The organism is Arthrobacter sp. LAR12-1-1.1 (assembly GCF_040676555.1).
GTDB lineage: Bacteria > Actinomycetota > Actinomycetes > Actinomycetales > Micrococcaceae > Arthrobacter.
In genome coordinates, this window is the sequence record NZ_JBEGIG010000023.1 from 283,929 (window position 1) to 395,191 (window position 111,263).

At 66.4% G+C, this 111,263-nt stretch carries 106 protein-coding genes and 2 pseudogenes (2 of these 108 cut by a window edge); 51 read left to right on the forward strand and 57 right to left on the reverse strand.

The features are described 5' to 3' along the window. Positions 1 to 484, reverse strand: partial view of an enolase C-terminal domain-like protein gene (locus tag MRBLAR12_RS14180; RefSeq protein ID WP_364746762.1) — the start only. 863 nt of this gene lie to the left of the window's left edge; the window shows 484 of its 1,347 coding nt (coding positions 1-484); it begins with the start codon at positions 482 to 484; its stop codon lies beyond the left edge, outside the window. Between the two features lie 135 nt (positions 485 to 619). Then, entirely contained in the window at positions 620 to 1,303 is a 684-nt protein-coding gene (locus MRBLAR12_RS14185; protein WP_364746763.1) for a GntR family transcriptional regulator, read from the reverse strand. Positions 1,304 to 1,570: 267 nt separating this feature from the next. On the opposite strand from MRBLAR12_RS14185, the gene MRBLAR12_RS14190 reads away from it, so the two are divergent. Beyond that, positions 1,571 to 2,908: an MFS transporter gene (locus tag MRBLAR12_RS14190; protein ID WP_229993569.1), complete on the forward strand. Its 1,338-nt coding sequence runs from the start codon at positions 1,571 to 1,573 to the stop codon at positions 2,906 to 2,908. Positions 2,909 to 3,016: 108 nt separating this feature from the next. On the opposite strand, the gene MRBLAR12_RS14195 is transcribed toward MRBLAR12_RS14190, so the two are convergent. The 7 genes from MRBLAR12_RS14195 to MRBLAR12_RS14225 form a co-directional block, all read right to left on the reverse strand. Beyond that, complete coding sequence (locus MRBLAR12_RS14195; RefSeq protein ID WP_229993570.1) at positions 3,017 to 3,559, reverse strand: DinB family protein; 543 nt, start codon at positions 3,557 to 3,559, stop codon at positions 3,017 to 3,019. A 117-nt stretch (positions 3,560 to 3,676) separates the two neighbouring features. After that, entirely contained in the window at positions 3,677 to 4,894 is a 1,218-nt protein-coding gene (locus MRBLAR12_RS14200; protein WP_364746765.1) for an MFS transporter, read from the reverse strand. 2 nt (positions 4,895 to 4,896) lie between these two features. Beyond that, positions 4,897 to 5,319: a low molecular weight phosphatase family protein gene (locus MRBLAR12_RS14205; protein WP_229993572.1), complete on the reverse strand. Its 423-nt coding sequence runs from the start codon at positions 5,317 to 5,319 to the stop codon at positions 4,897 to 4,899. Further along, on the reverse strand, positions 5,316 to 6,005 hold the full coding sequence (locus tag MRBLAR12_RS14210) for an arsenate reductase ArsC (RefSeq protein ID WP_364746767.1): 690 nt from the start codon (positions 6,003 to 6,005) through the stop codon (positions 5,316 to 5,318). Before MRBLAR12_RS14210 ends, MRBLAR12_RS14205 begins: the two co-directional genes overlap by 4 nt. 42 nt (positions 6,006 to 6,047) lie before the next feature. Continuing rightward, positions 6,048 to 7,421, reverse strand: coding sequence for an FAD-dependent oxidoreductase (locus tag MRBLAR12_RS14215; RefSeq protein ID WP_229993574.1), 1,374 nt, complete (start codon positions 7,419 to 7,421; stop codon positions 6,048 to 6,050). A gap of 194 nt (positions 7,422 to 7,615) precedes the next feature. Beyond that, on the reverse strand, positions 7,616 to 8,038 hold the full coding sequence (locus MRBLAR12_RS14220; protein WP_364746769.1) for an arsenate reductase ArsC: 423 nt from the start codon (positions 8,036 to 8,038) through the stop codon (positions 7,616 to 7,618). Between the two features lie 163 nt (positions 8,039 to 8,201). Then, a complete protein-coding gene (locus MRBLAR12_RS14225; RefSeq protein ID WP_364746771.1) occupies positions 8,202 to 8,876 on the reverse strand; it encodes a helix-turn-helix domain-containing protein in 675 nt (224 codons plus the stop codon). A 45-nt stretch (positions 8,877 to 8,921) separates the two neighbouring features. On the opposite strand from MRBLAR12_RS14225, the gene MRBLAR12_RS14230 reads away from it, so the two are divergent. The 3 genes from MRBLAR12_RS14230 to MRBLAR12_RS14240 all read left to right on the forward strand — a co-directional run bounded on the left by MRBLAR12_RS14230 (position 8,922) and on the right by MRBLAR12_RS14240 (position 10,658). Further along, a complete protein-coding gene (locus tag MRBLAR12_RS14230) occupies positions 8,922 to 9,662 on the forward strand; it encodes an aquaporin (protein WP_229993577.1) in 741 nt (246 codons plus the stop codon). A gap of 124 nt (positions 9,663 to 9,786) precedes the next feature. Continuing rightward, entirely contained in the window at positions 9,787 to 10,137 is a 351-nt protein-coding gene (locus MRBLAR12_RS14235) for an ArsR/SmtB family transcription factor (RefSeq protein ID WP_229993578.1), read from the forward strand. Positions 10,138 to 10,172: 35 nt separating this feature from the next. Further along, entirely contained in the window at positions 10,173 to 10,658 is a 486-nt protein-coding gene (locus tag MRBLAR12_RS14240; protein WP_364747068.1) for a GNAT family N-acetyltransferase, read from the forward strand. 72 nt (positions 10,659 to 10,730) lie between these two features. On the opposite strand, the gene MRBLAR12_RS14245 is transcribed toward MRBLAR12_RS14240, so the two are convergent. Next, positions 10,731 to 11,369 (reverse strand): MerR family transcriptional regulator, encoded by a 639-nt coding sequence (locus MRBLAR12_RS14245; protein ID WP_229993579.1) that lies wholly within the window; start codon positions 11,367 to 11,369, stop codon positions 10,731 to 10,733. A 71-nt stretch (positions 11,370 to 11,440) separates the two neighbouring features. Between MRBLAR12_RS14245 and MRBLAR12_RS14250 the strand changes: the two genes are divergently transcribed. After that, positions 11,441 to 11,917, forward strand: coding sequence for a DUF4188 domain-containing protein (locus MRBLAR12_RS14250; RefSeq protein WP_229993580.1), 477 nt, complete (start codon positions 11,441 to 11,443; stop codon positions 11,915 to 11,917). On the opposite strand, the gene MRBLAR12_RS14255 is transcribed toward MRBLAR12_RS14250, so the two are convergent. Further along, complete coding sequence (locus MRBLAR12_RS14255; protein ID WP_229993581.1) at positions 11,904 to 12,635, reverse strand: TetR/AcrR family transcriptional regulator C-terminal domain-containing protein; 732 nt, start codon at positions 12,633 to 12,635, stop codon at positions 11,904 to 11,906. The genes MRBLAR12_RS14250 and MRBLAR12_RS14255 overlap by 14 nt on opposite strands. 273 nt (positions 12,636 to 12,908) lie before the next feature. On the opposite strand from MRBLAR12_RS14255, the gene MRBLAR12_RS14260 reads away from it, so the two are divergent. Beyond that, positions 12,909 to 13,166: a hypothetical protein gene (locus MRBLAR12_RS14260; RefSeq protein ID WP_364746774.1), complete on the forward strand. Its 258-nt coding sequence runs from the start codon at positions 12,909 to 12,911 to the stop codon at positions 13,164 to 13,166. Between the two features lie 484 nt (positions 13,167 to 13,650). Next, positions 13,651 to 13,803 carry a hypothetical protein gene (locus MRBLAR12_RS14265; RefSeq protein ID WP_364746776.1) on the forward strand — a complete coding sequence of 51 codons (153 nt, stop codon included), beginning with the start codon at positions 13,651 to 13,653 and terminating at the stop codon, positions 13,801 to 13,803. Between the two features lie 5 nt (positions 13,804 to 13,808). Here the strand turns inward: MRBLAR12_RS14265 and MRBLAR12_RS14270 are convergent, their stop codons facing one another. Together MRBLAR12_RS14270 and MRBLAR12_RS14275 are read right to left on the reverse strand one after the other, a co-directional pair. Continuing rightward, the gene (locus MRBLAR12_RS14270; protein ID WP_364746778.1) at positions 13,809 to 14,684 is read right to left on the reverse strand and encodes a PhzF family phenazine biosynthesis protein; all 876 of its coding nucleotides are present in this window, start codon (positions 14,682 to 14,684) and stop codon (positions 13,809 to 13,811) included. A gap of 125 nt (positions 14,685 to 14,809) precedes the next feature. Continuing rightward, a complete protein-coding gene (locus MRBLAR12_RS14275) occupies positions 14,810 to 15,187 on the reverse strand; it encodes a MarR family winged helix-turn-helix transcriptional regulator (RefSeq protein ID WP_229993585.1) in 378 nt (125 codons plus the stop codon). Between the two features lie 84 nt (positions 15,188 to 15,271). On the opposite strand from MRBLAR12_RS14275, the gene MRBLAR12_RS14280 reads away from it, so the two are divergent. The 3 genes from MRBLAR12_RS14280 to MRBLAR12_RS14290 all read left to right on the forward strand — a co-directional run bounded on the left by MRBLAR12_RS14280 (position 15,272) and on the right by MRBLAR12_RS14290 (position 20,550). Then, the gene (locus MRBLAR12_RS14280) at positions 15,272 to 16,750 is read left to right on the forward strand and encodes an MFS transporter (RefSeq protein ID WP_364746780.1); all 1,479 of its coding nucleotides are present in this window, start codon (positions 15,272 to 15,274) and stop codon (positions 16,748 to 16,750) included. Positions 16,751 to 17,225: 475 nt separating this feature from the next. Then, positions 17,226 to 18,824 carry a glycoside hydrolase family 68 protein gene (locus tag MRBLAR12_RS14285; RefSeq protein ID WP_229993587.1) on the forward strand — a complete coding sequence of 533 codons (1,599 nt, stop codon included), beginning with the start codon at positions 17,226 to 17,228 and terminating at the stop codon, positions 18,822 to 18,824. Between the two features lie 115 nt (positions 18,825 to 18,939). Beyond that, on the forward strand, positions 18,940 to 20,550 hold the full coding sequence (locus MRBLAR12_RS14290) for a glycoside hydrolase family 32 protein (RefSeq protein ID WP_364746782.1): 1,611 nt from the start codon (positions 18,940 to 18,942) through the stop codon (positions 20,548 to 20,550). Between the two features lie 51 nt (positions 20,551 to 20,601). Here MRBLAR12_RS14290 and MRBLAR12_RS14295 read toward each other — a convergent pair whose 3' ends face one another. The 6 genes from MRBLAR12_RS14295 to MRBLAR12_RS14320 all read right to left on the reverse strand — a co-directional run bounded on the left by MRBLAR12_RS14295 (position 20,602) and on the right by MRBLAR12_RS14320 (position 27,352). Beyond that, positions 20,602 to 21,258 (reverse strand): M15 family metallopeptidase, encoded by a 657-nt coding sequence (locus MRBLAR12_RS14295; protein ID WP_364746784.1) that lies wholly within the window; start codon positions 21,256 to 21,258, stop codon positions 20,602 to 20,604. Between the two features lie 105 nt (positions 21,259 to 21,363). Further along, on the reverse strand, positions 21,364 to 22,911 hold the full coding sequence (locus tag MRBLAR12_RS14300; RefSeq protein WP_364746785.1) for a glycoside hydrolase family 32 protein: 1,548 nt from the start codon (positions 22,909 to 22,911) through the stop codon (positions 21,364 to 21,366). A gap of 36 nt (positions 22,912 to 22,947) precedes the next feature. Beyond that, entirely contained in the window at positions 22,948 to 23,790 is an 843-nt protein-coding gene (locus MRBLAR12_RS14305) for a carbohydrate ABC transporter permease (RefSeq protein ID WP_364747070.1), read from the reverse strand. 46 nt (positions 23,791 to 23,836) lie between these two features. After that, the gene (locus MRBLAR12_RS14310; RefSeq protein ID WP_364746787.1) at positions 23,837 to 24,796 is read right to left on the reverse strand and encodes a carbohydrate ABC transporter permease; all 960 of its coding nucleotides are present in this window, start codon (positions 24,794 to 24,796) and stop codon (positions 23,837 to 23,839) included. A gap of 77 nt (positions 24,797 to 24,873) precedes the next feature. Next, positions 24,874 to 26,169 carry a sugar ABC transporter substrate-binding protein gene (locus MRBLAR12_RS14315; protein WP_364746789.1) on the reverse strand — a complete coding sequence of 432 codons (1,296 nt, stop codon included), beginning with the start codon at positions 26,167 to 26,169 and terminating at the stop codon, positions 24,874 to 24,876. 160 nt (positions 26,170 to 26,329) lie between these two features. After that, on the reverse strand, positions 26,330 to 27,352 hold the full coding sequence (locus MRBLAR12_RS14320) for a LacI family DNA-binding transcriptional regulator (protein ID WP_364746791.1): 1,023 nt from the start codon (positions 27,350 to 27,352) through the stop codon (positions 26,330 to 26,332). A gap of 173 nt (positions 27,353 to 27,525) precedes the next feature. Here MRBLAR12_RS14320 and MRBLAR12_RS14325 point away from each other — a divergent pair, with 173 nt between their 5' ends. Next, positions 27,526 to 28,509 carry a helix-turn-helix transcriptional regulator gene (locus tag MRBLAR12_RS14325; protein WP_364746793.1) on the forward strand — a complete coding sequence of 328 codons (984 nt, stop codon included), beginning with the start codon at positions 27,526 to 27,528 and terminating at the stop codon, positions 28,507 to 28,509. After that, complete coding sequence (locus MRBLAR12_RS14330) at positions 28,502 to 29,386, forward strand: SDR family oxidoreductase (RefSeq protein WP_364746795.1); 885 nt, start codon at positions 28,502 to 28,504, stop codon at positions 29,384 to 29,386. The genes MRBLAR12_RS14325 and MRBLAR12_RS14330 overlap by 8 nt, the downstream gene beginning before the upstream one ends. A gap of 66 nt (positions 29,387 to 29,452) precedes the next feature. Here MRBLAR12_RS14330 and MRBLAR12_RS14335 read toward each other — a convergent pair. The 5 genes and pseudogenes from MRBLAR12_RS14335 to MRBLAR12_RS14355 form a co-directional block, all read right to left on the reverse strand. Further along, positions 29,453 to 29,641, reverse strand: a pseudogene (locus MRBLAR12_RS14335) (IS30 family transposase); the annotation flags it as partial. A 14-nt stretch (positions 29,642 to 29,655) separates the two neighbouring features. Continuing rightward, complete coding sequence (locus MRBLAR12_RS14340; protein WP_229995450.1) at positions 29,656 to 30,633, reverse strand: carbohydrate kinase family protein; 978 nt, start codon at positions 30,631 to 30,633, stop codon at positions 29,656 to 29,658. Between the two features lie 120 nt (positions 30,634 to 30,753). Further along, entirely contained in the window at positions 30,754 to 31,548 is a 795-nt protein-coding gene (locus tag MRBLAR12_RS14345; protein WP_079551845.1) for an ATP-binding cassette domain-containing protein, read from the reverse strand. Then, positions 31,545 to 32,591: an ABC transporter permease gene (locus MRBLAR12_RS14350; RefSeq protein WP_229995451.1), complete on the reverse strand. Its 1,047-nt coding sequence runs from the start codon at positions 32,589 to 32,591 to the stop codon at positions 31,545 to 31,547. The genes MRBLAR12_RS14345 and MRBLAR12_RS14350 overlap by 4 nt, the downstream gene beginning before the upstream one ends. Positions 32,592 to 32,706: 115 nt before the next feature. After that, positions 32,707 to 33,825 (reverse strand): substrate-binding domain-containing protein, encoded by a 1,119-nt coding sequence (locus tag MRBLAR12_RS14355; RefSeq protein WP_229995452.1) that lies wholly within the window; start codon positions 33,823 to 33,825, stop codon positions 32,707 to 32,709. Positions 33,826 to 33,990: 165 nt separating this feature from the next. Between MRBLAR12_RS14355 and MRBLAR12_RS14360 the strand changes: the two genes are divergently transcribed. The 3 genes from MRBLAR12_RS14360 (at position 33,991) to MRBLAR12_RS14370 (ending at position 38,249) form a co-directional block, all read left to right on the forward strand. Beyond that, positions 33,991 to 34,989, forward strand: a complete 999-nt coding sequence (locus MRBLAR12_RS14360) for a LacI family DNA-binding transcriptional regulator (RefSeq protein WP_229995453.1) — start codon at positions 33,991 to 33,993, stop codon at positions 34,987 to 34,989. A gap of 56 nt (positions 34,990 to 35,045) precedes the next feature. Further along, on the forward strand, positions 35,046 to 35,339 hold the full coding sequence (locus tag MRBLAR12_RS14365; protein ID WP_229995461.1) for a putative quinol monooxygenase: 294 nt from the start codon (positions 35,046 to 35,048) through the stop codon (positions 35,337 to 35,339). 285 nt (positions 35,340 to 35,624) lie between these two features. Beyond that, positions 35,625 to 38,249, forward strand: a complete 2,625-nt coding sequence (locus MRBLAR12_RS14370; protein ID WP_229995454.1) for a GH32 C-terminal domain-containing protein — start codon at positions 35,625 to 35,627, stop codon at positions 38,247 to 38,249. A 148-nt stretch (positions 38,250 to 38,397) separates the two neighbouring features. On the opposite strand, the gene MRBLAR12_RS14375 is transcribed toward MRBLAR12_RS14370, so the two are convergent. Next, positions 38,398 to 38,859, reverse strand: coding sequence for a hypothetical protein (locus MRBLAR12_RS14375; RefSeq protein WP_229995455.1), 462 nt, complete (start codon positions 38,857 to 38,859; stop codon positions 38,398 to 38,400). A gap of 443 nt (positions 38,860 to 39,302) precedes the next feature. On the opposite strand from MRBLAR12_RS14375, the gene MRBLAR12_RS14380 reads away from it, so the two are divergent. Next, positions 39,303 to 40,121 carry a GAF domain-containing protein gene (locus MRBLAR12_RS14380; RefSeq protein ID WP_229995456.1) on the forward strand — a complete coding sequence of 273 codons (819 nt, stop codon included), beginning with the start codon at positions 39,303 to 39,305 and terminating at the stop codon, positions 40,119 to 40,121. Positions 40,122 to 40,205: 84 nt separating this feature from the next. Here the strand turns inward: MRBLAR12_RS14380 and MRBLAR12_RS14385 are convergent, their stop codons facing one another. The 9 genes from MRBLAR12_RS14385 to glyA all read right to left on the reverse strand — a co-directional run bounded on the left by MRBLAR12_RS14385 (position 40,206) and on the right by glyA (position 51,128). Then, positions 40,206 to 40,799, reverse strand: a complete 594-nt coding sequence (locus MRBLAR12_RS14385; protein ID WP_229995457.1) for an NADPH-dependent FMN reductase — start codon at positions 40,797 to 40,799, stop codon at positions 40,206 to 40,208. A gap of 90 nt (positions 40,800 to 40,889) precedes the next feature. Then, positions 40,890 to 42,158 (reverse strand): N-acetylglucosamine-6-phosphate deacetylase, encoded by a 1,269-nt coding sequence (locus MRBLAR12_RS14390; protein ID WP_364746799.1) that lies wholly within the window; start codon positions 42,156 to 42,158, stop codon positions 40,890 to 40,892. 198 nt (positions 42,159 to 42,356) lie between these two features. Beyond that, on the reverse strand, positions 42,357 to 43,232 hold the full coding sequence (gene purU, locus MRBLAR12_RS14395; RefSeq protein ID WP_229995459.1) for a formyltetrahydrofolate deformylase: 876 nt from the start codon (positions 43,230 to 43,232) through the stop codon (positions 42,357 to 42,359). 2 nt (positions 43,233 to 43,234) lie between these two features. Further along, entirely contained in the window at positions 43,235 to 44,650 is a 1,416-nt protein-coding gene (locus MRBLAR12_RS14400) for an L-serine ammonia-lyase (RefSeq protein ID WP_364746801.1), read from the reverse strand. After that, positions 44,650 to 45,285 carry a sarcosine oxidase subunit gamma gene (locus MRBLAR12_RS14405; RefSeq protein WP_229996131.1) on the reverse strand — a complete coding sequence of 212 codons (636 nt, stop codon included), beginning with the start codon at positions 45,283 to 45,285 and terminating at the stop codon, positions 44,650 to 44,652. Before MRBLAR12_RS14405 ends, MRBLAR12_RS14400 begins: the two co-directional genes overlap by 1 nt. Beyond that, positions 45,278 to 48,232 carry an FAD-dependent oxidoreductase gene (locus MRBLAR12_RS14410; protein ID WP_364746803.1) on the reverse strand — a complete coding sequence of 985 codons (2,955 nt, stop codon included), beginning with the start codon at positions 48,230 to 48,232 and terminating at the stop codon, positions 45,278 to 45,280. The genes MRBLAR12_RS14405 and MRBLAR12_RS14410 overlap by 8 nt, the downstream gene beginning before the upstream one ends. Further along, the gene (locus MRBLAR12_RS14415) at positions 48,229 to 48,558 is read right to left on the reverse strand and encodes a sarcosine oxidase subunit delta (protein WP_364746804.1); all 330 of its coding nucleotides are present in this window, start codon (positions 48,556 to 48,558) and stop codon (positions 48,229 to 48,231) included. The genes MRBLAR12_RS14410 and MRBLAR12_RS14415 overlap by 4 nt, the downstream gene beginning before the upstream one ends. 12 nt (positions 48,559 to 48,570) lie before the next feature. Next, positions 48,571 to 49,791, reverse strand: coding sequence for a sarcosine oxidase subunit beta family protein (locus MRBLAR12_RS14420; RefSeq protein ID WP_364746806.1), 1,221 nt, complete (start codon positions 49,789 to 49,791; stop codon positions 48,571 to 48,573). Continuing rightward, positions 49,788 to 51,128: a serine hydroxymethyltransferase gene (gene glyA / locus MRBLAR12_RS14425; RefSeq protein WP_364746808.1), complete on the reverse strand. Its 1,341-nt coding sequence runs from the start codon at positions 51,126 to 51,128 to the stop codon at positions 49,788 to 49,790. Before glyA ends, MRBLAR12_RS14420 begins: the two co-directional genes overlap by 4 nt. Positions 51,129 to 51,271: 143 nt before the next feature. Between glyA and MRBLAR12_RS14430 the strand changes: the two genes are divergently transcribed. Next, the gene (locus MRBLAR12_RS14430; protein WP_229996124.1) at positions 51,272 to 51,943 is read left to right on the forward strand and encodes a GntR family transcriptional regulator; all 672 of its coding nucleotides are present in this window, start codon (positions 51,272 to 51,274) and stop codon (positions 51,941 to 51,943) included. Here MRBLAR12_RS14430 and MRBLAR12_RS14435 read toward each other — a convergent pair. Further along, the gene (locus MRBLAR12_RS14435; RefSeq protein ID WP_364746810.1) at positions 51,940 to 52,752 is read right to left on the reverse strand and encodes an IclR family transcriptional regulator; all 813 of its coding nucleotides are present in this window, start codon (positions 52,750 to 52,752) and stop codon (positions 51,940 to 51,942) included. The genes MRBLAR12_RS14430 and MRBLAR12_RS14435 overlap by 4 nt on opposite strands. Positions 52,753 to 53,103: 351 nt before the next feature. Here MRBLAR12_RS14435 and MRBLAR12_RS14440 point away from each other — a divergent pair, with 351 nt between their 5' ends. The 5 genes from MRBLAR12_RS14440 (at position 53,104) to MRBLAR12_RS14460 (ending at position 59,717) form a co-directional block, all read left to right on the forward strand. After that, positions 53,104 to 53,814, forward strand: a complete 711-nt coding sequence (locus tag MRBLAR12_RS14440; protein ID WP_364746811.1) for an isochorismatase family protein — start codon at positions 53,104 to 53,106, stop codon at positions 53,812 to 53,814. Positions 53,815 to 54,043: 229 nt separating this feature from the next. Further along, complete coding sequence (locus MRBLAR12_RS14445; RefSeq protein WP_364746813.1) at positions 54,044 to 55,402, forward strand: MFS transporter; 1,359 nt, start codon at positions 54,044 to 54,046, stop codon at positions 55,400 to 55,402. Between the two features lie 681 nt (positions 55,403 to 56,083). Then, positions 56,084 to 57,493, forward strand: a complete 1,410-nt coding sequence (locus MRBLAR12_RS14450) for an MFS transporter (protein WP_364746815.1) — start codon at positions 56,084 to 56,086, stop codon at positions 57,491 to 57,493. A 60-nt stretch (positions 57,494 to 57,553) separates the two neighbouring features. Next, positions 57,554 to 58,810: an aminopeptidase P family protein gene (locus MRBLAR12_RS14455; RefSeq protein ID WP_229994907.1), complete on the forward strand. Its 1,257-nt coding sequence runs from the start codon at positions 57,554 to 57,556 to the stop codon at positions 58,808 to 58,810. 94 nt (positions 58,811 to 58,904) lie between these two features. Next, on the forward strand, positions 58,905 to 59,717 hold the full coding sequence (locus tag MRBLAR12_RS14460; RefSeq protein ID WP_364746817.1) for an IclR family transcriptional regulator: 813 nt from the start codon (positions 58,905 to 58,907) through the stop codon (positions 59,715 to 59,717). Positions 59,718 to 59,747: 30 nt separating this feature from the next. Here MRBLAR12_RS14460 and MRBLAR12_RS14465 read toward each other — a convergent pair whose 3' ends face one another. Then, positions 59,748 to 61,292, reverse strand: coding sequence for a PucR family transcriptional regulator (locus MRBLAR12_RS14465; RefSeq protein ID WP_229994905.1), 1,545 nt, complete (start codon positions 61,290 to 61,292; stop codon positions 59,748 to 59,750). 108 nt (positions 61,293 to 61,400) lie between these two features. Here MRBLAR12_RS14465 and MRBLAR12_RS14470 point away from each other — a divergent pair, with 108 nt between their 5' ends. Both MRBLAR12_RS14470 and MRBLAR12_RS14475 read left to right on the forward strand, forming a co-directional pair. Continuing rightward, positions 61,401 to 62,927, forward strand: coding sequence for a purine-cytosine permease family protein (locus MRBLAR12_RS14470; protein ID WP_364746819.1), 1,527 nt, complete (start codon positions 61,401 to 61,403; stop codon positions 62,925 to 62,927). Between the two features lie 14 nt (positions 62,928 to 62,941). Further along, complete coding sequence (locus tag MRBLAR12_RS14475) at positions 62,942 to 63,916, forward strand: polysaccharide deacetylase family protein (RefSeq protein ID WP_229994903.1); 975 nt, start codon at positions 62,942 to 62,944, stop codon at positions 63,914 to 63,916. A gap of 109 nt (positions 63,917 to 64,025) precedes the next feature. Here the strand turns inward: MRBLAR12_RS14475 and MRBLAR12_RS14480 are convergent, their stop codons facing one another. From MRBLAR12_RS14480 to MRBLAR12_RS14495, 4 genes are all read right to left on the reverse strand, one after another. Beyond that, positions 64,026 to 64,967: a M20/M25/M40 family metallo-hydrolase gene (locus MRBLAR12_RS14480; RefSeq protein WP_364746821.1), complete on the reverse strand. Its 942-nt coding sequence runs from the start codon at positions 64,965 to 64,967 to the stop codon at positions 64,026 to 64,028. Positions 64,968 to 65,426: 459 nt separating this feature from the next. Then, entirely contained in the window at positions 65,427 to 66,395 is a 969-nt protein-coding gene (locus tag MRBLAR12_RS14485) for a ribokinase (protein ID WP_229994901.1), read from the reverse strand. Further along, positions 66,392 to 67,816: an MFS transporter gene (locus MRBLAR12_RS14490; RefSeq protein ID WP_229994900.1), complete on the reverse strand. Its 1,425-nt coding sequence runs from the start codon at positions 67,814 to 67,816 to the stop codon at positions 66,392 to 66,394. Before MRBLAR12_RS14490 ends, MRBLAR12_RS14485 begins: the two co-directional genes overlap by 4 nt. Beyond that, positions 67,813 to 68,829: a nucleoside hydrolase gene (locus tag MRBLAR12_RS14495; protein ID WP_364746824.1), complete on the reverse strand. Its 1,017-nt coding sequence runs from the start codon at positions 68,827 to 68,829 to the stop codon at positions 67,813 to 67,815. Before MRBLAR12_RS14495 ends, MRBLAR12_RS14490 begins: the two co-directional genes overlap by 4 nt. Before the next feature lie 166 nt (positions 68,830 to 68,995). Between MRBLAR12_RS14495 and MRBLAR12_RS14500 the strand changes: the two genes are divergently transcribed. The 7 genes from MRBLAR12_RS14500 (at position 68,996) to MRBLAR12_RS14530 (ending at position 76,481) form a co-directional block, all read left to right on the forward strand. Next, positions 68,996 to 70,045 carry a LacI family DNA-binding transcriptional regulator gene (locus MRBLAR12_RS14500; protein WP_364746826.1) on the forward strand — a complete coding sequence of 350 codons (1,050 nt, stop codon included), beginning with the start codon at positions 68,996 to 68,998 and terminating at the stop codon, positions 70,043 to 70,045. Between the two features lie 49 nt (positions 70,046 to 70,094). Further along, positions 70,095 to 71,294, forward strand: a complete 1,200-nt coding sequence (locus MRBLAR12_RS14505) for a metal-dependent hydrolase family protein (protein WP_364746828.1) — start codon at positions 70,095 to 70,097, stop codon at positions 71,292 to 71,294. Positions 71,295 to 71,739: 445 nt separating this feature from the next. Further along, complete coding sequence (locus MRBLAR12_RS14510; RefSeq protein ID WP_364746830.1) at positions 71,740 to 72,834, forward strand: extracellular solute-binding protein; 1,095 nt, start codon at positions 71,740 to 71,742, stop codon at positions 72,832 to 72,834. Between the two features lies 1 nt (position 72,835). Further along, entirely contained in the window at positions 72,836 to 73,720 is an 885-nt protein-coding gene (locus MRBLAR12_RS14515; protein WP_229994895.1) for an ABC transporter permease, read from the forward strand. After that, positions 73,707 to 74,534, forward strand: a complete 828-nt coding sequence (locus MRBLAR12_RS14520) for an ABC transporter permease (RefSeq protein ID WP_026539571.1) — start codon at positions 73,707 to 73,709, stop codon at positions 74,532 to 74,534. Before MRBLAR12_RS14515 ends, MRBLAR12_RS14520 begins: the two co-directional genes overlap by 14 nt. 9 nt (positions 74,535 to 74,543) lie before the next feature. Next, positions 74,544 to 75,665, forward strand: a complete 1,122-nt coding sequence (locus MRBLAR12_RS14525; RefSeq protein ID WP_229994894.1) for an ABC transporter ATP-binding protein — start codon at positions 74,544 to 74,546, stop codon at positions 75,663 to 75,665. 396 nt (positions 75,666 to 76,061) lie between these two features. Continuing rightward, complete coding sequence (locus tag MRBLAR12_RS14530; protein WP_364746833.1) at positions 76,062 to 76,481, forward strand: STAS/SEC14 domain-containing protein; 420 nt, start codon at positions 76,062 to 76,064, stop codon at positions 76,479 to 76,481. 23 nt (positions 76,482 to 76,504) lie between these two features. Here MRBLAR12_RS14530 and MRBLAR12_RS14535 read toward each other — a convergent pair. After that, positions 76,505 to 77,399: pseudogene (locus MRBLAR12_RS14535) on the reverse strand (helix-turn-helix transcriptional regulator). A 143-nt stretch (positions 77,400 to 77,542) separates the two neighbouring features. Between MRBLAR12_RS14535 and MRBLAR12_RS14540 the strand changes: the two are divergent. Together MRBLAR12_RS14540 and MRBLAR12_RS14545 are read left to right on the forward strand one after the other, a co-directional pair. Then, entirely contained in the window at positions 77,543 to 78,586 is a 1,044-nt protein-coding gene (locus MRBLAR12_RS14540) for an NAD(P)-dependent alcohol dehydrogenase (RefSeq protein ID WP_364746834.1), read from the forward strand. A 90-nt stretch (positions 78,587 to 78,676) separates the two neighbouring features. Next, positions 78,677 to 79,081, forward strand: a complete 405-nt coding sequence (locus tag MRBLAR12_RS14545) for a (R)-mandelonitrile lyase (RefSeq protein WP_364746836.1) — start codon at positions 78,677 to 78,679, stop codon at positions 79,079 to 79,081. Between the two features lie 152 nt (positions 79,082 to 79,233). On the opposite strand, the gene MRBLAR12_RS14550 is transcribed toward MRBLAR12_RS14545, so the two are convergent. The 3 genes from MRBLAR12_RS14550 to MRBLAR12_RS14560 form a co-directional block, all read right to left on the reverse strand. Then, complete coding sequence (locus MRBLAR12_RS14550; protein ID WP_229994889.1) at positions 79,234 to 79,797, reverse strand: hypothetical protein; 564 nt, start codon at positions 79,795 to 79,797, stop codon at positions 79,234 to 79,236. Positions 79,798 to 79,941: 144 nt separating this feature from the next. Beyond that, positions 79,942 to 80,229: a DUF4190 domain-containing protein gene (locus MRBLAR12_RS14555; RefSeq protein WP_229994888.1), complete on the reverse strand. Its 288-nt coding sequence runs from the start codon at positions 80,227 to 80,229 to the stop codon at positions 79,942 to 79,944. Between the two features lie 88 nt (positions 80,230 to 80,317). Further along, a complete protein-coding gene (locus tag MRBLAR12_RS14560; RefSeq protein WP_018774995.1) occupies positions 80,318 to 80,638 on the reverse strand; it encodes a GYD domain-containing protein in 321 nt (106 codons plus the stop codon). A gap of 229 nt (positions 80,639 to 80,867) precedes the next feature. On the opposite strand from MRBLAR12_RS14560, the gene MRBLAR12_RS14565 reads away from it, so the two are divergent. Beyond that, entirely contained in the window at positions 80,868 to 81,197 is a 330-nt protein-coding gene (locus tag MRBLAR12_RS14565; protein WP_229994887.1) for an antibiotic biosynthesis monooxygenase family protein, read from the forward strand. A 44-nt stretch (positions 81,198 to 81,241) separates the two neighbouring features. Here the strand turns inward: MRBLAR12_RS14565 and MRBLAR12_RS14570 are convergent, their stop codons facing one another. Beyond that, on the reverse strand, positions 81,242 to 81,844 hold the full coding sequence (locus MRBLAR12_RS14570) for a DUF6919 domain-containing protein (protein WP_229994886.1): 603 nt from the start codon (positions 81,842 to 81,844) through the stop codon (positions 81,242 to 81,244). Next, complete coding sequence (locus MRBLAR12_RS14575; protein ID WP_229994885.1) at positions 81,845 to 82,360, reverse strand: SRPBCC family protein; 516 nt, start codon at positions 82,358 to 82,360, stop codon at positions 81,845 to 81,847. A gap of 283 nt (positions 82,361 to 82,643) precedes the next feature. On the opposite strand from MRBLAR12_RS14575, the gene MRBLAR12_RS14580 reads away from it, so the two are divergent. Then, positions 82,644 to 83,627 carry an ABC transporter substrate-binding protein gene (locus MRBLAR12_RS14580; protein ID WP_229994884.1) on the forward strand — a complete coding sequence of 328 codons (984 nt, stop codon included), beginning with the start codon at positions 82,644 to 82,646 and terminating at the stop codon, positions 83,625 to 83,627. A gap of 84 nt (positions 83,628 to 83,711) precedes the next feature. On the opposite strand, the gene MRBLAR12_RS14585 is transcribed toward MRBLAR12_RS14580, so the two are convergent. From MRBLAR12_RS14585 to MRBLAR12_RS14615, 7 genes are read right to left on the reverse strand one after another with little or no spacing between them, the layout of a single operon-like run. Then, a complete protein-coding gene (locus tag MRBLAR12_RS14585) occupies positions 83,712 to 85,130 on the reverse strand; it encodes an NtaA/DmoA family FMN-dependent monooxygenase (protein ID WP_364746839.1) in 1,419 nt (472 codons plus the stop codon). 10 nt (positions 85,131 to 85,140) lie between these two features. After that, the gene (locus MRBLAR12_RS14590; protein WP_364746840.1) at positions 85,141 to 86,346 is read right to left on the reverse strand and encodes an LLM class flavin-dependent oxidoreductase; all 1,206 of its coding nucleotides are present in this window, start codon (positions 86,344 to 86,346) and stop codon (positions 85,141 to 85,143) included. After that, the gene (locus MRBLAR12_RS14595) at positions 86,343 to 87,278 is read right to left on the reverse strand and encodes a DUF1684 domain-containing protein (RefSeq protein ID WP_364746842.1); all 936 of its coding nucleotides are present in this window, start codon (positions 87,276 to 87,278) and stop codon (positions 86,343 to 86,345) included. Before MRBLAR12_RS14595 ends, MRBLAR12_RS14590 begins: the two co-directional genes overlap by 4 nt. Continuing rightward, entirely contained in the window at positions 87,262 to 88,440 is a 1,179-nt protein-coding gene (locus MRBLAR12_RS14600; RefSeq protein ID WP_364746844.1) for an LLM class flavin-dependent oxidoreductase, read from the reverse strand. Before MRBLAR12_RS14600 ends, MRBLAR12_RS14595 begins: the two co-directional genes overlap by 17 nt. Beyond that, complete coding sequence (locus tag MRBLAR12_RS14605) at positions 88,437 to 89,501, reverse strand: ABC transporter substrate-binding protein (protein ID WP_364746845.1); 1,065 nt, start codon at positions 89,499 to 89,501, stop codon at positions 88,437 to 88,439. The genes MRBLAR12_RS14600 and MRBLAR12_RS14605 overlap by 4 nt, the downstream gene beginning before the upstream one ends. An 11-nt stretch (positions 89,502 to 89,512) precedes the next feature. Beyond that, complete coding sequence (locus tag MRBLAR12_RS14610) at positions 89,513 to 90,364, reverse strand: amino acid ABC transporter ATP-binding protein (protein ID WP_229996147.1); 852 nt, start codon at positions 90,362 to 90,364, stop codon at positions 89,513 to 89,515. Beyond that, a complete protein-coding gene (locus MRBLAR12_RS14615) occupies positions 90,361 to 91,416 on the reverse strand; it encodes an amino acid ABC transporter permease (RefSeq protein ID WP_229996146.1) in 1,056 nt (351 codons plus the stop codon). Before MRBLAR12_RS14615 ends, MRBLAR12_RS14610 begins: the two co-directional genes overlap by 4 nt. A gap of 243 nt (positions 91,417 to 91,659) precedes the next feature. Here MRBLAR12_RS14615 and MRBLAR12_RS14620 point away from each other — a divergent pair, with 243 nt between their 5' ends. From MRBLAR12_RS14620 to MRBLAR12_RS14630, 3 genes are all read left to right on the forward strand, one after another. Then, positions 91,660 to 93,639, forward strand: coding sequence for an FAD/NAD(P)-binding protein (locus tag MRBLAR12_RS14620; RefSeq protein WP_364746848.1), 1,980 nt, complete (start codon positions 91,660 to 91,662; stop codon positions 93,637 to 93,639). Next, positions 93,636 to 94,202 (forward strand): GNAT family N-acetyltransferase, encoded by a 567-nt coding sequence (locus MRBLAR12_RS14625; protein ID WP_364746850.1) that lies wholly within the window; start codon positions 93,636 to 93,638, stop codon positions 94,200 to 94,202. Before MRBLAR12_RS14620 ends, MRBLAR12_RS14625 begins: the two co-directional genes overlap by 4 nt. A 90-nt stretch (positions 94,203 to 94,292) precedes the next feature. Continuing rightward, positions 94,293 to 94,868, forward strand: a complete 576-nt coding sequence (locus tag MRBLAR12_RS14630) for a LacI family DNA-binding transcriptional regulator (protein WP_229995831.1) — start codon at positions 94,293 to 94,295, stop codon at positions 94,866 to 94,868. Between the two features lie 7 nt (positions 94,869 to 94,875). Here the strand turns inward: MRBLAR12_RS14630 and MRBLAR12_RS14635 are convergent, their stop codons facing one another. Next, complete coding sequence (locus tag MRBLAR12_RS14635) at positions 94,876 to 95,943, reverse strand: bile acid:sodium symporter family protein (RefSeq protein ID WP_364746852.1); 1,068 nt, start codon at positions 95,941 to 95,943, stop codon at positions 94,876 to 94,878. Positions 95,944 to 96,191: 248 nt separating this feature from the next. On the opposite strand from MRBLAR12_RS14635, the gene MRBLAR12_RS14640 reads away from it, so the two are divergent. Further along, the gene (locus MRBLAR12_RS14640) at positions 96,192 to 97,715 is read left to right on the forward strand and encodes a SulP family inorganic anion transporter (protein WP_364746854.1); all 1,524 of its coding nucleotides are present in this window, start codon (positions 96,192 to 96,194) and stop codon (positions 97,713 to 97,715) included. 127 nt (positions 97,716 to 97,842) lie between these two features. After that, positions 97,843 to 98,127 (forward strand): DUF1540 domain-containing protein, encoded by a 285-nt coding sequence (locus MRBLAR12_RS14645; protein ID WP_229995828.1) that lies wholly within the window; start codon positions 97,843 to 97,845, stop codon positions 98,125 to 98,127. Between the two features lie 222 nt (positions 98,128 to 98,349). On the opposite strand, the gene MRBLAR12_RS14650 is transcribed toward MRBLAR12_RS14645, so the two are convergent. Then, a complete protein-coding gene (locus tag MRBLAR12_RS14650) occupies positions 98,350 to 99,456 on the reverse strand; it encodes a GTP pyrophosphokinase (protein WP_229995827.1) in 1,107 nt (368 codons plus the stop codon). A 247-nt stretch (positions 99,457 to 99,703) separates the two neighbouring features. Between MRBLAR12_RS14650 and MRBLAR12_RS14655 the strand changes: the two genes are divergently transcribed. The 10 genes from MRBLAR12_RS14655 to MRBLAR12_RS14700 all read left to right on the forward strand — a co-directional run bounded on the left by MRBLAR12_RS14655 (position 99,704) and on the right by MRBLAR12_RS14700 (position 108,926). Continuing rightward, positions 99,704 to 100,501 (forward strand): alpha/beta hydrolase, encoded by a 798-nt coding sequence (locus MRBLAR12_RS14655; protein WP_364746856.1) that lies wholly within the window; start codon positions 99,704 to 99,706, stop codon positions 100,499 to 100,501. A gap of 177 nt (positions 100,502 to 100,678) precedes the next feature. Beyond that, complete coding sequence (nhaA, locus tag MRBLAR12_RS14660; RefSeq protein WP_364746858.1) at positions 100,679 to 102,031, forward strand: Na+/H+ antiporter NhaA; 1,353 nt, start codon at positions 100,679 to 100,681, stop codon at positions 102,029 to 102,031. A gap of 159 nt (positions 102,032 to 102,190) precedes the next feature. Beyond that, positions 102,191 to 102,493, forward strand: coding sequence for a rhodanese-like domain-containing protein (locus MRBLAR12_RS14665; protein ID WP_229995824.1), 303 nt, complete (start codon positions 102,191 to 102,193; stop codon positions 102,491 to 102,493). Between the two features lie 30 nt (positions 102,494 to 102,523). After that, on the forward strand, positions 102,524 to 103,885 hold the full coding sequence (locus MRBLAR12_RS14670; RefSeq protein ID WP_229995823.1) for an MBL fold metallo-hydrolase: 1,362 nt from the start codon (positions 102,524 to 102,526) through the stop codon (positions 103,883 to 103,885). Between the two features lie 74 nt (positions 103,886 to 103,959). After that, positions 103,960 to 104,913 carry a carbohydrate kinase family protein gene (locus MRBLAR12_RS14675; protein WP_364746861.1) on the forward strand — a complete coding sequence of 318 codons (954 nt, stop codon included), beginning with the start codon at positions 103,960 to 103,962 and terminating at the stop codon, positions 104,911 to 104,913. A gap of 13 nt (positions 104,914 to 104,926) precedes the next feature. After that, positions 104,927 to 105,439 carry a YbhB/YbcL family Raf kinase inhibitor-like protein gene (locus MRBLAR12_RS14680; protein WP_229995821.1) on the forward strand — a complete coding sequence of 171 codons (513 nt, stop codon included), beginning with the start codon at positions 104,927 to 104,929 and terminating at the stop codon, positions 105,437 to 105,439. A gap of 157 nt (positions 105,440 to 105,596) precedes the next feature. Next, positions 105,597 to 106,415, forward strand: a complete 819-nt coding sequence (locus MRBLAR12_RS14685; protein WP_229995642.1) for an HAD family hydrolase — start codon at positions 105,597 to 105,599, stop codon at positions 106,413 to 106,415. Between the two features lie 174 nt (positions 106,416 to 106,589). Continuing rightward, positions 106,590 to 106,838 carry a hypothetical protein gene (locus tag MRBLAR12_RS14690; RefSeq protein WP_229995641.1) on the forward strand — a complete coding sequence of 83 codons (249 nt, stop codon included), beginning with the start codon at positions 106,590 to 106,592 and terminating at the stop codon, positions 106,836 to 106,838. A gap of 69 nt (positions 106,839 to 106,907) precedes the next feature. After that, entirely contained in the window at positions 106,908 to 107,750 is an 843-nt protein-coding gene (locus MRBLAR12_RS14695) for a glycerophosphodiester phosphodiesterase (RefSeq protein WP_229995640.1), read from the forward strand. A gap of 51 nt (positions 107,751 to 107,801) precedes the next feature. Continuing rightward, positions 107,802 to 108,926 carry a glycerate kinase gene (locus MRBLAR12_RS14700; protein ID WP_229995639.1) on the forward strand — a complete coding sequence of 375 codons (1,125 nt, stop codon included), beginning with the start codon at positions 107,802 to 107,804 and terminating at the stop codon, positions 108,924 to 108,926. 40 nt (positions 108,927 to 108,966) lie between these two features. Here MRBLAR12_RS14700 and MRBLAR12_RS14705 read toward each other — a convergent pair whose 3' ends face one another. Together MRBLAR12_RS14705 and MRBLAR12_RS14710 are read right to left on the reverse strand one after the other, a co-directional pair. Then, a complete protein-coding gene (locus MRBLAR12_RS14705; protein WP_364746864.1) occupies positions 108,967 to 109,677 on the reverse strand; it encodes a DUF6766 family protein in 711 nt (236 codons plus the stop codon). After that, entirely contained in the window at positions 109,674 to 110,174 is a 501-nt protein-coding gene (locus MRBLAR12_RS14710; RefSeq protein ID WP_364746866.1) for a DUF6328 family protein, read from the reverse strand. Before MRBLAR12_RS14710 ends, MRBLAR12_RS14705 begins: the two co-directional genes overlap by 4 nt. A gap of 225 nt (positions 110,175 to 110,399) precedes the next feature. Here MRBLAR12_RS14710 and MRBLAR12_RS14715 point away from each other — a divergent pair, with 225 nt between their 5' ends. Further along, positions 110,400 to 111,263 carry the 5' portion of an SDR family oxidoreductase gene (locus MRBLAR12_RS14715; protein ID WP_229995637.1) on the forward strand. It continues 69 nt past the right edge of the window, so 864 of the gene's 933 nt are visible here — the first part of the coding sequence; it begins with the start codon at positions 110,400 to 110,402; its stop codon lies off the right edge, out of view.

Sequence of the window (111,263 nt, forward strand, 5' to 3'; positions counted from 1 at the left end):
CCAGCGCCTGCTCCGGGCTCAGGGCGTCGCGAATATGGGTGAAATCGACGACGTCGACAATTTCCTCGGCAGGCATCTCGCTGAGGAGGAGCCACAGCGGCTTGTTTTCACGCCGGGCGCGGATGTCCCAGAGGGCACTCACGAGCGCACCGCAGGCCATCTGCGTGACGCCCTTTTCCGGGCCGAGCCAGCGCAGCTGGGAATCGTGGATGAGCCGCTTTGAGGCGCCGCCGAGGTCGTAGATGAGTTCGTCGATGTCCCGGCCGACGAGCAGGCGGGCGTAGGCGTCGATGGCATGCGTGAGGATATCGTTGCCGCGTCCGCAGCTGAACACAAAGCCGTGGCCTTCGTCTCCCGCATCGGTGCGGATGACGACATAGGCGGCGGAGTAGTCGGGGTCAACGTTGACCGCGTCGGAGCCATCGAGTTCCAGCGACGTGGGGAAGCGCACGTCCTGGGTGTGGATGGAGATGATGGAAGGCATGGATATCTTCTCTCTGATCAGTTCAATGAGTGGACACGATTCCTATATGAATTCCGGTAATCATATAGGAAAGGTGATCCAGATCAAGTGTTCCGGAGAGTAAAGAAGCCCCGGCCAGCAGGCCGGGGCTTCTTTTCAGCCGACGATGTGCGGCCGTGGGGGTCCGCTGTCCTCCAGTGGAGAGAGGGCCGCGTTGTCCTTGAAAGCCTGGGCAAACCGGGTGAAGGAGTTTCTGATGTGCTCGGCCATGGCCTCCTCGGCACGTTCCGGCTGGCATGTCCGGATGGCCTCCCGCACGGCCGAGTGCTCGGCTACCGTAATGGCGCCGTCGACGTCTGCGGGGTAGAGGCGGAACGTGTGCAGGTGGCAGTGGGTTTGCGCGAAGGCGTGCCGCACAACCGTGTTCCCCGCCGCCGCGAGGATGGTGTCATGGAAGCGGGTGTCATGGGCCACGAGGTCCTGCCGAAGGTCCCCGCTGTTCTGCATCCGGTCCCGGAAGGCCGACAGCTCCTTTTCCAGGGCTCCGGCCGGGTTGGCCAGGCGGTCCACGGCGGCAGAGCGCGCCGCCCATGGCTCGACCAGGAGTCGGAATTCAAAAAGGGAGCGCAACTCGGCCAGGTCCAGCAGGGGAGTGGTGCTGTAGCCGCGTCCTGGGGTGTAGACCACCAGGTTGTCGCCCTCCAGTCGCTGAAGCACTTCGCGGACCGGAGTCTGGGAGACGCCCATGCTGCGGGCGACGGCATCGATGTTGATCCGCGTGCCGGGTTCAATTTCGCCCGTGAGGATGGAGGCGCGCATGGCCGAGTAGACATCACTCACGGCCGCCTTGCCTCTGGATGCATCGGACGATTGACGTGGGGGCACGCGTTTACCTCTTTGTGTGGAGTGGTGGGAGTCGCTGTGGGAATCATAAGCCACAGGGCGCCGGGGGGCGGTCTGAAAGATTTTCCGGAAAGGGACTTGTCGTGGATCACATTCTCTATATGATTAACCCGATTCCTATATGATTCTGGTGCTGGCACTCTTGGCGCCTGACCATCCCGGTGCCCAGGCACCCGAAGCCATGTTTATGTCAAAGGAGACCGCATGACTGCGCTCGGCAGTAAGCTCGCCCCCAAGTCATCCCCCAATATGCCCCGCACCATGACCCGCAAACGCTGGATGATTATTTGGCTCGCGTTCATTGGGCTGAGCATCAATTATCTGGACCGGTCCAGCCTCAGCGTGGCCTTGCCGTTCATGGGCAAGGACTTCGAACTCTCCGCAACCCAGCAGGGACTCATCTTCGCCGCCTTCTTCTGGGCCTACGACTTCTGCCAACTGGCAGCCGGGTGGTACGTCGACAAGGTGGGGCCGCGGAAATCGTTCTCGCTTGCGGCGGTTTGGTGGTCCATCTTCACCATGATCACGGCCATGTCGACGAGCTTTTGGTCGCTTTTCGCCGCCCGGTTCCTGTTGGGTGTGGGTGAAAGCCCGGCGCCGAGCACCGCGGCCAAAGTTGTGGCCACTTGGTTCCCGGTCCGGGAGCGGGCCTTTGCTACCAGCATCTGGGATTCGGGCTCCCGTGTGGGTGCGGTCATCGCCCTGCCCATCGTTACCTTGATCGTGGCGTTCACCTCGTGGCACGCGGTCTTCATCATCATCGGCATTGCCGGTCTGGTCTGGGCCGCCGTGTGGTGGAAGACGTACCGCAGCCCCGAGGAACACCCGGCTGCCAACGCCGCCGAGGTATCCTACATCCAGGAGGGTGGTGCCCGAAGCGAGGCGAGCGACGACGCCGGCGCAGCGAAGCTGCCGTGGCGGTCACTCTTCAAGTACCGCACCATACTCAGCATGATGTTCGGCTTCTTTTGCCTGAACGCCGCTATCTACTTCTTCATCACGTTCTTTCCGAGCTACCTCGTGAAGGAGCGCGGGTTCGACCTGCTCAAGCTCGGGTTCTTTGGTGCCATTCCGGGCATCTGTGCAGTCGCTTTCGGCTGGTTGGCCGGCTATGTCGCCGACCGTGCGGTACAGCGCGGCGTCTCGGTGACCCGGGTCCGCAAGACCGCCATCGCCGGTGGCCTGATCGGCGGTTCGGTCATCATGTTCGCTGCCGTGGTGCCGGAGGCGTGGATGGCCCTGGCGCTTCTTTCAGTGGCGTATTCGAGCCTCACCGTCGCCGCCACCGGCATCTGGTCCCTGCCGGCCGATGTTGCCCCGAGCTCCCGGCACGTGGGATCCATTGGCGGACTCCAGAACTTTGCCTCCAACCTGGCCGGCATCTTCACGCCGATCCTGATCGGCGTCCTGGTGGATCAGACGGGGTCCTTCGTGGCGCCGCTCGCGGTCATTGGAATCGTTTCACTGATCGGCGCCGCAAACTATCTGTTCATACTTGGCAAGATCGAGCCCCTGAAGGTCCCGGCGGCAGCCTCGGTGTAGGGAACTGGGGCCGCCACTCTGTGTTTCGGGTGGCGGCCCGTCCGACGTCGGGCAGTTGGCTGGCACAGGGCGGCCGCTGCTGAACCCCATGCTATTTCGGCTTGAATGTTAGGACTCGACCGGTGCGTCCGGGTGCCGAAGACTCAACTGCTTGGCGTGGAAGTCGAAATGAAGTGTCGGGTAGGCGTACACATCGTTGCGTGTCATTAGCGGAGTGAAGAAAGGGTCCCACCTGTCGGGGAACGGCATCGACCTGGCGAGGGACCGGGAACTCTCGCGACCGAGACGGCGGGAGAGCGCAGCGATGGTCTTGTCCAGTTTCCGGCTCATCCTTCGCCGGTTGTAGACGCGGGCGGCGGCCCGGGAACCCCAGTAATTCACCACATCAAAGGGGCCGGTGGCCGAGTTGAGGACGCCAGCAAAAGCCCTGCCGACCGGGCGGGGGAGCCGGCTGACAACGTGGACCAGGGGAAGCAGGGCGCGGACCACCATGTAGCCGAATACCATGTGGAAGAGCAGCTCCTCGTTGGTCCAGCGTGTGCCGTCGCTCCTGCGGTCGAGATCTGCGGGCGCTGCGCTCTGCAGCAAGGCGGCGAGGTCGCGGCGGGCGCGGCTGTACCCGGCCAGGATCTCTTCCCTTGTCGGGTCCACGATGTGCCTTTCGTAGTCTTCGGTCTTCAGCCGGCCGCGGCCCTCAAATGGTCCGCATCCATGGCGACGTGCCTTCATTATGTCCCGCGTAGATCAGCCGCAGGGGCGGAGGATCTCTCAGCCGATCGTGGAGGGCCTGAGCTTCCGAACGCTTCCGGCGGCGGCGAGAACGGCGGCCGTGGCCGCTGCAGCGGCCATGGCGTAGGCCATGCCCGTGTAGGTGCCGAGCCAGGCCGCCAGCAGCGGACCCGCGGCCGGGGCGACGGCCGTAACGGCTGTGAGCGGTGCCGCGAACAGCCCCTGCAAAGTGCCAAGATTCTGTGTTCCCCAGCGGTCAGCCACGATGGTGGCCTGCAGCAGGGTCTGGCAACCGCGGACCGCGCCGGCGAGCATTCCCGCCGCGATCAGCGCCGGCACCGGGCCCGGCAGTGCAGCGAGCAGGAAGGCGGCGCAGGCCGCCGTTCCGGTGATGACCTGCAGCCGGGCGCCGGCCGGGATGGCCGCGAACAGTAGCCGGCCACCGACCTGACCGGCGCCCACGAGACCGAGACCGAGCGCGGCCGTGGCGTAGTCGGCGCCTTTCTCCGCGAGCAGCGGCATGATGTTCAGCGTCACCGTGTAAAGCCCCAGGCAGAGCAGGACCATCAGCGCCTGCAGCCCGAGGAATTCCGGGCTTCGCCGGACGATACGCGGCATGGCCCGGTGGACTGTCGCAAGGGTGCCGGGGGCGGCCGGGGCCCAGTTCCGGTTCAGGTAGCGGGCGTGCAGCGGCACGGCGATGAGTCCCATGATCCCGGCGAGGATGATGAAGGCGCCCCGCCAGCCGAACGCGGACGTCAGGGCTGCGGTGGCGGGGGCAAAGATGGTGGACGCGAACCCGGCGACAAGCGTCAGGATCGTCAACGGCCGCACCCTCGCCGGGCCGTACCAGCGGCTAATGACTGTGAAGGCTGGCTGGTACAGGACGGCGGCCTGCGCGGTACCGGCCAGCAGCCAGGCCGCAATGAACACTGCCAGGTTCGGTGCCATCGCCGCCACGACCAGGGCAAGCATGCCGAGCAGGGATCCGCCGATCATCAGCATGCGCGGGCCGGTCCGATCGAGGATCCTGCCGACGGCGATCCCCGCCGCCGCGGAGACCAGCAGGCCGGCGGAAAAGGCTCCCGTCACCTGGGCCGGGTCCCAGCCGGTGTCCTGGCTGATGGGCCGGACCGCCGCGATCAACGCGTAGTAGAGCACGCCCCATCCGGTGGTCTGGGTGATGCACAGCGCGGCAAGGCCGCCGCGCGGTGCACCCTCGGCGACCAGTGTCCGGGATAACGCCGGGGCGGGCATGCCTAGTCCCCGGTGAGCTCCGCATACAGCTTCTGCACGCGGGCCCTAATGTCGTCCCGGACCAGGTTCATGCGTTCCATGCCTTCGATGCCGCGTTCGGAGGGCTCGTCCGTATCCCAGAACTCGAGCCGCTTGCCCTCGCGGGGCTCTAGCTTAGCTTCGTTGCCCAGGACGATAACGACGTCGGCCCCGTCCAGGACTTCGTCGGTGACGGGTTTGGGGTGTTCGCCGGTGATGTCGATGCCGAGTTCTGCCAGGGATTCCACGGACTGGGGGTTCAGCGATTCGGCGGGCTTGGTCCCGGCTGAGTGCACTGTGACGGTCCCGTCTGCAAGCTGGTTCATGAGTCCGGCGGCGAGCTGGGATTTTCCGCCGTTCTTGCTGCAGACGAACAGGACGCTGGGGGTTTTCGTGGTATCGATCATGCGTTGGATTCTTCCTTATCTGAGCTGGGGCTGCTGAGCAGTGATGCGGCCAGTGCCTTGACCCGCTCGTGAATTTCGTCGCGGATGATCCGGACTGCCGCAACGGGTAGTCCGGCCGGGTCTGCCAGTTCCCAGTCCTCGTAGCGTTTGCCGGGGTAGATCGGGCAGGAGTCGCCGCAGCCCATCGTGATCACGACGTCCGAGGCACGGACCACATCATCGGTGAGGGGTTTGGGGTAGTCCCGGGTCAGGTCCAGGCCCATTTCGGACATCGCCGCGACGACGCCGGGGTCCAGTTCCGCCGCCGGCATCGAGCCCGCGGAGCGGACGCGGATCCGGCCCTTGGCCTCGACGTTCAACAGCGCGGAGGCCATCTGGGAGCGGCCGGCGTTCTGCACGCAGACAAACAAGACTTCGGGGACCTCCGAGGCGACGGCTCCCTTGGATTTGGCCAGCGCAGTGAGCCGGTCGTTGGCGAAGTGCTCGGTGGTGGCAGGAAGGTGGGTGGTGATCTTCGCGGTCCGGGCCATGGCCGTGTACGTCTCGAAGACGTAGTGTTCGACGGTTTCGGCGGCGAAGATGCCCGCGAACTTGTCGGCCAGACGGTTGCTGATGCGCTGCAGCAGCTCGGTGTTCTCCTGCAGCCTCTGGCGGGTTTTATACCGGTTTTCGTGGGGTTCAGTCATCTCGGCGCTCCAAGGATGTGATTCACGGAAAGGAAATCCGGATCAGTTGCTGTCGCCGGAGCGTCCGTGGGACAGCCCGGTGGGGAAGCCCACGAGCACCGGCTCGGGAGCGGCGCAGCATGAGGATTCGGACGCAGTGGCGGGTGCTGGGACGTCGCAGCTGGTGCCGGCGTCAGAGGAGCAGACACCGGTTTCGGGGAGTTCGAGCTGGACTGTGTCGGCCGCCTCGCGGTCACCGGCCAGGGCGGCGACGACTGAGCGGACCTGTTCGTAGCCGGTGGCGAGCAGGAAGGTCGGCGCCCGGCCGTAGGACTTCATGCCGACGATGTAGAAGTCCTTGTCCGGGTGTGCCAGCAGTGCTGCGCCGTGCGGGGGGACAGTGCCACAGGAGTGGAATTCCGGGTCGATCAGCGGGCCGAGCTCCACGGGTGCTTCGACGGCCGGGTCAAGGTTCAACCGGAGTTCGCGCAGGATGTTCAGGTCCGGGCGGAAGCCGGTGCAGGGCACCACGACGTCGGCCTCCAGGGTCCGGCCGTCAACGGAATCGACGCTTACTCCCGAGGCGAGGGATTTCAGCGAGCCAATGCCAAATCCGGTGTGCAGTTCGATGGTTCCTGCCTCGACGAGGCGGCGCAGGCGGGCGCCGAGCTGGCCGCGGGCGGGCAGCCCGTCGGCGTCGCCACCGCCGTAGACCTTCTCGGCGGACGCGCCGCGGACCGCCCACAGGATCCGGGTGTTCGGTTCGTCCTTGGCCAGGTCGGCGAGGCTGATCAGCGTGTTGGCGGCGGAGTGGCCGGCACCGACGACCAGGACACGGCGGCCGGCGAACGAGGCGCGGTCCCGGCCGGTGACGTCCGGCAATGAAGAGGAAATCCGGTCCGCGGCGGTGTCTTCGCCGACGGCGGGGAGCCCGGAGGTACCCAGCGGGTTGCGGGTGGACCAGGTGCCAGAAGCGTCTATGACCCCGGCCACGGTGTGGTCGCGGGTTTCTCCGTCCTCGTGCTCGACCCGGACGACGAACGGGGTGGCCTCGCGGTTTCGGGTGTGGGTCTTGTCCATGCCGGCGCGGGTCACGGCGATGACCCTGGCGCCGGTCTGCAGCCGCGAGCTGATGGCCGGGAGCGCGGCCAGCGGGCCGAGGTAGTTGTCGATGAGTTCCCCGCCGTAGGGCAGGGCCGTGGGCCGCGGCGGCGCCCAGCCGGCGGCTTCGAGCAGGCGGACGGCGGCGGCATCGATGTTGAACCGCCACGGGGAAAACAGCCGGATGTGGCGCCACTGTTCGATGGCGGCACCCGCGGAGGGGCCGGCTTCGAAGATCAGCGGCTCCAATCCGCGTTCGATCAGGTGGGCCGCGGCGGCCAGGCCCACGGGACCGGCGCCGATCACGGCAACGGGAAGGTTCTTCGCTGAATCCATTGGTGTCCTCTTTCATCCGTAGTGGTGTTGCGGTTGTTTTCGGTTGGCCCTGCCGGCCGGGGTGGGCCGGCAGGTGCCGGGGTTGGGTTAGCAGCAGTCCTGATCCTCGTCGTCGCAGCATCCGTCGCCGCAGCATCCGGTGTTCATTCAGCTCACCCCCTTTCCGTCATCTGTCAGACGTGTGGTGCTGCCCCTTACTTGGCGGCAGGGGCCAGGGACTCGATCAGGTCCTCGATGCGGCCCTTGATCTCGTCGCGGATCGGGCGGACGGCTTCCACGCCCTGGCCTGCCGGATCCTCCAGGACCCAGTCCTCGTAGCGCTTGCCCGGGAAGTAGGGGCACTCGTCGCCGCAACCCATCGTGATCACGACGTCGGATTCCTGCACGGCCTCGGTGGTGAGGATCTTGGGGATCTCGGCGGACATGTCGATGCCGAGCTCGGCCATGGCCTCGACCGCGGCCGGGTTGACCTTGTCGGCGGGCTGCGAACCGGCGGAACGGACCTCGATCCGTCCCTCACCGAGGGTGGTCAGGAAGGCTGCGGCCATCTGGGAACGGCCGGCGTTGTGGACGCAAACGAACAGGACGGACGACTTCTTGGCGGTTTCGGTGCTCACGGGGTTTCTCCTGGAATCAATGAGGTGAGTGGGCGATACAGTCTGGAGTCTTGCGCCCGGTTTGAAGCTCTCAACCGAACATTGATGATGATCGATATAGAGAGTATCGGGCTATAGATTGATGAATGTCAATATTTGCTTTCGGCGGGTTTCTGCGACGGACCTAGGCGGCGGTTATGCGGGGTGCAAGGTCATTGATGCGGCGGGAGATGTCGTTGAACGCCTTGTCGAAGGCTTCTTTGGTGCCCGGGCGCAGCGGGTCCGGCACCGACCAGTGGATTCCACCCAGTCCGGGCAGTTCCTCGTGGGCCTTGTCGCAGACGGTCACGATGAAGTCGCCCTCGCCTGCCACCTGGTTCAGGGTGCGCGGGGGAAGGTCCGCAAGGTCCAGGCCATGACGGCGGGCGACCTCGATGGCTCCCCGGGCGATTCGGTCCGCGGGGTGGGTTCCGGCAGAGGTTGACGGGATGTTGCTGACCTGCTGCCAGAGGGCGGCCGCCAGTTGGGACCGGGCGCTGTTGTGCGTGCAGACGAACAGGACGCGGTGGGCACCGTGCTCCGCCCCGGGAACGAGGCCGTCCAGGGCGCCGGCGGCGAGGCGGATGTAGCTGCGGCGCCGGTCAGCTTCGGAGCGGCTGCGCGTTGCCAGGCCGGCATCTTCGAGCGTCCGCAGGTGGTGGGAGAGGAGGTTGGACGGCATGCCCAGCTCTGCTTGCAGTTCCGTCGGGGAAAAATCCCCGAGGGTGAGCAGGTCGACGATGCGCAGCCGCGCGGCATCAGCGAGGGCCGCGTGCCTGGCTACCCGTCTTCGGAACGAGTCAACTCCTTCAATATTCATTGATTCAATTTTGACTGAGTTAGTTCTTTGGATCAAGCTGTTGCCATGACTTCAAACCAGCCGCCGCTGTGGCGCCGCGCCGTGGCCGAACTGCTCGGCACCTGCCTGCTCGTATCCATCGTCGTCGGCTCCGGAATCGCCGCCCAGCAGCTTTCCCCCGGTGACGTCGGCCTGCAGCTGCTCCAGAACAGCACGGCCACGGTGCTGGGTTTGACGGTGCTGATCCTGATGTTCGGACCGGTAAGCGGCGCGCACTTCAACCCTGCGGTGTCCCTGGTTGACTGGCTCCTGGGCCGCCGCAGCGGCTCCGGCCTGACCCTGCCGGAGCTGGGCGTCTACACGGCGGCGCAGACGCTCGGCGCTATCGGTGGCAGCGTTCTCGCGAACGCCATGTTTGACATGGGCACGTCCGTCTCCACCAAGGAGCGCGCAACCGCAGGGCATCTGCTCGGTGAGGTCGTCGCCACTGCTGGGCTCATCCTGTTGATCTTCGCCCTTGCGGCCACGTCCCGCGGCGCCCTCGCTGCACCTGCGGTGGGCGCGTATATCGGCGCGGCGTACTGGTTCACGTCCTCGACGTCGTTCGCGAACCCGGCAGTGACGGTGGGGCGGATCTTCAGCGACACCTTCGCCGGCATCGCCCCGGGATCCGTTCCACCATTCATTATTGCTCAGCTGTTCGGCGCCGCAGTGGGACTTGGCCTGCTCCTCCTGCTGTTCCCGGCCGCGGCCCGCATCGCGGACGACGTCGTTCTCCCGCGCAGTGCCGAACCGGCCAGCTCATAAGCTGCGCCGGCACGCGACGGGCCGACCAGTGCCCGCCGTAACCGAGTCTGCGCCGGGGACGCTCCCGACCCGAGGCCTGCGGCTCATATATTGATGATTATCAATATCAGGGCATAATAGACACATGAACGCCCTGCCTATCCTCGAACCGACCATGGACGGAACCTGCTGCTCGCCGTCAGGAACGCCTGCCCTGGGCGCAGAGGAGGCCAAGCAGAAAGCGCTGGTCTTCAAGGCGCTGGCCGACCCGAACCGGCTCCGGCTGCTCTCCATCGTCAAAGCCGGCGAGTCAGGGGAGGCATGCGTCTGTGACCTCACCGGGCCCCTGGACCTGGGCCAGCCTACGATCTCCCATCACCTGAAGATCCTGGTCGAAGCCGGGCTGTTGCACCGTGAAAAGCGCGGCACGTGGGCCTACTACTCCCTGGTGCCCGGGGCGCTCGAGGAGACGGCCGGGCTCCTGGCAACCCTGTGACCGCGCCAGAACAGCCTGCGGTCACGGTCCGCATCATGCGCGAGGACGACTGGCCGGCCGTCCGGGGGATCTACCGCGAAGGAATCGCCACGGGACACGCCACCTTTGAAGCAGACGTGCCGGACTGGGAACGCTTCACCAACTCCCGGCTGCCCGGCCACCGTCTGGTCGCCGAGGCGCCCGAGGGTGAGATTCTTGGCTGGGCGGCTGTCTCTGCCGTGTCCGCGCGGCCCGTGTATGCCGGCGTGGTCGAACACTCTGTCTATGTCGCCGCGGAGGCCCGCGGCAGGGGAGTCGGATCCGCACTGCTTCAGGCCTTGGCAGCGTCGACCGAACAGTGCGGAATCTGGACTATCCAGGCCAGCATCTTCCCCGAAAACGCAGCAAGCCTTAAGCTCCACCTCGCGAACGGATTCGCCGTCGTCGGAAGACGTAGCCGCATCGCCCGCATGAGCTACGGGCCCAGCGCGGGTCAATGGCGGGATACTGTGCTGATCGAGCGGCGCTCCCCGATCATCTAGAACGCCGGTGATGCGCCCGCAGAGCAGTTAGGCGTCTCCAGCCTGCCTGCCAGTGGGGTTCGCCCCGGCAAGCTATTCCGCGCCGGGCGGCACGGGGGACCCCGCCCGGCCAAGCCGCTGGAAGGATGCGCTTTGCTGCGCCAGCCGGCGCATGGCCAGGAGTACGGGTTCCATCAGGAGTGTCCCGAGGACCACGTGCCGCATCGCGGCCTCGGCCGAATCCGTGGGAACACTTTCGACGTCGGCCTCCGCGATGTCCTGCATTGCCGCGGCGTAGCGGTCCAAGAGCGCCGCCGGCGCGTCGAATCCTGCATCTGAAAGCCCGTGCAGGGCCGCCACCAAGGCAGCCTGGGTGTCGCGGTCGCATGTCTCTGCGCCCCAGCCCCAATGGTCCAGGAGCTTTTGTGCCGAGGAGAGGTCGACGTCGTCCGGCGCGGTCCGGGTGACCGCGTGGTGCGCGATTCCGAGCAGATCGTGGCCGGACTCTGGCGGATTCTCCAGGCCAAGCAGTACCTCGCGGGTGGCGCTGACGCTGAGCCCGGCGGTGCCAATCAGCGCCCGGATGAGCTTCAGCCGCCGGACATGCGAGTCGTCGTAGCGCGCCTGGGTCGCGGACGTCAGCACGCCGTCATGCAGCAAATTCTCCCGAAGGTAGTACTTGATGGTGGCCACCGGAACCTCCGTGGCCGCGGCCAGCTCTGAGATGCGCAAAGATTCTCCTTGACTTAGATAGTGGTACTCCCCAATATTGGGGAGTGATGGTATCTAGTTAGGAGAATAGTATGGCACGCATCAATGCTGGACGTTTCACGCACCGCCATTCCGGTGATTTGGTGGTCTTCCTCATCGGCATGCGCATCAACCGTCCCTGGCGTCCGGATCTGTGGCTGCCGGTCTTCCTTGCGATGCCCCGGATGCTGACAGAACTCTTCAGGGAGCCGGGGTCCGGCCTCCGTGGTTTTCGATTTGCCCTCGGAGCCGGCGGGCCGGTCATCGTGCAGTACTGGGACTCGCTGGACAAGCTGTATGCCTACGCTAGTGCGCCCGAGTCCGAGCACAGGCCAGCCTGGACTGCTTTCAACCGCCAGGCAAGAAAGGCCCCCAACGCCGTCGGCATCTGGCATGAGACATTCCAGGTGAGCCGGGCCGAGAGCATGTATGTCTCGATGCCTACCGAAGGCCTCGCGCAGGCCACCGAGCTTGTGCCTGTCGGGCCAGGAAGCCATCACGCGAAGGAGCGGCTGTCTAAGCCCCGCTGAGATCGCTGGGGCCGGCCGGTGCCCCCGGCAGTGAAAGGCGGGCTGCGAGGCCCGAGAGCAGGATGGTGATTCCTTCGTCCAGTTCGGCCATCCCGTCGTAGTCGGCGAGGACGGGGGCGAGGGCGCGGAGGCGGGGGAAGTCCTTCGGCGGCAAACGGTGCAGGCCCAGGCGGAGGAGGGCCTCGTTTTCGTCCGGGTCGACGACGAATTCCTGCAGTTCGTTGAGGATGTGCCCGTAGAGGTATCCGTAGTAGGCGCGGTAGACGTGCAGGGCGTCGTCGGGTGCGAACCCGGCATCGATCAGCAGGGACAGGATCTGCTCCAGCGGCCGCAGCGTCCCCAGCGGCCGGAGGCCCAGCGGTGTTGACAGGGGGCGGGTCACGAGGAGGGGCACTACGTTGGGGTGCCGGAGCGCCAGGAGCCGCAGATCGTGGGCAATGCGCCGGAGTTGGGCCTGCCAGTTGGGGTCATCGGGAATGATGGCCAGTTCATTCAGGACGAGTTCTGAGACTCCGTCCAGCAATGCCGCGCGGTTGGCGGCGTAGCGGTACAGGCTCATGGGATCCCGCCCGAGTTCGTGCCCCAGCCTGCGCATGGTGAGGGCGTCGAGTCCTTCGGCGTCCACCAGTGCCAGCGCTGCGGACAGAACAAGCTCCCGGCTGAGCCGCGCCTTCTTGCCAGGAGTCGCTGGGGGTGCCGGATGCTCTTCGGGCGACATGGTGTTCCGTTCGGGTCGGTGCGGAGAAGTCGCATTTCCAAGACAATAAGCAGGTTGCTTAATGTGTAGTCTACGCCTACAGTCTACATTGTAGAGAAGTTGTTTTGTCTGGTTTCCGCGGCCACGCGGATTGCCATCCCAGCAACGCTTTGCCCCGGATCTGCGGTGACGAAGAGTCCGGGATCACGCTTCAGCGCCCCGTGCACGGCCTTGACGCTTAGCTGCTGTAGCCACACGGCGGCACAAAATGCACCGCGAGGAAACGAGCCACTCATGGCAACTTCTCAATACGACCAATTCCTGCAGGAAGCCACTACCCAAGACCCTGCATCCGACCACTCCCTGGGCAGGGACTGCCTCTACGGCCTCTACACCAGCTGGTGCTTCCTGAGCCAGGCCACACCCCGCCCGGAAGATTCCTTCTGGGCGGCCATGAAGGAGAAGCAGATCCATCCCAAGCGCAACGGCCTCCGCATGAAAGGACCGGCCGCAGCGGACTACATCCTGGCCAGCTACCCGGGTCTGGTCTGACCCGGATGACAATCACGTCAAGCACGTACCTGCCCCGGGATGCCCACCAGCCCCGAGGCCGCCGGCCATGGTGTGCGACATGCGACACCGACCGGCACCTCCTCCTGGACTCCGTCACCACCATGAATCCGCAGCGGGAAATCCTCGCAGCCGCCATTAGCTGCACGAACTGCGGCAGCTCGCACGTGGTGGCTACGACTGCGGCCTTTCTCGCAGCCATCCCGGGGCCGAATCGGAACAGCAGCGGCGCCGTCCATAGGGACGAGACCTACCGCCACTGCCAGGAGCCGATGTCAGCGGTGGACCCCGAGCGGCGCAGCGCGCACCGGCCGGTTTCCACTCATGCCGGGACTCCGGATATTCTGGGCGACTATCTCCGGACGCGTGTTCTGCGGTGCCGGTGCGGGTTCCAGATGGAAATACCCCGCCCATGACAGGCAGCATCATCCCGGGTCTGTATCCAACAAAGTATTAGGGGCACACCGTGACCAGCCACAGCACATCCACCACCGGGCATTCCGCGGCCCACAATCAACTACCCGGGCTTATGGACATGGATCTGTCCCCGCAGGGACTTGCGGATGCCCCGGCTCACGAAATCGACCCCGACAGTCTCGTCTACACCGGCAACAGCTAAACAAGTCAGCTGCTGCCGGTAGCGGCGGGGATCCGGACGGCCCTGCCGCTGACCACTATTCCGCCGGCAGCGGGAATGTCCACTGTGAGTACGCTTGGCCGGCCGACGTGCCGTCCCTGGTGGATCAGGACCCTCGACGGGGGCTCCACCAGGCCCAGGATGCGCAGGTAGGCGCCGACTGCCGCCGCGGCGGCCCCTGTTGCCGGGTCCTCCGTGATGGCTCCCACAGGGAACAGATTCCGGGCTTCGAATTCGCCATCTGCCACCGGGTGCAGGACGGCTACCGTGGCGGCCCAGCCCTGGGCATCCATGAGCTGGCGCACCCCCTCAGGATCGAAGCCAAAGGAGTCGAAAAGGTTGCTGTCGGCGAAGACCAGCACCGGATGCCAGTTCCCCGAATACGCGATCCGCGGCGGGTAGGCGGGATCGAGATCGGCCAGCCCGACGCCGAGCAGGCCCAGGAGGTCAGCCAGCACGTCGTCATCGAATGCGGCCAGCTGTGGCTCAACCCCGGTGAACGAGGCGGTGATGTCGGCGCCGTCGCCCGCAGTTTCGATGACGACGGGGCCGACAGGAGTGTCAAAGGTGAAGGATCCTGCCCCGTCGCGGGCGCTCAGCGCAACGGCCAGCGCAATCGTCGCATGGCCACAGAATGGCACCTCCGCGATCGGCGAAAAGTACCGAACCCGGCTCCGGCGCGGGTCCCCGCCGACGCCCGGCTCCGTCACGAAGGCCGTTTCGGCATACCCGACGGCGGCCGCCACCGCCAGCATCCCGGCATCGTCCAAATGGCTGGCATCCAGCACCAGTCCGGCGGGGTTGCCGCCGTTTGGCGTCGTGGAAAAGGCCGCATAGCGGAGGACCTCGGGGGTGTTTTCCATACCCCGATCCTCGCATGTCCAGCCACCGGGGCAGCGGTGATCCACCCATGCGGGCAGGCTATGGGTGTGCATCACGGAGAGGTGATAAGCGAGGTCGCGTCGCGGCAAATCCTGGCTCTGCCGGCTCAGGCGAGGTTTTCCTTGAGCAGGGCACGGTGTTCGATCGCGGCTTCCCGGTGGAGCGCACGGCCGGCGTCGGTGAGTTCCAGAAAGAGTGAGCGCCGGTCATCTTGGCAGGAGCGGCGGGAAATGAGTCCGGCCTTGTCGAGCCGATCCACCACCTTGGACATGGCGCTCTGGGTCATGGGGGTGCGCTCACCCAGCTGCTTCATCCGGCACGCTGCGTCTTCGCTTTCGGCCACGAGATCCAGGATTTCAAACTCAGTCAGGCCGATGTTGAACCGCGACTCAAGGGCGCGGTCGATCGCCGCCGCGGTGCGGAAGTACGTGGTCTGGATGCTGCGCCATTGCTCAACCAGCTGGCGGTCCTGCGGTGTTGCCATGCCGAAATTCTAGTTCATGGCGAAATAAAAGTCCACGTCATAATATTCCTTGTCATTCAATGACGTGTCATATAAATTAGTGCCATGACCTCAACTTCCACTCTTCAAAGACCTGCCGGAGACCGGCTTGCTCCCGTCCGCTGGAGCCGTGCGCAGTGGATGCTGCTCCTGGTCCTGTGCACCGTTTTGGCGCTCGATGCGCTGGACGTGTCCATGGTCGGTGTGGCACTGCCTTCAATCGGCACTGAACTTCACCTGGGAACCGAGTCGCTCCAGTGGATCGTCTCCGCCTACGTGCTCGGTTACGGAAGCCTTCTTCTGCTGGGCGGCCGGATGGCCGATCTGCTCGGGCGGCGGCGCATCTTTTTGATCGCGCTCAGCGTCTTCGCCGCAGCTTCCCTGCTCGGCGGCCTGGTGGATGACCCCGCCCTGCTGATCGGCACCCGCTTCCTCAAGGGCCTAGCTGCCGCGTTCACCGCTCCTGCCGCGTTCTCGATCATCACCACCAACTTCGCGGAAGGTCGGGAACGCAACCGGGCCGTGTCCATCTTCACTACTTTCGGCGCCAGCGGCTTCTCACTCGGTCTGGTCGTCGGGGGCCTGATGACTGCGATGAGCTGGCGCTGGACCTTCCTGGTTTCGGTACCGGTGGCGGTCGCCGTCGTGATTCTTGGCCTGAAATACATCCCGCGGGACAACGCCGCCAGCAAGGCCGAGGGCAGTAATCATGACAGCGGGCACGACCTCTGGGGTGCCGTCACACTCGCCGCCGGCATGCTGGGGCTCGTGTACACACTCGTCGCGGCACCCGGGAACGGTTGGGGATCTGTGGCAACTATCGCCGGATTCGTGGCCTCGGCAGCGGTGCTGGCAGCCTTCGCGGTGATCGAGAACCGCGTCAGGCACCCCTTGATCAGGTTCAGCATCCTCAGGGAAGGTTGGGTGGCGCGGGCGAACCTCAGCGCCGTGGGGTTGTTCGGCTCATATTTGAGCTTCCAGTTCATCCTCACGCTCTACCTGCAGTCCGTGCTGGGATGGAGCCCCCTCGGCATGGCCCTGGCGCTTCTTCCCACGGGCCTGCTGGTGGCCTCGAGCGCACCTTTCGCTGACCGGCTCATCGACAAGTTTGGCGCACCGCGGCTGATCCTGACCGGCTTGTCCTCGCTGGCGCTCGGCTATCTGCTGTTTCTGCGGGTGGGCACGTCGCCCAACTACGTGACGGACATTCTGCCCTCAGTTCTGCTGCTGGGTGTCGGCTTCGCCCTGGCCTTCCCGTCAATCAACGTCCAGGCCACCGCGGGCATCCGGAACTCTGAGCAGGGTCTGGCGGCCGGCCTGATCCAGACCAGCACCCAGGTGGGGGCTGCACTGGTTCTCGCCGTCACCACCGCCATGGTCAGCGGTCACGGCAATGCGTCCGCCGGCGGCGCCGGCCTGGGTGCGGCGGCCATGCTGGAACAGTATCGCCCGGGCCTGATCCTGAGCGCGGCCGTGGCGCTTGCAGCCTTGCTCATCGCAGCGGCGCCCTCCCGGAGCCGGAAGCGGGTGGCAGTAGATCACTGAGTCGGCCTGGACGTGACGTCCAACCAGAGCCCCCGGCCTAGGCCGGGGGCTCTGGTTTGCGTTGGGCCTGAGACGGCCCTGTTGGGCGCAATGGCGCACGACTACGGAGGAACAAACGGGTGAACAGCGGGCAACTTAGAAAATAAAGCATATTTTTTGTGAAACATTTGACACAAAATTTGAGTCGTGGCACGCGCGCGCAAATGTTGTGCAAGCGCTTACATGCCTCACGTTCTGGCCCTCTTTCGTGCCTGAAATGTGGTTTTGAATCCTCGCCAGCACTGTCTACGGTGATGAACGTCCGGGAAGTCAGCACCCTCCCGGGCCATCAGGCGGGGCCCTACCGAGGTCCCGCCCCTCGACACAATGGCGTCCTCGATGACGCCTGCGGTGTCATCGGGGCTGCCGGAGTTTCGGGGAATGAGGGCACACGCCCGCCTTCCACGAATGGTCTCACTCCGCGAGAAGAGCAAAAATGCACGAGCATCCCAATACACCCCGGAAGCTGCGGTGGCGTTCTGTCGCCGCGGCACTGGCGGCGGCCGTGGCGGCCTCCGTCTTCCTTTCCGTTCCGTCAGCGCAGGCAAACACGCCCTCGGATCCGCCGAGCGGCGGGCAGATGCCGGCTCCGACGCCCGGCTTCCCCCTGCCCACGAAGCACACCCAGCAGTCGTTCGATCCCGCCGCAGCCTTCACCTCCAAGTGGACGCGTGCGGATGCCAAGCAGATCATGGCCCAAAGCAGCACCGCCGTGTCCCCGGGCCAGAACTCCATGAGCCCGAACGTCACCATGCCGGAAATCCCCGAGAACTTCCCGGCCATGAACGACGACGTGTGGGTTTGGGACACCTGGTCCCTGACCGACGAGAACGCAAACCAGATCAGCTACAAGGGCTGGGACGTCATCTTCTCACTCGTTGCTGATCGCCACGCCGGATACGGCTTCGACCAGCGGCACTGGAACGCACGGATCGGCTATTTCTTCCGCAAGACCAACGCCGACCCGGCCAAGGATAAGTGGAACTACGGTGGACACCTGTTCCTGGACAACACCTCCATCGGCAACACCGAATGGTCCGGTTCCACCCGTCTCATGCAGGGCGACAACGTCAACGTCTTCTACACGGCAACCACGTTCTACGACGTTGCCGAGCGCAACGCCGGCGGCGGCGGAATCGCCCCTGATGCCGTGATTGCCAAGGCGCTGGGCAACATCCACGCGGACCAGAACGGCGTGAGCTTCGACGGCTTCGAGCACACTAAGCTCCTCGAGCCCGACGGTGTCATGTACCAGAACAAGGCGCAGAACCCGGGCTTTGCCTTCCGGGACCCGTACACGTTTGCGGACCCGGCTCAGCCCGGCAAGACCTTCATGGTCTTCGAAGGCAACACCGGCGGCAAGCGCGGCGACTACAAGTGCAAGGACGAAGACCTGGGCTACCAGCCCGGCGATCCGAATGCCGAATCCACGAACACTGTGAACACCACGACCGGTTCCTGGTTCCAGACCGCCAATGTCGGCCTGGCCGTCGCGGACAACAAGGACCTGACCAAGTGGCACTTCCTGCCGCCGATCCTGTCCGCCAACTGCGTCAACGACCAGACCGAGCGCCCGCAGATCTTCATCCAGAACGAGGACGGCAAGAACAAGTACTACCTGTTCACCATCAGCCACCAGTTCACCTACGCTGACGGAATGCGTGGCCCCGACGGCGTCTACGGCTTCGTGGGCAACGGTGTCCGTTCCGACTACCAGCCGATGAACAACAGCGGCCTGGCTCTGGCTTCCCCCACGGACCTGAACATGCCGGCCAACGCGCCCGAAGGACCGAATCCCCTCCAGAACGGCCGCCAGTTCCAGGCTTACTCGCACTACGTGCAGCCGGGCGGTCTGGTGCAGTCCTTCATCGACAACGTGAACGGTGTCCGCGGCGGTTCACTCTCGCCCACCGTGAAGATCAACTTCCGCAACGGAGTTTCGGCAGTTGACCGCACCTTCGGCCAGAACGGCCTTGGCCCGTTCGGGTACCTGCCCACGAACCTCAACGTCGGCGGAGCCGGCCTTTACAAGTAGTGCAATAGGCAGTCATGAGGCGGAAGCGCCCGGAATTCCGGGCGCTTCCGTCCTCCGCATATACAGGCCATAGATGGGGCGGGATGGCTTCCGCCAGAAACAGGAATGTTGAGTCATGAAAAACCTTCGGACGATCTGGATTGTGCTCGCAGCAGCGGCCGCGGCCGTTCTTGTCGCGCTGGCGCTGGTCCCTGCGACGGGATCCCGTCCGGGCGCCCAGAGCCAGGCCGAGCAGGCGCATTCAGCTTTCGATCGGCCTGAGGGGGCATCCGAGTTCCGGCCGAGCTATCACATCACGCCCGCGAAGAACTGGATGAATGATCCGCAGCGTCCGATCCTGCTGGACGGCGTGTGGCACTACTACTACCTCTACAACGCGGGCTACCCGAAAGAGAACGGCACCGAGTGGTACCACCTGACCAGCACAGACCTGGTGCACTGGAAGGACGAGGGGGTGGCGATCGCCAAGTACAAAAACGGGCTGGGCGATATCGAGACCGGAAGCGCCGTGGTGGACCATGACAACTCGGCCGGCTTTGGCAAAGGAGCCGTGATCGCTGTCATGACGCAGCAGGACCAGGGAATCCAGCGGCAATCCCTGTTCTATTCCACCGACCACGGATACTCCTTCACCGCGTACAGGCAGAATCCGGTCATGGATAACCCCGGCGAACCGCACTGGCGGGATCCTAAGATCATCCGCGATGAAGCCCACGGCCAATGGGTGATGGCCCTGGCCGAAGGCGACAAAATCGGCATGTATACCTCGCCCGACCTGAAGGACTGGCGCTACGCCTCGGGCGTCGAACGCACCGGTCTTGGCGCCCTCGAATGCCCGGACCTCTTCCAACTGGATCTCGACGGTGATCCATCCAAACGGACCTGGGTCCTTGCCGCCAGCGCGAATGGAAAAGAAGAGGGATTCACCACTGGCGTTGCCTACTGGACTGGCGAGTGGGACGGAACCCGCTTCACCCCGTCCGGCGGGCCGCATCGGTGGCTCGACGCCGGCTCCGACTTCTACGCAGCCGTGACGTGGGACGATCCGAGGCTCACCGAAAGCCAGCGGATGTCCTCCAGGCACGCTATCGGGTGGATGAACAACTGGGCGTACGCCCGGCAGTTGCCCACCGAGGACTGGCACGGCGGCGCCGACTCCATGGTGCGCGACATCCGGCTGAAGACAATCGCGGGGACGCCGACCCTTGTGTCGAGCCCCTCCGCCGCCATGCAGTCCATTGAGGGCCCGGTGGCAACGACCGGGGAACGCCGGCTAACACAGGACGGCGCAGGACAGTTGCCGGCTCCGGAGGGCGGAGCGTACCGGCTCGATGTGACTCTTGAGCGGACGGCGGACGACGACGGTTCCGTTGCGAGGATCGAACTCGGAAGCGACGGGGAAACGTTCGCGACTGTCGGATATGACTTTGCCGACCAATCGGCATTCATCTCCCGCGAGGCTGATGCTGCCGCCACCGGCAAGGCCGGACTCAGTCCGGACTATCGGGCATCGCGGCGCGCAGTCAGCCCAGCGCGAGACGGCAAAGTGGAGCTATCGATATTCGTCGACTATAGCTCGGTGGAGGTTTTCATCAACGGCGGGGAAAAGACCATGACCTCACTCGTTTTCCCCTCCGCGGGGACGCCGAGCATCAAAGCCGCCACGGCGGGGGGCGCGCTGACGCTGAAGTCCTTCAGCTACAGGCGGTTGGCCTCCACACACTGACCGGTGACGTGCGGCCCACAGCGCACCGCACGACGGCGAAGAGCGAGTCCATTACGGGAGATAATCCGGGGCCGCGCCCAGACCGAAGTACTCCTCAAGGGTGCTAATCCCGGTCCAATGCATATCCTCGGCGATCGCCCGTCCCACATAGCGCAGATGCCATGGCTCGTAGGTGTAGCCGGTAGTGGCCCCGGCCCCGGCCGGATATCGGATGATGAATCCGTGCTCCCAGCCGTGCTGAGCAGCCCACTGGCCTGCCGGGGTAGTTGCGAAGCAGGCTTGCAGGGCGCAGGTTCCGCTGGCATTGCCGATGTCCATCGCCAGGCCGGTCTGGTGTTCGCTGTAGCCGGGCCGGGCTGCAAGGGTATCTGCCGTCGCCTGTCCGTACTGGCGCACGTAGCTGTCGTAGAGGCTGGCCTGCTCGCTGAACGAACGGTAGCCGCTGATCGGCATGACGTTCACGCCGGCCGCTTTGGCGGCTCTGGCAAACTGCTTGTAGGCGTCCGCGGCCTGCGTCCGCAAGCGTTCGCCCTGGACCCTGACCAGCTGCCCCGGCACATAAGCAGCCGGGTTCAGCTGCCGGTGCTTGTTGACCGCCACCTGCAGGCTGGCGGCAGAATCGAAGTCGTAGCCCACCGCGGCCACTGCCGTCACCGATGGTGCGATCATGCCGAGCGAAAGCACCAGCCCCGCCACAGCACCTGTCATCCTGCTGATTCCTTTAAGCACGATGGCCCCCAAGAAGTGTCCGGAACAGATGCGGGAACTCTACCGGTGTGCGGGGCCGTGGTCGAGGTTGAACGCTTTAGATGGTCAACGGAGGACGGCCAGACTCGCCAGGGTGCCGCCGTCGCCTTCGGCCAGCAGTCCGACGGCGTTGCCGGCGTGTGCAGGAAAGACCAGATCAGTGATGGTCGCCAGGCCGTCCTGCGCGAAGACTTCGACGGAACAGCGGTCCAGGAAGACCCGGAGCCGTAGCCGGCCGTCCTCCAATGGCACGGCAACGCGCTCCACCGACGGGAATGCCTCGTGGAACCCCACGTTGCCGGATCCGGTCCGGTCCAGGCTGAGCTCCGCCGTGAGGCAGTTGTAGGCCAGGACAATGCGCGCCCCGGCCCCGGCCCCGGGCCCGGACCTGGAGCCGGATGCACCGTCCGTTTCGCTGCCGGCCCGGAGCACGAGACCTACCCTGCTGGCAGTGCCCGGCTCGAATTCCGCATCGATTCGCAGCACATCACCGCAGGCCTCGGCTGGAAGCCACGTCACCCCTTCCGCCAACGGCTGCCGATCCATGGCAAACGGCTCTGCACAGTCGCTGTCGAACGGGTCCACCGCCTCCTGCACCAGCACGGGGCGCCCGCCGCGGGACACCAGCCTGACTTCACGGACAAGTGACATCGCGCTGCGCCAGCCGTCTGAGGGTGTTGAGGCGGCGTACTGCCAGTTGTTCATCCAGCCGATCATGAGCCGCCGGCCGTCCGGGACGTTGCTGAAGGACACGGCCGCGTAGTAGTCCCGCCCCCAGTCGAGCCATCCGTAGTCGGCCATCCGGCGGTCGTCGGCCTGCACGCCTTCGGTGACTGTGGTTTCGGAACGGAACCTCACGCCGTCGAACGTTCCGATGAAGTACTGGCCGCCGGAGCCGCCGGCGATGCCGCCGGGGCTCAGGTTTACCACCATGACCCACCGGGTGTTTGAGGCATCGCCGTCCACCGGCAGTTCAAACAGGTCCGGGCACTCCCACACCCCTCCCGTGGCGTTCGCGGGGCCAAAGGTGCTCAGGTACTCCCAGGACAACAGGTCCGCCGACTTGTAGAGAACCACCTCGTGGTTGAGAGCCTCGACGGCGACCATCACCCAATAGCTGCCGGCGTCACCGTCGTGCCAAAAGACCTTGGGGTCACGGAAGTCCGGGGACGCCCGGTCAAGCACTGGGTTCCCGGCGTACTTGGTCCAGGTGGCGCCCTCGTCCGTGCTGTAGGCGAGGGACTGTGCCTGCCGTCCGGCGAGCGGCGACGCGGGCGAATACGCGCTGGTGTAGATGGCCACCAGCGGAGGCACTCCGCCGACGCCGAAACCGCTGGTGTTATGGACATCGAGAACGGCGGAGCCGGAAAAGATGGCCTCCTGGTCATCGCACCAGATGGCCACGGGTTGCTCGTCCCAGTGCTGCAGGTCCGTGGATGTGGCGTGGCCCCAGGACATGTTGCCCCATTCAGCGCCGTGCGGGTTGTGCTGGTAGAAGAGGTGGTAGGTGCCGTTGGAGTAGACCAGGCCGTTGGGGTCGTTGAGCCAGTTGCGCTCCGCTGAGTAGTGCCACTGTGGCCGGTACTGGCAGTCGAGTTCGGTGAGTGTTTTCATGAGGGTTCTTTGCAGGCTTTCGCGTGAGGAGGCTGGTCAGCCCTTGACGCCGCTGGAGGCGATGCTGTTGATGAAGGATCGCTGGAACGCGACGAACAGGACCACCACGGGAATGGTGATGAGGGACGCGTAAGCCATCACCTCGCCCCAGGAGACGTTGAGCTGGAAGAAGTACTGGATGCCGATCATCACCGGGCGGAGCTCCTCGGACTGGACCACCATGAGCGGCCACAGGTAGGAGTTCCAGGCGGGCAGGAAGGTCAGGATGGCCACGGTGGCGGTGGCCGGTCCCGCGAGGGGCATGACCACCTTGCGGTAGATGGTGAACCAGCCGGCGCCGTCGATCCGGGCTGCCTCGTCCAGTTCCTTCGGGATGGACTCGAAGTACTGGTGGAACAGGTAGATTGAGAACGCGTTGGCGATGAAAGGGATGATCTGGACCTGGTAGGTGTCCAGCCAGCCCTTTGAGATTTCGAGGCTGAACCCGTTGAGCTCAAAGTACGGCAGCTGGTTGACCCACCACACCAGCGGCAGCGCCAGCGTCTGGAAGGGCACGATGAGGGTGGCGAGGATCGCGGTGAACACCACCCGCTTGCCGCGGACCTCCATGCGGGACAAGGCAAACGCGCAGAGGCTATTGATGAAGATGCCGAGCACCACCGTGACCGCGGAGATGCCGATGGAGTTGACCAGGAAGCGGGCGGCCGGGACCCGGTCGAACACGGCTGCGTAGTTGTCCAGCGAAATGTTGCCGATCGGCAGGAACGCTGCCACCGAGGACATGTCGCCGAAGATCTGCTGGTCCGGCTTGAGGGAGGACACCATCATGAACACGATGGGGAAGGCGGCGACGGCAGCGAACAGGAGGCGGACCGCCATGGTCGTTGCACTGCCGAGACCCTTGGAATTGAGTGTCTGTTTCACGTCAGTCCTTCTCTCGGGTCAGGTAGCGCTGCACTGCGGAGATCAGCAGCACGAGCACGAAGAACACGAGCGAGATGGCCGAGGCGTAGGAGGTCTCCTGCTGCTTGAAGCCGGAGCGCACCGCCTCGTAGATGATGGTGGTGGTGGAATCGAGGGGCCCGCCCTGGGTCATGACGCTGACCTGGTCGAAGAGCCCGAGCGCCTGGATGGTGATGGTCACCAGGACCAGGGTGCGCGTGTGTTTGAGGCCGGGCCAGGTCACGTAGCGGAACTGGTGCCAGCGGCTGGCCCCGTCGAGTTGGGCGGCCTCGTACAGTTCCCCGGAGATGCTCTGCAGACCTGCGAGCCAGATGATCATGTGGAAACCCGCGGCCTGCCAGATGGACAGGGCGATGATGGCCGGCATGGCGGTGGCGGGATCGTTGAGCCAGTCCGGGCCGTTGATCAGGCCGAAACTGGCCGTCGACAGCAACTCATTGATCAGGCCGTCCTTGCGGTACATGAACATCCACAGCAGGGACACCACCACCATGGACGTCACCACGGGAAGGAAGTAGATGGTGCGGAAGAAGTTTACGCCGCGGAACTTCTTGTTGATCAGGAGGGCCATCGCCAGGGCGAGGCCCGACTGGACCGGCACCACCACGACGGCGAAATAGCTGACGTTCAGCAGCGACCGCCAAAACGTGGGATCCGCGAAGAGCCGCGCGAAGTTGTCCGTGCCGACGAACTCAACGGGCCGCGGGGAAACAAGCCGGGCGTTGGTAAATGCCAGGCCGAAGCCCATGATCGCCGGGAGGAAGACGAAGGCGAGCAGGAGGACCGCGGCCGGGGCGATCATTCCCCAGCCGCTGATCTGTTCGCGCAGGCGGCGTGGGCGGCGGCGCGGTTTGCTGGGCGGTGCGGCCGGGGCCGGATCCGCCAGGCCGCGGCCGGGGGAGGGGAGCTGGGTTGTTGTCATGGTTTTCTCCGTCGACAGTCAGGGCCGGAGGTACGACGGCGGCGGTTGCGCACCGCCGTCGTACCGCGGGCAGCCGGCTAGTTCTTGTAGCCGCCGTTGGACTTGATGTTGGCGTCAATGGCCTTGACCGACTTGTCCAGCGCCGTCTTGGGGTCGGCGCCGGCGAGGATGTCCTGGACAGCCTTGCCGTATTCGGTGGCGATGAAGGGATAGGCCGGGGTTTCAGGGCGCATCACCGCGTAGTTGCGGGAGAGTTCCATGAAGATCCGGTTTGTGCCGCCCTTGGCGTACGCGGGGATCAGTGCGGCGGCCTCGTCGGTGGCCGGGATGGTGCCCGTTGCCTTCGCCACCGCGGCCAGGTTTTCCGGCTTCAGTGAGTAGGAGAGGTAGTCCATGGCTGCCGCGGAGTTGGTGCAGCCGCTGGTCACACCCCACTGCCAGGAGGCGCCGCCGATCTTGGGGCCGTTCCCGAGGTCCACTGACGGCATGACCACGAGGTCCTTACCCACCGCTGCGCGTGCCTTGTCCGCGGCCCAGGAGCCGGTGTAGAGAATGCCGCTCTTGTTGTTGAGGAAGTCCTGGGTGGAGTCCTTGCCGCTCTTCTTGGCCATGAATCCCTGGTCGGCAAGGCCGCGGAACCACTGGGCCCATTCGACGGCCTTGTCGCCATTGAGGGTGCCGTCTGCCGACTGGAACCCGTCGCGGTTGATCAGGTCCCCACCGAAGGACTGCAGGAACGGCGAGTAGGCGTAGGGCAGCCACTCGCCGGTTCCGGCGGTACCCATGTCCAGCGGGTATTCCCACTTGCCCAGGGCCTTGAGTTTGCTCAGCGCGTCCTGGAACTCGTCCTTGGTCCACGGCTTCTCGACAGTGGCGACGCGGACACCGGCTGCCTTGAGGTCGGAGGCGCGTGCAAGCATCGCCAGCGCGACGTCATAGGTGCCCACGGCGTAGGTCTCGCCCTCCCATTTGGCCACCGTGCTCGGCAGATTCTTGGACACATCCGCGTCGAGCTGCAGCGGTGTCAGATACTTCGCCCAGGCCCAGTTGGGAACATTGGGGCCATCAATGTCAACAATGCAGGGAAGCTTCCCGGAGGCCGCGGCCGAGACCACGGAGTCGTTGTAGGAGTCCTGCGGGAACGCCTGGACCTTGATCTTGGCCTTGGCGCCGGCGCTCTTGTTGTACGAGTCCACGATGTTTTCAATCGCCGTGAGTTCTTCGGGGTTGCCCGCGTTGTGGGTCCACATGGTGATCTCGTTGGAGCCTGCGGACGGGGCCGAGGCGCTGCCCTTTCCGCAGGCGCCCAGGGAGCCGACAAGGGCCGCCGCAGCTACACTGGTGGCGAGGATCCGGGTGAATCGCTTGTTCATGATGGTCAATCTTTCTGCTGAATTTGGGCGTGGGGGATTGTCCCGGGTCCGGCGGGACGCGGCCGGTGCAACGGCTGCGTCCCTTTTCGTGCGGTCCCCGGGCAGTGGAACAGTGGAGCGGTGGAACGGTTCGGTGAGGGCGCCTCTTGCCGGCAATCAGCTAACTTGGCGGCGGGCCGAGGGACCCCCGCTCAATGAGGGGGCACTCCAGTTGCGTCTGGGCTGCCGGTGCGCCGGGATTTTCAATGTCGTCCAGGACTCGGTTGACCGCCCAACGGCCCATCTCGTAGTGGGGAAGGGCGACGGTAGTGAGCCCCGGCCACAGGGCGTCTGCGATGATTTCGAGATTGTCGATCCCCACAATGGACACGTCCTGGGGAATGCGCAGCCCCAATGCCGTGGCCGCTTGGTAGGCGCCCATGGCAACCCTGTCACTGAAGCAGAACAGGGCCGTGGGCCGGTCGGGCTGACCGAGAAGCCCCAGCGCGGCCTCGCGGCCCCCCGCGGTTTCGGGCTGGCCGATCACGAAGTGGCGGGGGTCGTGCTCCAGGCCGTGCCGCCGGAGAGCGTTAAGGAAACCCTCCCTGCGGCCGTGCGTGGCGGGGATGTCGTCCACGTTGTTGATCATCCCGATCCGGGTGTGGCCCGCCTGGATGATTGCTTCAACGGCCGTCTCGGCAGCGGCCACTTCATCGGGGATAACCGAGGAAATGGACCTGTTGTCAGTGACGGAATCCAACAGCACGGTGGGAAGGCCCTCCAGTTCCGCGGGGACCCGCACGCTCTGGTGGTACATCCGGGCATAAACCACCCCGTCCACCTGGTGCTGCCGCAGCATGTTGATTTCACGCTTTTCCAGCTCGCTGTCCAGGCCGGAATTGACCACCATCACCACATAGCCGCGGTCATAGGCGGCGTCCTGCGCCCCGCGGATCATTGCGCCTGCAAAGGGGGTGGTGGTGATTTCGTCGCTCACCAGCCCAAGGATCTGGGAGCGCTGGTTGCGCAGTCCGCTGGCCATCTTGTTCGGGGCGTACCCAAGATCCCTGGCCACGTCCCGGACGAGTTGCTGCGTCGCTGCCTTCACCCGGAAACTCGTGGCGTCGTTGAGGGCATGCGACACCGTGGTGACTGAAACCCCGGCGGCCTTGGCCACGTCGCGTATTCCCACTTTTGTCGTCATTGACTTCCCTTTGCAAAACGTTTTGTATCTGGTGTGAGCTACGCTACACAAAACGTTTTGCATTTGTCAACAGAGGGGTGGCGACATCGCTTGCGCCCTCGGCTACGTTGGCCGGATTGGGGGTGTCTGATAGACACTGCCACCGGCCGCCCGGCCTGCGTAGCGTGGTGGATGTGGAAAGAAAAGAGGAAATCCGTGAGTTCCTGATCTCGCGGCGCGCGAAGATCAGCCCGGAACAGGCCGGCATCCCCAGCTACGGGGAGCTGCGCCGCGTGCCAGGCCTGCGCCGTGAGGAAGTGGCGCAGCTCGCCGGGGTGAGCACGGACTACTACACGCGGCTTGAGCGCGGCAGCCTGCGCGGCGTCTCGGACGCGGTGCTCGAGGCGGTCGGCTCTGCCCTTCGGCTGGACGACGCCGAGCGGGCGCACCTGATGGATCTGGTGCGGACGGCCAGCACACCGTCGCGCCGGGCGCCGCTCCGGCCCACGCAGCAGCGGGTCCGCCCCGGGGTGTTGCGACTCCTGGACGGCATGACCGGAGTGGTCGCCCTGGTGCAGAACGGGCGTTCGGACGTGCTGGCCGCCAACTTGCTGGGCCGTGCGCTGTACGCGGAGGTGTTCAACTCTGCCGTACAGTCGGGGCCGGCCACGCCGGGGCGGCTGCCGAACCAGGCACGCTACCTCTTCCTCGATCCGCACGCAGGTGACCTCTACCCCGATTGGCACGCGATCGCCGCCACCACGGTGGCGATGCTGCGCCTGGAAGCGGGCAGGAACCCGCACGATCGGGCACTGAACGAGCTGGTCGGGGAGCTGACCACACGCAGCGGGCTGTTCGCCGCACTATGGGCCGGACACGACGTGCGGATCCACACCACAGGGACCAAGCGCTTCCACCACCCCGTCGCGGGGGACCTGGCCCTGCAGTTCGAGACGCTGGCCCTTCCCGGAGATGAGGGACAGACCCTGTTCACCTTCACCGCGGAGCCCGGCTCCGGGTCCGAAAACGCGCTGGCGTTCCTCGCCAGCTGGGCGGCAACGCCTCCCGAAACAACCACCACCGGCGGTCCCGCCGGTGGATCGACCGTCCCCGAGATGCGCGCCCACGCGCAGCCGGGGCCACACAACCCAGGAAAGACAGAACCGTCACATGAGTGAACACAACGACAACATGACAGGCCAGAAGGAAAACATGCCCGGGAAGAAAGTCTGGTTCATCACCGGCGCCGGCCGCGGCATGGGCACCGACATCGCGAAGGCAGCCCTGGCCGCCGGGCACGCGGTGGTCGCCACCGGACGCGACCCGGAAAAGGTCGCCCAGGCCGTGGGCCAGAGCGAGAACCTGATGGCCGTGCAGCTCGACGTCACCGACCCCGCCGCGGCGGAAGCGGCCGTGCAGGCCGCCGTCGACCGGTTCGGCCGGATCGACGTGCTCGTCAACAACGCCGGCAACTTCTACGCAGGCTTCTTCGAGGAAATCACCCCGGAGGACTTCCGGGCGCAGATCGAAACCACCATGTTCGGCCCCATGAACGTCACCCGCGCGGCCCTGCCGGTCCTGAGGGCCCAGCGCTCGGGGCTGGTGGTCACAATCTCCTCAACAGCCGGCATCGCCGGCGGGGAATTCCTTACCGCCTACGCCGCATCGAAGTTCGGCGTCGAGGGCTGGGCCGAGTCCCTGGCCCCCGAAGTCGCCCCATTCGGGATCCGCACCATGATCGTGGAGCCGGGGTTCTTCCGCACCGAACTGCTCACCCCGGAATCCACGAGCTACGCCGAATCCACCATCAACGACTACGCCGAGCGCACCCGCCAGACCGTCGCCGCCTGGCAAAGCATGGACGGACAGCAGGGCGGGGATCCCGCCAAGCTCGCCGACGCCCTGATCCAGCTCGCCGAACTGGACGAGCCGCCGCTGCGCTTTGCCGCCGGCGCAGACGCCGTCGGCGTATTCGAGACCCGGGCCAAGGCGCTCCAGGACCAGGCCGGCGCCCACCGCGAGCTCTCCAGCAACCTCGCCCACGACGCCGCCTGATAAAACGCAAACGGACGACGGCGGAAGGTCGGCGGTTTCTAGCGGTCGTTGCAACACTGCTGGTGGCTAGGCGGTCATTAGTAGATCACGCACGCGCTCGGCCGGGGTATCCCAGCCGAGCGTTTTGCGTGGTCGGGCGTTGAGTTCCTGGGCCACGTGTTCAAGGTCTTCGGGGCCGTAGACGGACAAGTCGGTTCCTTTGGGGAAGTACTGACCCGTGCGGAACTGGCCGATCTGATTCGGGTTGATTCCACGCATATGGCAACCGGTCATTTTGACGACGTGCTTCGGGAGTCGGCGTATTGGGCTAGGGGATGGGCTTCGATTGCGATGTTGAGTTCTTCCAGGGTCGGGGGGTTTGCTCCCGGGCGCTGCACGGTGATGGCCGCGGCTGCAGCTGCGGTGTGTCCAAGCTGCTCCAGGACAGCTGGGGCGAAGCCTTCGGTTCCTCGGGTGAGAAAGCCCAGGATCAGGGCGGACATGTAGGAGTCCCCGGCGCCGATGGTGTCGGCAACTTTTGACTTCACGGCGGGAATGTTGATGGTAGCGGCGGTTGTGGTGAATTGTGAGCCGTCGGCGCCTTTGGTGATGACGGTAAGCCCGGTGCCCAGACCGAGGATGTGGGCTGCGGTTTCGTCCAGGCTGTTTTGCGGGTACAGCCAGTGGGCGTCTTCGTCGCTGAGTTTGACGACGTCGGTTAGTGGCACGAGCTCTTCGAAGGTGGCCTTCGCTTCTGCATGGCTGCCGAGCAGGGCTGGCCTGATGTTGGGATCGTAGGTGATCATGCAGTGTCTGTGTGCCTGTTCGAGCAGTGACCTCACGGCGCCGGCGCCGGGTTTGAGGAAAGTGGCGATGGAACCGGTGTGCAGTATTTTGGGGACGCAGGCGGGGACTGCTGGGGCAAGGTCCCAGATGATGTCGAAGTCGTACTTGGCGGAGCCGTCCGGTTCAAGGGTTGCTGTTGCCGATGCTGTCCGGGTGAGGGATTTTGATCCGGGCAGAAGTATGACGCCTGCGCTGCTGAGGTGGTTTTCGATGGAAATCCCCCGCGCGTCCGGGGCAATTGCCGTGAGCAGACCTGTTGTTACGCCGAGGCGGCCGAGTCCGTAGGCGACGTTGGCCGGTGAGCCGCCGGGGTGTTCCACTTTGTCGTGTGACGTGGTGACCACGTCGATCAGCGCTTCGCCTATGACCATGACGTCGAGCGTCTGGTGAGCGTCGTTCCGGGCTGTTGTGAGGTAATCCATGGTCTGTCTCTCGTGGGATGGTGATGATGGGAACTCCCGGTATGGATCCGTCCGCGGACCTCGGGGAGGTCCGCGGACGGAGAAGGGGCTCCGGTAGAGCGGGAGGGTACTAGCCGGACCTCAGGCGGTGGCTGCGCCGGTCATGATCGCCACTGCGTCGGTCATGGTGTGTGATTGCGGAGTGATGGTGGCAGCGCACTTGCCCAGGCGCTGGATGTGGATCCTGTCCGCCACGTCAAAGACGTGGGGCATGTTGTGGCTGATCAAGATGACCGGCAGGCCGCGGTCGCGAAGGTCCCGGACCAGCTGGAGCACCTGGTTCGATTCCCGGACGCCAAGTGCCGCCGTCGGTTCATCCAGCACAACGACCTTTGAACCGAACGCCGCGGCGCGGGCCACGGCGACAGCCTGGCGCTGGCCGCCCGAGAGGTTCTCCACCGGCACTGTCACGTCCTGCAGGGTGGAGATGCCCAACCGGGTCAGCTCTTCCTTGGCCTTCCGGCGCATACCTTTGGTGTCAAGCATCCGGAACACGCTCCCGAGGAGTCCCGCACGCCGTTCCTCCCGGCCGAGGAATAGGTTGGAGGCGACGTCGAGGGCCGGTGAGACGGCGAGGTTCTGGTACACGGTTTCGATGCCGTGGACACGGGCGTCCTGGGGGCGTTTGAAGTGCACCTGCTGTCCTGAGACGAAGAGTTCGCCTGTGTCCGGGACTTCGGCGCCGGTGAGGCATTTGATCAGGGTTGATTTGCCTGCACCGTTGTCGCCGATGATCGCGAGGACTTCGCCGGGGTAGAGGTCGAGGCTGACGCCATCCAGGCCCACGACGCGGCCGAAGGTCTTGACGAGGTTTCGGGCCCGCAGGATGGGTTCGCGGGTGGTGACGTGCGGGGCTGTAAATTCTGTCATGGTCATGACTTGACCTTTCGGATCCACTGGTCGATGGACACAGCGAGGATGATCAGGACGCCCACTGCGAGGGTCTGGTACAAAACGTCGAGCCCGGCAAGGGAGAGACCGTTGCGGAAGACGCCGACGATCAGGGCCCCGAGGAGTGATCCCCAGATGGAGCCGCGGCCGCCGAAGAGGCTGGTTCCGCCGATAACGACGGCCGTGATGGAGTCCAGGTTCAGGTCGACGCCGGCGTTGGGGCTGGCGGCGTTGGTCCGCCCGATCTGGATCCAGGCGCCGGCGGCCAGGACAGCGCCGGCAGCGAGGTAGACGCTCATGAGCACCCGGCTGACGGGGATGCCGGCCAGGCGGGCGGCTTCCTTGTCATCGCCCACGGCGTAGACGTGCCGGCCCCAGGCCGTCTTGCCCAGGATGAAGGCAACAGCGATGTAGAGCAGGAGCATCATGACGACGCCGGTGGAGATCCGCACAGGGCCGAGCGGGAATGTGGTGCCGGTCCAGGTCAGCAGAGGCGGCATGGCCGAGCCGCGCACTGTCGCTCCGTTGGAATAGAGCAGTGTCAGGGCGATGAAGATGTTCAGCGTGCCGAGGGTGACGATGAACGGCGGGAGCCGGAACCGGGTGACCAGGAATCCGTTGAGTGCTCCGGCGGCGAGTCCGACGACGAGGCCTGCGAGCAGGGCAACAGGTGCGGGCAGTCCGTTGTTGACGGCAAGCTGGGCCATGACCATGGAGGAGAGGATCATGACGGCACCGACGGAGAGGTCGATGCCGGCGGTGAGGATGATGAGGGTCTGGGCGATGGCCAGGGTGCCGACGACGGAGACCTGCTGGGTTATCAGGGAGAGGTTTTCAACCCGCAGGAACCTGTCATTGAGGAGGCCGAACACCACCACCGCGATGAGAAGTACGAGAGCGGGGCTGACGGCGGGGTAGCGGTGAAGGATATTGCGTATCCGGCTGAGCGGTGTCTGGCGGTCAAGGAATTCCTCCGCCAGGTCGGCATGCCCGGCGCTGGGCGGGCCGGCGGTCTGTTGCTGGGTCACGATTGGTCCTGATCTTCCGTGATGGTTGCTAGGGCGGCCCTAGCTCGGTAGATGCGGGGCGGGGAGGCCGAGTAGCGGGCTCCGGACTCCCCGCCCCGCAGTGAAGCTGGGTGGATTACTTTCCCCAGCAGATGTCGGAGGCCTCGGTGGTGGTGATGCTCTTGACGCCGTCGGCCGGCTTGTCTGTGACGAGCTCGACACCTGTGTTGTAGAAGTCCAGCCCCGGTGAGTTGGCCGGCTTCTGGCCGGTCTTGGCGAGGTCAACGATGGCCTTCACGCCCAGTTCGGCCATCTTGACCGGGTACTGCTGCGCCGTGGCGCCGATGACGCCGGCCTTGACATTGTTCACGCCGGTGCAGCCGCCGTCCACCGAAACCACCAGGACGTCCTTTTCCTTGCCGGCGGCCTTCAGGGCCTCGAAAGCACCCGCCGCGGCAGGTTCGTTGATGGTGTAGACGACGTTGATGTTCGGGTTCTTGGCGAGGAGGGTTTCCATGGCGGTGCGTCCGCCGTCCTCGGCGCCCTGGGAGGCCTGGCTGCCGACGATCTCGTAGTCGCCGCCCTTGCCGCCGGTGTATTTGCCGGTCTTGGCTTCGTCGCCGTTCTTCTTCTTGTCCGCGGTGTCGATACCGAGGCCGGTCAGGAAGCCCTGGTCCCTGTTGTAATCAACCGAGACAACCTTGTCGTCAAAGAGATCGACGAGGGCAATGGTCGCTTTTTTCCCATCCAGCTGGGCTGCGGTCCATTTGCCGATCAGCTCGCCGGCGGCAAAGTTGTCGGTGGCGAACGTGATGTCGGCGGCGTCGGCCGGGTCCGGCGGGGTGTCCAGGGCGATGACGAAGAGCCCGGCGTCCTTGGCCTTCTTCAGGGCGTCCACTACGGACGGACCGTTGGGGGTGATCAGGATGCCCTTGTCGCCCTTGGAGATGGCGTTCTCGATGGCCTGGATCTGGGTGTCCTCGTCGCCGTCAGCCTTGCCGGCTGCGAGCTTCAGGTCCACGCCGCCGGCCTCGGCCGCCTTCTTTGCCCCGTCCTGCATGGAGACGAAGAACGGGTTGGTCGTGGTCTTAACGATCAGCGAGACGCCGACCTTGTCCCCTGACGAGCTTCCCGTTGATGAGGCGGACGGGGAACTTCCACCACAGGCTGAAAGACTGAGCGCTCCCAGGGTCAGCACTGCTCCCGCAGCGAACAGGCGGGTGGCCGTTGAACGGGGTGCTTTGGAACTCAACATTGAATCTCCTGGTGTTTGAGGCCCTCACTGGCCTCGACAACGATGTCATGTACGATGTAAGCAGCATCACACCGGAGAGTCAATAGATGCAACTTAGAAGGAGCGATTTATTTGACAACGATGTCCGATCGTAGCCAGCCGGCCCTTTCCGCCAGTCGTCCGACAATGCGCCACGTGGCCGCCCTTGCCGGCGTCGGAATTAAGACCGTGTCCCGGGTGATCAACGACGAACCTGGCGTGTCGGACGCCACCCGGGAAAAGGTGCTCAGCGCTTCACGACAACTCAACTACCACCTGGACATGGCGGCCGGCAGCCTGCGCCGCGCGGGCAGAAGGACGCTCTCGGTCGGGCTGTTGCTGCCGAGTGTTTCCAACCCGTTCAGCGGCGAGATCAACCGGGCAATAGAAGATGCTCTTGGGGCCAGGGGAATCGCGGTCTTTGCGGCGAGCCTGGATGATGACCCCCAGCGGGAGCAGGACATCGTGGCGGCATTTCTTGGGCGGCGTGTCGACGGGCTCATCCTCACGCCCATCGCCAGGAGCCAGGCGTATGTGATCCCGGAGCATTCCCGTGACCTGCCTTTGGTCTTCATCGACCGTGAACCGGTAGGAGTGGAAGCAGATGCCGTCGTGACCGACAACGCCGCAGGCTCCGCGAGGGCGGCTGCTCACCTGATGAGCCGCGGCCACACCAGGCTTGCCTATCTGGGTGACCGCACGGACATCCAGACCGCCCGGGAACGCCGGCGGGGGTTCATTGAGGAGATTGGCCGGCAGGGAATTCCCACCTCCACGATTCCCGTCCGTGAAAACCTGCACGATGAGGAATCGGCCAGGTTGGCCGCGTTGGAGCTTCTCACTGCTGCGGAACCACCGACGGCGATCTTCTCCAGCCAGAACCTCATCACTTTCGGTGCCATGCGCGCTCTGAGGGAGCTAGGGCTGAGCAAACGCGTGGCCTTGATAGGGTTCGATGACTTCACGCTTGCCGACTTGATGGATCCCGGCGTGACAGTTATCGCCCAGCACCCCGAGCGAATCGGGAAGCTGGCAGCAGAGCGGCTCCTGGCCAGGATCGATGGCGACCAGCAGCCCCCGCATACCTATGTTGTCCCGTCTGAGCTGGTACAAAGAGGCTCCGGGGAACTCCGCCCTCCGGCCTGACGCCGGGGGACCTTCCTGAACAATCTGCCAAACACAAAAACCTGAATGGGATCATGATGACCAAAACCCTCTACGCCGAGTTCACCGTCAAGCCCGGCAGCGAAGCCCGCGTTGCTGAAATGATGCTCGAACTGACCCGGCATGTCCGTCGTGAACCGGGCAACGAGCTGTTCCTCCCCTGCACCCGGGAAGACAACCCCCGGGAGTACTTTGTCTTCGAGGTCTACCGCGACGAAGCCGCGTTCCAGGAACACATCGGCGCCGATTACGGCGCCAGATTCAACGAGGAACTGGCCCGCCACATCGAAGGCGACGCCTCGGAGCTGACCTGGCTCCTGCCGCTGGAATAGCCCTCAGCCAAATCCAGCCGATCCGCGGTCGGCGGGAGCTGCTGCGTCCAGGACCCACGGAGAGGGCTGAACGGAGCCGCCTACCGGAAATAACCCTTCCAGCCCTACCGCTGGGAGGGAATTTTCTGCTGCCCGCCCATCGCTTCGCCCGGCTCAGCCGCGCGCGGCCGGCCTCATGCCTGAGCCGCCAAAACCGTTGACTTGTCTGATGGACATCACTTAGTGTCCTTCGAGCTGACAACGTTGTCTATCGACGACGCGCGCAACGAAGGGCGAATCAAGCGAATGAAGAACACGAACACCCGCAGGACGCACGCCGTTTCTGCACTGACACTCGCGGGACTGACGCTGGCCGCGGCACTCGCAGGTTCCCTGCCGGCATCGGCCGCGACAGGCCCCGGGGACGAACCTTACCGGCCGGCCATTCACTACACGCCCGCAAAAAACTGGATGAACGACCCCAACGGGCTCGTCTTCTACAAGGGCGTCTACCACATGTACTACCAGCACAACCCCTCCGGTAACACCTGGGGGAACATGTCCTGGGGCCACGCCACGTCGAAGGACCTTGTCCACTGGAAGGAGCAGCCGCTGGCGATCTCCACCGATGCCCAAGAAGACGTCTTCTCGGGCAGTGTCGTGGTCGACAAGGACAACACGAGCGGTTTCGGTACGAAAGAGAACCCTCCGCTCGTGGCCATCTACACCAGCGCCTACAAGGACGCCTCGCCGCACCGCGGCCTGCAGGCGCAGTCACTGGCTTACAGCCTCGATGATGGCCAGACCTGGACCAAGTACTCCGGCAATCCTGTGCTGAACCGGAACTCCGCCAACTTCCGTGACCCGAAGGTGTCCTGGTACGACACGCCCGGCGGCGGAGGCTACTGGCTCATGACCGCGGTCGAAGCCACGGACCACAAGGTCGTCCTCTACAAGTCCGCCAACCTCAAGGACTGGTCCCCACTGAGTGAATTCGGACCAGCCAATGCCACCGGCGGGCAGTGGGAGTGCCCCGACCTGTTTCCCCTCGCCGTGGACGGCGACCCGAAGAACGTCAAGTGGGTCATGGTGGTCAACATCAATCCCGGCGGCGTGGCCGGCGGCTCCGCCGGCCAGTACTTCGTGGGGAACTTCGACGGCACCACCTTCACCTCCGAAACCACCAAACCCGTGGCCACGCCCCCTCCCGGCACGGTCCTGGCCGGATTCAACGACGGAACTTACAACGGCTGGACCGTCAACAACGAGCCAGGAAACTGGAAGAACGGCCCATTCGGCAGCACTCCGGCAAACGGAGCCCTTCCCGGCCAGAGCCCCGTGACCGGCTTTGACGGCAGTGGCCTGATCAATTCGTTCAACGACGGCGACTGGCCGCTCGGGTCCATGCAGTCACCTAACTTCACCGTGACCGACGACTACCTGAACTTCCTCGTGGGCGGCGGCAAGCACCCCCGCGTCTCCGACAAACTGGACAACACCCCGCCCGCAGGAGAGCTCAAGTTTGACGGCTTCGAGGTTCCCGCCGGGACATCGCTGGCCGACACCGGCTGGACCGGGACCGGCGACCTCACCCCCAACTTCCAGCCCTCCACCAGCGGCGGGGACTTCTACCTCGGGGCCAAACGGATTAACACCTTCGAAACCGGCAACACGCCGGGCGATGACCGACAGGGCACCCTGACATCACCGGAATTCCCCATCACCAAGAATTTCATGAGCATGCTGGTCGGCGGCGGCAACCGCTCCGCGGACTCCGGACAGATCCTGGCCGCCCAGTTGCTCGTCAACGGCAAGGTGGTCCGCTCCCTCGCAGGAGACAATTCCGGAATCCTGAACTGGAAAGGCTGGGACGTCTCCGAGTTCGCGGGACAGAATGCACAGTTGCGTGTAGTTGACCAGGCCACCGGCGGGTGGGGACACCTGACCCTTGACCACGTCATGCTGACTGACGGCCCGGCCGTTCCCCGGTCTGACGAGGAATCGGTAAACCTCGTGGTCAACGGACAAGTTGTCCGCACGGCCACCGGAAACGACAGTGAAAAGCTCGACTGGGCATCATGGAATGTCAAAGAATTCGTTGGCCAACAAGCACATATCAAAGTGGTCGACAATAACCGATTCGGTTGGGGCCACATTCTCGCGGACGAGTTCATGCTCTCCTCGAAACCGGCACAGTCGGCCCTGGAGACCTATGACTGGCTGGACTACGGACGCGACTACTACGCCTCCGTGTCCTTCGCCAACATGCCCGATAGCAAGCGGGTCATGCTCGGCTGGATGAACAACTGGGACTACGCCAACGACATCCCCACCAGCCCCTGGCGCAGCGCCATGGCACTTCCCCGCAAGGTCAACCTGACCACGACTCCTGACGGCCCCCGCCTCACCCAAAGCGCTGTCAAGCAAGTGGAACAACTGGGCGGGAGAGTCTCCTATCAGGATAAGAAGGGCGGACCGATTCCCGCCGGGACACACCAGCTCCCGGCTTCCGCATCGGGCCAGGTCCAGCAAGTGGACATCACCTTCGCACCCGGCACGGCGAAAAAATCCGGCATCAGCGTACTGGGCGACGCAAACACTTCCACCGTTATCGGCTACGACGCCACGACCGGAAAAATGTTCGTTGACCGCACCAACTCCGGCAACACCGCGTTCCACCCGGCATTCGCTTCCGTCGAGGACGCCCCCGTCACCCTGGACAAGGACGGCAACATCACCATGCGGATCTACCTCGACCGCTCATCGGTGGAAGTGTTCGCCCAGAACGGTCTGCGGACCATCACAGACCAAGTGTTCCCCAACGCCGGGGCCGACAAGATGGCCCTCTTCGCAGAAGGCGGGATTGCCCAGCTCAAATCACTCACCGTGACACCGCTGGAAAAGGCAATGTTCCTCCCGGAAAACAAGTGACCCAGCCCACCGCCTGACCTGCTCGCCAAGGAGTCGGAGCTGAAGGGCCTGCGTACGGTACTGCACCGGGCGCAATCCCTTCAGCTCGGCCTTTGTGAGGTCGTCGTACCGGCGACTGAAACACGAACTTCGTCACAGGCATTGCCAGCTAGCAGGCGACTTCAGCCCTGAGGTCGCGGATCGCGGCCTCGACGTTGGAGGCCTCGTCGCGGAGGGAATCAGCTGCCTGGGTCAACGTGGCGTCGTCGGGGACCGCGGCGACGGCGGCATTGAACTTGGCCTCGGCGGCCTTGACGGCATCCGCCCGCTGCTGGGCGAGGTTCTCGCTCGCCTTGACGAGATCGTCATAGGTCTTCGTGACTTGATCTTGGGCCGCGCGGACCTGCTCGATCGTGGCATCAGGCTTGAGCGTGGACTTGAACTCTGCCAGAGCTGCGGCATGGGCATCGATGGCCGCGCAGACCTGCGACGTGCTTGCCGGGGGGCTTGAGACGGTAACGGCCGGACTGGGAGTGGCCGCCGGTGGGCTGGTTGGGCTGCATCCGGTGAGCAGGGCGATGGTGGTCCCAAGTGCGATGAATCCCAAGAGAATAGCGCGGGGTTTCGACATCGGAAGATCCTCTTCCAGCTGGGGTGTTGGCTCCGAGCATCGGGGGCCGTATTCATCCTCCGCCGGGACGCGGGCGCGGACCTCATCCGCCGGGGGTGAATTGGGTGGAAATGCATGGCCGGCCGGCAGGGGCCAAATGGCTCTTTTGGGACCGGGTGAACGCGGGTATAAATGGTTGTGCCACGGCGGACGGGTCCTCCGCGACTGGTGTTGAAGCCGGGGCGGGCGGTCCAGGGAAGGACGTTGAAAACTTCCCTGGGCCGCCGCGGGGCTGATGGGGCTCTGCAATCACCGGAACAGCCCACCGGAACAGCCGAGGATCAAGCGACAGGCGGCGGGATCGTCGGCTCTGACAGATGGATGGCGCGGCGGTGTCCGCCCGGACGTATGCTGTTTTCATCGGTTCAGCAGTGAGCTGCGTGCTTTGATTTCGAGCGTGGAACATGACCCAAGGAACTGCAAGAGACGGCCGGCAGGATCGTCATGCCTCCTTCTGGGAGTTGCACTTCAACGACCCGGATGTCGGTGCCTTCCTCAGCGAAGCCGTGAGTGAGTTTGTCGACGACATCGGTGGTCCCGGCCGCGGGATCAGCTGGGCAATCACCCTGCTCGGGTCCGCGGAGGCCCTCACCCTTACTGCCGGCAGCGAACCGGCGCGGGCCGCAGATGAGGCGCAGCGATCCTTCGACGACGGGCCGGCTCGCACAGCGGTTCGCAGCGGTGAATTTGTGTTCGTGGGCGACACCTCCCTGGAGCGCCGCTGGCCCGGGTACGCCAGCGCCGCCGCAGCCTTCGGAGCCCGGTCCCTCATATCCGTTCCGCTGGTCCCACAATCGGTATTCCAGGCCGCTGTGAACTTGTACGCGCCGTGGCCGCATGTCTTCACCAGCGCAGATATCACCGCCGCGGCTCGCCTGGCCCGCCACCTGTCCCGTGCACTGCGTTTGGTTGAGCAGTTGGCGCTGAGGTCCGGGAGCAGCGCGGATCTGTCCTCGGCCCAGCTCTCCCGGGCGCTGGCCGGCCTGGCGTTGCGGACGCTGGTGCGGGAGTACGGACTCAGCGAGGAGGGAGCCCTCGACTATCTTCGGAGCGTCGCGGGCGGAGCTACACGGGAAGCCGCCGGCGCCACGGTCCATGTCCTGGTGCCCGATTCCGTTCAGGTCCAGAAAGAGCCCCTGCCCAGTCCCTATGCAGGGGCACCACATGGCGGGGACGCGCCTCCCGTCCGTCGTCGGCGGCGCAGGACGGGGACCCCGGCCTAGGCGTACAGCGCCATCAAGTTGGGGACACCCGACCAGCCGTCCCGCCAGGCCGCGCGCCTGCGCAGCAGATAGTCAGCACAGCCGCTAGGCGGCGCTGGCGTCTTCTTTCCCTCGGGCGTGGCCCGGGCGGAGGATCTTCAGCGCGCCGGCCCAGGCGATCACCTGGTCGAACAAGGTCTGCAGACTCGCCTCGGCGGCCGCCGTCGGGATGAAGGTGCGGTAATTCGCGAACTCCGTGGCCAATGGCAGCGCAACCTGGGCCCGGACGTCTGCCATCTGCAGTTCTGCCGCCACACCCCGGAGGTGTTCGACGGCGCGGATGCCGCCGCTGCTTCCGTAGCTGACGAACCCGGCAGCCTTGTTGTTCCACTCCTTGTACAGGTAGTCCAGCGCGTTTTTCAGCGCCCCGGGGATCGAGTGGTTGTACTCGCCGGTGACGAAGATGTAGCCGTCGAAACCGTCGACAGCCTCGGACCAGGCCTTGGTGTAGGGCTGGCTGTACCGGCCGAAGGAGGGCGGCAGCGGCTCGTCGAGAAGCGGGAGCCGGAAGTCGGCGACGTCGAGGACGTCAAAGGTGGCATCGCCGCGTTCTGATGCCCGGGCACTTACCCAGTCGGCGACGGCCTTTCCGAGGCGTCCGGGCCGGGTGCTCCCGAGCACGATAGCGATGCGGATCATGGCGGGCTCCTTTCCGGAGATTTTTTTGCCCACAATCACAACAACAAGCCGGACGGCTCGAAACTTCCGCAGCGCCGCCGGATTAGGGTGCTATTGCCCGACGCGCCGGCATTCCGGCAGGATCCGTCCGCCGCGAAGGACGGTCACGAGTTCGAAGCCCGGGTCAACGGCGATAACGTCAGCGCGCATTCCGGCCCGGAGCCCGCCGATCTCGGTTTCCAGGCCCAGGACACGGGCCGGGACCAGGGTCGCCGCCATGACGGCGTCGGCAGGACTCACGCCCGCCGCGATCGTGGCGCGGACAACCTCCAGCAGGGTCGCCGTGCCCCCGGCAAGGGCGCCGTTACTCCGCAAGGTGGCCACGCCGTCGTGCACCACAACATCCGAGCTGCCGAGTTCGTACTCGCCGTCGGGCAGCCCGGTCGCCGCCATGGAGTCTGTCACCAGCGCAATGCCCTCGGCTCCGACCAGGTCAAACACCATCCGGACCGTCTCGGGGTCGAGGTGGACGCCGTCGCCGACTAGCTCGACCACAACCGTGCCGGCCGCCGCCAAACGCAGGCACGCGGCAACGGGGCCGGGACTGCGGTGGTGCAGGGGAGGCATGCCGTTGAACAGATGGGTCACGGTGGGCCGGGCCTGCGGCCCGAAGGCGCCACCGGCCGCGGCCCTGCCGATGAGGTCCGCGGCTTCCGCCAGCGAGGCGGCCGCTACGTGGGCATCGGCATCGGTATGGCCCAGCGAGGGGGTGACTCCGTGGTCCGTGAGAATCCGGAGCAGTTCACTGGCGCCGGGCAGTTCGGGGGCGTAAGTCATGGTCTGCAGGGCTCCGCCGGCGGCCGCCAGCAGGTGCCGGAGCAGTTCAGGATCGGGGTCCCGGAGCCAGCGGGGGTTCTGCGCGCCGCAGCGGGCGGAGGAGAGGAAGGGCCCCTCGGAATGGACGCCTGCGATCAGTCCCTCGGCCGCCAGGACCTTGAGTACGCCGAGCGACCGCACCAGCTCATCGCCCGGGGCCGTGACCAGGCTGGCCAGCAGGGTGGTGGTCCCGTGGCGGTGCAGGAAGTCCACCGCCTCCCGGCAGGCCCGGTCATCTCCGGTTGGGAATCCGCCGCCCGCGGCGCCATGGCAGTGGAGGTCAACAAGCCCGGGAAGCAGCGAGCTGCCCTGCGGCACCGGGAGCTCCTCGGCCCCAGGGAACTGCCCGGCGTCAAAGCCGCCGCTGGGTCCCGCGTAGGCGATCCGGCCGTCGGTCACCGCCACCACGGAGTCCGGGGTAACGGCACCATCGCTCAGGAGGGCGCCCCGCAGGAAGTAGGCGGGAGCGGCAGGGGCGTCGCGGTCCTCGGGGGTAAGGATCATGGTGCCTGGTTTCTGTGTGGCCGGGCGTTTGGGACAGGTACAGCTAGTTGAAGACTAGCCGTACGGCGCCGACGATGGCTGTTCCCGGATTCCCCACCTTTGCTTCGGTTCCGACGGCGTGCCCGCCCAACACGCTGGCGGGTCCCGGCCAAGTGGCGGCAAAGGTGGGGAAACTCCGGACCTCCACAGGAGTTACGGCTAACGCAGCACTACTGTCCTGTTGCCCTGGAGGATGACGCGTCCCTCGCAGTGCCAGCGGACGGCGTTTGAGAGTGCCTTGCATTCCGTATCGCGTCCGGCGGCCACGAGATCGTCCGGGCCGAAGGTGTGGTCCACGTCCACCACTTGCTGGGAGATGATGGGCCCTTCGTCCAGCTCCGCGTTGACATAGTGGGCGGTGGCGCCAACCGTCTTCACGCCCCGGGCGTGCGCCTGGTGGTAGGGCTTTGCACCCTTGAAGCTGGGCAGGAAGGAGTGGTGGATGTTGATGGCGCGGCCGTCCAGCTGCCGGGTGAGGTTGTCGGAGAGGACCTGCATGTATCGGGCCAGGACCACCAGTTCCACGTCCATCCGGTCGATCAGTTCCAGGAGCCGCTCTTCGGCCGCGGGCTTGGTGTCCGGGGTGACGGGCACGTGGAAGAAGGGGATGCCGTGCCATTCGACGGTCCGACGGTGATCGGGGTGGTTGGAGACGACGCCGACGATCTCGATGGGCAGTTCACCGGTGCGTGCCCGGTACAGCAGATCGTTGAGGCAGTGCTCGAATTTCGAGACCATGATCAGGACCCGCCGTTTGGTCCCGGACCGCCGCAGCTCCCAGCGCATGCCGAATTTTTCGGCGACCGGCACAAACGCCTCCCTGAGCACATCCAGCGTGGTTTGGTCTCCGGCCGACGCGAACTGGAGCCGCATGAAGAAGTGGCCGTCCAGCTGTGAGTCGAACTGTTTGCTTTCCAGGATGTCGCAGCCCTGGTCCAGCAGGAAGCCGGACACGGCGTAGACGATTCCTCGCGTTTCCGGGCAGTCCAGGGTCAGGACGTGCTCCACGGTGTCGGGTGTCTGGTCGGTGGTCATGGTCAGCACTCCACGACGTTCACGGCGAGGCCCCCGCGGGAGGTTTCCTTGTACTTGGTTTTCATGTCTGCTCCTGTTTCGCGCATGGTCTTGATGGCTTTATCCAGCGAGACTTTGTGGCTGCCGTCGCCGTGGAGGCACAGACGGGCGGCGTTGATGGCTTTGACGCTGGCGATGGCGTTGCGTTCGATGCAGGGGATCTGCACAAGCCCGCCCACGGGGTCGCAGGTCAGGCCGAGGTTGTGTTCAATCCCGACTTCGGCGGCGTTTTCCACCTGTTCCGGGGTCCCGCCCAGCACTTCGCAGAGTCCAGCCGCCGCCATGGAACAGGCCGATCCGACTTCGCCCTGGCAGCCGACCTCTGCCCCGGAGATGGAGGCATTGATCTTGAACAGGATCCCGACGGCGGCCGCTGCCAGCAGGAAGCGGACGACGCCGTCGTCGTCGGCGCCCGGGACAAACTTGACGTAATAGTGCAGCACGGCGGGGACGATTCCGGCGGCGCCGTTGGTGGGGGCCGTGACGATCCTGCCGCCCGCGGCATTTTCCTCGTTGACGGCCAGGGCGAACAAGTTCACCCATTCCATGGCGAGCAGCGGGTCAGCGGGCACGTGGACGAGCGAAGGGTTCCGGGCATCCGCCTCGGCGCTGACGGCGGATGCTGCCAGCGTCCGGAACAGGGACGGGGCGCGGCGTTTGACGTTCAGCCCGCCGGGCAGGATGCCCTCGGCAGCGCAGCCGTTGTCCACGCATTGGCGCATGACCGCCCACAGTGCCAGGAGTTTTTCCCGGAGTTCGGCCTCGCTGCGCCAGACGAGTTCGTTGGCGAGCATGACGTCGGAGATGGACATATTTTCGCGGCGGCAAATTTCCAGGAGCTCGTTGGCCGTGGTGAAGGGGTGGGGCAGCACGGTGTCGTCTGCCACCACATGGTCAGCGCCCTGGGCATCGCCGTCAACAACGAAGCCGCCCCCAATGGAGTAGAAGCTCCGTTCGCTGAGGACGCCGCCGGAGTGGTCCAGTGCCCGGAAGGTCATGCCGTTGGGGTGGGCCGGGAGGGACTTGCGGCGGTGCAGGACCACGTCTTCGTCCCAGTTGAAGTCCACCCGGTGGTGGCCGGCGAGCTGCAGCTCCGCGTCCAGGGCCGCAGCCGCCACCTGGTCATCCGCCGTGCCCGTGTCCACGGTCTCGGGGTCCTGTCCCTGAAGACCGAGGACCACAGCCTTGTCCGATCCATGTCCCCGTCCGGTCGCACCCAGGGAACCGAACAGCTCGGCCTGCACTCTGGTAGTCGAGCTCAGTGTCCCGTCACTCTTGAGCCCGTCGGCGAAGAGCTTGGCCGCCCGCATCGGGCCGACCGTGTGGGAGGAGGACGGCCCGATGCCAACAGAGAACAGGTCCAGGACGCTAAGTGCCATCAGGGGACCTCGGTGGACGCAAATTCGCGCATGGCATCGAGGAGCCAGCGGCCCAGGAACTCCGCAAAGGATGCCCGCGGAAAGATTCGGTAGGTCTCTTCCGCGGTCTTCCACAAGATGGCGGGGATGCCGCCGATTTCCGTGGACAGCGCCGTGCCGGCCGTGAAGACGCGGGGGTGCAGGTCCAGGGCGCAGCCCTTCTCCAGAACGTCCCGGGCCCGGGGCCCGGAGAGTTCGAGCGTGGTGCGGTTGGCGGAGAGGTCCACCACCTGGCCCTCGGCGTCGCCGAGTGCGTCGGTGAGCGTCCGGGGGAGCTCACCGCCCAGGCTTTCATGGGATTCCGCCGGTGCCACCAGCAGGAATTCTGCCGGGCCCAGCCACAGCGCCGCGGTGTCACCGCTGCTGCGGACCTCCCCGGAAGCGGTGGGAAGGCCTCCCGTGCGTTTGCCCAGCCGCTCCCCGGCATCGCCGTCGGGATCGACCCGGATCCCGGCCATGGTCAGGAACGGCACCTCGCGCAGCTCCACCGTGCCCGCAACGGAGCCCGCTTCAAAAGCTGCCCATAGGCCCGACGCCGGGCTCTTCCGGAGGGTCTGGATCTTCTTGGAATTTTCGAGTGCTGCTGTGTCAGCCATCTTTACGGGCCCCTTCAGAGTCAAAAAGTACGGTTTCTGCGACGACGACGTCCACCAGCTGGTCACCGGCGGCCGCCACGAGGGTTTCGCCGATGCGGTTGCGCCCGTTCTTGATCAGGGCCAGCGCAAACGACCTGCCCAGCGCGGCGCTGTGGTAGCTCGAGGTGACGAATCCCTGCATGGGCACGGGGCCGTAGGCGGGGTTGACGGTGATGCCCTGCTCCACCAGTTGGGTGCCTTCGGGGAGCCGGATGGTGCCGTCCACGGGGAGGACGCTGACCAGGTGCCTGCGGTCGGTGCGGGCGGCGTCCTTGCGGGAGTACGAGCGTTTGCCGATGAAGTCCTTGACCTTGGACACCACCCATTCCATGCCGGCATCCTGCGGGGTGACCGTTCCGTCGGTGTCCTGACCGACGATCGGGTACCCCTTCTCCGCACGCAGCACGTGCATGGTTTCGGTGCCGTACGGGGTGATGTTGAACTCCGCGCCGGCCGCCTCCACGGCTTCCCAGGTGCTCAGCCCGTACCAGGACGGGACGTTGATTTCGTAGGCCAGTTCGCCGGAGAACGAGATCCGGCAGACCCGGGCCTGGACGCCGGAAGCCAGGGTGGTCTCGCGGAATGTCATGAACGGGAAAGCCTCGGCGTCGAGGCCGCCGTCGGCTGCCAGTTCCGGAGCCATTTTGGCGAGGACGGCCCGGGATTTCGGTCCGACGACGGCGATGGTGGACCACTGCTCCGTAACGGAGGTGCAGTGCACATCCAGTTCCGGCCATTCGGTCTGCAGCCATTCCTCCAGCCAGTCCAGGACCTTGGCCGCGCCGCCGGTGGTGGTGGTCATGAAGAACCGGTCCTCGTCCAGGCGCAAGGTGACGCCGTCGTCGAAGATCATCCCGTCCGGGGTGCACATAACGCCGTAGCGGGCCGAACCCGGTGCCAGCTTCTTGAAGGCGTTGGTGTAGATGCGGTTCAGGAACTCGCCCGCGTCCTTGCCCCGGATCTCGATCTTGCCCAGGGTGGTGGCGTCCATGAAGCCCACGGATTCCCGGACGGCAGCGCATTCGCGCAGGACCGCGGTGTCCATGTCCTCGCTGCCCTGCGGGTAGTACCAGGGCCGCTTCCACTGGCCGACGTCTTCGAACAGGGCGCCCTGGGCGACATGCCAGGGGTGGATGGAGGTCAGGCGGGCAGGGTCGAAGAGTTCGCCGCGCTGGCGTCCGGCCAGGGCAGCGAATGCCACCGGAGTGAAGGGCGCGCGGTACGCGGTGGTCCCGATTTCGCCTACCCCAACCGTTTCCCCGCCGCCGTGCTTGAGGGCTGCTGCGATCACGCCGATCGCGTTCACGCCGGACGTCTTGCCCTGATCGTTGGCGGTGCTGATCGAGGTGTAGCGCTTGACGTGTTCCACGGAGCGCATGCCGGCCCCGGTGGAGCGCAGCACGTCGGCCACGGTCTGGTCGCGCTGGAAGTCGACGAAGTGGTGGTGCCAGTCTTCCGGGGCGCCTTCCTGTCCGGGGACCAGCCAGAGCTGGCGGGTGGGGGCGGCGGCGCGCGGCGGCGTCGGCGCAGACGGTTCCGCGTCGGACTCGAAGCCCGCGGCGATGACCGCAGCGGCCCCGGCGGAGATGCCTTCGGCCACGCAGTCGTCCAGGGCGTAACTGCCGCGTCCGGATCCGGCCACCTGCTGGTTGGGAACCACGCTGTGGGGGACGAAGGCGGCGAGGTCTTCGTCCCAGCGCAGCCTGCCTTGGCGCTGGGAGTGCAGGTGCACCACCGGTGACCAACCGCCGGAGACGGCCAGCAGGTCGCAGGCGAGGTGTTCGATGCCCGAGGTGAGCTCGCCGGCGTCGTTGATGCTCCGGACGGTGACGCCGAGGAGCCGGCCGTCGCCGGACACAGCAGCGGTGGTGTTGGCGACGGCGCTGCCGATCAGCACGCGCGTTCCCGCGGCCGCGGCTGCCGCGGCGGTTTCGCTCAGCTGCGGCCGGGCGTCCACGACGGCCTCTACACCGATTCCGGCCGCGCGGAGGTCGGCGGCCAGGGCGTAGGCGCTGTCGTTCGTGGTGCTGATGACCACCCGGGAACCCGCGGCGACGGCGTAGCGGTTGAGATAGGTGCGGACCGCGGAGGCGAGCATGATGCCGGGGCGGTCGTTGTTTTCGAGGACCAGCGGGCGTTCGTGGGCGCCCGGGGCCAGGACGACTTGGGCGGCCCGGATGTGCCAGATCCGCTGGCGGGAAACGCCGGGCGCGGCCGGGGTCAGGAGGTGGTCGGTCCGGTTCTGGGCCGCAATGACGTAGTTCGAGTCGTAGGAGCCGAAGGCGCTGGTGCGGTTCAGCACCGTGCAGTCGGCCGCGGAGATCAGTTCGGCTTCAACGTTGGCCACCCAGTCCAGCGCGGGCTGGCCTTCGATGCTCTCCGCGAGGGCCGGATCGGTGGATCCGGACAACAGCGAGCCGCCGAGCTCGGGCTGGTCGTCAATGAGGATGACCCGGGCGCCGGCGCGGACGGCCTGCCGCGCGGCGGCCAGGCCCGCGGGGCCGCCGCCGATCACGAGGACGTCGGTGTGGACGTATTTCTTGTCGTACTCGGCGCGGTCCTCGTCCGGGTCCAGTTTTCCCAGCCCGTTGAGGAATTCGGCGCTGAGGCCGTCCACGAGGGACACGGTGGTGGCGGGGAGCATGGACTCGGCCACGTGGCCCGGGAACCGGGCGGCGATCTTGACCAGGGCGTTGGATTCCTCGACCCCGGCGGACATGATGCCGCGCGGCCGGTCCTCGTAGAGGGAGTTGCCCGCCTCCAGCCGGCCGTTCGCCAGCAGGGCGGAGGCGAGGGTGTCGCCGGGGTGGCCCGTGTACTCCCGGCCGTCCACGGTGAAGCGCCAAGTGACGCTGCGGTCGATGCGTCCGCCGGTGCTAAGACGCGCGGGCTGCGGCTGAGCGCTCATTTGGAGGATCCTTCCGGGGAAACGGGGCTGGTGATAGTGGGGGCTGTGGGTCCCGTGGCGGGCCGGAGCTGGCCCATCGGGTAGATGGCCTGGATGTCGTACGTGAGCGTGTCGCGGAGCATGTTGAACCATTGCCGGCAGCCCGTGCTGTGCAGCCAGCGTTCGGCGAAGGCGCCCTTGGTGTTGTCGCGGTAGAACAAGTACTCGGCCCATTCGCGGTCGGTGAGTTCCGCCGGGTTTTCGGGGTAGGGCACGTGGGCCTGGCCGCCGTAGTGGAACTCGGTCTCGTCGCGGGGACCGCAGTTGGGGCAGGAGATAAGGAGCATGTCCGTACCTTTCTAGTGGGCCACGGCGGCGGCGCCGTGTTCATCGATCAGGGCGCCGGTTTCGAAACGCTCGAGCGCAAAGGGCTGGTTGAGTTTGTGCGGTGTTCCGGTGGCGATCGTGTGCGCGAACGTCAGGCCGGCCGCCGGTGTGCCCTTGAATCCGCCGGTTCCCCAGCCACAGTTGACGAACATGTTTTCCACCGGGGTGGTGCCCACGATCGGGGAGGCATCCAGGGTGGTGTCCACGATTCCGCCCCACGTCCGGAGCACGTGGGCCCTGGCGAAGATCGGGAAGAGTTCGACGGCGGCGGCCATCTGGTGCTCGATCACGTGGAAGGAGCCGCGCTGGCCGTAGCCGTTGTACGAGTCGACGCCGGCGCCCATGACCAGTTCGCCCTTGTGTGCCTGGGAGACATAGACGTGGACGTGGTTGGACATGACCACGGTGGGGTGGACGGGCTCGTGGAGCTCGGATACCAGTGCCTGGAGGGGGTGGGACTGGATGGGGAGCCGGAATCCGGCCATTTCTGCCAGGACCGAGCTGTGCCCGGCGGCGCACAGGCCCACTTTTTCGGTGTTGATGGTGCCGCGGTTGGTTTTGACGCCCACCACGCGGTTGCCGTCCTTGACGAAGCCGGTGACTTCGCAGTTCTGGATGATGTCCACGCCCAGCTCGTCGCACTTGCGGGCGAACGCCCAGGCGACGTGGTCGTGCTTGGCGATGCCGGCGCGCGGCTGGTAGGTGGCGCCCATGACCGGGTAGCGGATGTTGTCGTTGATGTTCAGGATGGGGCAGAGTTCCTTGACCTGCTGCGGGTCCAGCCACTCGGCGTCCACGCCGTTGAGCTTGTTGGCGCCGACGCGGCGGACGCTCTCGCGGACGTCGCCCAGGGTGTGGGCCAGGTTCATGACCCCGCGCTGGCTGAACAGGAAGTCGTATTCGAGTTCTTCCGGCAGGATCTCCCAAAGCTTCAAGGCGTGCTCGTAGATCGCCGCGCTCTCGTCCCAGAGGTAGTTGGAACGGATGATGGTGGTATTCCGGGCCATGTTGCCGCCGGCGAGCCAGCCCTTTTCCAGGATGGCGATGTTGGTCATCCCGTGGTTCTTGGCCAGGTAGTACGCCGTCGCCAGCCCGTGTCCGCCGCCGCCAACAATGACCGCGTCGTAGGAGGGCTTGGGGTCCGGGTTGTGCCAGAGGAAGTCCGGGTGCTCCGGCAGGTGCTCGGTGGTCATTGTGCTGCTCCAATCAGTTCTGCCTCAAGCCCAGTTGCCGCTGTGCCGGCGCCAAGGTGCGGGTAGAGGGGGAATTGTGCGGCCAGGGCGCTGACACGTCCGCGCAGTTCGGCGGCTGTGTCAGCGCTGAGTTCGTTCCCGGGCGCCTGTGCGGTGAGGGCGGAGGCGATGATGTCTGCCACCTCCGTGAACTCCGCGGCACCGAAGCCGCGGGTGGCCAGGGCCGGGGTGCCGATCCGCAGACCGGAGGAGACCATGGGCGGGCGGGGGTCGAACGGGACGGCGTTGCGGTTGACGGTGATGCCGATCCGGTGCAGCCGGTCTTCGGCCTGCTGCCCGTCCAGTTCCGAGTTCCGCAGGTCCACCAGGACCAGGTGCACGTCGGTGCCGCCGTTGACCACGGAGATCCCGGCTGCTGCGACGTCGTCCTTCAGGAGCCGGGACGCGAGGATCTTGGCGCCTTCGAGGGTGCGTTCCTGGCGTGCCTTGAACTCGGGGGAGGCGGCGATCTTGAAGGCCACTGCCTTGGCCGCGACCACGTGTTCCAGCGGGCCGCCCTGCTGGCCGGGGAACACGGCGCTGTTGATCTTGCGCGCGTACTCCTCCTTGCCCAGGATCACCCCGCCGCGCGGGCCGCCGAGGGTCTTGTGCGTGGTGGTCGTGACGACATCGGCGTAAGGGACCGGGTTCGGATGCAGTCCTGCGGCCACGAGGCCGGCGAAATGCGCCATGTCCACCATGAGGTAGGCGCCCACGAGGTCGGCGATGCGCCGGAACTCGGCGAAGTCCAGCTGCCGGGAGTAGGCGGACCATCCGGCCACGATCATCTTGGGCCGGTGCTCGAGGGCCAGGGCCTCCACCTCGGCCATATCCACCAGGTGGTTGTGCTCGCTCACGTGGTACGGGACCACGTTGTAGAGCTTGCCGGAGAAGTTGATCTTCATCCCGTGGGTGAGGTGGCCGCCGTGGGCCAGGGCCAGTCCCATGATGGTGTCGCCCGGTTCCAGGAGAGCGAACATGGCGGCGGCGTTGGCCTGGGCGCCCGAATGGGGCTGCACGTTGGCGTACTCGGCGCCGAACAAGGCCTTGACCCGGTCGATGGCGAGCTGTTCGATCACATCGACGTGCTCGCAGCCGCCATAGTAGCGCTTGCCCGGGTAGCCCTCGGCGTACTTGTTGGTGAGCACCGAACCCTGCGCCTCCATGACCCCCGCAGGGGCGAAATTCTCGGACGCAATCATCTCAAGGGTGGACTGCTGGCGCGTCAGTTCCCTCGCCACGGCCTGTTCGACCTCGGGATCGACTACGGAAAGTCGCTCGTTCAACTGCTCAACCACGGTTGCTCCTTTGAAATACCACTGTTGTTATGACTGATATATCAGTGTGAGGTCAATGCTATGATTGGAATCACACCGGAGTCAATAGCCGGAAGCCAAGTGGAACCGGGCTTCCGTTTGGAAACCAGGAACGGAGCCGAGCTGTGAATGCACTGACTGTCTTGCCGCCCGCAGAAGACGAAGTCCTGTCCCAGGCCGAGGCCGCGTACCGGCAGTTGCGCGACAGGCTGATCATGCTCGACATCCGCCCGGGCGAACCCATCAACGACGGGCAGTTGGCCGCCGAGCTCGGCTTCGGGCGCACTCCCGTGCGCGAGGCGATCAAGCGGCTGGAAGTGGACCACCTGGTGGTTTCCTATCCGCGCCGGGGTACCTTTGCCACCACCGTGGACTTCACGGAACTGGCCGACGTCTCGGAAATCCGGGAACTGCTGGAACCGCTGGCGGCGCGCCGGGCGGCAACGCGGGCCAACGCCGCCATGCGCCGCGAACTGTTGGACGTCGCCAAGACCATTGCGGAACTGGCCCCGAGCCCCGCAGAGTCACGGGAGCTGATGCGCTACGACCTGACAGTGCACCGTCTGATCTACCGGGCCGCTGCCAACCCGCACCTGGAAGACACACTGATCCGCTACGACAACCTGGCCACCCGCATCTGGTGCCTGGTCCTGGATAAGGTCCCCTCGGTCAGCGGGCACGTCAACGAGCACGTGGAGCTGCTCAAGGCGGTGGCCGAAGGCGACGCGGACAGGGCGGCCGAGCTCGCCCTGCACCACGTCACCAGCTTCGAGGAGACCATCCGGAAGGTGCTCTAGGAGTCCCCCTCCGGGCGCTCCAGAGCCTGATAGCCCAGCCTGGCCGAGACGGCGGCGGCGGCGGCCATCACGTTGGCTGCCAGCACGTCGATCACAGATTCCGGAACCCGGGACTTTGGTGCTGAAACCGTAATGCAGCCGACCGCGGCGCCTTTGTAATCGCGCACCAACGCCGAGACGCCAAACTCCTCGGGCGTGGTGAGTCCGTCATTGACGGCGTAGCCGGCTTCCCGGTTGGCGTTCAACTGTTCCGCAAAATCCGGAGCCGGGTCACTGCCTGGTTTGAGTGTAACCACCCCCTGCTCGAGCAGGCTGGCTGCCTTCGGCTCTGGCAGGTCGGCCAGAAACATGCGCACCGAAGAACTTTCAAACTTGCTGTACCGGGTACCGATGGCAGCCGTGTGTTTGACCAGGTGCGGACTGGGAATCTGCTCCACCACCACGGCCTCGGATCCGTTCCATACGGCCAGCGCACTGGTCTCGAGCGTGGCCTCGGTGAGCCGCTCCAGTTCCGGATAGGCCACCCGGCGCACGTCAAGCTGTGCCAGCAAGGGCCCCGAAAGGGCAATGAGCCCGAGGCCCAGGCGAAAACGTCCGGTCTCATCATCGCGCTGCACATAGCGGGCTTTCTCCAGTCCCGCCAGAATCCGGGAGACCGTGCTCTTGTGCAGGCCGACACGCTGGGCAATTTCCGTAACACCGAGGACGGGTTTTTCGATCGAAAACGCTTCGAGGACCCCCAGCCCATTCAGCAATGACGCCGCGGCGCCCTGAGGGGCTTCGTCACTCTGACGTGGCCTGCCTGCCATGTTCCATCCCGTTTCTAAGTCTGTCGTATCTGTCTGCGGCCCGCATTGGAGGGCCCAATTTAGCAATCATAGGTCCGACGGCGGGCCTTGCCTCAAACGGCGGACCGCCGTCATATCCGCTAGAACCCTTGTGGAGTTGCTGAACGAGCAACTACATTGATCATGCAGCAACAAAATGTGAACCAGGTCACTTCCATCGGCGGCCGGGCCTGCAGTCCCCGGACTCAGACTCCGCACGAAATGCAAATTAAACATTGCTGACATCTCAGTTGCGCATACAGCAACTAATTTGATTCGAAAGCAACTCACTAGTCGTGATGGATCGCCGTCAATCAATCCAAGGAGAAACCCATGAGCCAGGACCTCAACACCCAGCTGAACGAACTGCTCGAGAAGGCCTTTGCCGCCGGCACCGAGCAGTACCACGAACTCGGCTTCAAGCGCCGCGTCGGCTACGGCAGCCGGCCGGCCATCATCCACATCGACATGGCCAACGCCTGGACCCGCGAGGGCCACGCCTTCACCTGCGAAAACATGGACACGATCATCCCGGCCTGCCAGGCGCTGAACGACGCCGCCCGGGAAAAGGGCATCCCGGTCATCTACACCACCACCGCGTACGACATCACCGACCGCTCCAAGCCCTCCGACATGGGCCTCTGGTCCTCCAAGATCCCGGTCGAGCTGCTCGCCGAGGGACTGGACGCCGTCAAGATCGATGACCGCATCGCCCCCGAGCCCGGCGAACTCGTCATCACGAAAAAGCGCGCCAGCGCGTTCCCCGGCACCAACCTTCAGCAGTTCCTGACCGTCAACCGCATCGACACCGTGATCATCACCGGCGTCACCGCCGCCGGCTGCGTCCGCCACACCGTCGAGGACGCCATCGCCGAAGGCTTCCGCCCCATCGTGGTCCGCGAAGCCGTCGGGGACCGCGTCGCCGGGACCGTCGCCTGGAACCTCTTCGACATCGACTCCAAATTCGGCGACGTCGAACCCCTCAGCAACGTCCTCGACTACCTCAACAACCTCCCCAAGTTCAGCGAAACCACCACCCCCTAACCCACCCGCACGCCCGAAAAGGGCGGCCATCTTCACCTCAGTGAGAAGCCGCCTTTTTCGTCCCTGCCGGGAGGCACTCATCGGCTTTGCGGTGCCGTATCACATCGGCACATCTCAGTCGCATAAGACCCAACTAATTTGGCTATAAAGCAACAACGCCAGGACGCGGATCGCTCTGCACTGTTCGCCGCGAAACAATGACTACGCCCTTCCAACCATGGGAGCCACCATGACAACGCTTTACACCGCAACCCCCAGCAGTAAAACCACCCTCCGCAAAGTCACCGGCGCCGCCGCTGCCGGCACCGTCGTTGAATGGTTTGATTTCGCGATCTACGGATTCCTCGCCCCCGTCATCGCAAGAACGTTTTTCCCGGCCGGGGACCACATCACCGGCCTGCTGCAGACGTTCGCCGTGTTCGCCGTCGCCTTTGCCCTGCGACCCCTGGGCGGCGCCTTCTTCGGTGCCCTCGGAGACCGCATTGGCCGGAAAAAGGTTCTTGCCTTGACGGTCCTTCTGATGTCCGGCGCAACCGCGACCATCGGACTTCTGCCGTCCTATTCCAGCATCGGCATCTGGGCCGCCGTGTTGCTGACCTTGGCCCGCAGCGTTCAGGGTCTGTCCGCGGGCGGCGAGTACGCCGGCGCGGTCACCTACGTGATCGAACACGCCCCCGCAGATCAACGGTCTCGCTACAGCAGCTGGATGCCGGCGGCAACCTTCGCCTCGTTCTGCGGTGCAGCCCTGTTGTGCTATCTGCTCACGGCCAACCTTCCGGCGGAAGCCATGGACAGCTGGGGATGGCGCGTCCCGTTCCTTGTGGCGGTTCCGCTTGGCCTCGTCGCGTTCTACATCCGGCAGAGGCTGGACGAGAGCCCGATGTTTCTGGAAGTGCTCAATAGCGCAACCGCAGTACATGCGCCCCTTCGCCAAACCCTGCGCCTGCAATGGAATCCCATGCTGGCCCTCGGCGGATACATCAGCCTGACGGCGCTGTCCTTCTATACGTTCTCCACGTACATGACCACGTTCCTGCGGGAGGTTGCGCATCTACCGGCCGACCAGGTCCTCATGAGCAACGTCATCGCCTTGGCGTTTGCCGCCGCGATGGCACCGGTCCTAGGCAGGGTCTGCGACAGGGTCGGTCGTCGAACCACAATGGTGGCTTCCTGCCTCCTTCTAGGCGGCCTGGCGGTCCCCGCCTACCTGCTCGCCTCCACCGGGGGATTCGGCAACGCGCTGGCCGGCCAGCTCCTGTTGGCCCTGGGTGCCGTGACGGCCAACGTGGTGACGGCAGTCCTTTTGTCGGAAGTGTTCCCGACGGCCGTCAGGTACACAGCCTCGGCCATCACCTACAACGTCAGCTACGCGATCTTCGGCGGAACGGCACCTTTTGTCGCCACGTTCCTGATCGCCAGTACGGGGAACAAGCTCGCCCCCGCCATCTACCTCACGGCCATTGCCGCTGCGGCGCTGCTGGCTGCTTTCCTGCTGCCGGAAACCAGCGGCCGTTCGCTGCGGGCGTCATCTGTCGCAGAGCAAGACGCCGCGGTAGCTCCCGACGGCGAGATGCAGCGCAGGGTCTGAGCTGCGACTGCACCGAGTCTGTGCCGCCGGCCCGCGCACCGGGAAACGCGGTCAATGAACGTGGACTCGACTGGCGGATGTCAGGGTGATTGTGACACCGCTGGTGTTTAGGTAGTCAAGAGTAGATCTCGCACGCGCCCGGCTGGTGTCTTCCAGCCGGGCGTTTTGCGTGGGCGGCCGTTCCCGAAGCCTCAGCCGTTCTTCTTCCAGCGCTTCGGCCACTTCACATTCATCAGGAGCAAGCCAAGCAGGAGCGCGTCGACGGTCATGATTCCCGCCATGAGATAGGCCCACCCGGCCATCATGGCTTTACCGCCGACCGGCGGTCCGAAGTGCGCGCGTGTACCAGAATGCCCATAACGATCTCCTGACGTGGATCCCCCCAGTCACTCGATAGTCCCCCAAGTGTGCCACCGCGCCGCCCCGGAGGGAACCGCGCCGCTGCCTGGCTCAAGCTTTTCACAAGCTGACGCGCGCACGGCGTAATGAATGCAACTCAGTCTCGTTGACTGCAACTATCGTTCTGCGGCCTGGCAGGTGTCCGCTGAACTCCTCTGTCGCGGTTTCCTCGGAGTAATTTGTAAATCGAAAAACAAAAAGCATTGACTGTGTCACAGGTCACGCCTAATCTGGTGCAACAGCGTTGCACTGATTGCAACCCCAAAACACTTTGGTGGACACATGAGTAACGAAACTTCCTCCCCGGCCCCACTTGCGGGGTCGATCGGCCCGGAGTCGAATAGCGGGCATGGCAGTACTTCCTCCGGACAGGCCACGTTGAGCGGCCGTGTGGGCCCGGGCGGGCAAGATCCCGTGGTCAGCAGGGAGACCCGACGGCGGGTGGTCGCCGCAAGTTTCATCGGGAACTTCGTCGAATGGTTCGACTACGCCGTCTACGGCTACTTGGCCGCAACAATCGCCGCGGTCTTCTTCCCCGAGTCCAATCCCCAGACCGCGCTTCTGCTGACTTTCGCCCTGTTCGCCATCTCGTTCCTGGTGCGGCCACTCGGCGGCTTCGTCTGGGGCCACATTGGTGATCGGGTGGGGCGCCGGACCGCGCTTTCCCTGTCAATCCTGATCATGTCCGGAGCGACCTTCTGCATCGCCCTCATCCCGGGGTATAACGCCATCGGCATCTGGGCCCCGATCCTTCTCCTGGTGGTCCGCGTCGTCCAGGGCTTCTCCGCCTCGGGTGAATACGCCGGCGCGTCCGCCTTCCTGGTGGAGTACGCCCCGGCCAACAAACGCGGCCTCTACGCTGCGGTGGTTCCGGCCAGCACGGCCGCGGGCCTGCTGCTCGGCTCCCTGCTCGCGGGCCTGCTGACCATCCTGCTCAGCGCCGAAGCGATGCAGAGCTGGGGGTGGCGACTGCCGTTCCTGCTCGCCGCCCCGATGGGCCTGATCGGACGCTACATCCGCACCAAGCTGGAAGACACACCGGTGTTCCGCGAACTGGCAGAGGAGGACCAGGCCATCAAGGCCCCGGTATCCAGCCTCTTCCGGAACCACTGGCGGTTGCTGCTGAAAGCCGTCGGAGCCGTGCTGCTCAACGCCGTCGGGTTCTACGTGATCCTGAGCTACATGCCCACGTACCTGTCTTCGGAACTCGGTCTCGGCGCGGCCGAATCCTTCCTGGCCACCACCATCGCCCTGATGACGTACATCGGGTTTATCTTCCTGACCGGAATGCTCTCGGACCGCTACGGCCGGAAAAAGGTACTCATCGCCGCATCCCTGAGCTTCATCCTGCTGACCGTGCCAGCCTTCGCTTTGCTGGGCACTGGGAACTTCCTGGTGATCGTCCTGGTGCAGATCCTGCTGGGCGGCATGCTCACGCTCAATGACGGCACGCTTCCGAGCTTCCTGGCGGAAATGTTCCCCACCCGTGTCCGCTACAGCGGCTTCGCCGTCAGCTTCAACCTCTCCAACGCGCTGTTCGGCGGCACTGCGCCGTTCATGGCGACGCTCCTGATCGCCGCGACAGCCAATGACCTGGCGCCGGCCTGGTATCTGTCCGGCGCCGCGGCCATCTCCCTGATCGCCGTCGTGCTCTCCCGTGAAACCAGCAAGGAACCGCTGCGCCACGACTAGCCGGCCGACGCCCCAATTTTTCCCCTCCAAAGAACAGCACCGCAGAAAGGCACCACCACCATGACCATCACAACCTCCAACAACGCTTCATCCATCGCCGAACTGGAGCGACTGAAAGTCCTGCACAACGGGCAGAAGGAAAAGCTGACCTTTTCCAACGCCGAATTTGAGCGCCGGCTCGGCGGACTGCGCCGCATCATGGCCGAGAAGGACCTGGACGCCGTCGTCCTGACCAGCTACCACTCCATCAAGTACTACTCTGACTTCCTCTTCACCTACTTCGGCCGGTCCTACGCCATGGTGGTCACCAAGGACGACACCGTGACTGTTACGGCCAACATCGACGCCGGCATGCCGTGGCGGCGCAGCTACGGCGACAACGTGGTGTACACAGACTGGCGCCGGGACAACTACATCTTCGCCATCCAGGAGGCGCTGCGCACCCGCGGCATTAACCCCCGCCGGCTCGGCGTCGAAGACGATTCGCTCCCGCTGGACAACCGGAACAAGATCCAGGCGGCGTTTGCCGGGGCCGCCCTGGTGGACGTGGCCCAGGCCGCGATGCGCCAGCGGATGATCAAATCGGCCGAAGAGATCGAGGTGATCAAGCACGGAGCCCGCATCGGCGACCTCGGCGGCGAAGCCATCCGCAACGCCATCACCGCCGGCATCACCGAATACGAGGTCGCCCTGATCGGCACCGAAGCCATGGTTCACGAAATCGCCCGGACCTTCCCGGATTCGGAAATCCGTGACACCTGGGTGTGGTTCCAGTCCGGCATCAACACCGACGGCGCCCACAACTGGGCCACCACGCGCAAGATCCAAGAACACGACATCCTGTCCCTGAACTGCTTCCCCATGACCTCCGGCTACTACACCGCACTGGAGCGCACCCTGTTCTACGGCGAACCCGACGCCCGCTCCCTGGAACTGTGGAACATCAACGTAGAGGTCCACAAGCGCGGCCTCGAGCTCATCAAGCCGGGAGCTGTCTGCAAGGACATCGCCGCCGAGCTGAACGAGATCTACGTGGGTCACGGACTGCTTGCCAACCGGACGTTCGGCTACGGACACTCGTTCGGCGTCCTGAGCCACTACTACGGCCGCGAAGCCGGACTGGAACTCCGCGAGGATATCGACACCGTGCTGGAACCGGGCATGGTGGTCTCCATGGAACCCATGATCACGGTCCTGGACGGACAGCCCGGCGCCGGCGGCTACCGTGAGCACGACATCCTGGTGGTCGGTGAAGACGGAGCCGAGAACATCACGAAGTTCCCCTTCGGCCCCGAATACAACATCGTGGGCGCCTGACCCCCACACCCCCAACAAGGGACGGACAGAGAAGCGGCGCCACGTCCACCGTGGCGCCGCTTTTCGGCCTTCATACGGAATGATGGTAGACACCATGACCCCAGCAGAATCTCCCGAGACTACCGGAAACGGCGACACCAAGGGCACCTCCGTCATCGTCAACGCCATCGCCGTACTGCGAACGTTCACGCCGGACGAACCGCTGCTCGGCGTCACCGAGATCGCCAACCGGGTCGGCCTGCACAAAAGCACCGTCTCCCGGATCCTGGCCACCTTCGAACAGGAACACCTGGTGGAACGGGACCCGGAAACCCGCCGCTTCCGCCTGGGCCTGGGACTGATCGCCGTCGCCGGACCGTTGCTGGCCGAACTGGAAGAACGGCGCGTGGCCTTCCCGGTCCTGCGTGAACTGACCGAACAGACCGGCGAAACCAGCGCCCTCATGGTCTGGAACGGCGCCGAGTCAATGTGCGTGGAGCAGATCGCCAGCCACCACCAGATCAAGCACGCCACCCCGCTGGGCGCCCGGTACACGGATGCCATGAGCGCCTCCGTGCAGGTCTTCCTGTCTGCCGAGGCCGCCGAACGTGTCCGTACGCTCCTGCGCAGCGGAGCGATCAGCTACCCGGGACTCGATGACGCAGGCCTGGACGGCTACGAGATGAAGCTCAAGGATGTGGCGGCCCGGGGCTGGGCCATCAACTATGGCGAATCCTCCATCGACGAAGTGGGCGTGGCTGCTCCTGTCTATGACCACCGCGGCGACGTCGTGGCGGCTGTCCTGATCTCGGCGCCCCGGTTCCGCGTCTCCCGCGAACGGCTGCAGGGACTGGGCGAAGCGTGCGCGGCTGCGGCCGACAAAATCACCAGGCGGCTGGGCGGCCGCGCGTCCCGCAGCAGCGACTGACGCCGGGCCGGCAAGCGCAGCCCACCCGCCTCAGTTCAGCCGGGCCAGCCGCGTGGCCAAATGCAGCGCCGCGAGCCGGCCCGTTCGCCGGGGGTCGCCGCCGCACAGCTCGAAGATCCGCTGCAGCCGCTGATGCATCGACTGCCGTTCCACGTGCAGTTCCCTGGCCGCCTGGGCGGTGTTGCATCCGGAATCCAGCCAGGTGGCCAGGGTATCGAGCAGTCGCGAATTGCGTTGGGCATCATGGTCCAGGAGTGCGCCAAGTTGCCGGCGCACGAAGTTCCGCCGTTGCTCGGTATCCAGGCTTCCCACCGCGAGGCGTTCGACGGCGAAGGCCTCGGAATCGATCACGGGACAGTGCGGGCCTGCTGCCCCCGCCGGTGACTGTCCCAGCGTGTCCGCCAACTCCAGCGTGAGCCTGGCTTCCGACAGGGACCAGGGAGCTTCCGATATCCCGGCGGACATCGGGCCAACGGCAACGAGCGTGTCGGCCAGTGCGGGCAGCCCACGCAGGCCGGCCAGGAGTGCGTGCCGGCTTTCGCGCGGATTATCGCCCGGGAGGACGGCCACCGCCAGGAGCTCGGCGTTATCGACATAGGTGGCGCTCGGCTGCGCCCCGCGGGTCAGAAGACGCTCCACGGGAGCCCGGAGCTGTTGGAGCATGTCGGACCGGATCACGATGGCCAGGAGCGCGGCAGCCGGCGGAATCCCCGCCGCGGAAGCCAGCTGCTGGAGCCGCCAGGCCTGGCTGCCCGAATCTATCGCGCGAAGCAGGGCCGCCCCGGCGACTTCCTTGAGCCCGGGAGACATCCGCTGCAACAGTGCCAGGGCCAGGATGTCCACTGAGCGGTTCCCGGCTGTACGGGCCAGGTTCTCGTCCTCGCCCGGCGGGATCCGGAGCAACAGCTGCGCAGCGAGAATGCCGCGGATCGGAACGTCGATGTGGATCAGGCGTGCCTGCTCCTGCGGCCCCAGGGCGGAGGCGTCGGCGTCGGCGGCCTCCGGCTGTCCCGGGGTTGCGCTGGCCAGGGTCGCACCTGAGACGGACGTCAGGGTCACCTCGGCATGGGTGATACCGGCCAGCACGGCGAGAATCCGGTCCAGGCCGCCGCCGTGTGCCAGCTCGACGGCCATCGCGTGACTGGCCTCGTCTGCCCGCCGCAACTGGGACACCGAGTCGCTGACCAGCATCGAATTGATGGCCTGCATGACCCCGACAAACGGCACCACCCCGCGAAGTTCGATCAGCGGAAGGCCGGCTGCTTCGGCGGCCGCCACCATCGAGGACGGCAGCGACGGAAGGGCCGCCCCGGTCTCGATGGCTACGGCCGCCACACCCCGCTCTGCCAGCTGGCGAACGTAATTGACCTGCCGCTCCTCAGAGGCGAGGGCGAGAGCTTCCCCGCCTGTCAGCAGAAGCTCCCCGCCGGCCAGCAAGGGCGCGATGTCGATGATTTCACTGGAGTGGATCCACCGCAGCTGGGTCCTGGCGGCAGCCCCTGCCGCTGCCCGGATGATGGGATCGGCGGCCGCCAGCGTCGGATGGTTCAGGGCGTCTTCAAGACGAATGGACATGACACTCCGTCGCGTTGATCTACGTTTATTTGGACACATTGTATATGGTCGAATGTGGCCTGCGACACATAATCTTGAAGGAATCCCACACACCCCCGGAGGCTCCCAATGCGTCAAAAAACCCCAGCGGCCCCAGCCGGCACCGCGCCGGTAGCCGGTGAAGACCACGAAGCGTGGCTACACCCCATCCCCGAATCAGAGCGGACCCGCAAAGTGTCCGGCCAGTTCTGGATCTGGGCTGGAGCAAACCTCGCCCCGATCAACTGGGTGCTCGGAGCGCTCGGCATCCAGCTCGGCCTGGGGTTCGCGGACACGGTCACCGTCCTCGTCCTTGGAAACCTGATCGGAATGCTGCTCTTCGGGTGCTTTGTCCTGCTGGGCCAAAAAACGGGAGCCACCGGCATGGTGCTGGCCCGCGCCGCCTTCGGACGGCGCGGAAACTACCTGCCGGCGGCCATTCAGGCCCTTCTGGTGATCGGCTGGTGTGCCGTCAACACGTGGATCATCCTGGATCTGGTCATGGCGCTGTTCGGAACCCTGGGATGGGTCGACCCGGAGGCCCACAACTATGCATGGAAGATCGGCATCGCCACGTTCATCATGGCGGCGCAGGTAACCATTGCCTGGTTCGGCTACAAGGCGATCGCTGCGTTCGAGAAATGGACCGTCCCGCCGACCATCATCATCCTGACCGTGATGTCCGCCGTGGCCTGGTTCGGCATGAAGATCAACTGGACCTACGCCGGCCCTGCAGGCCACATCCTGGAAGGCTCGGAACGCATCGCCGCGATGAGCGCGGTCATGACGGCCATCGGCATCGGCTGGGGCATCACCTGGTTCACCTACGCCGCGGACTACTCCCGCTTCGTCAGCACCACGGTGCCCAAGCACAAGGTCTACCTCGCCTCGGTGCTGGGCCAGTTCATCCCCGTGGTCTGGCTCGGCATCCTGGGCGCCAGCCTGGCCACCAACACAGGGGAAATAGACCCCGGCAAACTCATCGTCCTGAACTTCGGTGCGCTGGCCCTCCCCGTGCTGCTCATGGTGCTGCACGGCCCGATCGCGACCAACATCTTGAACATCTACACCTTTTCCGTCGCCACACAGGCGCTGGACATCTCCATCAGCAGGCGCAAGTTGAACCTGTTCGTCGGCGTCTTCTCCCTGGCAGTCGTGATCTTCTTCATCTTCCAGGAGGACTTCGCCACGGTACTGGACGCCTGGCTGATTGGGCTGGTCGCCTGGGTGGCTGCCTGGGGCGGAGTCATGCTGGTCCACTACTTCTGGATCGAGAAACGCTGGCCCGGCAACCCAGACAGGCTCTTCGACGCCGTCGGCACCAAGCGGCTGCCCGGCGTGAACCCGGCCGGCATCGCCTCCCTGCTCATCGGCATCTTCGCCACCTGGCTGTTCATGTACGGATTGGTGCCGGCCATGCAGGGGCCCATCGCCGTCGCGCTGGGCGGATGGGACCTGTCCTGGCTCGCCGGGGGACTGGCCAGCGCCGCCGCCTACGCCGTCCTCGGACCGCGGTTCCACCGCAAGTTCCTGGATGTCCCCGCCCCCAGCGAACAGACCGCAGATTCACCTGACGCAACCGGCCTTCCGGTCACGTCAACCACCCCCGCCGTTTAGCAGGAGATCAACCCGTGAACTTCTTCCCCGCCTTTGCTGACACCGCCCATCCCATCACCTGGCCCGACGGCCACCGTGCCGCGGCGTCCTTCACCTTCGACGTCGACGCCGAATCCTGCACCATCGCCCATGACCCGCAGAGCACCAGGCGCATGTCGCTCATGACGCACCAGTCCTACGGGCCCAAGGTCGCCGTCCCACGGATCCTGCAAATCCTCGAGCGACAGGAGATCCAGGCGACGTTCTTCGTCCCGGGCTTCACGGCCGAATGCTACCCGGACGTAGTCCGCCGGATTGCGGACGGCGGCCACGAGATCGCCCACCACGGCTACCTGCACGAACACATGCAGGGCATCGACGCCGCCACGGAGGCACGGTACCTGGACCGGGGCCTGGATGCCCTGGCCAAGGCCGCCGGCGTCCGGCCGACCGGATACCGTGCACCGTGGTGGGAGCTCAACTGGCATTCCGCAACGCTCCTTGCCGACCGCGGGTTCCTTTATGACTCAAGCCTGCTCGACGGCGACGCGCCCTACCGCTTCAGCGTTGCCGAGGGGGACCCCCGCGACCTCGTGGAAATCCCCGTCGACTGGGCTCTGGACGACTGGGAGCAGTACGCCTTCTACCCGGGCGTCACCGGAAGCGGTGTCATCGAAAGCCCGGCCAAGGTCCTGGAAATGTGGACGCTGGAGGCCGAAGCGCACCACGCTGCCGGGAGCTGCTTCGTCCTGACCAACCACCCCTTCATCTCCGGCCGGCCGTCCAAGGCCGTGGCCCTGGAACAGCTGATGGACCGGGTTAAATCCATGGACGGCATGTGGGTCACCACCATGGAGAAGATCGCGCAACACACGCGCGACTCCGTCGAGGAGATCCACACCCATGCCCGCGTTGCCGTGCCCGGATTCCCGGACACCGGCGCACGGTTCACGCCGGCCGCCGTGCGGCAGCCCCAAGGAGCCCCGGCGCGACGCGGGGCCGAAATCTAGGGCACAGTTTGGCCCCAGGAAGCACAGGTCCCCGGCACGGCCCCTCCAGAAGGTGCCGTTCCGGGGACCTTCCTGTGTGGGCGTCCGGTCTCATCGGCAACCGGGGCAGTTAGCCGGTCTTCGCCATTGCGTAGGCCACGGTGGCGTAGGCCAGGGCGCCCGACATTTCCTGGAGCAGTTCCGGGTTGGTGTTGGCGATGGTGTCGCAGGCTTCGTGGTAGCAGGGGTCGAGGTCCTTGCCGGCCACCCCGCCATAGGTCTGGGCCTGGGCCTGGGTCTTTTTCTTCTCATCGCCGGTGAACAGCCCGCCGCCTGGAATGCCGGCCGAGAGGAAGGCGTCGTAGTCGGACCCGCCGTCAAAGGGCGTCGTCTCGGCGGGCAGCGCGTTCTCCTCGAAGTAGCGGAAGAAGAGGTCCTCGATCGCCTTGGACCCGGCGGGACCGGCGTGGCCGAAGTCCGTGCCGTCCCCGTCATGGACGGAGCGCACGCCGTTGGGCGAGGCCACCATGTCCACGTTCAGGTTCACCGCGGTCTGGCTGAGCTCGGCCTGGCTGAGCTCGTCGACGTAGTGCTGGGACCCGTAGAGGCCGTCCTCCTCCCCGCCCCAGAACGCGAACCGGACCCGGTTGACCGGCGTGATCCCGGCCTCCTTCATCCACCGCGCGGTCTCCAGGACCGCCGCCACCCCGCTGCCGTTGTCGTCAATGCCCGGGCCCTCCTGCACGGAGTCCAGGTGCGCGCCCACCACCACGGTGTGCCCGGCATCGCCGCCGGTGTCGGCCAGGATGTTGAAGGATTCCACCGTCTTCCCGCGCCGGCCGTCCTCTTTGAACGTGAAGGCCTGCCGCACCGGCGCATACCCGGCTGCCCGCAGCTGCTCCTCGACATAGCGGGCCGATTCCTCATAACCGGAGGTGCCCGACGCGCGGTTGCCGCCATTGGCATCGGCCACCCGCTGCAGCGCCTGCATATGCCCCACCATGTCCCGGGACTTGAAAGCCGCCAGCACGGTGCGCGCGTCCACCGTGCTGACGGGCGCCAGCTGCGGCACGGCAACACTGGGGCTCGCGGACTTGGCGGGCTTGGCGGATTGGCTCGGCGCGGCACCGGACGGGGAGCCGGCTGCTGTCCCGGACGTACAGGCCGACGTCGATAGCAGGACCAGGGCGAGGAGCGAGGGAAGTACATGCTTGCGCAGAGTGATAATGCTGGGAGCCCATCACTAGTCGGTACACGTTCGCTTGATTTCGGCTCGATTAGTCAAGACGCTCGCCACTGATGCTCCAGTAAGTCGCGGCCGCCATCGCCCGGCAAATACTCCTATCAGGTCGAACCATTCTCGGCCTTGCGGCTGTAACTTCCATAGCGCCTCGCTGTGAATCTGCTGTGCATATTGTTTGCTGCCATGACATGGCCACCGGGCATGTCCGGAGCTTAACCGGTAGTGGGCGCCACAGACAGTATCTGCAGCGCCCACTCCCGTGGCGGTCCCAACTGGTGGGGGTGGCCGTTACGCCAGCATTCCCTGAACGTCGGCCGCTTCCGGGTACGCCGTTTGCGTGCCCTTCCTGGTCGCTGCCAAGGCCGCTGCAACGGATGCGAAGGCGGCAGCGGCCGGGAGCGATGCGCCGGCGGCAAGGCGCGCAGCCACGGCGCCGGTGAACGCATCACCCGCTCCGGTGGTGTCCGTGGCCTCAACCCTGGTGGGTTCAATGCGGGTGATGTGGTCCCCAGCCCCAGCCCCGGCCCCGGTCCCGGAGTCCAGGACGACGGAGCCGTTGGCCCCCAAAGTGACCACAACGCGGTGCAGTCCGCGATCGGCGAACTTGGCCCGGACCGGCGCCCATGCCGCGGTGTCCGCGTCGGCGTCGGGTACGGCGGTGCCGCCCAGGAACAGCGACGCCTCATGCGCGTTCACGAGCAGAACGTCGCAGAGATCTGCGAGGCTCGCCGGGATCTCGGCGTACGGCGAGAGGTTGAGCAGAACTGTCGCACCGGCGTCGTGGCCCAACCGGGCCGCGGCTTCGACCGTGGCGAGGCCGACTTCGAGGCACAGGCACACCACGGACGCGCCCTGGAACACTTCGATGGAGGCGGCAACATCCTCCGGCGTCAGCGTGCCGTTGGCCCCGGCCGAGATGATGATGTTGTTCTCACCGTTCGCGTCTACGGAGATGACGGCGACGCCGGTCGCGGTATCGGGAGCGCGGCGGACGTGGGAAATATCCACGCCCGCCCCGGCGGTGGATGCCAGGAGCATGTTCCCGTTGCTGTCGTCGCCGACCGCGCCGATCAGGAAGACCCGTCCCCCGAGCTTGCTCGCGGCGACGGCCTGGTTGGCGCTCTTCCCTCCGGGGTTGACCGCAAAACCGTTCCCGTGCACTGTTTCGCCGGGGAGCGGGAGCCTGTCGCAGTAGATGGTCAGGTCCGCGTTCAGCGATCCGACGACGACGATCGGGGGCGGGGTCGGGATGGTCATTTTGCCTCAGCTTCTACGGGCTTGGGAATCAGCAGTGATGCAGCGAATGCCGCCACGGTGATGATAAGTCCCACAACGATCGCGGTCAGGTAGGAAGCCTGGGCATCGCCCAGTGCGGAGGAAGCCACGAGCGCCGCCGGCAGGACCAGGAAGCTCAGGCCCGCGCCCAGGTTGAACGCGCCGGCGTTCATGCCGGGGAGGAAGCCGGGGTTGCCTTCGGGGGAGAGGACAACGCCAAGGCCGTTCAGCATGATGTTGACCGTCCCCGCGTACATGATGCCCAGCAACGCTGTTCCGGCAATCATCATCGGCAGGCTGCTGAGACCGTAGAAGGCAATGACGGCCAGGGCCACGACGCTGCCGGCCATGCCGATCCGCAGCACCTTGGTGTAGCCAAGAACCGGGGCCAGACGGCCGCTGATGGGGCCGACCACCCACCCCAGAAGGGCATAGGGAGTGAGGATGATGAGTGACATTTCGGTGGGTCCCACGCCGAAGCCCGGGGCCGTGGCCTGCACGTAGGCGGGGACAATGCCGTTGATGACCGCGAAGACGCCGGTCATGGTCAGTGTTGTGGTCAACAGCGGCGCCCACGTCGAGCGCTGACGCAGGTGGGCGGTCTCCACCATAGGCTGCGGCGTGCGCTTTTCCACGATCCAGAACCCGCAGAAGGCGATAGCGGCAACGGCGATCAGGCCGATGGCCAGCGCAAGTGTGCCGGGAGAAAACGCGCCGACCAGCTTCGAGGCCTCGTTGAGGGCTGTCAGCAGGGCGCCGACCGCGATGACGATGAAGACCACGCCGGGCCAGTCCATTTTGGTGCCCATCGCTGGCTTGCTTTCACCTGCCAGGAGGGCGACGAGGCCTGCCGCCACGACGGCCAGTGCGACCATGAGCCAGAAGATGCTGCGGAACCCGAAGTGTTCGGCGAAGTAGCCACCGACAAACGAGTCCACACCGGCAACCCCGCCGTTGACGGCGGTGATCAGGCCCATGAGGGCGCCGTACTTCCGCGGGTCGCTGACGGCCGACCGCAACATGATCAGGCACAGCGGGACGGTGGGGCCGCTGACTCCCTGGACGATGCGTCCGACGAAGAGCCAGGTGATGTCAGGGGCCATAGCCGCGATCAGGGAGCCGACAGCCATCATCACCATCATGCCCAGCAGGATCTTCTTGCGCCCCACAATGTCACTAAGGCGCGGCAGGAAGAGGGAAAACAATGCCGCCGCGGTGAAGAACCAGGTCTGCGACAGGCCGATCACGGCCTGATCCGTGTTGAGTTCGTTGCCCATCGTGACCAGGGCAGGGCTGAGCATTGAGGCATTGAGCTGGAAAGCAACGCAGGCCGTCAACAATGCGGCGGTGAGGGCAGTAACACTTCTGCGCGTGGTCTTGGATTCGTAGGTCAGGGTGCTCATGAGTTGGCTCCTCCGGTCCCTGCGCCGATGCTGACGGCAGCGGACGGGTCCACGTCGCCGATGCGCACCAGCGCGTCGGTGACGAGGTCCCAGAACTTCCCGTGGTCGAGGTCCACAGCCACGGAGGTGTGGCAGTCCGCCGGTGCCGGGGCCCGGAAATCGGCCACGGTCATGCCAAGCGTCAACCGGCCCTGCAGCTCGATGTCCACCGCCACTTTGCGGGTGGACATGACCGTGGGATCGATGACGTAGGCCACGGCGCAGGGGTCGTGGACGGGCGGGTAGTCAAAGCCCTGGGCGTCCTTGTAGGTCTTGGTGAAGAATTCCATCAGTTCCAGCACGAACTGGGCCGGCCCGGTCCCCACGGCAGCGATTTTTTCCACGACTTCGGGGGTCGCGAGGGCCTGGTGCGTGAGGTCCAAGCCGACCATGACCACCGGCCAGGGTTCGTTGAACACAATGTGTGCGGCCTCGGGGTCGATGATGATGTTGAATTCGGAAACGGCGCTCCAGTTGCCTACGTGGTACCCGCCGCCCATGAGGACAACTTCTTTCACGCGTTCCACGATGCGCGGTTCCTTGCGGGCCGCCATGGCGATGTTCGTCAGTCCTGCCGTCGGCACCAGCGTCACGGTGCCGGGCTCATGCGCCATGACGGTGTCGATGATGAGATCGACGGCGTGGCGCGGGTCCAGTTCGATACTGGATTCGGGCTGGGCGGGGCCGTCCATGCCGCTGTCACCGTGGATGTCGGGAGCGGTCTCGATGCTGCGGACCAAGGGCCGATCGCAGCCGGCGGCGAAGGGGACGCCGGTGATGCCGGCAATCGTGCCGACGGACAGGGCGTTGCGGGTGACCCTTTCGAGGGTCTGGTTGCCGACGACCGTCGTGACGGCGAGCAACTCAATGTTCGGATTGCCGTGAGCCAGCAGCATGGCCACGGCGTCGTCATGGCCCGGGTCGCAGTCCAGGATGATCTTCCTGCGTTCCGGGTTCAGGGTGATGGGATCCACGTAAATATCTCCACGTCGTTGGGGGTCCGCCGGGGCGGTGCGATAAAGCGTTCAGAGTGAGTTTGACACTGTCCCGGAGTCAACGTCAAGCGCTTAACGTTCATTACGTCAAGCGCTTGATGTATTGCGGCGGGTGCGACGCACCCCTCCCGGCTACGATCGAGGTATGGAATCCGGCGAACAAGTGCACGAACTTCGGGGGCGCACCCCGCGCGTCACCGCGGCGATGGTGGCCGAGCGGGCCGGGGTCTCCACCGCAACGGTCTCCCTGGTGGCCAACGGGAAGACCCAGGGGCGGGTGTCGGAAGACAACATTTCGCGGGTGCGGGAAGCCATTGCCGAACTTGGCTACGTGGTGGACAGCATTGGCAGTTCGCTGGCCAAGGGCATCAGCTCGATCGTGATTCTGGTGGCACCGGACATCTCCAACCCATTTTTCGCCAAGGTCATTGCCGGTGTCCGCGGCGCCCTGGGCGCCAACTACCAGCTGCTGCTCTCCGTCACGGACGCCGGCGAGTCCCCGCGCGTCGATGATGTCCGCAAGCTTCTGGCTTTGCGGCCGGCCGGGCTGCTGGTGGATGCGCCCAGCGCGGCGTTCCTTCGGGATCTTTCCGCAGCCGGGCCGTTGGTCCTGCTGGACGCACCCGGCTTGGAGTCCTTCGCCCCGTCGGTGAACCTCGACGTCGGGCACGGCGCCCGGCAGCTGGCCCGGCACCTGGCGGGGGCCGGACACAAACGGGCGGCGTACATGGACAGTGTGACCGGCACGGCGACCTTCGATATCCGGCGGGCGGCATTCCTGGAGGAGTCCGCGGCGGTGGGCATCATCGTGGCCGCGGACCATGTCATCGGCACCACCATTGACGTCGGCGCCGCCGCCGGAGCATTCGCCGCGGCGTGGCCGAGTTGGCAGCGGGACGGTGTTACCGCCGTCGTCTGCGCCACCGATACCCATGCCTACGGGGTGCTGCAGGAAGCCCGGGTGGCCGGCGTCCGCATTCCGCAGGAGCTCGCCGTGGCGGGCTTCGATGACCTGCCCTATTCGGCCACGTCCAACCCGGGCCTGACCAGCGTCCACCTCCCGGGCGACGCCCTCGGGGCCAAGGCCGGCGAGCAGCTCCGCAGGCTCATGGAGGGCCAGGCCCTGGAACAGCCCCAGCTGATCCTCCAGGGCTCGCTGATGGTGCGCGGTTCCACGGAACCGGCCAGCACCTAGAAAATCGGACTGAGCCCAACCGCGAACGTCTCACCGAGGAGTTGTCAGCATGACAAACGCAGCCGCCCTGACCATCCAGAACGCCCGGATCTTTGACGGACATTCGCCCGAGTTGGCAAGCGGATCCATCCTGTTCCGGGACGGGGTCATTCAGGAGACCGGGGACGTCATCCCCGACGGCGAGGTGATCGACGCCGGCGGCCGTGTAGTGGTGCCCGGGCTCATTGATGCCCATTTTCATGCGTACGCCGTTGGTCTGGGCGGCCTTGAGGTTGAGCGCTCGCTCCTGAGCTACACAGCCCTGGTGGGGGCGCGCCGCTTGGGCGCCGCGGTGCAGCGGGGATTCACAACCGTCCGCGACGTGGCCGGCGGGGACAGCGGGCTCGCCCGCGCCATCCGCAGCGGCCTGGTCACGGCTCCAAGGTACTACTACACGGGTCCGGCTCTCAGCCAGACTGGTGGCCATGGGGATCCCCGGTCCGCGGATCTGGACGTCTGCTTCGATCACGGTCACATGTGCGCAGTAGTGGACGGTGTGGACAACCTGCGCCGGGCAGTCCGTGACCGGTTCCGCACGGGAAGCCATGCCATCAAGATCATGGCTTCCGGAGGCGTCGTCTCCCTGACCGATCCCATCCGCCTACCGCAGTATTCAGCAGAAGAAGTCCGGGCGGTGGTGGACGAGGCCACCCGGCGCAACAGCTACGTTGCGGCCCATGCGTATTCACCCGAGGCAATCCGGCATTCCGTGGAAAACGGGGTACGTTCCATAGAACACGGGAACCTCCTGGACCGGGACACGGCGCAGATGATGGCCGGGCACGGAAGCTTCCTCGTGCCGACGCTTGCGGCCTACGATGCCATGAGCCGAAGGGGAGCGGGGCTGGGTCTGAACCCCGTTTCCCAGGCCAAGAACGCCGAGGTGCTTGAGGCTGGAAAGGTCGCTGTGGAACTGGCCCTGCAGGCGGGAGTCAAAGTGGGCTTCGGGTCTGACCTGATGGGGGACCTTGAGGACGATCAGCTCGTCGGCATTCGGCTGCAGATCGAGGCGGCGGGGGTGTTGGAGACGCTGAGGTCGCTGACCTCGGTCAACGCGGAACTTCTTCAGGACCCAAGCATCGGGCGCATCGGACCCGGGATGGCAGGCGATGCCGTGATCCTGGACGGCGACCCCTTTGCGGACCCGGCAGTTCTCTGGGACCAGGACAGGCCGAGGACTGTTATCCACGACGGCCGCATCATTCAGTGATCCCCGCGGCTCACGCGGCGGGTGTCGGGTGGACCATGAGGTGTTCCAAGCCGCCGATCGAGGAATCGAGCGTGGTCTTCACGTCCCCGGCCGGTTCAGGCGCATTCTTCATGATCCGGCCAGGGGCGGTCCGTGGATCTGGAGATGCCCGGGAGGGCAGCGGAAGTCGGCGTTAGGGGAGCGCGCGGGACAGAAATCCCGTTGTTTCTCAAAGCAATACAACTGTTGACTAGTGAGCAACTTCACAGTTAGAGTTGCGAAACCGAAAAGCCGCCGGAAGGCGGACTCGAGATCTCCAGGTGGAATGGATGGCGCGCGCGAACCGCCGCTGTCCCTTCCTCTTTTCCCTGCGCTACACGCAACCACACGCACCGCACCCCACCACGCCCGCAATCCGGCGCGCCTTCTTTCGGCGTGCCCGCGTACATGAGAGGCACTGTCCCCCATGACAGAATTCCGTTCCACTCCCTTTGACCGCAGGCAGCTCCTCAAGGCGGCAGCACTGACGCCGTTTGCGGGTCTGGCGCTCTCCGGCTGCGCGGCCAAGCCCGCCGAAAGTGCCGCCGCGAACAAGACGGTGACGGTCACGTCCTACGGTGGCTCCTACAACGACCAGCTGACCCAGACGATCCTGGACCCGTTCTCCAAGCAGTCGGGGATCCAGACGACGCTGCTGGCCAACACCAGCCTGGCCGCGCTCAAGGCCCAGGTCCAGTCCGGCGACGTGCAGTGGGACCTCGTGGAAATCACGGCGCCGGAGTATGAGGTAGCCGTGGCCGAGGGGCTGCTGGAGAAGTTCGACTACGACATCATCAGTGACAAGGGACTGCCGGGATACGCGAAGGCCGAATACGGCATCAAGTACCTGAGCTTCCTGTTCGTCATGGCGTGGGACCAGAAGGTCATTTCTGACGCGCAGGCCCCGAAGGACTGGGCCCAGTTCTTCGACCAGGGCAAGTACAACACCAAGCGCTCGGTGTACAACCAGCTGTCCGACAGCTCCGTCCTGGAGGCCGCCCTGCTGGCCGACGGTGTCCCGTTCGACCAGGTCTACCCTCTCGACGTCGACCGGGCCCTGAGGGTCCTGGGCCAGCACCCGGGCAAGGACCGGCTGCTCTACCACGCCGCCAACCAGGAGCCCATCCAGCAGCTCACCTCCGGCGAGGTCTCCCTCTCCACCAGCTTCAACAACCGCATTAACGCAGCCCGCAATGACGGCGCCAAGCTGAACTTCTCCGCCGAAAACGCCGTCCTCGCCGGCGACTACTTCGTGGTGCCGAAGGGCGCCAAGAACAAGGAAGCCGCCTTCAAGTTGATGAACTTCATGTCCAACGACGCGGAGGCCGGCGCAGCGTTCGACAAGGTCACCAACCTGACCCTGGCCAACACCCCGGCGCTGTCCAAGCTGCCGAAGGAAATCGCGGACACGCTTCCCACCAGCCCCCGGCTCGCGGACAAGATCCTGGTCCGCGACGACAAATGGTGGTCGCAGAACCTGAAGAAGACCGAGCAGCAGTTTAAGCTCTGGCAGGCCAGCTGAGATGAGCAACGCAACCCTCGAACGGACGCGGCCCCGCGGCCGCGGTGCGCCGCCTTCTGCTGACGCACCCCGACGGCGGCGCAGCGGCTGGTGGCTGCTGCTGGCCCCGATCCTTGCTTTCGACGTCGTGCTGTTCCTGACGCCGTTGGGCAAACTTGTCGGCGCAAGCTTCGCCGACAACGCCTACCAGCGCGTCCTTGAGGACCCGCTGGTGGTGCGCGCACTGGTCAACACCCTGACCATCAGCCTGGCGAGCACCGTCGTCACTGTGGTGCTCGGCTACATCATCGCCATGGTCCTGTGGCGGGCCGGAACCGTCACCCGGGTGATCCTGTTCGCCGTCGTACTCCTGCCGTTCTGGACCGGCATCCTGGTGAAAAACTTCGCCTGGGCGGTCCTGCTCCAGGACAACGGCATGGTGAACGCCTTCCTGCAGGGAATCGGGCTTACGGGTGCGCCGATCCCGTTGCTGCACAACCGGTTCGCCGTGATCGTCGGCATGGTGCACTGCCTGCTGCCGTACGCGGTGTTCCCGATCTTCTCCTCGCTGGCCTCGATCGATGACCGGCTGGGGCTGGCGGCCCGCTCGCTTGGCGCACGGGAAGGAGCCGTGTTCCGCAGGATCACGCTGCCGCTGAGCATGCCCGGCATTTCCGCCGCCGGGCTGCTGGTCTTCATCATCAGCACGGGCTTCTTCATCACGCCCGTGGTGATGGGCGGACCAGGCGACATGATGATCGCCAACCAGATCGACTACTACGCCCGACAGCTCACGGACTTCTCCGGGGCCGCTGCTCTGGCCGTCATCCTGACGGTCATGGTCAGCATCCTCGTGGCCGTCTACCAGCGCGTCCTCAAGGCAGGAGGCCAACATGAAGACAACTAATCCGCAGCACCGCCTGCTGGCGCTTCTTTCCATCCCGGCCTTCCTTTTCCTCGTCATTCCGACGGCGATTGTGGTGCCGGTCGCGCTGAACGACAGCCGCTACATCACCTTCCCGCCGGAGGGGATCTCCTTCGCCGCCGTGGCCGGATTCTTCGCCGACCGGGCCTGGACCTCCGCCCTGACGGCCAGCCTGCAGTCGGCGGCGATCGCTGTCGTGATCGGTGTGCTGCTGGGCGCCACCGCGGCGATCGGCCTTCACGGGCGCAAGTTCCCCGGCCAGCCCGCAGTAGTGGGTCTGATCCTCGCGCCGATGATCGTGCCGACCGTGGTGCTCGCGCTGGCCTTCTACCAGTTCTTCATCTCGATCGGCATGGTGGGCAGCATCGTTCCCATCGGCCTGGCGCACGCAGTCATCGCGACCCCCTATGTGTACCTGACCACCCGTGCCAGCCTCGCCGGGCTCAACCCGGCCCTGGTCCGGTCGGCGCAGAGCCTCGGGGCAGGTCCGCTCTCCGTCCTGCGGCACGTGTATCTGCCCATCATCCTGCCCGGCCTGATTTCCGGGGCGCTCTTCGCGTTCTCGGTCTCCATCGATGAGACGGTGATGTCCCTGTTCATGCAGTCCCCGGGTGCCACCACCTTGCCCGTCAAGATGTTCACGGATATCCAGTTCAACCTGACCCCGAAGATCGCGGTGTCGTCCGCCCTGCTGGTCAGCGTCGCCACAATCGGGCTGCTGCTCCAGGTCCTGTTTGTCCTCAAGCGCCGTTCTTCAACCCGGATGCTGCCGCTGGCCGTGTCCGCACAAACGTAAGGAAAGTCGATGACCGCATCAGTGATTTCCGCGGAGTCAATTCCCGGGACGGGGAGAGCCGCCCAGGGCGCCATTGAGCTCCGCCAGGTCAGCAAGCACTACGGCGACGTCGTTGCCGTGGACGAGCTGGACCTGACGGTTCAGCCTGGAGAGTTCGTGACCCTCCTGGGCCCCAGCGGCTCCGGCAAGACGACCACCATGATGATGGTTGCGGGGTTTGAAGAACACACCGCCGGAACCGTCCTCATTGACGGCAGGCCTGTGGACTCGCTGCCGCCCCGGGACCGCAATCTCGGTGTGGTGTTTCAGAACTATGCCCTGTTCCCGCACATGAGCGCGCTGGAAAACGTGGAGTTTGCGCTCCGCATGAGGAAGGTGCCGCGGGCGGAACGGCGCCAGCGCGCGGAGGAAGCCCTCGGGCGTGTGGGACTGGGCAAGATGGGCGGCCGGAAGCCCCGCCAGCTCTCCGGTGGGCAGCAGCAGCGGGTGGCGCTGGCCCGGGCACTGGTTTTCAACCCGGCGGCCCTGCTGCTGGATGAGCCGATGGCAGCCCTGGACAAGCGCCTCCGCGAGCAGATGCAGGAGGAAATCAAGACCCTGCAGAAGAGCCTGGGCATCTCCGTGCTGTTCGTGACGCACGACCAGGACGAGGCCATGGCCATGTCGGACCGGATCGTGGTGATGCGGGACGGGAAGATCGTGCAGTCCGGCCCGCCGGAGGAGGTGTACAACCACCCCATGACCGACTGGGTGGCCAGCTTCCTCGGCGACACGAACCTCATCCCGTGCACCATCGTGGAGCGAAACGGCGAGGAGGCAGTTGTGGACCTCGGCGGACTTGGCCTGGCAAAGGTCCGGGACCGCGGGGCCAGCGGCGAGAGCTACGCCGTCTCGATCCGCCCGGAGCACCTCAAGTTCAGGACGCGGGCTTCGGCCGGCAACGGATGCGCCGCGACCCTGGTGTCCTCCACGAATCTGGGCGCCACGGTCCGCCACCGCCTCACGGCCGGCGGCCACGAACTCCAGCTCCGCGAGCTGAGCTCAGACAGGGGCACCCGGATCCTGCCGGATGAGGAGCTGTGGGTGGGCTGGGACGCGGACAAGGCCCAGCTGCTGGTCCTGGAGTCCTGATCCCGGAGCCGGTCAGGGGTTGGGCCGGTTCCGCTGTTTCTCTCCGGGGGACATGCCCTGTTCCGGCGCCCAGGGATGGACATAAGCCCACTATGTCCATCCCTGGGCCGCACCGTGGGGCATGTCCAAATGCCGGAGGGGGACATGTCCAGTCAACGCAGGCCTTTGGGGACATGCTCATTGCAAGGCAGCACCGTACAGAGCAACAGAGCAACAGAGCATGTCCCGGGCTGGCGCGTGGCGCCGGACCAAGGGGCATGCCCTCCGCGCCGTGGGGCATGTCCATTCCGGGGGGAGCCGGGCCCAGTGCAGCCGCAACCGGCCACCGTTTGCGCTCCGCCACGCACACCGTGCCCAAAGCCCTGGCTTGGCAGGGCCGGACCTACAATGGTTTCGATGATGCCAGGACATATTGCAGCTGCTGATGGAAAGAACGTGCTGAGCGTCAGCGCGGGCATCATCAGATCGGTTTGGCAGCCCGGCTCGTTTGTTGATGTCCACGACGCCAGGGACGCCATGCGGGCCGTAGCGCAGGTCAGCGGCGGAACACCGATGCCGATGCTCTCCGAAATGACGGATGTGGAGATCAGCGCGGCCGCCAGGTACGAGTTCGCGCAGACAACAGGGGTCTTGGCGATCGCCGTGCTCGGATCCAGCACTGTGGATCGCGTGATTGCGGCGGCAATGAGCCGGCATACCCGGTACCCCCACGAGTTCTTCACTTCCAGGGACGACGCCATGGCCTGGCTGAACAACTTCACCTCCAACGGCGGCCAGCCCGATGGATACGCGGACGGCATTTCCGCCCTGGCGTGAGCGTTCCGGCCTGCTCCGTGCGGTTAGGCCTTGTCCACCGTAGAAGCTGCCTCGGCCTCCTTGACCTGCCGGTTGGTCGCGGCCCAGCTGGCCAGCAGCCGCAGCGCATCCTCCGACGCGGAGCCGGGCTCGGCGTTGTAGACCAGCAGGGACAGCCCGGCGTCGGCCGAGACATCCATGGCCTCGTACATCAGGTGGAGGTCCCCGACCACCGGGTGGTGGAGGTGCTTGAGCCCGGTGTAGTGCTGGCGCACGTTGTGCGCGGCCCACAGGGTGCGGAATTCCTCGCTCCGAGTCGATAGTTCGCCCACCAGGTCGGTCAGCCCGCGGTCGTAGGGGTCGCGGCCGGCCTCGGTGCGCAGGATCGCGACGGTGTCGTTCGCCGCACGCTCCCAGTCCGGATAGAAGCTGCGCGAGCGGCCATCCAGGAAGATGAAACGGGCATGATTGGCCGGGCGGGCCGGACCCACATACATGTCCGAATACAGGGCATAGCCCAGCGGGTTGGCCGCAACGATGTCCATGCGTCCGTTCCGCACAAAATGCGGGCGCGTTGGTGATTGCGTTCAGCGTCAGCTGAACGCTCCGTCGGACGGACTCCGCGGGACGGGGGCGACGGCGGGTCCGGCTGCCCGGGGCCGCCGCCCGGGCCAGATCGAAGAGGTGGGCCCGTTCGGCGTCGTCGAGTTGCAGCGCCTTTGCCACAGCATCCAGCACACCCTCCGAAACGCCGGACAGGTTTCCCCGCTCGAGCCGGGTGTAATACTCGACGCTGACGCCGGCCAGCATCGCGACTTCCCCGCGGCGCAGCCCCGGCACGCGGCGCTTGGCGCCGTAGACCGGCAGCCCTGACTGCTCGGGGGTGATCTTCGCCCGGCGCGAGGCAAGGAATTCGCGGGTCGCGTCTCGATTGTCCATGCCATCAACGTTAGGCCTTACGGCCCGCTGAGGGAGACCCTGCCAGTACCCCTATCAGCAGGGACTCCCTCAGCGTTGCGAAGACGGGTTTGATGGATGGTGTTCCGTTGAACAACCCCAACGATCAACAAGCAGGAGATTCATTGCTTACCGTCAACGCTTACGCATCACCGTCCGCGATCGAGCCGCTCGCCCCCACCACCATCGAGCGCCGCGACGTGGGCCCGCACGATGTCCTGATCGAGATCAAGTTCGCCGGGATCTGCCATTCGGATATCCACACCGTCCGCGGCGACTGGGGTCCGCAGACCTATCCACTGGTCCCCGGCCATGAAATTGCCGGGATCGTCACCGAGGTCGGTTCCGCCGTGACCAAGCACACCGTCGGCGACCGCGTCGGCGTCGGCTGCATGGTCAACTCCTGCGGCGAGTGCGTTAACTGCCTGGCCGGCGAGGAACAGTACTGCCTCAAGGGCATGACCGGCACCTACGGCGCCGTCGACCGTGACGGCACCATCACCCAGGGCGGCTATTCCACCCACGTCGTGGTGGCCGAAGACTTCGTGGTCACCATTCCTGAGGGCATCGAGCTCGACGTCGCCGCGCCGCTGCTGTGCGCCGGCATCACCACTTACTCGCCGCTGAACCACTGGGGCGCAGGCCCTGGCAAAAAGGTCGCGATCGTCGGCCTGGGCGGCCTGGGCCACATGGCAGTCAAGATCGCCCACGCCATGGGCGCCGACGTCACCGTCCTGTCCCAGTCGCTGAAGAAGCAGGAAGACGGTCTTCGCCTCGGCGCGGACCACTACTACGCCACGAGCGACGAAAACACCTTCGCGGAACTCGCCGGCACCTTTGACCTGATCATCAACACGGTCAGTGCCGCGATCGACATCAGCGCCTACCTGCAGCTGCTGTCCCTCGACGGCGCCCTGGTCAACGTCGGCGCGCCCGCGGAACCGCTCCCGGTGAACGTGTTCTCCCTGATCATGGGGCGCCGCTCCTTCGCCGGCTCGGCCATCGGCGGCATCCGCGAAACCCAGGAAATGCTCAACTTCTGCGCTGAGCATGGTCTGGGCGCCGAGATCGAGGTCATCCCGGCCGCGAAGATCAACGACGCCTACGAGCGCGTCCTGGCCTCCGACGTCCGCTACCGCTTCGTGATTGACACCGCGACCCTGAACTAGGACGCCGAACCAGCCTCCGAGCCCCGGGACGCGGCCTCCGGTCGCGCCAGCCAGTCAACGCCCAGACAAACACCCTGTGAGGAAATGACAGTGGAAATCCAAGCAAAGAAGCCAAGCGTCAAGGGACCGGCGCAGATGTTCACCGGCGACGTCTGGTTTGACGTCATCGCGGCCCCGCAGCCCGAACCGTCCCGCATGCGCGTCAACGCCGTGCACTTTGCCCCGTGCGCACGCACGGCCTGGCACTCGCATGCCGTTGGGCAGACCCTGCACGTCACCGAAGGCGTCGGCCTGGTCCAGGCCCGCGGCGGAGAGGTGACGGAGATCCGTCCCGGCGACACGATCTACACGCCGCCGGGCGAATGGCACTGGCACGGTGCCGCGCCGGACCATTTCATGACCCACCTTGCGATGTGGGAAGCCCCCGCCGAGGGCGGCGCGGAGTCCGAGTGGGGTGACCTCGTGACCGACGAGGAATACAACGGCACCAAATAACACAGCTGCGCTAAAACCTCCGGTACTGCCGGTGCGGGGCCCTGCCGCCTGCGAGGGGACGGGCCCCGCTTGGCGGGCCAGCTGCCGGCGGCCTTCTGGCGGTTGCCGTTAAGCCGTTGACCCCGAAGTTTTGACGCTGAAACGGTGCCCGGCTACGACCCGGGCGCGGCCGGGACCATCCAGAAACCGGCGACTTCGCCGGCCCCGGGCCCGGTCATACGGCGGTCGGCCTGGGCCTGGACCGGGCCGGCCGCAAGCTCCACCTGTGCTTGGGTGGCCTTGCCGCAGTCGAGTGTCAGTTCGAGTTTCCCTCCGTTCCGGAGGCCGTCCTGGGAGATGGAAATGTAGCTGGTCGGTGCACCGACGCAGGCGGCGGTGACCGTGTAGGTCCCCTTCGCCAGGGCCTTGACCGACTTGCGCAATCCGCCGCCGCCGATCCCGCCGACGCCTTCCAGGACGATCCCGCCCGGCCGGGCGCCGAGGACCGCTCCGAGGTCATCCAGGTTGCGCTTCTCCGCGGTGGCGACTCCCGGGTCCACCGGTGGCGGCAGCGAACGTGCCGGCCGTCCGGACCTGGTGGGCGCCGCCGTCGGATCTGACAGGTCATCGGTGTATTCACACCCGGCCAGGCCTGCTGCCGCGCCGGCCACAGCCAACAGCAGCGCGGTGCCGCGCATCCAATGTCTTCCCCGGTGGAGTGACTTGCTCAGTGACATGCCCTGAGCCTACTGGCAGACATGCGGGCACTCACGCGTCGCCGCTGGTGCGCCGCGCGGGCAAGGCAGCGGGCACGCCCGAGCGGCGCCCGCCGTCGGCTGCTGGTGAACGGGCTGCTGGTGAACCGGCTATTGGTGAACTGGCTATTGGTGAACAGCGAAGACTGCAGCGAAGTAGATCGTGGATACGAGGGCCAGGGCAGCGACGCCGTAGCCGATCACGAGGGCGGTGAGGGCCAGCCCGCGTCCCCGCTCACCGCGTGCCTTGATCTGGCTGAGCGATGCATGGCCGGCTCCGACGGCGAAGACAGCGAGAACCGCCACACTGGCGACAGCGGTGCCGATCACGGCCAATGCAGCAAGGGCCAGCGACACAATGGCCAGTCGGTTATAGTTCGTGCCCTGGCGCGTTTGTTGCGCAGACAACCCCACGAGTCCCCCTTCTCACGTAGCTGGGACGAGTCTAGTCCTATGGTTCACAGCGGCGGGGATCCGTCAGAACGCGCCCAGCGTTCGTGATCTATTGCCCCGGGGCCCGGTACGACGGCGTCTTCTTGGCTGCCGCGTCGAGGTCCTCGGCTGACATGAGCGGTTTCAGGTGCAGGTTCACGGCGCCGGTGGAATTGATCATCAGCGACAGGGCGACGGCGTTGGCCTGGTCGGGGATATCGAAGACCCCCACGACGTCCGTCTCCCCGAACGCGTAGTAGAAGCTTTCGAGTGAACCGTCCACGGACTTGAGGGCCTCGACGACCGCATCACGCCGCTTGGTGCCGCCCTCACGCATGAGGCCCTTGATCCCGTCGCCAACGTAGTTCGCTTCGAACAGATATTTGCTCATCGTTTTTCCTATCCTGTGACGCCCAGGACATCGGCCTCCGAAGCGTGCCCGCTCCCAATAATGGAAGGTCCGGGGCTGGTCCCAGAGTGGGGCCTGCCCACATGCTAGGCCTTCCGCTCCACCCATACAACGGTTTATTGGCGGGCCCCGAGTGCGCCCGCCGGGCTATCCGGCCCTACCGCCCGCCGGAGGACTGGAACATAATCGCCCTATCAACCCCGTACGGACAATGGAGGCGATCGACGTGTCTGTTTACACGCTCGGAATCTGGCTGGTGCATCCCGGCCGCGAGAACGATTTTGTGCAGGCCTGGCGGGACCTGGCCAGGAAAACGAAGGAGGATTTTCCCAACGCCAAAGCCGTGTTGATGCACGACCGCGACGTCAAGAACCGGTTCATCAGCACCGGCCCCTGGGAATCCCTGGAACAGATTGAGCAGTGGCGGGATTCGGCCCTGTTCAAGCAGGGCGTCGAGGCAATGAAGGACATGCTGGAGCATTTCGAGGCGCGCACACTGGACGAGGCCGCCAGCATCGGCTGGGACGCGACCGATATGTGAGTTTTCCGGGAGCCGGGTAGCCGCCGGCTGCCCGGCGACACATGCTATTCGGCCTGCAGCGCCTCAAATACCGCAGTCAGCAGGACATCGTTCCGGCCCCAGACGGGATCGAAGATTTCCACGTACCAGGCATCCGCCAGGACGAGGGCCAATGTCTCGTTGGTCTCGGCCGCCCAGTCCCTGAGCTGGTCTTCCCCGACCGGCCCCTCGCTGCTTCCGAGCACGGTTACGACCTCGTCGTCCTGGACGGTCGCCGGGATAGAGGCGCTGCTCGTCTCACCGGGGGCGTGCGCGACCGTCACCAGTCCGGTCCGGGTGGACAACGCCAGGAGGGCCGACGCTGTTTCCGGGCTGCAGAAAGCCGTCACGTAGGCGCGCTGCGCGAGGCCCCCGGCCTGGACGCCCGGCTGCGATTCCTTGGTGAAGAGCCCGTTGCGGTTGAGCCGGGCGAGCTCTCCGGCGATGGACGTGGTCTCGTCGTCGAACCCGGGCGAGAAAACCCCCGGTTGGTATTCGCTGTTGCCCTCCAGCCAGCGGGCGGTCAGCTCGCCTGCCGCGGGGATGGTGGTGGCCTGCCGCCAGACTTCGCGGTCCGCGAGAAGCCGGCCGAAACTGTCCCGTTCCGTCGTGAACCTGGCCTCCGACATTCAGGCCTCCTTTGCTGTGGGATGCGGTGCTGGGTGCGTCTGCGGGGCGTGGTGCTGCAGGAAGAGTGACAACCGTTCGCAGCTGACCTTGAGCGCCTCCAGTTCACGCCGGCTGTAGTCCTCGATGATCGCGTTGATGCGCTCGGCGAGGTGCTCGTCGTCGACCTCGAACTCGTGGGTAAGTGTGACCACGGAGAGCCCGTCCGCGGGCCGGATCTCCCAGTCGCCGCCGAGCTCCCGGAGCGGGGGTTCGAGGTCCAACTGGTGGAACTCGGCGCGGTGGCTGGCGGCATCAAAGACGCGCCAGCCGTGGCTCGAACTGAGCGAACCGTTGGAAACCACCGACGTGCGGAGCTCATGCGCGGTGTCGTCGCCGCCGACGCGCTCCGAGTACACCGTCAAGCCGTCGAGGTAAGGCCAGTGTGAGGCGTCCCGCAGCATGCTGAAGACAAGGTCCGCCGGGGCGTTGATGCCGAGCCGGTGCGTGGTCTGGTGCGTGCTCTGGTGCGTGCTCACTGACAAGTTCACCCCTCCTGTGTCGTGCTGTCACCCTGCAGGTCTTCTATGCAGGCTAGGCCAGTTGCGGCCCGCCGTGAACAATTCCTTCCCGCCACGTCACGCAGGGCAATCTTCGGTAACACTGGGCGTCCGCAGGCAGCGTCCGCGGACGCCGGATGAACGGGTATTACCGCCTGTATCCCTTGGTTTCACCCGGTTTCACGGCGCTTTGACCGGCTTTCGCGCGCCCCGGATAGTTGCTGGCACCAGCACCGCAGACCACCACTTTCAAGGAGAAACCATGTCGAGTCTTTCGTTCAAATCAGGCGTCGCCGTCGCGTTGGCGGCCACCACTGCCTTGGGTCTCGCGGCCTGCTCCGATCCCGGCGCCGCCGCGGACGGCGGCACGTCGGCGGCGCCGTCGTCCTCCTCCGGCGTCAAGCAGTTCAACCTCTCCCCGCAGCAGGACCGCATCAAGGCCACTGTGGATGCCGCGGCCGCCGCGCTGGTCCCGGACGCCATCAAGAAGGACGGGAAACTGACCGTGGCGGTGAGTCCGTTCGCGGCACCGCTGGCCGTATACGCTACGGACAACAAGACCCCGGTGGGCAATGAGGTGGATCTCGCCGTCGCACTGGCCGAGTCGCTGGGCCTGGAGGCCGATATTGTCCCGACCGCGTGGGCCGACTGGCCGCTCGGCGTCGACTCCGGCAAGTACGAGGCCGTGCTCTCCAACGTCACCGTCACGGAAGAGCGCAAGCTCAAGTTCGACTTCGCCAGCTACCGCGAGGACAAGCTCGGCTTCTACGCCAAGGCGGACAGCAGCGTCACCAGGGTCGAATCGGCCCCGGACGTCGCCGGTAAGCGCGTGATCGTCGGCTCCGGCACCAACCAGGAGGCGATCCTGCTGCGCTGGGATGAAGAGAACAAGAAGAACGGCCTCAAGCCTGTGGAGTTCCAGTATTTCGACGACGACTCCGCCTCCCAGCTGGCCGTCCAGTCCGGCCGCGCGGACCTCACCTTCGGCCCCAACGCCACGGCGGCCTACAAGGCGGCCACGGACGCCAAGACCAAGCTGGTGGGTCTGGTGGACGGCGGCTGGCCGCTGAAGGCCAGCATCGCCGTCACCACCAAGAAGGACAACGGCTTCGCCGCCGCGGCCCAGGCCGGACTGAACCACCTGATCCAGGACGGCAGCTACGCCAAGATCCTGGACCGCTGGGGGCTGTCCGAGGAGGCCGTAGCGACGTCGGAACTGAACCCGGCGGGCCTGCCAAAGAAGTAGCCCGCTGCCCGGAACGTCGATTGCTCCGTAACCGCCCTTCTGAGTCTCGAAAAGGGCGGCTACGGAGCAATCGATGGTGCTTGCTTAGGCCTGTGAGATGACGGAGTCCGCATCGACGCCGGCAGCTGTGCGCACCGGGGTGGCCAGGCCGAGGTTCTCCCGCAGCGTGCTGCCCGCGTACTCCATGGGGTACACGCCGCGCTCCTGCAGTTCCGGCACGAGGTGGTTGACGATGTCATCGAGTCCGGACGGGATGAGCCACGGCGAGATGTTGAACCCGTCGACGGCGCCGGTCCGGGCATACTCGGTGAGCCGGTCCGCGACCTCGGTGTACGAGCCGGTGAAGGTGGAGTCACCCCGGCTGGTCTTGGCCGAGACGAACTGGCGGATGGACAGGCCCTTCTCCTTGGCCTCGGCCCGCCACTGGTCGGCCAGTTGGCGGGCCTTGGCGCCATGGAAGCCGCTGCCGCGGGTTTCGGAGGTTTCTTCCACCACGGGGTCGATGTCCGGCAAAGGGCCGTCGGGATCGTAGCCCTGCAGCTCCCGGCCCCAGAACTGCTCGAGGTACGCGATGGCCTGCTGCGGGCCGATCTGCAGGCTGCGGACCCAGGCTTTCTTTTCGAGCGCCTCCCGCGGTGTGGCGGCGAGAATGAACTCGCTGGCGGGCATGATCTTCACGTCGTTGGCGCCCCGGCCGGCCCGAAGCGTGCGCTCCACGATGTCGCGGCGGAATTCGAGCGCGTCATCGAGCTGCGGGTGCGCGGAAAAGATGACGTCCGCCTGTCGGGCGGCGAAGTCCCGGCCCTCGGGCGAATCCCCGGCCTGGAACAGCACCGGCCGGTACTGGGCGCTGCGCGGCAGCCGCGGAGTGACGTCCACGGAGTAGTGCTGGCCGCTGTGGCGCACCCGCCGGACCGCCCACTCCGCCGACCACCGGGCCGCGGAGGCTGAGCCCGCGACGGCGGCGTCGCCCCACGCGTCCCAGATGCGCTTGGCGGTTTCCACGAAGGCCTCGGCGTGGGTGTACCTGTCCGCGTGGGCCAGGTAGCCGCCGCGGCGGAAGTTCGCGCCGGTCCAGGCGTTGTCTGTGGTGACGATGTTCCAGGCCGCGCGGCCGCCGGAGAGCAGATCCAGGGTGGAGAGCCGGTGCGCCAGGTCTGCGGGGTCGTTGTAGGTGGTGTTCTGGGTAGCGACCAGGCCGATGTTCGTGGTCACGGCCGCGAGGGCGGCCAGCGCGGTCTGTGCGTCGGGGCGGCCGGCGACGTCGAGCGCGTGCGGGCGGCCGAGGTGCTCGCGCAGCCGCAGGCCTTCGCCGAGGAAGAACGCCGCGAACAGGCCGCGCTCGGCGGTTTGGGCGATGCGCCGGAACGATTCGAAATCAGTCTGGGAGCCGGACTCGGCGCTCTTCCAGACGGTTCCGGAGTTGACGCCTTGGAAGAACACGCCCAGCTGGAGCTGACCTGACGGGGTGAATTCAGCGGTGGGGTGGCTGATGTGGCTCATGGTGAACTCCTTAGTTTTCCCTGCCGGGGGCAGTTGTTCCGGCTGTCACGGCGGCATACCGGCTTGCTGGCCGCGCCAGTCCCAGCTGCTCGCGGAAGGTGGCGTCCGGCGTGGTGGGCGCCAGGAGTCCGCGGCGGCGCAGCTCCGGCAGCACCAGCCGCGACAGTTCCTCCAGATCCGTCTCCAGCACCGCGGGGTGCAGGCGGACGCCGTCGGCCCAGGCCAGTACTTCGGCGAGCAGTTCGGTCAGCTCAGCCGCCGTCCCGACGAAACGCGCCCGCCGGCTCTGCCACGCTGCGTGGCCGTTCAGCCGGTCCAGCCGCTCCGCGGCGGCCTGGCCGCGGGAGTCCAGCACGACGTCGAGCTCGGCGATCAGCGCGGGCCCGGTCCCGCCGGCGGCGAGTCCTGCCCGCGTCGCCCCGAGCTCGGCGGCCAGGAGCTCGGGGGTCGGGGCCGAGACCAGGAGCGCGTCGGCCGCCCCGGCCGCGACGGCCTCCGGGGGGAGGAGCCCGGCCGGGGCGAGCACAGGGAGCTGGCCCTGGGGTGGCCGCGGAATGATCGACGGACCCTTGACGGAATAGCTTCCGGTCTCGGCGTCGATGTAGTGCAGCTTGTCGACGTCGAGGTAGCGACCGGTGGGGACGTCACGGATTACGGCGTCGTCCTCCCAGGAGTCCCAGAGCCTGCGGCTGACCTCGATCGAATCGGCGGCCTCCCGGGAAAGCCGCTCCCCGCGCGCGGTGTCCCGTCCGACGGCGGCGGCATCGGCTGCGCTTGGTGAGGCGGCCACCAGCCAGCCGGCCCGTCCGCCGGAGACATAGTCCAGGCTGGCCAGCTGGGTCGAGATGTGGAATGGCTCGGTGTAGACGGTGTCCACTTCCGGGATCAAGGCGAGGGAGCGCGTCACGGGACCGGCGAACGCCGCGCGCTGCAAGGCGTTGAGCCGGGCCGCGGCGTCCGGGCCCAAAGGATCGGGGTGCGGGTGGTCGGGGTGCGGGTGATCGGGGTCCGGCAGGCCGGGGTCGGAAAACGTCACCGCATGGAACCCGGCAGACTCGGCGGCGAGCACGGCGCCGCGGAGGTGTTCCGGGGCCAGCAAGGACGCGGGTGCTGTGCGGGAAACCCGCCACGCGGCCGGGTGGCTGCCGGCGCCGTCGAGCTCCAGCAGCAGCAGGCCGTGTCCCAGGGGCCCGTCGTGGGCGGGAGGTGTGCTCATGATGCGTCCTGTCGTTCGTAGGGGATCTGTTCGCCGGCTTCGATGGCCACCGGCAGGCGGTTCTCGGCCGGCGGCAGCGGGCAAGTGGCGAGATCCGTGTAGGCGCACGGCAGGTTCACCGCCCGGTTGAAGTCGAGCCAGACTGCGCCGTCGGCGCCCGGAGCCGGCACGGTGAGGGAACGGTTGGCCGCGTAAGTGCTCTTGCCCGACGTCGCGTCCGTGAAGAGCACCGTCAGCGTGCCCGGCGTGTGGCCGTTGAAGGCGGTGAGGCTCAGGTCCTTACTGCGGAGCCGGAAACGGATTTCCCCCGGGGCCTCGTAGACGTGGTGGATTCCTTCGACCGCCGCGCCCACGGTGGTGGGACGCGGTTCGGCGAACGGGATGAATATTCCTGAAATGGCATATTCGGGGGTTGGGGCGTAGGCGGGTGTCCCGCGGTAGCCGGTGAGCAGCGGGTTCAGGGGATGCCGCGGCCGCACCACATAGCGGCCGCCGCGTTTGGCGAGCTCGACCACGGTATGACCGGCGCCGGCATCTTCGACGCGCAGATTCAGGCCTTCGCGCTCGGGAATCGGGCCCAGGAACACCGTGGCTCCGATCCCGTCGGCGTTCAGTTCCTGCCCGTCGCGCAGGACGCGTTCGCCTGCCCGCAAATCCAGGCGAACAATGCCGTCCTCCACGCTCCACGTGCCCGGCGCGCCGTCCAGGCGGGCGGGCGAGGAAGCGAGCCAGTGCAGGTGGGTGACGGCGAGGAAGCCGTGGGGGTCGGCGCGGTGGCGTTCGTGCGCGGCATGCCAGTCCGCCCATGCGGCCTGGAACTCCGGGTCGGGACTGCGGCCCGGACTGCGACCCGGACGGGTCCGGCGGTCCTGGCTGCCGGCGGCCAGGAATTCCGGGTCGGAGCGGCCGTCGGTGTCAGTGGGTGTAGACATGGGAGCTCCTGTGGTTGGTGTGGTCGGCTGTGACGCGGGCGGCGGCGTCGGGTTCGGTGGCGCCGCCGGTGTTGCCGGCGAGGCTGGCCTGCGGGCGGCCGGCATAGGGGTCGCCGTCGGCCCAGAGGGTGGTGGGCGCGGCGGCGCGGACGGCCGGAATGACCTCGAGGGCGAACCGCTCCAGGATTTCCAGCTGCTGGTCGAAGGGCAGCGTGGTGGGCAGCGAGATGGGCTGCAGGTCGTGGCCGTAGAGCGCGTGGTAGCTGAGGATCTTGTCGATCACCTGCTCCGCGCTGCCCACCAGGGCAGGGCCTTCGGCGACGGCGTGGTCGATGTCCCGGTACCGGGAGTTGTTGCCGGGAACATTCCTGCCGGTGGTGAGGGCCTCGTAGACCGGGCCGAAGTGCCGCTTGGCCTCCTGCGTGGTGTCCGCGATAAACACCCCGCCGGCGCCCGATCCGGAGCCAAGGTACTGGTGCCGGGGATCGTGGCCGTGGCGTGCATATTCCTCGCGGTAGTGGTCGATGAGGACCTTGTAGTTTTCCCGCGGCTGGATCGCGTTGGCCGTGAACAGCGGATCGCCCCACTGCGCCGCGAGGGCCGCCGAGGCCAGGCTCGTGGCGGAACCGTGCCAGACGCGCGGCGCGCCGGAGAAGGGCCGGGGCATGGTGGTGGTGGGCTCTGTCAGCGCGGTGCGGAACGTCCCGGACCAGGTGAGGTTCTCTTCGGTCCAGAGCCGGCGGAGCAGGCCGTATTTCTCCGCGAGGAGCTCCCACTGATCCGCCAGGTCAAGGCCGAACAGCGGGTACTGCAGCACCTCATTGCCCTTGCCGATCACCAGTTCCAGCCGGCCGCGGCTCAGCTGGTCGATCGTGGCGTAGTCCTCCGCGACCCGCACCGGGTCCAGCACGGACAGTACCGTCACGCCGCTCTGCAGCCGGATCCTGGTGGTCACTGCGGCGATGGCGGCGAGCACGGTGGTGGGGGAGGAGGAGATGAACTCGCCCGCGTGGCGTTCCCCGACCGAGAAGCTGTCGTAGCCGAGTTCCTCCGCCCGGCGCGCGGTTTCCACCACTTGGTTGAGCCGGTCCGCGGTGGAGACGATTGCCCCGGTGACGGGGTTCTTCAGGTGCGGGATGATGTCGAGGACCTGGAACTTCACGGTGTTTTTCCTGCCTCTGTTTTCCCTGCGGGGGCGGTACCGAAGTTGGCCTCGGTGACGGTCGTGGACTCGGGCAGGGCTTCTTCGGAGAGTCCCCAGCGGTCCAGGACCTTGGCGTAGGAGCCGTCCTTGATCGCGGAGTTCAGTGCGTCCGTGATGGCCGGGGCCAGGCCGTTGCCCTTGAGCGTGGTGGCCGCGACCAGGGTCTCGGAGGGCCATCCGGCGTTGACCTTGCCCACCACTTTGAGGTCGTCGCGGGTGTTTTCCCGGTACGTGACGGACGGGTAGGGTGCGAGGTTCAGGTCGGTGCGGCCGGAGGACAGCGCCAGGATGGTGTCGGCGTCGGAGGAGTAGTACTGCAGCACCGCCGGTGTCTTGCCCTTGGCCTCCAGTTCCTTGTTCCAGGCGATCAGGATCTTCTCCTGGTTGGTGCCCGAGCCCACCGAGATCTTCAGGCCGGAGATGTCGGCGGAGTCCTTGATGTTGTAGCTGGAGCTCTTCTTCGCCTCGAAGCCCATGTACGCGGCGCGGTAGGTGGAGAAGTCGAAGAGCTTCACGCGGGCGGCGTTGATGCCCACATTGGAGAACACGGCCTCGAAGTCGCCGGACTGGGTCTTCAGGGGCCAGTTCTCCCAGGAGGTCACCTGGACATCCAGGTCCAGGCCCAGCTTGTCGGCGGCCAGCTGGGCCAGGTCCACCTCGACGCCGATCGGGGTCTTGTCGTCGGTGGCATGGAAGGACAGCGGAATCGCGCCCGCCGTCGTGGCCACGGTCAGCTTGCCGTCCTTGCCGATCAGCGCGGGGACTTTCGCGGCCAGGGCCGCGTCCTTCTCGGTCCTGATGCGCTGCTGGTCCGGCGAGGTGTTGTAGACGACGCCGTTGCGTGCCGCCGTCGTGGCCGGTTGCCCGCCGGCAGCCGCTGAGGCGCCGGGATCTGCGCAAGCACTCAGCGCCAGCGTGCCGGACAGGGTGCCGATGAGGACGACGGCGGGGAACGCCGCAGGCTTCCGCCGGGGACCAGTATTGGGAAGGGCGGTGCGGAGGGTGGGGCTGCTTGCCATGGGGGTGTTCCTTAGATGTTGAAGGCGGGTTCGATCACTTTGGAGAAAAAGCTCCGGGTGCGTTCTTCGCGCGGGTTGGTGAAAATCTCCTGGGGTGTGCCTTGCTCGACGATCTGGCCCTGGTCCATGAACACGACCGTGTCGGCGACGTCGCGGGCGAATCCCATCTCATGCGTGACGATGATCAGTGTCGTGCCGGACTTGGCGAGCTCGCGGATGACGTCCAGGACCTCGTTGACCAGTTCCGGGTCCAGGGCCGAGGTGGGTTCGTCGAAGAGCAGGATCTTGGGGTCCAGGGCCAGGGCCCGGGCAATCGCGACGCGCTGCTGCTGGCCGCCGGAGAGCTGGCGCGGGTAGGCGCCGGCGCGGTCCTTAAGGCCCACCCGGTCCAGCAGCTCCAGCCCGCGTGCGCGGGCCTCGGCCTGCGAAGAGCGGGGTCTTCCTGCCCGCGGCGCGACGACGGGCGCCTCGGTGACGTTTTCCAGCGCGGTCAGGTGCGGGAAGAGGTTGAAGTTCTGGAACACCATGCCGATCTCGGTGCGTTGCTTCAGGATTTCCTTTTCGCGCAGTTCGTGGAGCCGGCGGCCCCGGACCTCGTAGCCCACCAGCGTGCCGTCGATCGCGATGAACCCGGCGTCGACCTTTTCCAGGTGGTTGATGGTGCGCAGGAGGGTGGATTTGCCGGACCCGGATGGGCCGACAATCACGGCGACGCCGCCTGGCTCGACAGTCAGCGTGATGCCCTTGAGAACCTCCGTGGCCCCGAAGGACTTGCGGACCTTGGTGATCTCGACGAGTCCGCGGGTGGTTTCGGCGTCCGTGGCGGCGGGCGCCGCGGGGGTGTTAGTGGCAAGAGCGCTCATCGGGTGCCTCTTTCCTGGGTGGTTTCCCCGGTAGCGGGCGCATGCGTGGCGAGGAATTTGCGGGCCTTTTGCAGCGGGGTCAGGGGCAGCGTGCGGACGGCGCCCTTGGAGTAGTGCCGCTCGATGTAGTACTGGAAGACGCTCAGCACCGAGGTGATCACGACGTACCAGAGGGTGGCCACGAGCAGCAGCGGCAGGACCTGCTGGGTCCGGTTGTAGATGACCTGGACGGTGTAGAACAGCTCGGAATAGGCCAGGACGTAGACAATCGAGGTGCCTTTGACCAGGCCGATCACCTCGTTGAAGGCGGTGGGCAGGATGGCCCGCATGGCCTGGGGCAGGACGATCCGGGTGGAGCGCCGCCATGCCGGGATGCCCAGGGCGGTTGCGGCCTCGAGCTGGCCCTGGTCCACGGAGAGGATGCCGCCGCGGATGATCTCGGCGGAGTAGGCGGCCTGATTCAGGGTCAGGCCGAGGACGGCCGCGGCGAACTGGCTGATCAGGGTGGTGGTCTGCGCCTCGAAGAAGCGCACGTCCGTGAACGGGAGCCCTAAGCTGATTTTCTCGTAGAGGTAGCCCAGGTTGTACCAGAGCAGCATCTGCACCAGCAGCGGCGTGGAGCGGAAGATCCAGGAGAAGGTCCAGGAGACCGAGACCAGCAGCGGGGACGCGGAGAGCCGCATCAGTGCCAGGATGAACCCCAGGATGAACCCGAGCGCCCCGGAGATGGCCGTCAGCTTGAGCGTCTCCAGCAGGCCATTCACAATTGACTGGGCGGTGAACCATTGCGCCACCACGCCCCATTCCCAGCGCGGGTTGGTGGCCAGGGACCAGGCAATGCCGGCCACGCCCAGGGCGACGACGGCGGTGCCCACCCAGCGCCACGGGTGGCGGGCCGGGACCAGCCGGTAGTCGGCATAGTCGGTGGCGGCCTTGCGGCCCGCTGAACCGGAGCCGGCAGCTCCGGCCGGTGCAGTGTCGGGTGCGGATTCGATGCTGGCGGACGCCGGCTCTGGGGCGGACTGTGCCACCGGGGTTGCTGTTGAACTCATGCGCCACCTCGCTTCTTCCAGTTGCTGTGGGGGTACGGTTGGCTGCCAATCTAGGGGCGTGCGAAAACGCGCGGCAAGGCGGCAAGTTGCATACGTTCACGCAGGTTCGCACGGCGTCACACGACGTTTTCTTGCCTCGATTTACGCCGCATTACGGGGGGTGAACGGCTGTGACCGGCGCCTCGACCGGCCCCGTTTCGGGTGCCTAGCATGAGGGCTCCGCACCAGAGCCAGGAGACCGTCATGCAAGTGAATGCCCCATCCGTGGTCCTCATCGGCGGCGGCCCGCGCACGGCCGGGTTGCTGGAACGCCTCGCCGCAAACCGGCCGGAACTGTTCGCCGGTACGCTCCAGGTCCACGTCGTGGAGCCGCACACTCCGGGTGCGGGCAGGATCTGGCGCTACGAACAGCATCCCGGGCTGATGCTCAACTCCGCCGCGGCGGATGTCACGATGTTCACCGATGCCACCGTCCAATGCGAGGGACCGGCCATCGAAGGCCCCGGCCTGGCGGACTGGGCCGCCGGGGTCCTGGACGGCTCCATCGTGGATGTTCCGGAGCTGCCGCAGGAACTCCGGCGCCAGCTGGCTGCCCTCACCGGCTCCACTTTTCCCACCCGGCAGCTGCAGAGTGTCTACCTGGAATGGTTCTTCCGCCGCTCCGTCGCCGCGCTCGGACCGGACGTCACCGTCACGGTGCACCGGGACACCGCGTCCGCCGTCGAACTCGAAGAGGGCGAACCGGAACCCGGCGCCGAAAGCTACCGCGTCCGGCTGGCCGGCGGCGCGATGCTGCGCGCCGACGTCGTGATCGCCTCCCTGGGGCACACCGATTCGCTGCCCGAACCGGAGTCTGCCGCGTGGGCCGGTTTTGCCGCCCGGCACGGCGCATTCCACGCGGCGCCGAGCTACACGACCGACGTCGACTACTCACCGCTCGCCGCCGGCCAGGACGTGATTGTCTCCGGCATGGGCCTGGCCTTCGTGGACCTGCTGGTGCTGCTCATGGAGGGCCGCGGCGGCAGGTTCGAGGAGCTGCCCGACGGCGGCCTGCGCTACCGGCCCTCCGGTGCTGAGCCGCGGCTGTGGGCCGGCTCCCGCCGCGGCGTGCCCTACCACTCCAAGATCACGTCCACCCTGCGCGGTGACGCAGCGGGGGAACCGGCGTTCTTTACCGCAGACGCCGTCGCGGCGCTGCTGGACGGGCCCGGCGAGCTGGACTTCCGCGCCCAGCTTTGGCCCCTGATTGCCAAGGATGCAGGCTACGCGTACTACCGCGAGCTGTTCACCGGCTACCCGGGCCGGGTCCGGATTGGCTGGCAGGAATTCGCCGAGCGGTTCTCCGCCGCCCAGTGGTACAGCCAGGAGCGCCAGCGGCTGGTCACTGAGTCCGTCCCAGACGCAGAGCTCCACCTGGACCTCGAACGGCTGGACCATCCCTTCGCGGGCCGGATTTTCGCCGGCCACGCGGACGCCCAGGCCGCGGTGGCGGCGTACATCGGCCGCGACCTTGAGCTGCGCACCGGGCCGGACCATTCGGAGACCCTGGCCCTGTTCATCTCGCTGCTCAAGTCCTATATGGACCTGGGCCGGCTGGTGCCGTCCGAGCGGCTCAACGCGCGCTCACAGCGCGATGTCCAGGGCTGGTGGCACGGCTTCTTTAGCTTCGTCGATTCCGGGCCGCCGCCGCGCAGGCTGCGGGAGATGCTGGCCATCCACCGGTCCGGGCTGCTGCAGTTCATTGGCCCGGGGCTGGAGATCGAGGCCGCGGAGTACTCGGGCCGGTTCGTCGCCCGCTCGGCCCAGGCCGGGATCACCGTGTCAGCGGCGGCGCTGATCGAGGCCCGGCTCCCGGCGCCGTCGGTGGCCCGCTCCGCGAACCCGCTGCTGCGCCAGCTGCACAGCTCCGGGCTCGGCACCGAACAGCAGCTCCTCACCGCGGACGGGACGCACGCGACGGGGCGGCTCCTGGTGTCCGCCCACAACGAGCTGATCAGTCCGGTCGGGGAGCGGCGCGAGCGGCTGTTCGGCGTCGGGCCCGGTACCTCGGGCTGGGGCGCCGGCGCCTTCGCCCGGCCCGGCACCAACGCCGCGCCGTTCCGCGAAAACGACGCCCTGGCCCGGCGCATCCTGAACCTCCTGGCCGAGACCAACACCGGCCAGACCAACAGCGGCCAGGCGGTGCCTCAGGCCGCCGCCGGCGGCGGAAAGGACCAGTCATGACCCCGTCACCACTACACACCCCGCCCGTGGAAACCCCGCCCGTGGACAACGCCGCGCTGACGGTCCTCAATCTCCCCATGAGCGATCCCAGGGTCCGGCCGCTCCTGGATGAGCTCGCGCTCGAATATGACACCCGCTACGGCAACCTCTTCGGCAGGGGAGCCGCCGCGGAGGAACTCAACCGCTACCCGGCCGAGGAATTCGCCGCCCCGGGCGGGGCCCTGTTGATTGTGCGCGAGAACGGCGAGTCCGTGGCGGGCGGTGCCTTCCGCCGGCATAGCCCGCAGACCGCCGAGTTCAAGCGGATCTGGACGCATTCGGCACATCGCCGCCGCGGACTGGCCCGGTTTGTCCTCGCCGAACTGGAGGCGCTGGCCGCCCGCCGCGGCTACCGGAAGGTCTACCTGACCACCGGCCCCCGCCAGCCGGAGGCGAAACACCTTTACCTGAACACCGGCTACGAGGCACAGTTTGATCTCTCCGCGGACCCGGAAACCATCGGACCGCTGGCATTCACCAAGGACCTGCCCGTAGGGTCACGCCGGGGGCCATCCCGGCGATAGAGTGCAGAACAGGCCGGCGCGACTTCCGCGCCGTGCCAGTATCGCCTCAACCGCCGCGCATTCGCGGCGCCGAAGTACCGGGAGCAATTCGTGCGGCATGGATCCAAGCCCACCATCCGCGACGTCGCGGAGACGGCCGGGGTCTCCCTGACCACCGTCTCCTACGTGCTCTCCGGCCGCTCCGGCGGCACCACCCGGATCAGCCAGGCCACCCAGGACCGGGTGCACTCCGCGGTCCGCGAACTTGGCTACGTGGCCAACCGTGCCGCCCGGGGAATGCGCCGGGGCCGCACGGAGCTCGTGGTTGTGGCCGTCGCGGACCTCGAACAGCCGCGGGACAGGGCTATCGCCACGCTGCTGGCCGGGATCCTGCCGGAGCGCGGCTACCAGGCGGTCATCCTGCTGGGCGGGGGCTGGCGGCAGTTCATGCTCTCCGGCGGCGCTGACGGCGTGATCCACACCTGCGCGCCGGCGACTGGCGATGACTCCGGGACAATGGCGGAACTCGCCGGCCGCGGCATGGCCCAGGTGCTCATTACGGACGACGCCGGGGCCGGCAGCCTCGCTGTCCAGGGCGGATACGATGTGGTCCCGGCCGGAACGGACACGCCCGCGGTCCTGGCCGAGCGCGCCGTCGCTTTGCTGCTCGCCCGGCTCCGGGGCTAGGTCGCGCCTAGGCTTTCAGCGCGGAGGCCTCCGGTGCTGTGTCCTGCGTTGCGGTTTCCTGCGTTGCGGTTTCCCGGATGGGGCGCCGGGCCAGCCATGCGGCCACGATCGCGCCGGAGACGTTGTGCCACAGGGAGAAGACGGCAGACGGCAGCGCTGCCAGCGCGCCGAAGTGCGCCGTGGCGAGGGTGGCGGCCAGGCCGGAATTCTGCATACCGACCTCAAAGGCGAGGGCCCTGCGCGCCTTGTCATCCAGGCGTCCCAGCTTGCCGGCCAGGTAGCCCAGGCCCAGTCCGAAACCGTTGTGCAGCACCACAGCGAGGAACACGATGCCACCCGCGGCGACGATCTTGCTCGCGCTGCCGGCCACCACGATCGCCACGATCAGGGAAATTACGACGGCGGAGGCCCACGGCAGCGCCGGGAGGACCCTGGCCACCAGTTTGCGGAGGAAGAGGCGGGCCAGCAGGCCGGCAATGACAGGCAGGAGGACGGTCTTGACGATGTCCTGGACCATGCCGCCGGCGTCGATGCTCAGGTACGAGCCGGCCAGGAACAGCACCAGCAGCGGCGTCACGATCGGGGCGATCAGGGTGGACACGGAAGCGACGGCCACGGACAGGGCCACGTCGCCCTTGGCGAGGAACGCCATCACGTTGGAGGCCGTGCCCGACGGCGCGCAGCCCACCAGGATCAGGCCCACCGCAAGCTCCGGCTCGAGGTGGAGGGCGACGGCGATCAGCCAGCCGGCCCCCGGCATGATGACGTAGTGCGCCACGATTCCCAGGGCCACCGCCCAGGGGCGCTTGGCCACCGAGGCGAAATCCGGCGGGGTCAGCGTCAGGCCCATGCAGAACATGATGATGCCCAGCAGGAAGGGCACGCTGGGTGCGAGGGGTTTGAACGCCCCGGGGAGCAGGAAACCGGCGAGCCCGGCCACCACGACGAGGATCGGGAAGACCGTTACTGCGATGCGGGCGATCTTTGCCTCGGCGGCGAGGGCGGGATTGGCCGGGACGCCTGCGGCGATGCTCGCGTCCTGGACGGTATCGGGGATTTTAGTTGCCTCAAGCATCCAAGAATGGTGCCACCGGCGTCCGGGCACTGGCCACTTCGTGACCACCTGTCGGACTAATATGTCAGATTTTTGGGCATCCGTCTGCCGGGAGAACCCAACGGGTAGGGTTTCAGTGGGTGGGTGAGCCCAAATCGGCGAACTCCCCGCCCCTCCGGCGCGACGCAGCGCCCCACATTCCCTGAATTCTGCACATTCTTTGAAATCTGGAGGCCGTTGCGCCTTCTTAGCCACGAACGGAGCCAGCGATGGCCACCAGTATCGACGCGGAGGCCCCGGCCTTCACGCCCGAGCAACTGCAATCGGTCCGAGGTGCGTTGACGTCCCCGCGCAGGCTCAAGACCGAGGTCCTGGGCGGACTCGTCGTGGCGCTGGCCCTGATCCCTGAGGCGATCGCCTTCTCGATCATCGCCGGCGTGGACCCGAGGATCGGGCTCTTCGCGTCCTTCACGATGGCGGTGACGATCGCCTTCGTCGGCGGCCGTCCGGCGATGATCTCGGCTGCCACCGGCGCCGTCGCCCTGGTGACCGCCCCACTCGTGAAGTCCCACGGCCTGGGCTACCTTGTGGCGGCGGTGATTCTGGCCGGCGTGTTCCAAATCGTCCTGGGCCTCTCCGGCGTGGCCAAACTGATGCGCTTCATCCCGCGCCCGGTCATGGTGGGCTTTGTCAACGCCCTGGCCATCCTGATCTTCATGTCGCAGGTGCCCGAGCTGATCGGCGTGCCATGGCTGGTCTACCCGCTCACCGCGCTGGGCCTGCTGCTCGTCTTCGGCCTGCCCAGGCTCACCAAAGCCGTCCCCGCACCCCTCGTGGCCATTCTGGCCCTGACATTCATCACGGTGACGGCCGCCGTCAGCGTTCCCACGGTGGGGGACAAGGGCGCACTGCCGGACTCGCTGCCCGCCCTGTCCCTTCCAGGCGTGCCGTTCACGCCCGAAACGCTTCAGGTCATCTTCCCGTTCGCGCTGGCCATGGCGTTCGTCGGGCTGCTCGAATCCCTCATGACCGCGAAGCTCGTCGATGACATCACGGACACGCGTTCACCCAAGACCCGCGAGGCATGGGGGCAGGGTGTCGCGAACATCGTCACCGGCTTCTTCGGCGGCATGGGCGGCTGCGCCATGATCGGCCAGACCATGATCAACGTCAAAGCCTCCGGCGCCCGCACCCGGATCTCCACCCTCCTGGCCGGCGTTTTCCTGCTCATCCTCGTGGTGGCCCTCGGAGATATCGTGTCCCTGATCCCGATGGCCGCGCTGGTGGCCGTCATGATCTTCGTCTCCGTCGCCACCTTCAACTGGCACAGCATCCGGCCCGCCACGCTCAAGGCGCTGCCCAAGAGCGAAACCGCGGTCATGGCGTCCACCGTGGTGGTGACCGTGGCCACGCACAACCTGGCGATCGGCGTCGGCGTCGGCGTCATTGTTGCGATGGTTCTGTTCGCCCGGCGGGTGGCCCACTTCGTCACAGTGGAGCGCTCGGTGACGGAGGACGACGGCGGCAGCCGCGCCACGTATCGTGTGGACGGCGAACTGTTCTTCGCCTCCTCGAATGACCTCTACACCCAGTTCGAGTACGCGTTGGACCCGGAGCACGTGGTCATTGATATGCGCGACTCCCACCTGTGGGACGCCTCCACGATCGCAGCTGTGGATGCCATCACTGAGAAGTACCGGCGGCACGGCAAGAGCGTCGACGTCGTGGGCCTGAATGAGGCCAGCGCCCTGATGCGCGAACGCCTGGCCGGCAAGCTCGGCGCCGGAAACTAGCCGGCAGGGCGCCCGTCCGGACCGGTATTAGGTCACACGTTTGGGTCTTTTTGTTTGCCCAGGTGCGGCCTACGGTGGAACCACGGCGCCGCCCGGCCGGGGTGGCCGGAGCATGGAGGAAGACCCAATGACGACGCACGTAGCCGACTGCAGCGTGAACAATTGCTCCTTCAACGACCACTCCCATTGCAATGCGGCCGCCATTACCGTCGGCGGCGCTGAAGATCATGCCTCGTGCGCGACCTTCATCGACATCGGTGTGCACGGCGGGCTCCCCAAGGTGCTGGCCGACGTCGGCGCCTGCCAGCGAACTGAATGCACCCACAACGACCATCTGATGTGCAAGGCCTCCGAAGTTCACGTGGGCCCGGGGGTCGACAACGCCGATTGCCTCACCTACGCCCACAAATAAGCCGCACGCGGCGTCCGCGCCCATCGAACCAAGGAATACCAGCCGTCTCCACCGGAATCGACGCCGGACTTTCCCCACCTTTGAAGTCGGCGCCCGGCGTGCCGCGCCGAATCGCCGGCGAGTCCCGGCGTAGCTGTGTCAAAGGTGGGGAGACTCGGCAGGCAGGCAGGGCGCAACAGAGCGCGGCAGAGCGCGCCATAGGCGTCCGCAGGCCCGCCCGCGCTAGCCCTGGGTGAGCCGGTACCGTTCGATCTGCTTGAGCCGCCGCAGGAGGCTGTCGCGCCGGGGGTGCGGGACGGCGTCGGCCGGCTCGGCGGTGAGCTCGATGTGTTCAGTGCCGTACTGCCACAGCAGCAGGTCATCGAGCAGCCGGTCCGGGCCGGGGGAGTACCGGTGGTCCAGGGCCTTGCGGACCTCGGTGATCCGGTTGGCGCTGAGCAGCCCGGCGAGCTGCATGGTCTGGTTGAGGCCGTGGGCGGCCATGAGCTCCGCGGCCCAGCCCCAGTCGTCGTCGACCTTGCGGTCCACGTGCGGCAGCAGGGTCCGCCAGACGTCGCGGATCCGGTTGGGCGTCAGCGGTGCGGCACCCTCGCCGTCCACATCCCAGTAACCGCGGACCTCCTCGTAACGCTCATGCAGGTCCGAGAAGGCGCTCTCCACGGTCTCCAGCATGGCGGCCGTGGCGGTGAACTGGCGGTCGAAGTGCGGGGTCCAGGCCCGGGGGTCCTCGGCCTTGAAGCGGATGTCGTGCTCGATTTCGCTCCACGCGTGGGCGAACACTGTGCGGATCTGGCACTCGAAGAAGTAGCTGCCGTTCGGCGGGATGTCGGGGTTGAAGGCCAGCTGGTAGTCCTTGACGGCCTCGTTCTGTATGGTCCGCAGGATCAGGTGCCGGCTGGAGTAGCCGTAGGTGCCGGACTCGATCGAGCCGATGTCCTTTTCGCGGTCCCCGCGGCAGTCAAAGAGCTGGCGCTGGCGCTTGATCAGATTGGCCACCACCGCGTTTTCCGCCGGAAGCTTGGTGATCACGCGGATGCCCACCATGTCGTTCAGGGTCCGGAACGGATCCGGAAACTTCAGCACCGGTGGTCCGCCCGGCTCCAGCGGTTCTTCCGTGCGGGAAATTTTCTCGCGGAAGGATTCAACCGTCTTGGTGCGGCCGGTGACGAACAACGGCGTGACCTCGGTGTCCTTGAGCATGGTCCGCAGCGTGAGCAGGACCTCCCGGGTGACCAGCTTCAGGGCAGGCCGGACCCGCTCGTAGAGTTCCACGTTTTCCTGCACGGAATCGCGCAGGCTCAAGTCCAAACGGTCCCAGTTGCTCGCCATGGATCCAGCTTACGGCGCACCACCGACACCGGGCCGCAGGCTCTCCCGCAGGCACTTTCGCAGCCGCCGCCAAAGGGCGGCGGGCAAGGGCGGCGTGCAGGGGGCCGGCCTGCGCGGGGCCGCTTGGCGCCCAAGGTAGGCTCAGCACATGGCTGAAATGCGGCGGCGGACTATGATCGCTGACGCAGCGGCGGTGACTTTGGGGGCAATCTCCGCCGCCTGTTCACCGGGCCCCAAGGAGGACGCTGTGAAGAGGCAGAAGTACCAATATGGCGAGGACCCCAGCCAGTGGGGTGAGCTCTTCCTCCCGGAAGTGGCCGCGCCCAAGGGTGTGGTGGTGGTGATCCATGGCGGGTACTGGCGTTCGCAGTACGGCGCAGAACTTGGGGAGCCCCTTGCCAAGGACCTCGCCGCGCACGGCATGGCAGCCTGGAACCTGGAGTACCGGCGCGCCGGCAACGGCGGAGGCTGGCCCAACACCTTTGCCGACGTCCTGGCCGGAATCGACAAGCTCGGTGAACTCGCCGACGAGCACGGGCTCGGGCTGGACCGGGTGGTGGCCCTGGGCCACTCTGCCGGCGGTCACCTCGCGGTCTGGGCGGCGGGACGCAGCCGGCTCGCCGGGCTCGGCGCCCCGGATGCGGACCGCCAGCTCACGCGCCGAGGCGACGACGACGGCGCGGTGCAGCTTACCGGCGTCGTCAGTCAGTCGGGGGTGCTCAACCTCGCGGCCGCCGAGCGGCTCAACCTCAGCAACGGCGCCGTCAGCAACTTCCTGGGCGGCTCGTCCGAGAAATATCCCAAGCGTCATAGATATGCGGACCCCATGAGCGCGGTGCCGCTGGGCGTGCCCGTATATGCCGTTCACGGTACGGAAGACGACACCGTGCCGGTGAGCCAGTCCGAGACCTACGCCGGAGCAGCCAAGGCGGCCGGCGCGCCGGTTCAGTTGCTGAAGGTGCCGGGCGACCACTTTGCGCTGATTGATCCGAAAGCACCCGCCTACCGGAAATGCCGTGAACTCGTGCAGCAGCTGCTGGTCTGAAATCCGGCCGGCCCGGCTGCCGGTGAAGCTGTCGGCCAGACGCCCGCCCTGCCGCCAGCCAAGCACTCGTCCGGCGTCCACCCGGCGTCCCACGGCGGCGAAAGCGAATACACTGGACCGCAGGTGCGCCGGGAAGTCTGGTCGGCATAGTTCCGTCGACCCCACTTTGAGGACTCCATGAGCGCCCTGCCACCCACTCCCACACCCCCTCGACTCACCGTTATCGGCCGGGGCAGCTACTCCGAGGCCCTGCGGATCGGCGAAATCCTCCGCAAGGAAACCGTGGGCGGAGCGCTGCTGGTCGCCGCGGCGTCGGTGGCCCTTGTCTGGGCCAACTCCCCGGCCTCGGAGAGTTACTTCGCGCTGCGCGACTTGAAAGTCGGCTACGCGCCCTGGCATCTGGACCTGAGCCTGGGCGCATGGGCCGCCGACGGCCTGCTGGCCATCTTCTTCTTCCTGGTCGGGCTCGAACTCAAGCGCGAATTTGTCGCCGGCGACCTGCGCCAGCCGAGCAAATCCGTGGTTCCGGTGGCCGCCGCCGTGGGCGGTGTGGCCGTTCCGGCGCTCATTTACGCGGCCGTCAACCTTTCAGGCCCCGAGACCCTGCACGGCTGGGCGATTCCCACCGCCACAGACATCGCCTTCGCCGTCGCGGTGTTGGCGCTCATCGGTTCCCACCTTCCCAGTGCGCTGCGCATCTTCCTGCTGACCCTCGCGGTCGTGGACGACCTCTTGGCCATCGCCATCATCGCGATCTTCTACACGAGCGACCTCCACCCCGAGCCGCTCCTGCTGGCCCTGCTCCCGCTGGGCCTCTACACAATCCTGGCGCACAAATGCCGCCGGTTCTTCGGCATGCACGCATGGGCGGCCTGGGTGATCCTGCTGCCGCTCGGCGCGGCGACGTGGGCGCTCGTGCACGCGTCAGGCATCCACGCAACCGTGGCCGGGGTCCTGCTCGGGTTTGCAATTCCCGTCAAGCGCTCCCGGGCCAGCGGCGGCCCTGAAGCCGGCCCGGGGCTCGCGGAGCTCTTCGAACACCGGTTCCGCCCGATTTCGGCCGGGATCGCCGTCCCGGTTTTCGCGTTCTTTTCCGCCGGGGTGGTCATTGGTGGCTGGCAGGGCCTCGGTGCCGCCCTTACGGATCCCGTGGCGGTGGGCATCATCCTGGCGCTCGTGGCCGGAAAGCCGACCGGGATCCTCGGCACCACATGGCTCATCACCAAAGTCACGCGGGCCCGGCTGGACGGCTCCTTCAAGTGGATCGACGTCTTCGGCCTCTCGATCCTGGCCGGCATTGGTTTCACGGTGTCGCTGCTGTTGGCTGAGTTGAGCTTTGGTCAAGGTACTGCCCACGAAGACCACGCGAAGGTGGGGATTCTCGCGGCCTCTGTGCTCGCGGCGCTCCTCGCCACCGGCGTGCTCCGGGCCCGCAACCAGCAGTACCGCCGGGCCGAGGAGGAAGAAAAGATCGACTCGGACCACGACGGCATCCCGGACGTCTACCAGCAAGACCGTCCCGCAGACTAAGTGGAGTCCGCGGGCCAGATGGACAGGACAGGCCGACGGACTAGATTTGAGGGTGCGGCAAGGACGTGCCGTCCAGAGCATGCATGATACCCCAAGGGGTATCATTGTCTCGCTGGAATACGCGCGCCGGGCCGTCCGGCGCCCGCGAAAGGAACAGGCATGAAGAGCATTTCCGTCAAGGACCTGGCCGCCCTGGGCGACGCCACCGAAATCGTCGACGTCCGCGAGGAAGACGAATACGCCGCTGTCCGCGTTCCTGGCGCCAGGAGCATCCCGCTTTCACGGTTTGTCCAGTCCCTCGACGAGGTTCCGGCCAGCGGAACCGTCTACGTCATGTGCGCCGCCGGGGGCCGCAGCGCCCAGGCCACCACCTACCTGGAGGACCAGGGGTACGACGCCGTCAACGTCACCGGCGGGATCATGCAGTGGCAGGACGAGGGGCACCCCGTCAACCGGGGCTGACCTGACAGGGCTGACCTCAGCGGAGGGACCATGGAAGTCATCGTTATCGAGACCCCGCAACTCGGGGACCGCAGCTACCTGGTCCACGACGGCTCTGTGGCGCTGGCGATCGACCCGCAGCGTGACACCGACCGCATCGAGGCGGCCGCCCGCGACGCCGGCGTTTCCATCACGCACGTGGCCGAGACCCACCTGCACAATGACTACATCACCGGCGGCCTGATCCTGGCCCGCGCCCACGGCGCCAGCTACCTCGTGAACGCCGCCGATCCCGTGGCATTCGAGCGCACGCCAATCTCCGACGGCGAAACGATCCGGGTGGGCTCGCTCTCGGTCAAGGCGGTGGCCACACCGGGCCATACGCACACCCACATGTCGTTCATCGTGGACGACGGCGGGAAGCGGGCCGTCTTCTCGGGCGGCAGCCTGCTGTACGGTTCCGTGGGCCGCACCGACCTCGTAGCCGAGGCGGACACGGTCGGCTTGACCCATGACCAGTACGCCTCGGTCCGTCGCCTCGCCGCCGAGGCCGGCCGTGGTGCCGCGCTGTTCCCGACCCACGGATTCGGCTCGTTCTGCTCCTCGGGACCCGCCACGGGCGCCCGGTCCTCGACCATCGGCGAACAGCTCGCCGCCAACCATGCCCTGACGGACCCTGACGAGGACCACTTCGTCAGCCAGCTCATCGCCAACCTCACGGACCACCCGTCGTACTACGCCCACATGAGTCCGGCCAACCTTCGGGGCCCGGGGCCTGCGGAGCTGGCCGTTCCCGAATCGCTCGATGCCGCCGAGCTCACCCGGCGGTTGGACGACGGCGAGTGGGTGGTGGACGTGCGGCGGCGGGTGGCGTTCGCCAGCAGCCACCTCAAAGGCAGCGTCAGTTTTGAGTATGGCTCCGGCTCCAGTTTCACCACCTATCTCGGCTGGGTGCTGCCGTGGGGTGAACCGGTGACCCTGGTGGGCTCGCGGGAAGACATAGAGAGCGCCATCCGCGACCTCTCCCGGATCGGCATCGAATCCCCGGACGCCGCCGTCGGAACCGAGCCGGAGGTCCTGGCGCCACAGGCCGGCCTTGCCTCCTACCCGCGCGTGGGCTGGGACGGCGTGCTCGCGCACCGGGCGCCTGGGGACACCGTCCTGGACGTGCGCCGGGCCGACGAATTCGCCGCCGCCCGCGTTGTGGGCGCGGTCAACGTGCCGCTGCACGAGCTGTTGCTGCGCCTCGGGGACGTCCCTGCCGGGAAGCTCTGGGTGCACTGCGGTTCCGGGTACCGTGCCGGGATCGCCGCCAGCCTCCTGGCGCGGGCAGGCCGGGATGTGGTCCACATCGACGCCAGGTTCGCCCACGCCGCGTCCGCCGGGATCGCCCTGGACACCACGGCGGCCTGAGCGGGCAGCGAGGCGGTTGCGGGCCGTGCGCGCAACACACGGCGCCGGAGCGGATTCTCTGGCAGAGTATGGTCATGCTCACAGTTATTGGCGAGGGGCTGGTTGATGTAGTCCAGCGGTCCTCCGGCGTCCAGGCCCATGTCGGCGGCAGCCCCCTCAACGTGGCGGTAGGGCTGGCGCGGCTGGACCATCCCGTCCAGTTCATTGGCCGCTACGGCCGCGATGCCTATGGAGAGGCCCTGGCCGCGCACCTGAAGTCGAGCTCCGTGCTGCTCCCGCTAGGACCCGACGAGCTGCCCACCAGCGTGGCCGCCGCACTGATCGACGACGCCGGCGCCGCCACCTACACCTTCGACCTCGCCTGGGAGCTTCCCGGCGTTGCGGCGCGCTTGCCGTTCCTGCTCCAGGGAACCACGCTACTGCACACCGGATCCATCGCCACCATGCTGGCGCCCGGCGCCGCTGACGTGCTTGCCGCCGTCGAACGCGCCCACCCGTCCGCCACTATCAGCTTTGACCCCAATTGCCGCCCCAGCATCATCCCGGACGTGGACTATGCCCGCGGGCAGGCCGAAAAGTTCGTGACGCTCTCTGACGTTGTGAAAGCCTCCGACGAGGACCTCGAATGGCTCTACCCTGGTGTTGACCCGCTGGACTCGGCCCGCCGCTGGCTGGCGCTGGGCGGCTCCGAAGGTCCCGCGATGGTGGTGGTGACCCGCGGCGGCAAGGGCCCCTGGGGCATCAACGCTGCAGGTGCGGCGCAGTTCCCCGCCCCCGAGATCAGCGTCGCGGACACAGTCGGGGCAGGGGATTCGTTCATGGCCGCGCTGCTGTCCGGCGTGGTGGACCTGGGCCTGGACGGGGCACAAAACCGCGAGGCCCTGCGCGAACTCTCCCCCGAAAGTCTCCGCGATCTTCTCGCCCATGCCTCCCGGGCAGCGGCGGTCACCGTGTCCCGCGCCGGCGCCAACCCGCCCACCCGCGCGGAGATGGCACGGATGGAAATGGGGGCCCCGCCCCTGCAGTGAGTGAAAGGCAGCCATGACACGCCACGATTTTCCGGTGTTCCCTGTCCGTAGTGAATCCTTCACGGAGGGCCAGACGCTCCCGCCTGCCCAGCGCAGCGGGAAGATGCGCGCCGGCGGCCAGGACGAATCCCCGCAGCTGAGCTGGAGCGGCGCCCCGGCCGGCACAAAGGGCTATGCAGTCACCATGTTCGACCCCGACGCCCCGGGCCGCGGCGGCTTCTGGCACTGGGCCGTGCTGGACGTCCCCGCCGACGTCACGTCGCTGCCGGCAGGGGCGGGCGCCGAGGGCGGCCACCTCCTTCCCGCGGGCGCCATTCAGCTAAGGAACGACGGCGGATTCCACGGCTATCTGGGCGCCGCGCCGCCTCCCGGGCACGGGCCGCACCGCTACGTCATCACCGTCCACGCGCTCGACATTGCACCGTCGGGGCTGAACGAGCACACCGCTCCGGGCAGCCTGGAAGCGAAGCTGTCGCGGCACACCCTGGGCCGGGGCACACTCACCGGCATCCTCGAACGCCACTGAGCCGGCCGCCGTCGCCGGCCGCCGCCGTCGCCAAACCGTCGAGTTCGCCGGAAACTCTCCAGATCGCCGGAATTGCCCGGCGAACCCGGCGCGGTCCGGCGATCTCGGCGCATACGGCCGCGAGGGCCGACCGTCCCGGCGCACGTAGACTGGCACTATGCGGCTGGTAGCAAGTGACATCGACGGAACGATCCTCGGCCATGACGGCAAAATCAGCGGCCGGACTGTCCGCGCGTTCCACGCCTGCCGCGACGCCGGGCTGGAACTGGTGTTCGTCACGGGACGGCCGCCGCGCTGGCTCCACCCCCTGCAGGACCAGCTGGGGCACACCGGAACGGTCATCTGCTCCAACGGGGCCGTGGTGTGGGACCTCGAGGCGGACCGCATGCTCTCGGCGCGGACACTGGACCTTGACGCTATGTTCGAAGTCCGCCGCATCATCAAGCGGTTGCGTCCGTCCGCACTCTTTGCCGCCGAAACCCTGACCGGCTTCCACCTGGAGCCGGGGTTTATCGAAAACGGCTCGAGCGGACTGCTCGCGGAATTCACTCCGGCCCCGCTGCACACCACCCTCACCGAGGGGGACTCCATTGCGAAGTTCCTGGCCATAGTCCGGGAAGGCACCGCCGACGATTTCCTGGCCGAGGTGACGCCCGCCGTCGCCCATCTGGCCGCCGCAACGCACTCGGCGCCGAACATGGCCCTGCTGGAGCTGTCCCTGCCCGGCGTGAACAAGGCCGTGACCCTGGCTGAATATGCGTCGTCCCTCGGCATCGGCGCCGCGGACGTGGTGGCATTCGGGGACATGCCCAACGACATCGAGATGCTGCGCTGGGCCGGGCACGGCTACGCGATGGCCAGCGGCCACCCGGAAGCGATCCGGGCCGCCGGCCAGCAGGCCCCGCATTTCGACGACGACGGCGTCGCCCAGATCCTCGAGGCCAAGCTCGCCGAACTCGGCGTCCGGCTCCGCTAAAAGCCACCCGGCGCCCGGCTGTCCGAACAGGCGCCCGGCACGGCCGGCACTGCGCCGCACACCGGTCCAGTTCCCCGTGGACACCGGATTCCCAGCGGACAGTCAACTTGCGTTCACCTTGGCGTCCTAGGCTGGAAGCTCGCGACAGATCGTTTGACTGATAGTGGGGACATCATGGCCAGGCATCGCATCAACAACACGGACGAACAACCCCTGCACCCGGTGGAGCCGGACCGGCACTGGCGGCAGCTGCGCCAAGGCGACCGCGTCAGCGTCCGGCTGGGTCCGGGCTTCGAGACGGGCGGGCTCGTGGACGCCGTGACGGCGGACCACAGCGTGGTCTGGGTGGATCTCGACGGCGGCCGCGGCCGCACGCTGCTGCACTGCAGCGACGACGTCGAAATCCGCCAACACGAGTCCTGACACCTCGTCCCGCCAAGGGCAGCTGAGGCCCGGCGGCCGGCAGATCAAGGGCTCGGGTACGCTTCAGGAGTGACTGACCAGCACCCCTACTTTGCCCCTCGCGGCAATCGCGACGGCGGTCCGGAGGACACCGCAGCCCGGGCCCCGGGCGGCGTCCGGGCGCCCCTGGCGATGGCCCACCGGGGCTTCTCGCTGGACGGGCTGGAGAACTCGATGGCCGCGTTCCGCGCCGCCGTCGACCTCGGGTTCAGGCATCTGGAGACGGACGTGCACACAACGGCCGACGGCGTGCTGGTGCTCTTCCACGACAAAACCCTGGACCGGATCACGGAGGGCCGGGGCCGGATCGCGGACCTTCCGGCCGCGACCGTGGACCTGGCCAGGATCGGCGGGACCGAACCGATCCCGCGGTTCGAGGAACTGATCGCGGCCTTCCCGGACGTCCGGCTCAATGTCGACGTCAAGGACTGGAATTCCGTCGGTCCCCTGGCCTCGGCGATTGAACGCCACGGACTGCACGACCGCGTGCTGGTGGCCAGTTTCTCGGACCGGCGGCGCCGCGCGGTGCTGAAGCAGTTGAGCCGTCCTGCCGCGAGCTCGGCCGGCATCGTGTCCAATGCCGTGTTCGTTCTGCTCGGGCCCGTGCTGCCGACGCGGCTGATGTCCCTCGTGGCGCGCCGGGCGCTGCGCGGCGTCCACGCCCTTCAGGTCCCGGTCCGCTACGGCGCCGTGCCTGTGGTGACGCCCGGCTTCATCCGGCGGGCACACCGGCACGGCCTGCAGGTCCATGTGTGGACAGTCAACGAGCCCGCCGAAATGCACCGGCTGCTGGACCTCGGCGTCGACGGGATTGTCACGGACCGAGCGGACCTGCTCAAAGCGGTCCTGACGGAGCGCGGAACCTGGGCCTGAACACCGCGTCTCCTCAGCACGCCGGGACCGCCGGACTGGCAGGATAGAGCCATGCGCATCCTCATCGCCCCGGACAAGTTCAAGGGCTCCCTCACCGCCGTTGAAGCCGCCGCCGCCATTGCCGAAGGCGCCCTGCGCGTCTACCCCGACGCCGAAGCCATCCAGTTTCCGGTGGCCGACGGCGGCGAAGGGACCCTCGAGGCGGCCGTCGCGGCCGGCTACGAGGAACGGCTCAACGCAGTCGTTGGCCCCATCCTGGCCCCGATCGGTGCCGCGTGGGCCATCCGTGCCGACGCCTTCGGCGGGGCCACCGCGGTGATAGAAACGGCGCAGGCCTCCGGGCTGGCGCACATGGAGCCCACACCGGCGAACTCGCTGCGCGCCCACAGTTATGGCTGCGGCCAGCTGATTGCCGCCGCGCTGGACGCCGGTGCCACGGAAATCGTGCTGGGCGTAGGCGGTTCGGCCATGAGCGACGGCGGCAGCGGCGCACTCCGGGCCCTCGGACTCAAGCCGTTGGACGCCGCCGGCAACGTGGTGCCCCTCGGCGGAGGATCGCTCGCCGAGGTCGCATCCGTGGATATCAGTGGCCTCGATCCGCGGCTGGTCGAAGTGAAGTTCAGGATCGCCGTCGACGTCCAAAACCCGCTGTACGGCAGCGACGGGGCGGCGTACGTCTTCGGTCCGCAAAAAGGCGCCGACGCCGATGCGATTGAGCTGCTCGACGCCGGCCTGCGCAACTGGGCCTCGATCCTGCGCGCGTCGACGGGCCGGGACGTCAATGTGCCCGGCGCCGGCGCGGCCGGCGGCTTCCCGGCGTCGTTCCTGGCCTTCAGCACCGCCGCCCTCGAAGGCGGCTTCGAGCTGGTGGCCGGGCTCACCGGGCTTGCCGCGAAACTCGCCGTGGCTGATTTGGTCATCACCGGGGAGGGCTCCATGGACAGCCAATCGCTGACGGGCAAGGCGCCGATCGCCCTCGCCGACGCGGCCCAGGCCCTCGGCATTCCGGTGATCGTGGTGGCCGGCCGGATCCTCGTCACCCCGGAGGACCTCGGCCGGCACGGAGTCGTCGCCGCGGCGCAACTGCTGGACGTCGCCGGCAGCGCGGAGGACGCTGTCGCCAACGCCGCAAAGTACCTTGCCTGGGTCACCAGCCAGGTCCTCGAAGGCGCCTAGCGCACCTGCTGGCCGGCTGCCGTGCCGACCACCTTGTGGTTCAGGCGCCGGTCTCGTAGTGCGGCTCGGCCACGGGTTTGGACTCGGGGGAGCCCTTCTCGCGCAGGTAGACCGAGGCGCCCACCAGGACCGCCACAGCGAGGAACTCGCTTTGCCAGTTCTGGAAGGACTCGAACCAGAATCGGCTCGTCGCCAGATAGCCCAGCACCGTCACGGTGGGCTGTCCGTGTGCCTCCTGGTCACTGTTGTACTCGTCCGTGCCGCCAACCGCGTGCAGCATGAAGGATGCCAGGAACAGCAGCAGGAACATGATCGAAAGCGAGTGTTCGTAGAGCGTGAGCACCCAGCCGCCGCGCCGTACGGGCCAAGGGGTGGAAGCCTTGACTTTGGCCTGCCGGGGGTCCTCGTCCTGCGGGGCAGTGCGGCCCATTGGCTTGGACTCCGAGGACCCCTTTTGGAACAGGAAGACGGTCAGGACGACGTACATGCCCATCTGCAGGAATTCCGACTCCCAGTTCTCGAATGTCGCCTCCAGGAAGGCCCCGGTGCCGAGGTACCTCAGGACGGTCACGGCCGGTTCGCCGTGGGCCATCTGCTCGTCGCTGTAGGTGCTGGCTCCGCTGAGGACCATGCCGCCGAAAAAGATGGCGAACAGCCCGATATTGGCCAGCAGCAGTCCGTGTTCCTTGACCCACCTGCCCATGGTTCCTCCCGTGCCTGCCCCGAGCTGCTCCTGCGAAACGTCCGTCATAGTGGCTCCTCCTCGCGGCCCTTGCGGTGGAGGCCGGCAGGGACGACCACCAACAGCAGCACCAGCACGGCCAGCAGGCCGGCGCCGGCTATCACGCCCGCCGTCCGGCCCACGGTGACGTCGAAAATGAGGGATGTGGTACCCACGCTCAGGAGCCCGACGCCGGCCAGTGAGAACTTGGCGATGGTGTCGGCGCTGGCCACGAGCGTGGCCTTCAGGCCTTGCCGGAACAGCCGGCGGTGCACGCTCACAGGCAGCAGGATCGTGGCCGTGGTGAGGGCGGCCAGGACGACGTTGGCAAGGTACAGGCGGGTCTGGTAATCATCGAGCGTCTCGAAGCGCGCCTGGAACGGCAGCGTCAGCAGGAAGCCGGCAAGGAGCTGGACCCCGGTCTGGAGAACCCGCAGTTCCTGCAGCAGTTCGGCCCAGTTGCGGTCCATCCGCTCAGCGCGTGATTCATCCCTGCCGTGATCCTTCGGCGCCACTGGGCCTGTCATTTGGTGCTCCTCCGCGCAATCCTGAAATCATCGTGAACCTGCCGCAGCGTGCAGTCCACCCTCAACCTAGGCTTGAGAGTTGCCAAAAACAAGTCGGTACTAAGCTTGCTGATGATATTGCGGTTAGGGTAGGACTGTTTACTTCGCTGGGATGTTCTCCGACGGCCCGGTCACACGGGCCCGAGGCGCATCCCTGGAAACCGACACACATTGGTTAGGTGGACTATGAGTGACGCAAGCAGCACCGCAGCCAGCAGCTCGGGCGGCCAGGGCAAGCAGCAGGACCAGCCGCGCGATCCCCGCGCCGGCTACCATTCCGGCCCGTTCCCGGAACAGGTCCAGAAACAGCCCGGCCTCACCTCGCCGATGGAGCCCAAACCGGACCACGGCGAGGAAAGCTATCGCGGCAGCGGCGCCCTGAACGGCAAAGCCGCCCTCATCACGGGCGGTGACTCCGGAATCGGCAAAGCGGTGGCGATCGCCTTCGCCCGTGAGGGGGCCGACGTCGCCATCTCCTACTTGCCGGAGGAAGAGGAAGACGCGCAGGACACCGCCGAGTGGATCCGGAAGGCCGGACGCAAGGCCCTGCTGCTTCCTGGCGACGGCCGCAGCGAGGACTTCGCGGCGAACATCGTGAAGGCGACGCTGGCCGAATTCGGGGGCCTCAATGTCCTGGTGCTCAATGCGGCCTACCAGAAGAACCGGGACAGCCTGGAATCGCTCCCCACCGAAGAGTTCGACCGTGTCTTCAAAACCAATCTGTACTCCCTGCTCTGGACCGCCCGCGCCGCCGTCCCGCACCTGAAAGCCGGCGCCTCCATCATCACCACCGCATCGATCCAGGCCTTCAACCCGTCCCCGCAACTCATCGACTACGCCATGACCAAGGCGGCGCAGGTAGCGTTCACCAAGGCGCTGGCGCAGGAGCTCGGGCCAAAGGGGATCAGGGTCAACGCCGTGGCCCCCGGCCCCATCTGGACGCCGCTGATTCCGGCCACCGAGTGGCCGGAGAAGTTGCCGTCCTTTGGCCAGGACACGCCCCTGCAGCGGGCGGGGCAGCCGGCGGAGCTCGCGGCGGCCTATGTGCTT

Excerpts from the sequence above, each read along its gene's own strand:
- MRBLAR12_RS14340 (WP_229995450.1), bottom strand. The coding sequence starts at position 30,633 with ATGGATTACCTCACAACAGCCCGGAACGACGCTCACCAGACGCTCGAC.
- MRBLAR12_RS14585 (WP_364746839.1), bottom strand. The coding sequence starts at position 85,130 with ATGAGCCACATCAGCCACCCCACCGCTGAATTCACCCCGTCAGGTCAG.
- MRBLAR12_RS14435 (WP_364746810.1), bottom strand. The coding sequence starts at position 52,752 with ATGGCAGGCAGGCCACGTCAGAGTGACGAAGCCCCTCAGGGCGCCGCG.
- MRBLAR12_RS14485 (WP_229994901.1), bottom strand. The coding sequence starts at position 66,395 with ATGACCATCCCGACCCCGCCCCCGATCGTCGTCGTCGGATCGCTGAAC.
- MRBLAR12_RS14370 (WP_229995454.1), top strand. The coding sequence starts at position 35,625 with ATGAAGAACACGAACACCCGCAGGACGCACGCCGTTTCTGCACTGACA.
- MRBLAR12_RS14525 (WP_229994894.1), top strand. The coding sequence starts at position 74,544 with ATGACCGCATCAGTGATTTCCGCGGAGTCAATTCCCGGGACGGGGAGA.
- MRBLAR12_RS14520 (WP_026539571.1), top strand. The coding sequence starts at position 73,707 with ATGAAGACAACTAATCCGCAGCACCGCCTGCTGGCGCTTCTTTCCATC.
- MRBLAR12_RS14280 (WP_364746780.1), top strand. The coding sequence starts at position 15,272 with ATGACCTCAACTTCCACTCTTCAAAGACCTGCCGGAGACCGGCTTGCT.
- MRBLAR12_RS14275 (WP_229993585.1), bottom strand. The coding sequence starts at position 15,187 with ATGGCAACACCGCAGGACCGCCAGCTGGTTGAGCAATGGCGCAGCATC.
- MRBLAR12_RS14385 (WP_229995457.1), bottom strand. The coding sequence starts at position 40,799 with ATGATCCGCATCGCTATCGTGCTCGGGAGCACCCGGCCCGGACGCCTC.
- MRBLAR12_RS14255 (WP_229993581.1), bottom strand. The coding sequence starts at position 12,635 with ATGTCGCCCGAAGAGCATCCGGCACCCCCAGCGACTCCTGGCAAGAAG.
- MRBLAR12_RS14685 (WP_229995642.1), top strand. The coding sequence starts at position 105,597 with ATGCGGCTGGTAGCAAGTGACATCGACGGAACGATCCTCGGCCATGAC.
- MRBLAR12_RS14620 (WP_364746848.1), top strand. The coding sequence starts at position 91,660 with ATGCAAGTGAATGCCCCATCCGTGGTCCTCATCGGCGGCGGCCCGCGC.
- MRBLAR12_RS14680 (WP_229995821.1), top strand. The coding sequence starts at position 104,927 with ATGACACGCCACGATTTTCCGGTGTTCCCTGTCCGTAGTGAATCCTTC.
- MRBLAR12_RS14500 (WP_364746826.1), top strand. The coding sequence starts at position 68,996 with ATGGAATCCGGCGAACAAGTGCACGAACTTCGGGGGCGCACCCCGCGC.
- MRBLAR12_RS14345 (WP_079551845.1), bottom strand. The coding sequence starts at position 31,548 with ATGACCATGACAGAATTTACAGCCCCGCACGTCACCACCCGCGAACCC.
- MRBLAR12_RS14380 (WP_229995456.1), top strand. The coding sequence starts at position 39,303 with ATGACCCAAGGAACTGCAAGAGACGGCCGGCAGGATCGTCATGCCTCC.
- MRBLAR12_RS14595 (WP_364746842.1), bottom strand. The coding sequence starts at position 87,278 with ATGTCTACACCCACTGACACCGACGGCCGCTCCGACCCGGAATTCCTG.
- MRBLAR12_RS14665 (WP_229995824.1), top strand. The coding sequence starts at position 102,191 with ATGAAGAGCATTTCCGTCAAGGACCTGGCCGCCCTGGGCGACGCCACC.
- MRBLAR12_RS14605 (WP_364746845.1), bottom strand. The coding sequence starts at position 89,501 with ATGGCAAGCAGCCCCACCCTCCGCACCGCCCTTCCCAATACTGGTCCC.
- MRBLAR12_RS14580 (WP_229994884.1), top strand. The coding sequence starts at position 82,644 with ATGTCGAGTCTTTCGTTCAAATCAGGCGTCGCCGTCGCGTTGGCGGCC.
- MRBLAR12_RS14640 (WP_364746854.1), top strand. The coding sequence starts at position 96,192 with ATGGCCACCAGTATCGACGCGGAGGCCCCGGCCTTCACGCCCGAGCAA.
- MRBLAR12_RS14410 (WP_364746803.1), bottom strand. The coding sequence starts at position 48,232 with ATGAGCGCTCAGCCGCAGCCCGCGCGTCTTAGCACCGGCGGACGCATC.
- MRBLAR12_RS14190 (WP_229993569.1), top strand. The coding sequence starts at position 1,571 with ATGACTGCGCTCGGCAGTAAGCTCGCCCCCAAGTCATCCCCCAATATG.
- MRBLAR12_RS14645 (WP_229995828.1), top strand. The coding sequence starts at position 97,843 with ATGACGACGCACGTAGCCGACTGCAGCGTGAACAATTGCTCCTTCAAC.
- MRBLAR12_RS14490 (WP_229994900.1), bottom strand. The coding sequence starts at position 67,816 with ATGAGCACCCTGACCTACGAATCCAAGACCACGCGCAGAAGTGTTACT.
- MRBLAR12_RS14530 (WP_364746833.1), top strand. The coding sequence starts at position 76,062 with ATGATGCCAGGACATATTGCAGCTGCTGATGGAAAGAACGTGCTGAGC.
- MRBLAR12_RS14285 (WP_229993587.1), top strand. The coding sequence starts at position 17,226 with ATGCACGAGCATCCCAATACACCCCGGAAGCTGCGGTGGCGTTCTGTC.
- MRBLAR12_RS14400 (WP_364746801.1), bottom strand. The coding sequence starts at position 44,650 with ATGGCACTTAGCGTCCTGGACCTGTTCTCTGTTGGCATCGGGCCGTCC.
- MRBLAR12_RS14505 (WP_364746828.1), top strand. The coding sequence starts at position 70,095 with ATGACAAACGCAGCCGCCCTGACCATCCAGAACGCCCGGATCTTTGAC.
- purU (WP_229995459.1), bottom strand. The coding sequence starts at position 43,232 with ATGACCACCGACCAGACACCCGACACCGTGGAGCACGTCCTGACCCTG.
- MRBLAR12_RS14705 (WP_364746864.1), bottom strand. The coding sequence starts at position 109,677 with ATGACGGACGTTTCGCAGGAGCAGCTCGGGGCAGGCACGGGAGGAACC.
- MRBLAR12_RS14270 (WP_364746778.1), bottom strand. The coding sequence starts at position 14,684 with ATGGAAAACACCCCCGAGGTCCTCCGCTATGCGGCCTTTTCCACGACG.
- MRBLAR12_RS14590 (WP_364746840.1), bottom strand. The coding sequence starts at position 86,346 with ATGAGCACACCTCCCGCCCACGACGGGCCCCTGGGACACGGCCTGCTG.
- MRBLAR12_RS14710 (WP_364746866.1), bottom strand. The coding sequence starts at position 110,174 with ATGACAGGCCCAGTGGCGCCGAAGGATCACGGCAGGGATGAATCACGC.
- MRBLAR12_RS14355 (WP_229995452.1), bottom strand. The coding sequence starts at position 33,825 with ATGTTGAGTTCCAAAGCACCCCGTTCAACGGCCACCCGCCTGTTCGCT.
- MRBLAR12_RS14405 (WP_229996131.1), bottom strand. The coding sequence starts at position 45,285 with ATGGCTGACACAGCAGCACTCGAAAATTCCAAGAAGATCCAGACCCTC.
- MRBLAR12_RS14215 (WP_229993574.1), bottom strand. The coding sequence starts at position 7,421 with ATGGATTCAGCGAAGAACCTTCCCGTTGCCGTGATCGGCGCCGGTCCC.
- MRBLAR12_RS14210 (WP_364746767.1), bottom strand. The coding sequence starts at position 6,005 with ATGACTGAACCCCACGAAAACCGGTATAAAACCCGCCAGAGGCTGCAG.
- MRBLAR12_RS14450 (WP_364746815.1), top strand. The coding sequence starts at position 56,084 with ATGAGTAACGAAACTTCCTCCCCGGCCCCACTTGCGGGGTCGATCGGC.
- MRBLAR12_RS14260 (WP_364746774.1), top strand. The coding sequence starts at position 12,909 with ATGGCAACTTCTCAATACGACCAATTCCTGCAGGAAGCCACTACCCAA.
- MRBLAR12_RS14565 (WP_229994887.1), top strand. The coding sequence starts at position 80,868 with ATGGAGGCGATCGACGTGTCTGTTTACACGCTCGGAATCTGGCTGGTG.
- MRBLAR12_RS14250 (WP_229993580.1), top strand. The coding sequence starts at position 11,441 with ATGGCACGCATCAATGCTGGACGTTTCACGCACCGCCATTCCGGTGAT.
- MRBLAR12_RS14610 (WP_229996147.1), bottom strand. The coding sequence starts at position 90,364 with ATGAGCGCTCTTGCCACTAACACCCCCGCGGCGCCCGCCGCCACGGAC.
- MRBLAR12_RS14570 (WP_229994886.1), bottom strand. The coding sequence starts at position 81,844 with ATGTCGGAGGCCAGGTTCACGACGGAACGGGACAGTTTCGGCCGGCTT.
- MRBLAR12_RS14200 (WP_364746765.1), bottom strand. The coding sequence starts at position 4,894 with ATGCCCGCCCCGGCGTTATCCCGGACACTGGTCGCCGAGGGTGCACCG.
- MRBLAR12_RS14440 (WP_364746811.1), top strand. The coding sequence starts at position 53,104 with ATGAGCCAGGACCTCAACACCCAGCTGAACGAACTGCTCGAGAAGGCC.
- MRBLAR12_RS14310 (WP_364746787.1), bottom strand. The coding sequence starts at position 24,796 with ATGACAACAACCCAGCTCCCCTCCCCCGGCCGCGGCCTGGCGGATCCG.
- MRBLAR12_RS14670 (WP_229995823.1), top strand. The coding sequence starts at position 102,524 with ATGGAAGTCATCGTTATCGAGACCCCGCAACTCGGGGACCGCAGCTAC.
- MRBLAR12_RS14360 (WP_229995453.1), top strand. The coding sequence starts at position 33,991 with ATGCGCCACGTGGCCGCCCTTGCCGGCGTCGGAATTAAGACCGTGTCC.
- MRBLAR12_RS14650 (WP_229995827.1), bottom strand. The coding sequence starts at position 99,456 with ATGGCGAGCAACTGGGACCGTTTGGACTTGAGCCTGCGCGATTCCGTG.
- MRBLAR12_RS14415 (WP_364746804.1), bottom strand. The coding sequence starts at position 48,558 with ATGCTCCTTATCTCCTGCCCCAACTGCGGTCCCCGCGACGAGACCGAG.
- MRBLAR12_RS14700 (WP_229995639.1), top strand. The coding sequence starts at position 107,802 with ATGCGCATCCTCATCGCCCCGGACAAGTTCAAGGGCTCCCTCACCGCC.
- MRBLAR12_RS14675 (WP_364746861.1), top strand. The coding sequence starts at position 103,960 with ATGCTCACAGTTATTGGCGAGGGGCTGGTTGATGTAGTCCAGCGGTCC.
- nhaA (WP_364746858.1), top strand. The coding sequence starts at position 100,679 with ATGAGCGCCCTGCCACCCACTCCCACACCCCCTCGACTCACCGTTATC.
- MRBLAR12_RS14550 (WP_229994889.1), bottom strand. The coding sequence starts at position 79,797 with ATGTCACTGAGCAAGTCACTCCACCGGGGAAGACATTGGATGCGCGGC.
- MRBLAR12_RS14625 (WP_364746850.1), top strand. The coding sequence starts at position 93,636 with ATGACCCCGTCACCACTACACACCCCGCCCGTGGAAACCCCGCCCGTG.
- MRBLAR12_RS14305 (WP_364747070.1), bottom strand. The coding sequence starts at position 23,790 with ATGGCGGTCCGCCTCCTGTTCGCTGCCGTCGCCGCCTTCCCCATCGTG.
- MRBLAR12_RS14560 (WP_018774995.1), bottom strand. The coding sequence starts at position 80,638 with ATGAGCAAATATCTGTTCGAAGCGAACTACGTTGGCGACGGGATCAAG.
- MRBLAR12_RS14295 (WP_364746784.1), bottom strand. The coding sequence starts at position 21,258 with ATGACAGGTGCTGTGGCGGGGCTGGTGCTTTCGCTCGGCATGATCGCA.
- MRBLAR12_RS14510 (WP_364746830.1), top strand. The coding sequence starts at position 71,740 with ATGACAGAATTCCGTTCCACTCCCTTTGACCGCAGGCAGCTCCTCAAG.
- MRBLAR12_RS14205 (WP_229993572.1), bottom strand. The coding sequence starts at position 5,319 with ATGATCGATACCACGAAAACCCCCAGCGTCCTGTTCGTCTGCAGCAAG.
- MRBLAR12_RS14315 (WP_364746789.1), bottom strand. The coding sequence starts at position 26,169 with ATGAACAAGCGATTCACCCGGATCCTCGCCACCAGTGTAGCTGCGGCG.
- MRBLAR12_RS14390 (WP_364746799.1), bottom strand. The coding sequence starts at position 42,158 with ATGATCCTTACCCCCGAGGACCGCGACGCCCCTGCCGCTCCCGCCTAC.
- MRBLAR12_RS14635 (WP_364746852.1), bottom strand. The coding sequence starts at position 95,943 with ATGCTTGAGGCAACTAAAATCCCCGATACCGTCCAGGACGCGAGCATC.
- MRBLAR12_RS14230 (WP_229993577.1), top strand. The coding sequence starts at position 8,922 with ATGACTTCAAACCAGCCGCCGCTGTGGCGCCGCGCCGTGGCCGAACTG.
- MRBLAR12_RS14300 (WP_364746785.1), bottom strand. The coding sequence starts at position 22,911 with ATGAAAACACTCACCGAACTCGACTGCCAGTACCGGCCACAGTGGCAC.
- MRBLAR12_RS14240 (WP_364747068.1), top strand. The coding sequence starts at position 10,173 with ATGCGCGAGGACGACTGGCCGGCCGTCCGGGGGATCTACCGCGAAGGA.
- MRBLAR12_RS14465 (WP_229994905.1), bottom strand. The coding sequence starts at position 61,292 with ATGTCCATTCGTCTTGAAGACGCCCTGAACCATCCGACGCTGGCGGCC.
- MRBLAR12_RS14460 (WP_364746817.1), top strand. The coding sequence starts at position 58,905 with ATGACCCCAGCAGAATCTCCCGAGACTACCGGAAACGGCGACACCAAG.
- MRBLAR12_RS14615 (WP_229996146.1), bottom strand. The coding sequence starts at position 91,416 with ATGAGTTCAACAGCAACCCCGGTGGCACAGTCCGCCCCAGAGCCGGCG.
- MRBLAR12_RS14455 (WP_229994907.1), top strand. The coding sequence starts at position 57,554 with ATGACCATCACAACCTCCAACAACGCTTCATCCATCGCCGAACTGGAG.
- MRBLAR12_RS14375 (WP_229995455.1), bottom strand. The coding sequence starts at position 38,859 with ATGTCGAAACCCCGCGCTATTCTCTTGGGATTCATCGCACTTGGGACC.
- MRBLAR12_RS14420 (WP_364746806.1), bottom strand. The coding sequence starts at position 49,791 with ATGACCACCGAGCACCTGCCGGAGCACCCGGACTTCCTCTGGCACAAC.
- MRBLAR12_RS14365 (WP_229995461.1), top strand. The coding sequence starts at position 35,046 with ATGACCAAAACCCTCTACGCCGAGTTCACCGTCAAGCCCGGCAGCGAA.
- MRBLAR12_RS14320 (WP_364746791.1), bottom strand. The coding sequence starts at position 27,352 with ATGACGACAAAAGTGGGAATACGCGACGTGGCCAAGGCCGCCGGGGTT.
- MRBLAR12_RS14690 (WP_229995641.1), top strand. The coding sequence starts at position 106,590 with ATGGCCAGGCATCGCATCAACAACACGGACGAACAACCCCTGCACCCG.
- MRBLAR12_RS14225 (WP_364746771.1), bottom strand. The coding sequence starts at position 8,876 with ATGAATATTGAAGGAGTTGACTCGTTCCGAAGACGGGTAGCCAGGCAC.
- MRBLAR12_RS14235 (WP_229993578.1), top strand. The coding sequence starts at position 9,787 with ATGAACGCCCTGCCTATCCTCGAACCGACCATGGACGGAACCTGCTGC.
- MRBLAR12_RS14470 (WP_364746819.1), top strand. The coding sequence starts at position 61,401 with ATGCGTCAAAAAACCCCAGCGGCCCCAGCCGGCACCGCGCCGGTAGCC.
- MRBLAR12_RS14515 (WP_229994895.1), top strand. The coding sequence starts at position 72,836 with ATGAGCAACGCAACCCTCGAACGGACGCGGCCCCGCGGCCGCGGTGCG.
- MRBLAR12_RS14330 (WP_364746795.1), top strand. The coding sequence starts at position 28,502 with ATGAGTGAACACAACGACAACATGACAGGCCAGAAGGAAAACATGCCC.
- MRBLAR12_RS14290 (WP_364746782.1), top strand. The coding sequence starts at position 18,940 with ATGAAAAACCTTCGGACGATCTGGATTGTGCTCGCAGCAGCGGCCGCG.
- MRBLAR12_RS14445 (WP_364746813.1), top strand. The coding sequence starts at position 54,044 with ATGACAACGCTTTACACCGCAACCCCCAGCAGTAAAACCACCCTCCGC.